The organism is Tranquillimonas alkanivorans (assembly GCF_900115595.1).
Classification (GTDB): Bacteria; Pseudomonadota; Alphaproteobacteria; order Rhodobacterales; family Rhodobacteraceae; genus Tranquillimonas; species Tranquillimonas alkanivorans.
Window position 1 is genome coordinate 1 of sequence record NZ_FOXA01000001.1, and the last position, 109,482, is coordinate 109,482.

Sequence of the window (109,482 nt, forward strand, 5' to 3'; positions counted from 1 at the left end):
CCGAAGTACTTCGTGATCGCCGCGGTCAGCGTCGTCTTGCCGTGGTCGACGTGACCGATGGTCCCGATGTTAACGTGCGGTTTCGTGCGTTCGAATTTTGCCTTTGCCATCGGCTGTCGCGCCTCATCTTTTGAGGGGCCCGCAGGCCCGATTCAACATCGCGGGCTCTTTATCGGCCGCAGGGGGCTAAATCAAGCGTCAGTTCAGCGCCTGAAGCTTCGCCTTCTCGGCCTCGCGGTCGAAGGGCGTGCGCCCGGCGCCCGGTTCGGGCTCGAACCACGCCTCGTTCTCGCGCAGCCAGTCCTCGATCAGCCGCGCGCCCTCGGCGGCGAGGTTGTCCAGCTGCTCTTCCTTGCTGCGCGCGATGCCCGAGCCCACGACCGGCGCCATGTTCTGCAGCCCCTCGAAGGCGTAGATGCGATGCGGCTCTTCGTTCAGCTTCTGCTGCGTGGAGTTGTCGAAGACCGTGACCTCGAAGACCAGCACCGACTTCGGGGTATAGACCAGCGGCACGCCGGGCTGCGCCAGCACGTAGGCGCCGATGGCGATCCCCAGGTGGTAGAGGCCGTCGCCGTCGTAGCGCGCCAGCCGCTCCTCGACCGCCTCGGTCAGCGCCGCCTTCAGCTCGGCGTCCGACGCCTCGCGCGAAAACGGCCCCTTCTGCGGCGCGTCCACCAGCACCACGTTGTGGCCCAGTCGAAAATCGCCCAGCTCGGGCTGCGCATCCGGGTCCGGCGTGGCACAGGCGGCAAGGGCCGCCAGGGCGACGGCGGAGAGGGTGCGGGCGGCGGTTCGGATCATCTGCGGGCTCCCCTGTTGCGGCAGCCAGCGTTACCCGACGCCCCCCAGCGGCGCAACGTGGCCGCCGGCGCGGCCCGCGGCCCGTGACATTCCCGCCGCGCCGGGCGATGGTCCGCGGCGACAGGGGTGAAGGCGATGGACTGGAGCGACGAGGGGATCCTTCTCACCGTCCGGCGGCACGGCGAGGGCTCGGCCATCGTCGAGGTGCTGACGGCGGAGCACGGACGCCACGCCGGCGTGGTGCGCGGCGGGGCCAGCCGCAAGCTCGCGCCGCTTCTCCAGCCCGGCGCGCAGCTCGACGTGGCGTGGCGCGCGCGGCTCGAGGAGCACCTGGGCAGCTTCACGGTAGAGCTTCGCCGCTCGCGCACCGCCGCAGTGATGGACGACCGGCTGGCGCTCGCAGGGCTGAACGCGCTGACGTCGCTTCTGTCCTTCACCCTGCCCGAGCGCGAGCCGGTGCCCGGGCTTTACGCCCATAGCCGGGGCCTGTTCGACGCGCTCGGCGATCCGGACTTCCCGCTGCACTACCTGCGCTGGGAGCTTGCGCTGCTCGACGAACTCGGCTTCGGGCTCGACCTGACCTCGTGCGCCGTCACCGGCGGTGTGGACGACCTCGCCTACGTCTCGCCGCGCACCGGCCGCGCCGTGGGGCGCGAGGCGGCGGGGGAATGGGCGAACCGGCTGCTTCCCCTGCCCTACTGCCTGCTCGGGCAGGGCCCGGCCTCGCTGTCGGAGTTGCTGGACGGCCTGCGCACGACGGGCCACTTCCTCGCCCACCACATCGCGCCGCACCTCGGCGACCGGCCGCTGCCGGCGGCGCGGCAGCGCTTCGTCGACGCCCTCGCCCGGCTTGCCTGACGCGCCCAAGAGTTTTCTGAAAACTCTCGAGAACCTCCTTTTGAAGGAGGTTCGCCGCGTCCCACGTCCTGCGAAGAACTGGAGCGGGGCTCGGCCGCTCATGCCAGAAGCCGCCGCGCGATGACCTGGGCCTGGATCTCGGCCGCGCCCTCGAAGATGCTCAGGATGCGTGCGTCGCACAGGATGCGGCTGACGGGGTATTCGAGCGCGAAGCCGTTGCCGCCGTGGATCTGCAACGCGTTGTCGGCGCAGGCCCACGCCACGCGCGCCCCGAGCAGCTTCGCCATCCCCGCTTCCAGGTCGCAGCGCTCTCCCCCGTCCTTCCGCGCGGCGGAGAAATAGGTGAGCTGCCGGGCGACCATGATCTCGACCGCCATCAGGGCCAGCTTGTCGGATACCCGCGGGAAGGCGATCAGCGGCTTGCCGAACTGCTTGCGCTCTTCCGCATATTTCAGCCCGACATCCAGCGCCGACTGCGCCACGCCGATGGCGCGGGCGGCGGTCTGGATGCGGGCGCTTTCGAAGGTCTGCATGAGCTGCTTGAAGCCCTGCCCCTCCTGACCGCCCAGCAGGTTGGCGGCCTTCACCTCGAAGCCGTCGAAGCTCAGCTCGTATTCCTTCATGCCCCGGTAGCCGAGCACCTCGATCTCGCCCCCGCTGAGGCCCGTATTCGGGAATGGCGCGGCGTCGGCGCCCGGCGTCTTCTCGGCGATGAACATCGACAGGCCGCGGTAATCCTTCGTCCCCGGGTCCGTCCGGGCGAGTAGCGTCATCACCTGCGCCCGCGCCGCATGGGTGATCCAGGTCTTGTTGCCGGTGACGCGGTAGAGGTCGCCGTCGCGCACCGCGCGCGTCCTCAGGCTGCCGAGGTCAGAGCCGGTGTTCGGCTCGGTGAAGACGGCCGTCGGCAGGACCTCTCCACGCGCGATCTTCGGCAGCCAGGCCTCTTTCTGCGCATCGGTGCCGCCGCACAGGATCAGTTCGGCCGCGATCTCGCTGCGGGTGCCAAGCGAGCCGACACCGATATAGCCGCGCGACAGCTCTTCGCTGACGACGCACATGGCGGTCTTTGACAGGCCGAAGCCGCCATGTTCTTCGGGGATGGTCAGGCCGAAGACGCCCATTTCGGCCATTTCGCCGATCACCTCCATCGGGATCAGGTCGTCCTTCAGGTGCCATTCGTGCGCGTGCGGGGCGACGCGGTCGAGCGTGAAGCGGCGAAACTGCTCGCGGATCATCTCGTACTCGTCGTCGAGGCCCGTGGCGACAACCAGGGTCCCGCCCTGCGCCCGCATCAGCTCCACCAGCCGCGCGCGGGCGGCCGGGGTGTTGCCGCCCTGCAGCAGCCCCTCCACCGCCTCGTCCCGCAGCGGCCCTGCATCCTCGCCGGTCAACCACAGGTCGCGCAGCCGGACGATCTCGCCCTGGCTCATCGGAAGGCCGCCCTCGATCTGGGCCAGGAATTCGCCGAACGCGATCTGGTGGAGAAGGCGCTCGGCCTCGCCGAGGCTCCCCGCCGCCTCCAGCCGCTCGGCCCAGCCCTGCATCTGGCGCAGCGCCTCGACATAGGTCGCCAGCCACGCCAGCCCGTGCGCGGCGTGCTGGTGCTGCTCCAGCAGGTTTGGCGCCGGACGTCCCTCAACCACCACCCGATCGCGCACACGGGCGATTGCGCGGTCCAGCACCTGTTCGGCACAGGCGAGCGCCCTGCCCGTGCGTGCGACCAGATCGGCAAGCGGCGCAGTGGCCGTCGTCAGGTCCTGTCCATCGTGCATGGCTCGCCTCCTTTGCTGCACCTGCAAAAGACCTAGAGTCCCGCAATCCGCAAAGCAACAATATTTCTCCGCGATCCATCCGCGTGCATGATTCGATCCAGCGCGATCCCGGATGCATGTCCTGTGACAAGAGGCTATAGCCTGTTCTCGAGGCAAAGGAGCAGGACATGGACGCAGAACTCTGGGCGGTGGCCGCCGCCATCGCGGCGCTGGCGGGCTTCGTCAAGGGCGCGGTGGGATTCGCCATGCCGATGATCATGATCTCGGGGATGAGCACGTTCCTGGCGCCGGAACTGGCGCTGGCGCTCCTGATCATGCCGACGCTGACCAGCAACGCATGGCAGGCCCTGCGCGGAGGTCTGGCCGCCGCCGCCGCGTCGGCGAAGCTGCACTGGCGCTACATCGCCATCGTGATGGTGTTCATCCTGCTCAGCGGGCAGCTGGTCGCGGTCCTGCCCGCGAGCGTTCTGTTCCTGGTTCTCGGCGTGCCGATCGTGCTGTTCGCACTCGCCCAGCTGTCGGGCTGGCGGCTCAGCATCCAGCCCCGCCGCCGGCGCGGGGCCGAGTTGGGAATCGGTGCTTTCGCCGGCTTCGTCGGCGGCATGTCGGGCGTCTGGGGTCCGCCGACCGTCATGTACCTCACGGCCCTCGACACGGCGAAGGCCGACCAGATGCGGGTGCAAGGGGTGGTCTACGGCCTGGGCGCCGTGATGCTGACGCTGGCGCACCTGCGTTCGGGCGTGCTGAACTGGGACACCGCGCCCGCCTCGGCGGCGATGATCGTCCCGGCGCTCGCGGGAATGGCGGCAGGCTTCGCCATCCACGACCGTGTGGACCAGGCGCGCTTCCGCCGCCTGACGCTCGTCGTGCTGATCGTGGCCGGGGCGAACCTGATCCGTCGTGGGCTGATGGGCTGAGGCGTCAGGTGGCGGTCTCGACCGCCGCCCACGGCACCCAGATCGCCAGAAGGCCGAGCCAGAACAGCACCAGCATCAACAGCACGATGGCCGCCGCGACAAGGCTGGGCGCATAACGGCGATTGCCGGGCTGGCGATAGATGCCGCGGTCGCGCGTATACGGCCAAGCCGGCAGCGCCAACACCGCGAAGAGCAGAAGCAGGACGATCAGCCAGAACAGAAAGACGTCCATCTCGATCCTCCACAGTTCAGGCGCCCGAGTGGACGGGCGCCGGTTTCACGTTCAGGATCAAAACGATGGGCGGCGAAACCGGGTTCCCGACGAAGCCCGGGGGCGGCCGGTGCGCACACCGAACCACCCCCGTTCTCTCCCCTCCCTGGGAACCGTGTCAGCCGATGGCGACGGCGCGGACGTCGTCGTCGATATGTTGCTCGTACTGTGCGAAATTCTCCGCGAACATGGCAACAAGTTTCTCGGCCTGGCGATCATAGGCCTCGGGATCGTCCCACGTGCGGCGCGGGTCGAGCAGGATGTCGGGCACCGCGCTCGCCTTCACCTGGGTCGGCACCTCGAAGCCGAAGTTCTTGTCCTTGCGGAACGGCGCATCCTCGAGCGAGCCGTCGAGCGCGGCGGTCAGCAGCGCGCGCGTCGCCTTGATCGGCATGCGCGAGCCGGTGCCGTAGGCGCCGCCGGTCCAGCCGGTGTTCACCAGCCAGCAGGTCGAACCGTGCTTCGAGATCTTTTCCTTCAGCAGCTCGCCGTAGACCTCGGGGCGCAGCGGCAGGAACGGCGCGCCGAAGCAGGTCGAGAAGGTCGGCTGCGGCTCGGTCACACCACGCTCGGTTCCCGCGACCTTCGAGGTGAAACCGGACAGGAAGTGATACATCGCCTGCGCCGGGGTCAGCCGCGCGATGGGCGGCAGCACGCCGAAGGCATCGCAGGTCAGCATGATGATGTTCTTGGGGTGACCGCCAAGCCCGGTCTTGGACGCGTTCGAGATGTAGTGCAGCGGATAGGCGCACCGCATGTTCGGCGTCAGGCTGTCGTCCTCGAAGTCGAGTTCGAGAGTGTCGGGATCGGCGACCATGTTCTCGATCACGGTGCCGAACTTCGTCGTGGTGGCATAAATCTCGGGCTCGGCCTCGGGGCTGAGCGAGATCGTCTTGGCATAGCAGCCGCCCTCGAAGTTGAAGGTGCCGCGGTCGGACCAGCCGTGTTCGTCGTCGCCGATCAACACGCGGTCGGGATCGGCCGAAAGCGTCGTCTTGCCGGTGCCCGACAGGCCGAAGAACACCGCCGTGTCGACCGGGTTCTCGGGTGCGTGGTTGGCCGAGCAGTGCATCGGCATGATGCCCTTCTGCGGCAGCAGGTAGTTCAGAAGCGTGAATACCGACTTCTTGTTCTCGCCCGCGTACTCCGTCCCGCCGATCAGGACGAGCTTGCGGTCGAAGTTGATGGCAATGACCGTTTCGCTGCGGCAGCCGTGCTTGGCCGGGTCGGCTCGGAACGACGGCAGGTTGATGATGGTGAACTCGGGCTCGAAGGTGTCGAGCTCCTCGCGCTCGGGGCGGCGCAGCAGGTTGCGAATGAACAGGCCGTGCCAGGCGAGTTCGGTGACAACGCGCACGTCCAACCGGTTCGCCGGGTCGGCGCCGGCGTAAAGGTCCTGCACGAAGTAGTCGCCGTCCGCCATGTGCGCGACCATGTCGTCGTAGAGCGCATCGAAGCCCTCTGGCGACATCTTCGCGTTTGTCTCCCACCACACCTGGTCCTCGACCGACGGCGTGGCGACCACGTGCTTGTCCTTCGGCGAGCGGCCGGTGAACTTGCCGGTCTCGACAAGCAGTGTGCCGCCCTGGCCCAGGCGGCCCTCCTTGCGCAGAATCGCCGTCTCGATCAGCGCCGGCTCCGTCAGGTTGTAAGCGACCTGCCCCAGCCCCGTGATGCCCTGATCCTCCAGCCGTTGGGCCGGGTTCACCCGTCCAGTGGTCATTCCGCACGCTCCTTCGATCACGACGCTGCCTGGTTGGCGGGTGCGCAAGTGCACCCGTCCGGCCGCCCGCCGGGACGGCTGACCCAGCGTATATACCATGCTGCAGAAGCTGAGAAACCGGCGCGGAGAAAGGTTAGCGCAACCAGATTGAAGTTAGCGCAACCATCTTGCTCGCTGCCTTGTGGCTTGCGCACCCCGAGTGCGGCAATTTAGCCGCTGCTAAGAAATTTGGGCCACATTGCGGCACGACTCGGCCGTTGATTCGCAGTTTGCGATTGATTTAAGGCCGGGACCGGCGGAAATATGCCGAAAATCGACAGAAGACGAGAGCAGCAAGGAATACGCGCATGTCCAGGATTGCACTGGTGGACGACGACCGGAACATCCTGACGTCGGTGTCCATGACGCTCGAAGCCGAGGGATTCGAGGTCGAGACGTACAACGACGGGCAGGCCGCGCTCGACGCGTTCAACAAGCGCCTTCCGGACATGGCGGTGTTCGACATCAAGATGCCGCGTATGGACGGAATGGACCTGCTTCAGCGGGTCCGCCAGAAGACTTCGATGCCAGTGATCTTCCTGACCTCGAAGGACGACGAGATCGACGAGGTGCTGGGCCTGCGCATGGGGGCCGACGATTACGTGAAGAAGCCGTTCTCGCAACGGCTTCTGGTCGAGCGGATCCGCGCCCTGCTGCGCCGCCAGGAAGCCATCGCCAACGCCGAAGCCGGCGAGGTGGAGGCCAACCAGATCATGGAGCGCGGCAACCTGAAGATGGACCCGCTGCGCCACGCCGTCAGCTGGAAGGGCCAGGACGTCTCGCTCACCGTGACCGAGTTCCTCCTGCTTCAGGCGCTCGCGCAGCGTCCGGGCTTCGTCAAAAGCCGCGACCAGCTCATGGACGTGGCCTATGACGACCAGGTCTATGTCGACGACCGTACCATCGACAGCCACATCAAGCGCCTGCGCAAGAAGATGCGCAGCGTTGATCCCGACTTCTCGGCGATCGAGACGCTGTACGGCATCGGTTACCGCTACAACGAAGAATGACGGATGTCCTTCGCGTCGCGCATAGATGCGTCCGAAACACGGCGCGCGACACGGGCTGACGTTGTCCTCGGCGAGGACTGGGTCGGCACCGATGCCGCGGTCGAGCAGGAAATGCGCGCCCGCCGCGAGCGGCGCGGCATAGTGACGATCAACCGCTCGCCGCTGGCCCGCAAGATCATCACCTTCAACCTGCTCGCGCTGATCCTGCTGGTCGTGGGCGTGCTGTTCCTCAACCCGTTCCGCGAAAGCCTGGTCTACCAGCGCGAGGCGGCGCTGGTGCGCGAAGCCGCCCTGACCGCCGACGTGTTCGAGGCACGGCTGGCCGCCGAGCAGGCCGACAGCCTGTCCGACGTCGGCAATACCCTCGCCGCCGTGCACCTGCCCGCCCAGACGGAGGCCTTCGTCTATGGCCGGGGCGCGTCGCTTCTGGCCGAGCGCCAGGCACCCGCCGCGGCGGCCGAGTTGACGGCGGACCTTGACCGCCCCGCCTCCGGCGCCCCCCTGACCAGCGCGCTCGACGCCATCTGGCATGCCATGGCGTCGGTACTGGTGCCCGGCGCCCTCACGACCTCGGACCGCGATCTCGAACGCGAGGCGCGCGACATCGTCGCCCGCGCGCTCGAGGGCGAGACCGAGATGCGCACCGTCCGCATGAGCGACGGCGGCACGATGTTCTTCGTCGCCGCTCCCATCGTCGCCGACGGCCGGCCGGTCGGCGCGCTTGCGCTGACCAGCGGCGCCGGCGAAATTGACCGGCTCGTGCGGCAGGAGCGGGAACAGATCCTCCAGATGTTCCTCATCGCGATCCTGGTCTCGGTGGGGCTCAGCCTGGTGCTCGCCTCCACCATCGCCAATCCACTGTCGGACCTCGCCGCCGCGGCCGAGCTTGGCCGCGATCGCAACGCGCGCAAGTCGAAGCCCAGCCGCGTGCGCATTCCCGACCTCTCGGGCCGCCCGGATGAGATCGGGCGCCTCTCGGCCGCGCTGCGCGGCATGGTCGCCGCGCTTTACGACCGGATCGACGCCAACGAACAATTCGCCGCCGACGTCGCGCACGAGATCAAGAACCCCCTCGCCTCCCTTCGCTCGGCCGTGGGGTCGCTGCGCTTCGTGAAAAAAGAGGAACAGCGCGACAAGCTGCTCGACGTGATCGAGCACGACGTCCGCCGCCTCGACCGGCTGGTCAGCGACATCTCGAACGCCTCGCGGCTCGACAGCGAGCTTGTCAAGGAAGAGGAGGAGACCTTTGATCTCCTCACCATGCTGGGCAACCTGACCGACTATCTTGGCCGCGAGGCCGAGGAGAAGGGGATCGAGTTCATCTCGGACCTGCCCGCCGCGCCGATCGAGATCGTGGGGCTGGAAAGCCGGCTGGCGCAGGTCTTCGTCAACCTGATCTCGAATGCCATCTCGTTCTGCGAGGATGGCGACGCCATCCGCGTCTGGGCCCGCCGGCGCGAGAACCGCGTGCTCGTGGTGGTCGAGGATACCGGTCCCGGCATCCCCGAAGAGGCGCTGACCAAGATCTTCAACCGCTTCTACTCGGAACGGCCCGAGGGTCAGTTCGGCAACAATTCCGGCCTCGGCCTCGCCATTTCGAAGCAGATCGTCGAGGCGCATGGCGGCGTCATCTGGGCCGAAAACATCCGTCCCACCGACGCCGACGAAACCTCGGACCCGCTGGGCGCACGCTTCGTGGTGGGTCTGCCGGTGTGAGCGCGCCGGGCGATCACCAGGACGGGCAAGACGGAACGATCCTCCACGCAAGCTGCGTGGCCTTCAACGGGCGGGGCGTGTTGATCACCGGCGCCTCAGGCAGTGGCAAGTCCGCCCTCGCGCTGCACCTGCTGGCCCTCGGCGGCACGCTCGTCTCCGACGACCGGGTTCGGCTGGCTCGGGCCGCCGGCAGCGTGCACGCCAGCGCCCCCGACGCCATCACCGGGATGATCGAGGCACGGGGCGTGGGCCTCCTGCGCGCGCCCGCCGCGCAGGCCACGCTCACGCTCGCCGTCGACCTCGACGCGGAAGAGAGCCAGCGCCTGCCGCCGCGGCGCGAAATCGACCTGCTGGGCTATTCTCTCCCCTTGCTCAGGCGCGTTTCCGCCCCACACTTTGCGCCAGCCATCGTCCTCTTTCTCAGACACGGGCGCACGGTGCCCGGCCCCCAATGACGCAGCCCGCCTCTTTCCCCCAGCCGCCGGACCCGGCGGCACGCGTCGTTCTGGTGACGGGACCTTCCGGCGCGGGCCGGACCACGGCAATCAATGCGCTCGAGGATCTGGGGTTCGAGGCGATCGACAACATGCCGCTGTCGCTGATCCCGCGGCTGGTCGAGGGGCCGCTGCGCCGCCCGCTCGCCCTGGGGTTGGACGTGCGCAACCGCGACTTCTCGACCGACGCGCTGCTCGAGGTGGTGCAGATGCTCTCGCGGCGCGTCGCGCTCGAAACCGAGCTTCTCTATCTCGACGCGCGTCCCGACGTCCTGCTGCGCCGGTACTCGGAAACACGGCGCCGCCACCCGTTGGCCCCCGCCGAAACGCCCGAGCTGGGCATCGAGCGCGAGATCGACCTGCTGACCACGATCCGCGACCGCGCCGGCATCCTGATCGACACGTCCGAGATGACGCCCCACGGCCTGCGCGCCGAGCTTGCACGCTTTTTCGCGCGCGGCAGCACGCCCGCGCTCGCCGTCTCGGTTCACTCGTTTTCGTACAAGCGCGGTCTGCCGCGCGGGCTCGACATGGTGTTCGACGTCCGCTTCCTGCAAAATCCCTACTGGGTGCCCGAGCTTCGGGCCCTGACCGGCCTGTCGCCCGAGGTCGCCGCCCACGTGGCCGCCGACCCCCGGTTCGAGCCGTTCTTCGACCGCGTCCGCGACCTGGCCCTGATGCTGCTGCCCGCCTATACCGACGAGGGAAAGACCCACTTCGCCATCGGCTTCGGGTGCACCGGCGGGCAGCATAGATCGGTTGCCGTGACGGAAAAATTGGCGAAGGCGCTTGAAGATGCCGGTTGGCAGGTGTCAACTCGTCACCGGGAAATGGAGAGGCGCGCCGGCCCTACGCCTGCGCGACAATCGGGGACGGGGACGTGATCGGAATCGTGATCGTCGCACACGGCGGCCTTGCGGCGGAGTTTCTCGCCGCTGTCGAGCACGTGGTCGGCAAGCAATCCGGCATCCGTGCCATCGCCATCGAGCCCGATCACGACCGCGGCCGAAAACAGTCCGAGATCTGCGCCGCCGCCGACAGCGTCGATACCGGCGACGGCGTGGTGGTGGCCACCGACATGTTCGGCGGTTCGCCCTCGAACCTGTCGATGCTGGCCTGCAGCCCCGCCGATCGGCAGATCATCTACGGGGCGAACCTGCCCATGCTCATCAAGCTGGCCAAGTCGCGCCACATGCCGGTACCCGACGCCGTCACCTCGGCGCTGGCCGCCGGGCGCAAGTACATCGACGCCTTCGAGGGCCCGTCGGGACGGAGTGCGCCATGACATCACCCGTCATCCGCCAGCTCGAGATCGTGAACGAAAAGGGGCTTCATGCCCGCGCCTCGGCCAAGCTGGTCGAGGTGGTCGAGGATTACGACGCCCGCGCCGAGATCAGCAGCGACGGCATGTCGGCGTCGGGCGACAGCATCATGGGGCTCTTGATGCTCGCCGCCTCGAAAGGCACGACCATCAAGGTCGCCACCAGCGGACCCGACGCCGAAAAGCTGGCCGACGCGATCCAGGCCCTCATCGCCGACCGCTTCGGCGAAGACATGTAACCCAGCATTTTCGTCGAAACCGGACGCGCACGTCTTCGACGAAGACGTGCGCCGCGCCGATCAGCGCGTCGGCACCGGTGTCTCGCCGCGATAATCGTAGAAGCCGCGCTTAGTCTTGCGGCCCAGCCACCCGGCCTCGACGTATTTCGTCAGCAGCGGACAGGGGCGGTACTTCGTGTCCGCTAGCCCGTCGTGCAGCACGTTCATGATGGCCAGGCAGGTGTCCAGCCCGATGAAGTCCGCCAGTTCCAGCGGCCCCATCGGATGGTTGGTGCCCAGCTTCATCGCGCTGTCGATCGACGACACGTTCCCAACGCCCTCGTACAGGGTGTAGACCGCCTCGTTGATCATCGGCATCAGGATGCGGTTGACGATGAAGGCCGGGAAATCCTCGGCCGTCGCCGCCGTCTTGCCCAGCCGCTCGACGACGCGGTGCATGGCGTCGAAGGTTTCCTGGTCGGTGGCGATCCCGCGGATCAGCTCGACAAGCTGCATCACCGGCACGGGGTTCATGAAGTGAAAGCCCATGAACTTCTCGGGCCGGTCCGTGCGGCTCGCCAGCCGCGTGATCGAGATCGACGACGTGTTCGAGGTCAGGATCGTGTTCGGCTTCAGGTGCGGCACGAGGTCCTCGAAGATCGCGGTCTTCACGGTCTCGCGCTCGGTCGCCGCCTCGATCACCAGGTCGGTCTGGCCCAGGTCGCTCAGCGTCAGAGTCGTGCGGATGCGAGCGAGCGCCGCGTCCCGGTCCTCGGCCGAAATCTTCTCGCGGCTCACCTGCCGGTCCAGGTTCCTCTCGATCACCTGCCGCCCGCGATCGAGGCTTTCCTGGCTGATGTCGGTAAGCAGCACGCCGTACCCGGCAAGCGCGAAGACATGGGCAATCCCATTGCCCATCTGCCCGGCGCCGACCACGCCAACCGTCTCGATTTCCATCGCGTCGCCTCGCTTCCTGCCAATCGCGCACCTTATGCCGTGCGGCACGCGCCGGGTTCAAGGCGAAAGCCGTTTCCGCCCCGGCGTCTTAGCGCGCTGTTAATCCTGTGCCGCCATGCTGGCCGAAGAAATCGGAACGGGGCGACGGAATGGCCTTCCACGACACCGTTGAACGCGGCATCGACTACGATCTCTGCTCCTATGGCACGTCCCGCCTGCCCTTCCGCGGGCCATGTCGCGACCCGGGGGGCGGCTATGCCGTGGCCCTCGGCGGCTCCGAAACGTTCGGCCGCTACGTGAAACATCCCTTCCCCGACTTGATCGAGGTCGACATCGGCATCTGCCTCAACCTCGGCTGCGTGATCGCCGGCCCGACCGCCTTTCTCTCGGATCCGACGGTGATGGACCTCGTGACCGGGGCGCAGGTCGTCGTGCTGCAGATCACTGGGGCGCATAACCTGTCGAACCCCTTCTTCCGTGTGCATCGGCGGCGCAATGACCGCTTCCTGCACGCCACCGACGCCCTGCGCGACCTTTACCCCGAGCTCGACTTCACCGAGGTGCACTTTGTCCGCCACCTCCTGGGCACGCTCGAGTCGGCCGACGCAACACGCTTCGCCGTGGTTCGGGACGCCCTCCGCAGCGCCTGGACAGACAGCTTCGCCGAACTGAGGGCCGCCGCGACGGGCCGCGTCATCCCCCTCTGGATCGCGCGCCGAACGCCCGACGCCCCCGCCGACCGGCTGTCGGACGGCGATCCGTCCTACGTCACCCGCGCCATGGCCGACCGGGTCTTCGGCGCCGGGCATATGGTCGAGATTGTGCGCCCGCCCGTCGAGGACGACGATCAGGAGGGCAAGGTCTTCTCCCGCGCCGAACGCGCCGCGGCCCTGCAGATGCCGGGGCCCGTCGCCCATCGGCTGGCGGCGCGGGCCTTGATGGAGCGCATTGCGAAGGCGGACACGAAAAAGGGCCCCCCGACGACGACGGGCCCCTGATCCTGCGTCCGGACAGCGGTCAGAGCTTCTCGGTCAGCTCCGGCACCACGTCGAACAGGTCACCGACAAGGCCGTAATCGGCCACCTGGAAGATCGGCGCCTCTTCATCCTTGTTGATGGCGACGATGATCTTCGAGTCCTTCATCCCGGCAAGGTGCTGGATCGCACCCGAGATGCCGACGGCGATGTAAAGCTCCGGTGCCACGACCTTGCCGGTCTGACCCACCTGCCAGTCGTTCGGCGCGAAGCCTGAGTCGACCGCCGCGCGCGACGCGCCCACGGCTGCGCCAAGCTTGTCGGCCAGCTTCTCGATGATCGCGAAGTTCTCTTCCGAGCCGACGCCGCGGCCGCCCGACACGACGATTCCGGCCGAGGTCAGCTCGGGCCGGTCGCTCTCGGCCACCTTGTCCTCGACCCACTCCGACAGGCCCGGGTTCTCGCCGGCAGCGACGTTCTCGACCGAGGCCGACCCACCCTCGCCTGCCGCGTCGAAGGACGACGTACGGATGGTCACCACCTTCGTGACGTCCGACGACTTCACCGTCTGCACGGCGTTGCCGGCATAGACCGGGCGCTCGAACGTGTCGCCGTCGACGATGCCCGAGACGTCCGAGATCACCATCACGTCCAAGAGCGCCGCGACGCGCGGCATGATGTTCTTGGCATCCGTGGTCGCCGGGGCGGCGATGTGGCTGTAATCGCCCGCGAGCGACACGATCAGCGCCGCCGCCGGCTCGGCCAGGCGGTGGCCGTAAAGCGCATCCTCGGCGCACAGCACCTTGGCGACGCCGTCGATCTTGGCGGCCTCCTGCGCGGCGTCCGAGCACGACGCGCCGGCGCACAGCACCGTCACCTCGCCCAGCTGCTTCGCCGCCGTCACGCCCTTGGCGGTCGCGTCACGGTTCAGCTTGCCGTCCGTGACCTCGGCCAGAAGAAGAACAGCCATCACACGACCCCCTTTTCTTTCAGCTTCGCCACCAGCTCGTCGACCGAGGCGACCATCTCGCCCGCCTTGCGCGCTTCGGGCTCGGTCGTCTTCACCACCTCGAGCCGCGGCGCGACGTCGACGCCGTAATCGGCGGGCGTCTTCTCGTCGAGCGGCTTCTTCTTCGCCTTCATGATGTTGGGCAGCGACGCATAGCGCGGCTCGTTCAGGCGCAGGTCCGACGTGATGATCGCCGGCAGCTTCACCTTCACGGTCTGCAGGCCGCCGTCGACCTCGCGCGTGACGGTCGCCTGTTCGCCCTCGACTTCGACGGTGCTGGCGAACGTCGCCTGGCTCCAGCCAAGAAGCGCGGCCAGCATCTGGCCGGTGGCGTTCATGTCGTTGTCGATGGCCTGCTTGCCGCACAGCACGATCTGCGGCTGCTCCTCGTCCACCACGGCCTTGAGCAGCTTGGCCACGGCCAGCGGCTCGATGTCCTGGTGCACGTCGTCGGCGGAGGTGATCAGGATCGCGCGGTCCGCGCCCATGGCCAGTGCGGTGCGCAGCGTTTCCTGCGCCTGCTTGACGCCGATCGAAACGGCCACGACCTCGGTCGCGACGCCCTTCTCCTTCAGGCGGATCGCCTCTTCGACGGCGATCTCGTCGAACGGGTTCATCGACATCTTGACGTTGGCGAGATCGACACCGCTGCCGTCCGCTTTCACGCGGACCTTCACGTTGTAGTCGATCACGCGTTTGACAGGCACGAGGACCTTCATCGGCGCAAACTCCCTGGATTTTCGCGCGCGCGGCGCAAGAAAAATGCTCGGCCCCGATGTAAACTGCCGTGCCCGGGGAAAACAGTGCAAAATCGACCTGCCGCCGCCCTGCAACGCCGCGTTCTTTCGCAACCGGCGTCCAAGGCCGCGCGCACCGGCTGCATCTTCGGTCCCGAAATATCCCCGCCGGAGGCAGCGCGCCGGGCGCCAGCCCGGCGCATCGGAAAGGCGTGGCGCCGCAGGCGCCTCCGCTGTCTCAGCCTTCGCGCGTCTTGCCCGGCACCCAAAGCACGTCGGCGCGGCCGTCGTCGTTGGCGATGCGCGCGGCGACGAAGAACCAGTCGGACAGGCGGTTGAGATAGCGCACCGCTTCCGGGTTCACCTGCTCCATCGTGGCCAGCTCGACCGACAGCCGCTCCGCCCGGCGCGCGACGGTGCGACACAGGTGCAGGTGCGAGGCAAGCGGCGAGCCGCCGGGCAGGATGAACGAGCGCAGGGGCTCGAGCGCCGCGTTCATCGCGTCGATCTCGCGCTCCAGCCGCGCCACCTGCGCGGCCGTGACGCGCAGAACCGGGTACTCCGCCTCGGCGTCCTTCTCCATGTCCGGGCGGCAGAGGTCCGCGCCCAGGTCGAAAAGATCGTTCTGGATCGCCGCCAGCCGGTTGTCGGTCTCGCCGCTCGCGTGCAGCCGCGCCAGCCCCGCCGTCGCGTTCACCTCGTCCACCGTGCCGTACGCCTCGACCCTCACGGCGTGCTTGGCGACGCGCGCGCCGTTGCCCAGCGCGGTTTCGCCGTGATCGCCGGTCTTGGTGTAGATCTTGTTCAGAACGACCATTGCCTCAGCCTCCCATGCGGCGGAACAGGACGAACAGCAGGATCAGCACCACCGCCAGCGCCTGCGCCAGGATACGCCAGCGCATCAGGCGGTTGGCGTGCTTGCGATTGAACTCGCCGCCCTTCGCGAAACCGCCGATCCCGACCATGAGGATGCCGAAGACGACGATCACCGCGATGGCGACCACGATGAAAAGAGGGTCCTGTAACATGCTGCGTCCGTTCCTTGACTGCCGCGCCACATAGCCGCCCCCGCGGCCAAGGCGAAGGCTTTTTCGCTCAGCTCCCGGCCAGCACCCGGTCGAGCAGCCGGTCCGGCAACAGTCGCCGGATGAGGGCGGCGGCATGCGTGGGCGTCGTTACCCGGTAACGTGCGCGCGGCCGCTCGGCCTCCAGCGCCTCGACCAGCCGCGCGGTCACCGCCGCCGGGGTCTTCTCGAACCGGTCGGGCCCGCGCTCCTCGTACAGCCGGCGGAGCAGCGAGGTGCGGTACTGGTCCGCCCGCGCCGAGCGCTCCCAGTCGATCCACCGCTCGAAATGCGGAATCGAGTTCACGCGGATGCGCGTCCCGATCGGCCCGGGCTCGATCAGCACAACGTGGATCGGCGTGTCCCGCATCTCCAGCCGCAGCGAATCCGTCAGCCCCTCGAGCGCGTATTTCGTCGCGACATAGGCCCCTTTCCACGGCGCCGCCACCAGCCCCAGCACGGACGAGCAATTGACGATCCGCCCGTGCCCCTGCGCCCGCATCGCCGGGATGACCCGGCGCGTCAGGTCGTGCCAGCCGAACAGGTTGACCTCGAAGATCTCGCGCAGCGCCTCGCGCGGCAGGTCCTCGACCGCGCCGGGCACGGCGTGCGCGCCGTTGTTGAACAGGGCGTCGAGCGTCCCGCCCGTGGCCTCCAGCGCCCGCTCGGCCCCTTCGCGCACGGATGCCGGGTCGGCACAGTCCAGCCGCCAGCTTTCCAGCCCCGCGTCGCGCAGCCGCGCGGCGTCGGCCTCGGCGCGGCAGGTGGCGAAAACGCGCCAGCCGCGCGCCCTCAGCGTCCGCGCGGCGTCCAGTCCGATGCCGCTGGAACATCCGGTGATGAGAATGCTGCGCGCCACGCGCCCCTCCGCCTGCCTGGGGACCGGGCTATCCGATCCGGGGCGGGGCGGCAATCACGGGCGCTCGGGCGCCAGGTAGCGGCCATAGATGAAGGCTTCGCGCCCGTTGTCGTTCAACCGGATGCGGTACCAGGACCCTTCCTGCCCCAGCATCTCGGCCGCCTCGCCCAGCGACGCCTGCCCCACCACGGGGTTGCCGGTCGAGGGGCCGGCGCGCAGGTTCACGCGGGTGCCGGTCACGTACCACAGGTCCTCGGGCGGTTCCGACGCGCGAGCCTCGGTCGACTCCGACGCGGCCGCGACCGGTTCGACCGTGGCGGCGGGACGTCCGGCATCCACCGGTTCGGCCCGCATCGCCAGCCGTTCTCCGCGCGGCGCCTCGGTCGCCTCGAGCGCCAGTTGCACCGCCCGTTCGTAATCGTCGAGCGCGAGGGGTTCCGACGCATCACGGCCCGAGGCCGACGCCGTCAGAAGACCCGGGGTGTCCGTCTCTAGCCGCGCGACCTCGACTCCCGCATCCTCTTCGACCTTGCGGCCCGCGATGGTCATCGTCAGGCCGATCACAATCAACAAAAGCAACGTCAGCCGGATCATCCCACGGCTCCTTCATTCAATGGGGAGAGGATACATCGAGTCGGCGCAACGGCGGTGCGAAAAGCCGCGGGGCTCGCGTCACGACGCGCTTTACCCGACCCGCGCACGCGGCTATCCATCCTCGCCATGAGCGACATCGACTCCGACGCCCCCGTTCCCGATCTTTCCGAACCGCTGCGCCGCGCCATCGGCGAGCGGTATCTGACCTATGCGCTCAGCACGATCATGCATCGCGCGCTTCCCGATGCGCGGGACGGCCTGAAGCCGGTCCACCGCCGCATCCTCTATGCAATGCGGGAGCTCAGGCTGGGTTCCGGCGGAGGATTCCGGAAGTCGGCGAAGATCTCGGGCGACGTGATGGGCAACTATCACCCGCACGGCGACGCTGCGATCTACGACGCGATGGCGCGGCTCGCGCAGGACTTCGCGGTGCGCTACCCGCTGGTCGACGGCCAGGGCAACTTCGGCAACATCGACGGCGACAACCCCGCCGCCCCGCGCTACACCGAGGCGCGGATGACGGCGGCGGCCGAGGCGCTGCTGGAAGGGCTGAACGAGGACGCGGTCGACTACCGGCCGAACTACGACGGCACGCTCAGCGAGCCGATCGTCCTGCCCGCCGCCTTCCCGAACCTGCTGGCCAACGGGGCGAGCGGCATCGCCGTGGGCATGGCGACCAACATCCCGCCGCACAACATCGGCGAACTGGTGGGCGCCTGCCTGCACCTGATCAAGACGCCCGACGCGCGGGACGAGACGCTGCTGCAATACGTTCCCGGCCCCGACTTCCCCACCGGAGGCGTGATCGTCGAGCCGAAGGAAAACATCGCCGAGGCCTACCGCACCGGCCGCGGCGCCTTCCGCCTGCGCGCCAAGTGGGAAACCGAGGACCTGGGCCGCGGCCAGTGGCAGGTCGTCGTCACCGAGATCCCTTACCAGGTGCAGAAGTCGAAGCTGATCGAGAAGATCGCCGAGCTGATCCAGACCAAGAAGGTCCCGATCCTCGCCGACGTCCGCGACGAAAGCGCCGACGACATCCGCATCGTGCTGGAGCCGCGTTCGAAGAACGTGGACCCGGACGTGCTGATGGGCACGCTGTTCCGCAACTCGGACCTCGAGGTGCGCTTCAGCATGAACATGAACGTACTGATCGACGGGCGCACGCCCAAGGTCTGCTCGCTCAAGGAAGTGCTGCGCGCCTTCCTCGACCACCGGCGCGAGGTGCTCCAGCGCCGCAGCCAGCACCGGCTCGACAAGATCGACCACCGGCTCGAAGTGCTCGAAGGCTTCATCCTTGCCTTCCTCAACCTCGACCGCGTCATCGACATCATCCGATACGACGACGACCCCAAGTCGGGCCTGATGTACGAGGACTGGTCGAAGGACCACCCGCGCGCCACGTCCGAGGCCGACTACATCCCGCCGCGCGTGCCCGCGTCGCCGCAGCCCGAGGATGCGGAGCTGACCGAGGTGCAGGCCGAAGCCATCCTCAACATGCGCCTGCGCTCCCTGCGCCGCCTGGAAGAGATGGAGCTGCGCCGCGAGCGCGACGAGCTGATGGCCGAGCGCGCCGATCTCGAGGCGCTGCTGGCCGACGAGGATCTCCAGTGGGCCCGGATCGCCGACCAGCTGCGCGAGACGCGCAAGCAGTTCGGCAAGGACTACGCCCGCGGCCACCGCCTGACCCAGTTCGCCGAGGCCACCGAGGTCGAGGACGTGCCGCTCGAAGCCATGATCGACCGCGAGCCGATCACAGTCGTCTGCTCGCAGATGGGCTGGATCCGCGCGCTCAAGGGCCACGTGGCGCTCGACACGAAGCTGAAGTTCAAGGACGGCGACGGCCCGCGCTTCATCTTCCACGCCGAAACGACCGACCGCCTGTTGGTCTTCGGCTCGAACGGCCGCTTCTACACGCTGTCGGCCGCCAATCTGCCCGGCGGCCGCGGCATGGGCGAACCGGTGCGCCTGATGGTGGACCTGCCCAACGAGGCCGAGATCCTGAGGCTGTTCATCCACGACCCGCAACGCAAGCTCCTGCTCGCCTCCTCGGCCGGCGACGGCTTCGTCGTCCCCGAGGCCGAGGTCGCCGCGCAGACCCGCGCCGGCAAGCAGGCGCTGAACGTGAAGGGCGACGTGCGCGCCAAGGTCTGCAAGCCGGTGGACGGCGATCACGTCGCCGTGGTGGGCGAGAACCGCAAGGTGCTGGTCTTCCCGGTGACGGAACTGCCCGAAATGGCCCGCGGCAAGGGTGTCCGCCTGCAGAAATACAAGGACGGCGGCCTGAGCGACGCGACGACCTTCAACCTGGCCGACGGCCTGAGCTGGAAGGACCCGGCGGGGCGCACCCGGACCGAAACGCAGATCGAAGAATGGATTTCGAAACGGGCGAGCGCCGGCCGCATGGCGCCGCGCGGCTTCCCGCGGGACAACACGTTCACCTAATGCGCGGGAGGGGGCTCTGCCCCCTCTGCGCCTGCGGCGCATTCACCCCCGGGATATTTCAGGACCGAAGATGGAAGGGGTCGGCGAAACCGGAACCGCGACCTCCTGGCCGGTCACTCCGACAGGCCGGGCTCGTCCAGAAGGTGCCGGCCCTCGCGGTCCTCGACCTCGATGATCCAGAGATCGGGATCGAAGCTCCGCTGCCGCGCGAGCGAGGCATCGACCTCGGCCTCGTCGCCCTCCGACAGGACCACCCAGTTCCGCGCGCCGGTCATCAGGTCGAACGACCGCTGGAAGGCCGTGGCGCGTCCGTCGAGCGTGTTGAGCTTGACCAGGACGGCGCCCGCCGTGGCGTCCCCCTTCGACGTGACGAAGGCCGGGATCTCAGCCAGCCGCAGCCGCGCGAGATAGGCGCGGACCCAGAAGTCGGCGGTCAGCCGCGCCACGGCGAAACGTACATCTTTGCGCCGGATATGTACGTTTCGTACATGATCCTCAGTCCCCGTCGCCGAAATCGAGGCCCATTTCCGAGTACCGCTCGGCCTCTTCCAGCCAGTTCGGCCGGACACGGACCTGCAGGAACAGGTGCACCTTGCGGCCCAGGAATTCCTCCAGCTCCGCCCGTGCCGCCTGCCCCACGGCCTTCGTCGTCTCGCCCTTGCGGCCCAGCACGATGCCCTTGTGCCCGTCCCGCGCGACATAGATCACCTGGTCGATCCGGGCCGAGCCGTCCTTGCGCTCTTCCCAGTTCTCGGTCTCGACCGTCAGCTGGTAGGGCAGTTCCTGGTGCAGCCGCAGCGTCAGCTTCTCGCGCGTGATCTCGGCCGCGATCATGCGCATCGGAAGGTCGGCGATCTGGTCCTCCGGGTAGAGCCACTGCCCCGCCGGCAGTTCCGAGCCGAGCCACGCGCGCAGATCGTCGACGCCATGTCCCTTCTCGGCCGAGATCATGAAGGTCTGCACGAACTCGAACCGCGCGTTCAGCTGCTCCGTCAGCGCCAGCAGCTTCGACCGCTCGACCCGGTCGATCTTGTTGATCGCCAGCGCGACCTTGCGGCCGCGCGCGTGCTCGGCCAGCCCGTCGAGGATGCCCGCGACGCCCTCGGTAATGCCGCGATGCGCCTCGACCATCAGCACCACGATGTCGGCATCCGCCGCCCCGCCCCAGGCCGCGGCGACCATCGAACGGTCGAGCCGGCGGCGCGGGCGGAAGATGCCCGGCGTATCCACGAAGACGATCTGCGCATCGCCCTCGATCGCGACGCCGCGGATGCGGGCGCGCGTGGTCTGCACCTTGTGCGTGACGATCGACACCTTGGCGCCGACCATCCGGTTCAGCAGCGTCGACTTTCCGGCATTTGGTTCGCCGATCAGGGCCACGAAGCCCGCGCGCGTCTCAGCCATCCGGCATCTCCACCTTGTCCAGCAGGGCTTTCGCCGCCGCCTGTTCCGCCTGCCGTTTCGATCCCGCCTTCGCCCGCGCCGCCCGGCCGTCGGACAGGCGCGCCTCGATCGTGAACATGGGCGCGTGATCCGGCCCGTCGCGCGCCACCTCGACGTAGACGGGCGGCGGCGCGCCGCGCCCCTGCGCCCATTCCTGAAGGCTGGTCTTGGCGTCGCGGGCATCCGCCTCGACCCGGGCGATCCGGTCGCCCCAGAGTCGCAGGATCAGCGCGCGCGCCGCATCGAGCCCCGCGTCAAGATACACCGCCGCGATCACCGCTTCCATCGCGTCGCCCAGCAGCGCCGCCTTGCGCCGCCCGCCGGACATCTGCTCGGACCGGCCGAGCTTGAGCACTGCGCCAAGCTCGACCTGGCGCGCGACTTCGGCGCAAGTTTCCTTGCGCACCAGTGCGTTGAAACGCGGGGCAAGCTGCCCCTCGGCCGCGTCCGGGTCGGCCTTCAGCAGCGCCTCGGACATCACCAGCCCCAGCACCCGGTCGCCCAAGAACTCGAGCCGCTGGTTATCGGGCCGCGTGGGCGATGAGATCGAGGAATGGGTGACAGCGCGCAAAAGCAGCTCCGGCCGGGCGAAGTCGTGGCCCAGCCGGTCGGCGAAATCCCTCAGTTCGGCCGAGAGCTTCACTCGATCTCCTCGAAGAACCGGTCGGGGCGCCAGGTCCAGAAGTACAGCATCGAGCGTCCGGCGGACGAGAACATCACCCGGTCCGCCCGGCCGATCAGGTTCTCGTACGGCACGAAGCCTACGCCCATGGCGTTCTGACTCACGCGGCTGTCCGTGGAATTGTCGCGGTTGTCGCCCATGAAGAAATAGTGGCCCTCGGGCACGGTGTAGACCGGCGTGTCGTCCAGCCGCGAGGGCCGGATGTTGAGCACGTGGTGCGACACGCCGTTGGGCAGCGTTTCGACGAAGCGCGACTTCTCGCAGTCGCCGCCCAGCCCCACGCCCGCGTTCTCGCATTGCGGCAGGCTGCCGACGGGGCCCTGCTTCTCGAACTCTTCCACGAACGTGCCGGCGGGCACCTGCGGGGCCTCCTGACCGTTTATATACAGGATGCCGTCGCGCATCTGGATCTCGTCGCCCGGCAGGCCGATCAGCCGCTTGATGAAGTCCGACCCGGTGACGGGGTGGCGGAACACGACGACGTCGCCGCGCTCGGGCTCCGAGCCCAGGATGCGGCCTGAGAACGGGCAGATCCCGAATGGGCAGGAATACTGCGAGTAGCCATAGGCCATCTTGTTGACGAACAGGAAGTCGCCGACCAGCAGCGTGTCCTTCATGCTGCCCGAGGGAATCCAGAACGGCTGGAAGAACAACGTCCGGAACACGCCCGCGATCAGCAGCGCGTAGACGATGGTCTTCACGGTCTCGAGGAGTCCGTCCTTCTTCTCGGCCTTGCTCGTCATGCCCTGCCTCTCGTTCGTGGGTCCGGCGCTTCATGGGCGGCGGGCGTTTCGGTGTCAAGTTCGTGCCCGGCCCGCAGGCGCGGCTCCTCGTCCATCTCTGGTCCGTAAATATCCCCGCCGGAGGCACGCGCGCCCGCAGGGCGCGCCACGCGATGGCGTGCGCCGGAGGCGCTCATTGTCGCAGCAGTTCCCCGGCCGCGGCGCCCACGCGGCGCGCCTCGATCACCACGAAGGCCTGCGCCCAGGGGTGATCGTCGGTCAGCGTGACGTGGATGACCGCTTCGTGCCCCGGCGGGGTCATGGCGTCCAGCCGCTCTTTCGCCCAACCGGTAACGTGCATCACGGGCTGGCCGGTGCGCAGGTTCGACACCGACATGTCCTTCCAGGCGATACCCATGCGCAGGCCGGTGCCCAGCGCCTTCGAGCATGCCTCTTTCGCGGCCCAGCGCTTGGCGTAGGTGCCGGCGGTGTCGGCGCGGCGCTCGGCCTTGCGCTGCTCGGTCTCAGTGAAGACGCGATTGCGGAAGCGGTCGCCGAACCGATCCAGCGTGGCGGCGATCCGCTCGATATTGGCGAGGTCGGTGCCGATCCCCAGGATCATGCCGCGCCCCGCCCGGGTCCTACGCCTAGAGAGGTGAGCCTACCACCATCGCCCAGTATGGCAGGCCGTCGCGACCGATCGCCACGGCAACCCCCGCCTGCGTCGCCTTGCCGCTCAGGATGTTCTTGCGATGGCTGGACGAGCCCATCCAGCCGGTGAAGATCTCCTGCGCGCTGTCCTGCCCGTAGCCCACGTTCTCGGCCACGAAGCGGAAGCGATAGCCGTTGCCGCGCGCGCGGTCGCCCGGGGAGCTCCGCCGGTCGCCGGTATGCGACATGGTCGTGTTTTCGGCCATCCAGCAAGCGTGCTGTTGCGCCGCCCGCATCAGACGGTCCTCGGGCGACAGCCGCGGAAGTCCGCTCTGCCGCCGCGATTTGTTCGAAAGCTCCACCACCGACTTCGCGATGGTGCTTACGTTCTGGGGCACCTTGCACGCTGCCGCGGCCGGTCCCGCCGCCGCGCACGCCAAAGCCACCCCGGCGGCGAGCGCCGCCCGATAAGTGTATTGCCTGATCATCCTGCCATCCTTCGTTCGAAGTACGGCGAAGGTATGACCGGATTTGTTCAGGAAAAAGCAAACGAAGGCTCACGAACGCGCCATCTGCATCAGTCGGCGCATTTCCGCGATCGCGGGGTGGAGCCCGCGGAAAATCGCCTCTCCGATCAGGAAATGCCCGATGTTGAGCTCGCGCATCTCGGGGAACGCGGCGACGGGTCCGACGGTGTCATAGGTCAGCCCGTGGCCCGCGTGCACCTCGAGCCCGAGGGAGTGGGCATAGGCCGACATCTCGCGCAGGCGCTCGAGCTCGGCGTCGCGGTCGCCGGTGCGTCCCTCGGCATGGGCGTCGCAATAGGCGCCGGTGTGGAGTTCGACCACCGCCGCGCCGATGCGGTGCGCGGCGTCGATCTGCGCAGGGTCGGCGGCGACGAAGATCGACACGCGGCTGCCGGCCTCGCGCAGGGGGGCGATGAAGTGGGCGAGCCGGTTTTCATCCTTTGCGACCTCCAGCCCGCCCTCGGTCGTGCGCTCCTCGCGCCGCTCGGGAACGATGCAGACCGCGTGCGGCTTGTGGCGCAGGGCGATGGCCTGCATCTCGTCCGTGGCCGCCATCTCGAGGTTGAGCGGCACGCTGAGCGTTTGCATCAACCCGTCGATGTCGGCGTCCGAGATGTGGCGCCGGTCCTCGCGCAGGTGCGCGGTGATGCCGTCGGCGCCCGCCTCCTCGGCCAGTCGCGCGGCGCGCAGGGGGTCGGGGGTCGTGCCGCCGCGCGCGTTTCGCACGGTGGCCACGTGGTCGATGTTCACGCCAAGTCTCAGACGATGCTCGCTCACGGCCGGCTCCTTCTCGGGTTCGGCGCCGTTCTTAATCGGCTTTGAGCGCCGCGTCAGCCTTCACCCGCCGCTTGGCGAAATTCTTCTTCATCCGGTGGATGCGCGCCTTCTGGTAGGCCCCGATCAGCGGACGGCTCGCGGCGTACGAGATGCCGGCCGCGATCAGCCCGGGGATCAGCCCGCCCACGGTGTAGGGCAGCAGCACCTGGACGACGAAGTCGCCCAGCCGCTCCCAATGCGTCGGCTCGGGCGTGAAGATGGCGTGGACGTTCTGCCACATCTCGACCGAGGCGTTGCTGAACGCGCCGAAGATGCGCGGCAGCGGCAGCGGCTCGTCGTAGCCCAGCATGAACTGCCCCAGCTCGACCGAGATGCCGGCGATGAAGGGGAATGTCAGCGGGTTGCCGAAGAAGGTCGCCAGCAGCGCCGCCACCACGTTGCCCCGGATCAGCCAGGCCAGCGCGGCGGACATCAGGAAATGCAGGCCGAAGAACGGCGTGAAGCAGACGAAGACGCCACAGGCGATGCCGCGGCTGATCTTGTATGCGGGGTCAGGTAGACGGTGCAGCCGGTGGCCGACATAACGCGCGGCCCGCGTCCATCCGCCCCGGGGATAGACGAAGTCCGTCACGACCTGGAAATACGACCGGGGTGTGCGTCTCTTGAACACCTTTCCTGCCGTCTCCTTCCCTAGGGCCGCCGGCCCAGATCCCTGTGCCGCACGATGCTGGCCACGTCGCTGTCCGCCTCGAGCCCGAGCATCACCGCATGCATATGCTCTACGTCTCGCAGATCAACATCGACAATCAGGCGATAGAAGTCCGGCTTTCTGTCGACAAAGCGGAGATCCGAGATATTCGCCTTCTGCTCGCCGATCAGGGTGCAGATGCGGCCCAGCACGCCCGCGTCGTTCGAGATGGTCATGTCGAAGCTGACCGTGTTCACCGCCCGGTGAACGCCTGAATGCCAGTGAAGGTCCACCCAGCGGTCATTCTGGCTTTCGAACTCTTCCAGCGCCGGGCAGTCGATGGCGTGGATCACTACGCCCCGGCCCGAATAGCCGATGCCGACGATGCGCTCGCCCGGCAGCGGCTGACAGCACTGGGCGCGGGCGTACTTCTGTTCGGGCGACAGACCGACGACCGCGCGCTGCGCCTCGACCTCCTCACCGCGGTGGCGGGCGAGTTCAGGATACAGCGTCTCGACCACCTTGCGCGCCGTCAGCTCGGCCGAGCCCAGCCGCGCCAGCACCTCGTCGCTGCCCGCCAGGCCCATCTGCCGCGCCGCCGTCGCCAGCGCCTTGTCGGTCACGCGCTTGCCGACATGGTCGAAGGCCACCCGCGCCAGTTCGCGGCCAAGCTTGATGAACCGCTCTCGGTCCTCTTCCCGCAGCGAGCGGCGGATCGCGGTCTTGGCGCGGCCGGTGGCGACGATGTCGATCCACGTGGCCTGCGGGCGCTGCCCTTCGGCGGTCAGGATCTCGACCGACTGGCCGTTCTTCAGACGCGTCCACAGCGGCACGCGGATCGCATCGACCTTGGCGCCCACGCAGCTATCGCCGATCCGGGTGTGGATGGCATAGGCGAAGTCCAGCGGCGTCGCGCCCTTGGGCAGCTTCACCACGTCGCCCTTGGGCGTGAAGCAGAACACCTGGTCCTGGTACATCTCGAGCTTCACGGCCTCGAGGAACTCGTCATGGTCCTCGGCGGCGTGGAAGCGTTCGGTCAGCGACGAGATCCAGCGCGCCGGATCGACGGCGAAACGGTTTTCGGCCCGCACGCCGTCGCGGTACGACCAGTGGGCGGCAACGCCCGTCTCGGCGACCTCGTGCATCTCACGCGTGCGGATCTGCACCTCGACCCGCTTGCCGTCGCGGCCCGAGACTGTCGTGTGGATCGAGCGGTAGCCGTTGGACTTGGGCTGGCTTATGTAGTCCTTGAACCGGGTGGGCACCGCACGCCAGCGCTGATGGATGGCCCCCAGCACGCCGTAGCAGTCCATCTCGGAATTGCAGATCACGCGGAAGCCGTAGATGTCGGAGAGGCGCGAAAAGCCCATCTCCTTCTCCTGCATCTTCCGCCAGATCGAGAACGGCTTCTTGGCCCGGCCGAACACCTCGGCCTCGATCCCGACCTTGTCGAGCTCGTGCCGGATGTCGGTCGTGATCTTGTCGATCACATCGCCGGTTTCGCGCTGGAGCGTGACGAAGCGGCGGATGATCGAGCGGCGGCCATCGGGGTTGAGCACCTGGAAGGCCAGGTCCTCTAGCTCTTCGCGCATCCACTGCATGCCCATCCGGCCGGCGAGCGGCGCGAAGATGTCCATCGTCTCGCGCGCCTTCTGCACCTGCTTCTCGTGCCGCATCGACTTGATCGTGCGCATGTTGTGCAGCCGGTCGGCAAGCTTGACCAGGATCACCCGCAGGTCCTTGGACATCGCCATGAACAGCTTGCGGAAGTTCTCGGCCTGCTTCGTCTCGGTCGAGGTCAGCTGAAGGTTCGTCAGCTTGGTCACGCCGTCGACGAGTTCGGCGATCTCGAAACCGAAGCGGTCGACGACTTCGCCGTAGGTCGAGCGCGTGTCTTCGATCACGTCGTGCAGGAGGGCTGTGACGATCGTGGAATCGTCAAGCTGCATCTCGGTCAGGATAGCGGCGACGGCGACGGGATGCGTGAAGTACGGCTCGCCCGAGTGGCGGAACTGCCCTTCGTGCATCCTCTGGCCGTAATCGAAGGCCTCGCGGATAAGGCCTTCGTTGGTCTTCGGATTGTAGTTGCGGACGAGCGCGATCAGGTCGTCGACGTCGATCATTCCCTATCCGCCTCGCGGGGCGCGTACGCCCTTATTGCTGCCCCTGCGCCGCCATGAGCGCCCGCAAGAGTTGCTCTTCCGACGGGTCCTCGTCGGGCTTGTCCTGCTCGGCGCCGCCACCCATGAGAAGCGCCATCGCGTCTTCCTCGGGCTCATCGACCTCGATCTGGGTCTGGTTGCTCTCGATCATGCGCTCGCGCAGATCCTCGGCCGGCTGGGTTTCCTCCGCGATCTCGCGCAGGGCGACGACCGGGTTCTTGTCGTTGTCGCGGTCCACCGTCAGCGGTCCGCCACTCGCGATCTCTCGGGCGCGGTGCGCGGCGAGCATCACCAGCTCGAACCGGTTGGGAACCTTGTCGACGCAATCTTCGACCGTCACGCGGGCCATGGGAATCTCCGGTCAGTAAGGGAGGTCTGAAGTCACGTGTGTAAGGCGAACGAAATTGCTTGACAAGTCGAAAGTCAGACGCTCACAGCGGCGCGATCTGCGCCCGCTCTTCGGCCGGAATTGCCGCCGCCATCTCGGCGACCGTCAGTCCAAAGACCGGGTGCCGCCAGTCCGGCGCGATCTCGGCCATCGGGACCAGGACGAAGGCCCGGTCCTGCATCCGCGGATGCGGCAGGATCAGGCGGTCCGGCGCCTCGCGCGTCTGTCGCTCAAGCGGCAGATCGGCCCAGCGGCGGAACGTTGGCTCGTCCGGCGCCACCGCGTCCCCGTAGCCGAGCAGGTCGAGATCCAGCGTCCTTTCGCTCCAACGCACCTTCCGCTCGCGACCGAAGACCGACTCGACCTCGTGCAGCCGGCACAGGACGGCCTCGGGCGGAAGCGAGGTCCGGAAGACGGCTGCCGCGTTGACGAAATCGGGTCCCGCGCCGGCCGGAAAGCACGGCGTGCTGTACATCCGGCTTCGCGAACGCAACGTCATCTCGCCGCTGTCCAGCAGGCTAATCGACTCGTTCAGCGCTTCGTGAACAGATTTTCCGTCAAGCGCACTGTTCCCGCCGAGCGCGACGAATACTTCCGTATACGGGCTTGCCTGAAAGGATAGTTGCACCTGCACGCAGCTTTCTTGAATAAGTGGCCCTCGGCGGAGCAATCGCACACTCACTCACGGAACGCACTTATTTTGCTCCGTCGCTATTAGAGAAGGACGACATTTATGTTCTACCGAGACGAACGGCTCGCGCTGTTCATCGATGGTTCGAACCTTTACGCCTCGGCGAAGGCGCTCGGGTTCGACATCGACTACAAGCTCCTGCGACAGGAGTTCATGCGCCGCGGCAAGCTCCTGCGCGCCTTCTACTATACCGCGCTGCTTGAGAATGACGAGTATTCGCCGATCCGTCCGCTGGTGGACTGGCTGCACTACAACGGCTTCTCGATGGTGACGAAGCCCGCGAAGGAATACACCGACAGCCAAGGCCGCCGGAAGGTCAAGGGCAACATGGATATCGAGCTGACGGTCGATGCCATGGAACTGGCCCCGCGCGTGGATCACGTTGTGTTGTTCTCGGGCGACGGCGACTTCAAGCCGCTGGTGGAAAGCCTTCAGCGCCAGGGCGTGCGGGTCTCGATCGTGTCCACGATCCGCAGCCAGCCGCCGATGATCGCCGACGAGCTTCGCCGCCAGGCCGACAACTTCATCGAGCTCGACGAGCTCAAGGAAGTCATCGGGCGCCCGCCGCGCGAGCCCCGCAACGACGACCGCCCGATACGCGAGACGGTCGAAGACTGAAGCCGCCGCCGGAACGGCGGCGCGGCGGGAGCCGTTTTCATGGGGATGGACGGCTCCCTTTCGCTTCTCACGATGTTCGCCGCGGCCTTCGGCGCCGCGACGATCCTGCCCTTCCAGTCCGAGATCATCTTCGCCGCGCTCCAGGTGCGTGGCGACGTATCGCTGTTCGTGCTGATCGCGGTGGCGAGTGTGGGCAACACGCTGGGGTCGGTCCTGAACTACGTCATGGGCCGGGCTATCGAGCGCTTCCGCCACTCCCGCTGGTTTCCGGTCACCGAACGCCAGCTTGACCGGGCGCAGGAGTGGTACAATCGCTGGGGGGTCTGGACGCTTCTGCTGTCCTGGGCGCCCTTCGGCGACGCGGTCACGGTCGTCGCCGGCATCCTGCGCACGCGCTTCTGGCTGTTCCTGACGCTCGTCGCCATCGCCAAGACAGGCCGCTACATCGCGCTCGCGCTTCTGACCGACCAGGTGGCGCCGGGGCTGGTTGCCGGCCCCTAGCGCGCCGCTTCGTTCATCTGGTCGTGCCGGCGGATGACCTCTGCGGGCCACGTGCTCTTGATAAAGGCCAGCACCTCTCGGATCTGCTGGTCGCTCAGAACGTCGCCGAAGCCGGGCATCGCGCTTTCGTACCCGCCCCCGACCATCTCGGCCACGCCGTGCTTGGTCAGCAGGAACAGCTGTTCGGTTGGATGGTGCCAGGTATGCCCCGTCTCGTTGTGTGGCGGCGCGGGCATCAGGCCCGACGGCAGCCGCGTGCGCCAGTCCGGCTCGCCCTCCAGGTCCGCGCCGTGGCATGAAGCGCAATACTCTTCGTAAAGCGCCGCGCCGCGCGCCACCGCATCCGCGTCGTCATAGGGCAGCCGGCCGCCCTCGGCCGTGCCCTGCGACCAGATCCAGCCGCCTGCCGCGACGAGCGCCGCCACGCCCGCAAGTGTCGCCCATCTGAGCATGTCGTCCTCCGCTTTGGCGGGTCTTTCAGTCCTTCCCGCGCTGGAAGGTCAAGACACGCGGGTGCGAGCGATGCGGGGGTGGACGGCTGCCGCCTGCCCGCTTACCTGTGTGGCCGGAATCGAGGAGCCTCGCGATGACGAAACCGCCCCTGACCCTGTACCTCGCCGCGCCGCGCGGGTTCTGCGCCGGCGTCGACCGCGCCATCAAGATCGTCGAGATGGCGCTCGAGAAATGGGGCGCTCCGGTCTACGTGCGCCACGAGATCGTGCATAACCGCTACGTGGTCGACGGCCTGCGCGAGAAGGGCGCGGTCTTCGTCGAGGAGCTGGATGAATGCCCGGACGATCGACCGGTCATTTTCTCGGCCCACGGCGTGCCGAAGGCGGTCCCGGCCGAGGCCGCCAAGCGCGAGATGGTGTATGTCGACGCCACCTGCCCTCTCGTCTCGAAGGTGCATATCGAAGCCGAGCGGCACCACGAGAACGGCCTGCAGATGATCATGATCGGCCATGCCGGCCACCCCGAGACGGTGGGCACCATGGGTCAGCTTCCCGCCGGCGAGGTGCTGCTGGTCGAGACGGACGAGGACGTCGCCGGGCTTGACGTGCGCGACCCCGACAAGCTGGCCTTCATCACGCAGACCACGTTGTCCGTCGACGACACCGCCGGCATTGTCGCGGCGCTGCAGGCGCGATTCCCGAACATCGTGGGCCCGCACAAGGAAGACATCTGTTACGCCACCACCAACCGGCAGGCGGCGGTCAAGGCGATGGCCCCGCACGCGGACGCGATGCTGGTGATCGGCGCGCCGAACTCGTCGAACTCGAAGCGGCTGGTCGAGGTCGGGCGCGGCGCCGGCTGCGGCTATGCCCAGCTTGTCCAGCGCGCCGACGACATCGACTGGCGCGCGCTCGAGGGTATCGGCTCGATCGGGATCACCGCCGGAGCCTCTGCGCCCGAGGTGCTGGTGAACGAAGTGCTCGACGCCTTCCGCGACCGCTTCGACGTGACGGTCGAGCAGGTCGAGACCGCGCAGGAGAACGTCGAGTTCAAGGTCCCCCGCGTCCTGCGCGTCCCCGCCTGATGCGCCGCATCCCCGCGACACCGCTGGCGCTCGGCCTGGCCGGGCTGATCCCGTTCCTCTGGGGCGCGGCTACGCTGATCTTCCCGGCGCTGCAAAGCTGGGGCGCGGGCACGCTGGGCGCGCGGTTCGTGGGGCCATACGTGCAGCTGGCCTATGGCAGCGTGATCCTGTCCTTCATGTCCGGCGTGCTCTGGGGCTTCGCCACGAAGACCACCGGCGCGGTCGCCGCCACTGGCTACGCACTGTCGGTCCTGCCCGCGCTCTGGGCGTTCTTCTTCGTCGGCGGTGGCCCCGTCTCGGCCGCCACATACCTCATCGCGGGCTTTGTTGGCCTGCTCGGCCTCGACTGGCTGTTCTGGCGGCAGGAGCTCGCGCCGCCCTGGTGGATGAGCCTGCGCGTCCTGCTGACGGTGGTCGTGGTCGGCTGCCTTGTCGTCACCATCCTCTGAGCCCTTGCCGGAGGCCCCGGCCTCGGCTATCCCGCGCCCATGCCAGAACTCTTCGCCTATACCGACGGGGCCTGCTCCGGAAATCCCGGCCCCGGCGGCTGGGGCGCGCTGCTGATCGCCCGTGAGGGCGAGCGCGTCGTCAAGGAACGCGAGTTGTCGGGCGGCGAGGCCGAGACGACGAACAACCGCATGGAGCTGCTTGCGGCGATCTCCGCGCTCGAAAGCCTCGCGCGGCCCTCGACCATCACCGTGATCACCGACAGCGCCTACGTGAAGAACGGCGTGAGCCAGTGGATTCACGGCTGGAAGCGCAACGGCTGGAAGACCTCGACCAAGAAGCCGGTGAAGAACGAGGATCTCTGGCGCCGCCTCGACGCCGCGCAGAAGCGTCACCACGTCACGTGGGAATGGGTGAAGGGCCATGCCGGCCACCCGGAGAACGAGCGCGCCGACGAACTTGCCCGCAGCGGGATGGCGCCGTTCAAGCCGGCGAAGCAGAAGTCCTGATCCGGGCGGCGGCGCGGGCGGAGAGCCCCGGGGCTCCGCCCCGGACCCCGGAGTATTTTCCGCAAGAGGAAGACCGAGGCACACGGTCTAGGGCCCGCTCGTGCGCCGGCGAGTGCCGGCGAGTGGAGAGCCCGCGGATCAGGTGAGTTTCGCCGGCAGGCGCGTTCCACGCAGGAACTCGTCGGCCGAGGCCGCCCGTTTCCCCTGCCGCTGCGCTTGCAGGACCTGGATTGCGCCGTCGCCGCAGGCGATGGTGAAGCCATCCAGCACCTCGCCCGGTGCGCCGGAGCCGGCGGAACGCCGCGAGCGCAGGAGCTTCACGCGCTCTCCGGCAATCTCGCACCACGCGCCGGGAAAGGGCGAGAGGCCGCGGATCAGGCGGTCGATCGCGGACGCGGGGCGGGTCCAGTCGATGCGCGCCTCGGCCTTGTCGATCTTCGCGGCATAGGTGACGCCCTCTTCCGGTTGCCCCTGCGGCGCGAGGTCGTCCAACCGTCCCAGTGCATCGGCGACCAGCCGGGCGCCCAGAACGGAGAGGCGATCGTGCAGGTCGCCAGTCGTCTCTTCCGCCCCGATCTGCACCGCCTCGCGCAGCAGGACCGGCCCGGTGTCCAGCCCGGCCTCCATCTGCATGATGCAGACGCCGGTTTCGGCATCGCCCGCCATGATCGCGCGGTGGATGGGGGCGGCACCACGCCAGCGGGGAAGGAGCGATGCGTGGATGTTCAAGCAGCCGTGGCGGGGCGCATCGAGGATCGGTTGCGGCAGGATCAGCCCGTATGCGACGACCACCGCCACGTCGGCGTCGAGCGTCGCGAAGTCTTCCTGCGCCTGCGCCCCCTTCAGGGACGCCGGGTGGCGCACCGGCAGGCCCAGCGCCTCGGCCCGGGCCTGGACGGGCGACGGGCGGTCCTTTTTGCCGCGTCCGGCGGGCCGGGGCGGCTGAGTGTAGACGCAGGTGATGTCGTGGCCCGCCGCATGCAGCGCCTCCAGCGCCGGCACCGAGAAATCCGGTGTTCCCATGAAGATGACGCGCATCGCCCGCCTCCGTTGCCTTGCGAATTTTCGACGGAAATTCGCCGACCCGGCCGGGAGGGCGAACTTTCGACGAAAGTTCGCGGGATCAGCGCCGTTTGGCCGCCCGTTTCAGCAGCATCTCGCGCTTGGTGCGGCTGAGCCGGTCGAAGTACATCCGCCCGTTCAGGTGGTCGATCTGGTGCTGCACGCTGGTGGCCCACAGTCCGACGAAGTCCCGCTCCTCGGCCTCGCCCGCCTCGTTCAGGAACCGCACCGTCACGGCGCGCGGGCGGGTGACGGTGGCCGAGACGCCGGGCAGGTTGGGCGACGCCTCCTCGTGCTCGCGCGGCTTGACGCTGGCATGCAGAACCTCGGGGTTCGCCAGCCGCACCGCCTGCCCGCGTTCCTCGGAGGCATCCACGACAGCCAGCCGCAGCATCACGCCGATCTGCGGCGCGGCGAGGCCGACGCCCGGCATCGCCTCCATCGTCTCGACCATGTCGTCCCAGGTCGCGCGGATGTCTTCCGTCACCGCCTCGACCGGGGCGGCGGCAGTTCGCAGCCGCCGGTCGGGCCACATCACGAAGGGCCGGACCGTCACGCGCGGGCCTTCTCGCGCTTCAGCTTGACCATCTTGCGGGTGATCATCTGCCGCTTGAGCGGCTTGAGGTAGTCGATGAACAGCTTGCCGTCGAGGTGGTCGATCTCGTGCTGCACGCAGGTGGCCCAGAGACCGTCGAACCGTTCGCGCCGCTCCTCGCCCTCGAGCCCGGTCCAGACGACCTCGACCTCCGAAGGCCGCTCGACCTCGGCGTACTGGTCCGGGATCGACAGGCAGCCTTCCTCGTAGATCGACATCTCGTCCGAGGACCAGACCACCGACGGGTTGATCAGCACCATCGGGCGGGCCGGCGCCTCTTCGTCCTTGACGCAATCCATGACCAGGATGCGCTTCATCACCCCGATCTGCGGCGCGGCCAGGCCGATGCCCGGCGCGGCGTACATGGTTTCGAGCATGTCGTCGGCGAGCGCGCGCAACTCGTCCGTGACCTCGGCGACGGGCGTCGCGGGCGTCTTCAGGCGGGGATCGGGGTGGATCAGGATGTCTCTCACGGCCATGCGCGTCATGTAGGCGACCCGCTGCCCCCGCGCAATCCGCCTTGCGCTCGCGACTTGCGCCGCTAGCCTGCGCCGCGAGCAGGCATGAGGATAATCATGAACTTCGACGAGATCATCGAGCGGCGCGGCACCCACTCCATGAAGTGGGACATGATGGAGCCCCTGCACGGCGTCCCGGCCGAGGACGGCATCGCGATGTGGGTGGCCGACATGGACTTCCGCCCGCCGGCGGCGGTGCAAGAGGCGCTGCAGGCGATGCTCGATCACGGCGTCTATGGCTATTTCGGTGACCAGTCCGCCTATTTCGAGGCCATCCGCTGGTGGATGAAAACGCGGCATGGCTGGGCGCTGGACACCGATCACGTCCTGACGGTGAACGGGGTGGTCAACGGCGTGGGCCTCTGCCTCGACGAGTTCACCCAGCCCGGCGACGGAGTGGTGCTGATGACGCCGGTCTACCACGCCTTCGGCCGCGTGATCCGCGCGGCGGGCCGCGAGGTGGTCGAGATGGAGATGCCCGAGCAAGGCGGCGTCTACGTGCCCGACACGGCCTCGTGGGACGCGAAGATGACCGGGAACGAGAAGCTCTTCATCCTCTGCTCGCCCCACAACCCCGGCGGGCGGGTCTGGACGCAGGCCGAGCTGGAGGCGATCGCCGCCTTCTGCGCGCGGCACGACCTTCTGCTGATCTCGGACGAGATTCACCACGACCTCGTCTATCCCGGTCACACCCACGTTCCGATGACGCGGATCGCGGGCGTCGAGGACCGGCTGATCATGATGACGGCGGCCACCAAGAGCTTCAACATGGCCGGCGCGCATCTGGGCAACGTGACGATCCCGAACGGCGATCTGCGCAAGCGGTTCGCCAACCGGATGGGCGCGCTTGGCACCTCGCCCAACGCCTTCGGCATGCACATGGTCACTGCCGCCTATTCCCCCGCCGGGGCGGAGTGGATCGATGCGCTGACGGGGTATCTTGACGGGAACCGGCGGATTTTCGACGAGGTCGTGAACGCGATCCCGGGGCTGCGGTCGATGCCGCTGGAATCCACCTACCTCGCCTGGGTCGACTTCTCGGGCACCGGGATGGAAAGGGACGAGTTCACCCGCCGTGTCGAGCAGGACGCCCGCATCGCGATCAACCGCGGGCCCGTCTTCGGCCGGGGCGGCGACAGCTTCCTGCGCTTCAACTTCGCCACGCCGCGCGCGCGGGTCGAGGAGGCAGCGGAGCGGCTGCGGCGCGCCTTCGGCGACCTGCAATAACCGTGGCGCGTTCGGCGTCCGCCGCCGACCCGCGTTCTCCCGGTGACGGGCTCCGGGTTCCGGCGCCGCCGCTGGCGCGGCTCGTCGGCCGCGTGGTGATGCCGGCGGCGTTCCTGCTGCCGGTGGTCGGCGTGGAGGAACGCCGACCTGCGCGTGATCCGCTGCGCCCTGCGCCTGAAAGAGATGCGGAAGCTGCTGCACGTGCCGGACGTTCCGCAGCGGTCGCCGCTCCGCCCCACTACCGCCGCGCGCGACATCTCAGCCGGTCTGCCGACCCCACGCCTCCAGCACCCGCCCAGCCGCCGTCTTGGGAAGGATGACCAGCATCCCCGGCCCGTCGAAATGCAGCCGCACCGGACCTGTCACGCGATTGGACGTGCCGACCCGGCCGTCCGGCGCCAGCGTCAGCCCGTCGATGGGCCAAGCCAGCCCCTCCGACCGCCCCGTGACCTCGCGCATCGGAAACAGCGACAGGCGCGAGCCCACCGGCAGGCCAAGCTCGATCCCGCTTGCGCCGTGGAAACAGATGTCGTGCGACCCGACGATCAGCGCGCGCCGCTCGGGATGCCGCACAAGGCTGTTGTAGACGGCCAGTTCGTGGTCCAGCCGCGCGCCGGAAAAGCCCAGGCACACCAGTACGGGCGCCTTGACCGAGCGCAGGCACTTGTCGAAGTCGGTCGTGTCCTGCTCGGGTATGCGGTGCAGGCGCTCGGCGGGCAGCGCGGCGCGGTCGGCGGCGGCCAGCGAATCGAAATCCCCGATCACCGCGTCCGGCACCCGGCCCGCCGCAAGCGCGGCGCGCGCGCCGCTGTCGGCCGCGACGACCGTGGGGCAGACGCTCAGCGCCTCGCGCAGGTCGCTCGCATCCACGACGCCGCCACCCAGCAGCAAAACAGGCTCTTGCGACGTGACGATCACGGGATTCATGGCGAAAAAGGTCCGAAATCCGAAGCGTCACCATATTCTGGCCGCGAAAACTTGCTGCAATGATCGCAGTTCTGTTCTGATTTGCAGACTGGCGCGTGGTAAACAGACCCCTGCTGGACCGAAGACGGAAGCGAGGCATCGATGGTGGGTTCGAACAAGATACTGACCGTTTCGTACGGGACGTTCTCGTGCACTCTGGAGGGGTTCGACGATCCCTTCAACACGATGCGCTCGATCGCCGAGTACTTCCGGGACCTGGCCGCGGACGACCGCTACTTCGGGGCCGAGCCGCCGACGCCGGATGCCGACATGCTGCACCGCATCGCCGAGCGCGAGATCCAGAAGCGGGTCGAAGCCCGGGTCGAAGACAAGGGCGTAGTCCTGCGCCAGATGACCGCGCCCGGTCCCGAGGCCGCCCCGGCCCCCGCCCCTCAGTCGCAGCCCACGCCGCAGCCGCGGGCCGCCGCGCCGGTTCAGCCGCAACCCGCTGCGCAGCCCGAGGCCGAGCCGGTCGGGCCCGAGGGCGACAGCGTCGCCGCCAAGCTCGCCCGCATCCGCGCCGCCGTCGCCCGCGCCAAGGCAAGCCGCGAGGCCGCGACCTTCGAAGAGGACGAACCGACCGAGGCCACCGCCCTCGGGTCCATCGACGCCGCCTTCTCCGACGCAGGGGAAGCCCCCGAGAGCGTGAAAGCCGAGCCTCAGGCGTCCGCCCCCGCCGAGGACGAGACGGAGTCGCGCTGGACCTCGGCCGAGGTCATGGCCGACCAGGACGCGCCCGAAGCACAATTCGCGCCCGCCGCCGAAGCGCATGTTCAGGTGGACGAGCAGCCCTCCGTTCAAGCCGAAGACGTTCAGGCGGACGAGCAGGCCGCCTTTCAGGCCGAAGAAGAGGCGCCGGTCGCGCAGGACGCGGCGTACCGCGCAGAACTCGAAAGCGAACTCGACGCCTATCGTCCCGCCGGGGACGAAGACGCGCGTACCGAAGAGCCGGCCGACGCACACCGCGCCGAGCTCGAGCAGGAGCTCGACGCCTACCGCCCTGCGGTGGACGAGGATACGCAAGCCGACGCGCCCGAGGTCTCGGCGGAAGCCTATCGCGCCGAGTTGGAACAGGAACTCGACGCCTACCGCCCGGACGAGGCCGAGGAGCGCGCCGCCCCGGCCCCCGTGCCCTCCGCCAACGTCGACGCCATCGCCCAGACGATCGGCTACGCCCGCGACTTCATCGACGAGTTCGCCGAGGAAGCCGGCGTCGCCAAACGCGCCCCCGCTGCATCGACTCCCGAGCGCGACACGCACGCCGCCCCCGCCGAAAAGGCCGAGGCACACGCAGAGGCGCCGCAGCTTCCGGCCGTCACCGGCCCGGCCGCGCAGGACGAGGAAGAGATCGAGGTCGAGACCGAGGAGCCGGACGAGAACGGCATCCCGCGCGCCCGTATCATCCGCCTTACGCGCAGCGAATTCGAGGCGGCGCTGGCCGCCGGCGACATCGAGGCCGTCGAGGACGACGAAGAGGCCCCGGCCGAACCCGAGGCCGCCGAGCAGCAGCCGGAAGAGCGGCCCGCCGCCCCGGGCACGGACGAGGACATCCCCGGCGACATCCGCGAGATCGTGTCGGGCAGCAGCCTGCACCCCGAGGACGAGCAGGAGCTGATGGCGGAGCTCGCCCAGGTCGAGCGCGAGGCCGAGGCCGTGGCGCGCGAGGAAGCGCCGGCCTATCCCGCCCTCCCCCAGGAGCGTGCCGAGGATGCGGACCGGCCCGCCGACCGCAGCGAACCCGACGAGGCAACGGCCCATGCCGTTGCCCGGCGCGAACGCGGCGGGGACAGGGACTATCCAGTCGCTACCCGCGAGGCCGAGGAAGAGGCGCGCGTCCAGGAAGAGCGCGGGGAAGAGGCGCTCGACCGCCTCATCACCACCACGAACAAGAAGCTCGACGAACCGCAAGGCACCCGCCGCCGCTCGGCCATCGCGCACCTGAAGGCCGCCGTCGCCGCGACGCGCGCCGACCGGCTGCTGCGCGGCCACCGGGCCGAGGCGCGGGCCTCGGCGATGAACCAGTACCGCGACGACCTCGCCAAGGTCGTGCGGCCCCGCCGCCCGCACGAGGCAGGCCACGCCACCGCCCGCCCGTCCGATCCGCTCCAGGATCGCCCGGCGCCGCTGATGCTTGTCAGCGAACTGCGCGTGGACCGCGAGCGCAAGGACGAGGCGCAGGACCGGGCGCGTCCCGTCCAGCCGCGCCGCGTGGCCAAGCCCGCAGAGGCCGAGGTTGAGGCGCCGCGCCGGATGGAAAGCGTCGAGGCGGGGGAAAGCTTCGCCGAGTTCGCCGAGCGCGTCGGCGCGACCGAGCTTCCCGACATCCTCGAAGCCGCCGCTGCCTACGCCACGCTGGTCGAGGGCCGGCAGGACGTGTCGCGCCCGCAGATCCTGCGCCGCGCCGCCTCGATCACGCCGAGCGACGAGACCAGCCGCGAGCGCGGCCTGAAGAGCTTCGGCCAGCTTCTGCGCTCGGGCCGCATCCGCAAGGTCGGCGCCGGCCGCTTCGCGGTGGCCGACGACACGCGCTACGCCTCGGCCATGCGCATCGCGGGCGAGTAAACCGTCGGACAAAACGGAAAGGGCGGCGCCTTCCCTGCGCCGCCCTTTTCTGTTCCGTGCGCCCGCGCCTACTCGTCCCGGTCGGCGTCGGGATCGTACTGGCCGATTCCCTTGAACACGCGCTTGAGCGGCAGTGCCCAGAGGACGCCCAGCCCGACATAGATCGCCAGTTCCACCAGCATGCCCGGCCGTTCCAGCAGCCCCACCAGCGTCGTCGCGACGACTACATAGACCGGCAGGCCGACCAGCAGGATCAGCAGGGCGAGACGGCGGCGGGTCTTGTACTTCACCGGCTCAGTCCGCGAACGGGTCGGTGACGAGGATCGTGTCCTCGCGCTCGGGGCTGGTCGACAGCAAAGCCACCGGGCACTCGATCAGCTCTTCCACCCGGCGCACGTACTTGATGGCGTTGGCCGGCAGGTCGGCCCAGCTGCGTGCCCCTTCCGTGGATTCCTGCCAGCCCGGCATCGTCTCGTAGACCGGGGTGCAGCGCGCCTGGTGATCGGCGGCCGTGGGAAGGTAGTCGATGCGCTTGCCGTCAAGCTCGTAGCCCACGCAGATCTTCAGCTCGTCGAACCCGTCGAGCACGTCGAGCTTGGTCAGCGCGATGCCCTTCACGCCGCTCGTGGCGCAGGTCTGGCGCACCAGCACCGCGTCGAACCAGCCGCAGCGGCGCTGACGCCCGGTGGTGGTGCCGAACTCGTGCCCGCGCTCGCCCAGCCTGCGGCCGTCCTCGTCCAGAAGTTCGGTGGGGAACGGCCCCTCGCCCACGCGGGTCGTATAGGCCTTCACGATGCCCAGCACGAAGTCGATGGCGTCGGGCCCCAACCCCGTGCCCGTCGCCGCCTGCCCCGCGATCACGTTCGACGAGGTCACGTAAGGGTACGTGCCGAAGTCGATGTCCAGAAGCGCGCCCTGCGCCCCCTCGAATAGGATGCGGCGGCCGGCGCGGCGCTTCTCGTGCAGGACCTTCCAGACCGGAGCGGCGAATTCCAGGATACGCGGCGCGATCTCGCGCAGCTCCGCCAGCAGCGCGGCGCGGTCCACCGGCTCGAGTCCGAGGCCCGCGCGCAGCGCGTTGTGGTGCACCAGCGCCCGGTCAACCCGCACCTCGAGCGTCTTGTCGTCGCCCAGGTCGGCCACGCGGATCACCCGGCGGCCCACCTTGTCCTCGTAGGCCGGGCCGATGCCACGCCCGGTCGTGCCGATCTTGGACACGCTGGCCTGCGCCTCGCGCGCACGGTCCAGTTCGCCGTGGAACGGCAGGATGAGCGGCGTGTTCTCGGCGATCATCAGCGTCTCGGGCGTGATCTCGACGCCCTGACCGCGGATGGTCTCGATCTCCTTCAGCAGGTGCCAGGGGTCCAGCACCATGCCGTTGCCGATCACCGACAGCTTGCCGCCGCGCACCACGCCCGAGGGCAGCGCGTGCAACTTGTAGACGGTACCGTCGACCACCAGCGTGTGGCCGGCGTTGTGACCGCCCTGGAAGCGCGCGATGACGTCGGCGCGCTCGCTCAGCCAGTCCACGATCTTGCCCTTGCCCTCGTCGCCCCACTGGGCGCCGACAACCACGACGTTGGCCATAGCACTCTCCGCTTTAGAACCCGCGCCCGTATAGCCGTGCGCGCCCGTCGGTGAAACAGCAAAAGCCAGCCGCCCGCGCCGCCCCTGCTTCATCTTCGGCCCCGAAATATCCCGGGGTCCGGGGCAGCGCCCCGGTCCGTCCCCCAGAACGTCGCCACGGTGCGCGCCTGCGCCCGTCCCGACACATCCCGCACACCCCCGCGAGGAAGGGTTGCGGGCCGCGCCGCTTGTCTCTAGATACGCCCCGTCAAACCAGAAGGCCCGGCCCATGGAAAACGTGATCCTCGTCATCCACCTGATCCTCGCGCTCTGCCTGATCGGCGTGGTGCTGCTGCAGCGCTCCGAGGGGGGTGGGCTCGGCATGGGCGGGGGTGGCGGCGGCGGCGTGATGTCCGCCCGTGGCGCGGCGACCGCGCTCGGCAAGCTGACCTGGGGCTTCGCCATCGCCTTCATCGCGACCTCGATCGCGTTGACCATTATCGCGGCCCAGAACTCGGCCGGCTCGTCCGTCGTGGACCGGCTGGGCATCGAGAACGCGGACGAGGCGGGCGACATGCTCCCGCCGACCGACGACCTGCTGCCGCCGTCGGCCGACGACGCGCCGCTGACGCCGCCGCGCGCCGACTGACCACCGGGGCCCGGTTCGGGCGGCCGCGTGCCGCCCGACTTCATCGACTTCAGACACAACCGGTGGCCGGCGCATGCGGGCCGCCCCCCGCATATTGAGGTCCGGTTGCGCGGGCGTCACGGGACGGCTATAGCTTGGATCCCGTGATGCGAGGGATTCGGGTCACCGTCCTCACCATTCGAGCAGGCAAGATCACGGGAGCTTCCGCCACATGGCACGATTCGTATTCATCACCGGCGGCGTGGTGTCCTCGCTTGGCAAGGGCCTCGCTTCGGCGGCCCTCGGAGCGCTCCTGCAGGCCCGCGGCTTCACCGTCCGCCTGCGCAAGCTCGATCCCTACCTGAACGTCGATCCGGGCACGATGTCGCCCTTCGAACACGGCGAGGTCTTCGTCACCGACGACGGGGCCGAGACCGACCTCGACCTCGGCCATTACGAGCGCTTCACCGGCGTCGCCGCGCGCCGCACCGACTCGGTCTCGTCGGGCCGCATCTATTCCAACGTGCTCGAGAAAGAGCGCCGAGGCGATTACCTGGGCAAGACGATCCAGGTGATTCCCCACGTCACCAACGAGATCAAGGACTTCATCGCCACCGGCGAGGACGAGGTCGATTTCATGCTGTGCGAGATCGGCGGCACCGTCGGCGATATCGAGGGTCTGCCCTTCTTCGAGGCGATCCGCCAGTTCGCGCAGGAAAAGCCGCGCGGCGAATGCATCTTCATGCACCTCACCCTGCTGCCCTGGATCGCCGCGAGCGGTGAGCTGAAGACCAAGCCGACCCAGCACTCGGTGAAGGAACTGCGCTCCATCGGCCTGCAGCCCGACATCCTCGTTTGCCGGTCCGAGAAGCCGATCCCGCAGAAAGAGCGCGAGAAGCTGGCGCTGTTCTGCAACGTGCGCCCCGACAGCGTGATCGCCGCCTACGACCTCAAGTCGATCTACGAGGCCCCTCTGGCCTATCACCGCGAGGGGCTGGACCAGGCGGTGCTCGACGCCTTCCAGATCAGCCCGGCGCCCAAGCCCGACCTGAGGCGCTGGGAGGACGTCGCCGACCGCATCTTCCACGCCGAGGGCGAGGTGAAGGTGGCGATCGTGGGCAAGTACACCCAGCTCGAGGACGCTTACAAATCCATTGCCGAGGCGCTGACCCACGGCGGCATGGCCAACCGCGTGAAGGTGAAGGCCGAGTGGATCGACGCCGAAATCTTCGAGCGCGAGGATCCGGGCCCCTACCTCGAAGGCTTCCACGCGATCCTCGTCCCCGGCGGCTTCGGCGAGCGCGGGACGGAAGGAAAGATCAACGCCGCCCGCTTCGCGCGCGAGCGCAAGATCCCCTATCTCGGCATCTGCCTGGGCATGCAGATGGCGGTGATCGAGGCCGCGCGGAACCTTGCCGGAATGGAGCGCGCGGGCAGCCAGGAGTTCGACCACGAGGCGGGCGTCGCGCGCTTCGAGCCGGTGATCTTCCACCTGCGCGAGTGGATCAAGGACAACCAGAAGATCGCCCGCTCGGTGCTTGACGACAAGGGCGGCACCATGCGGCTGGGCGCCTATGACGCGACGCTGAAGGAAGGCTCGAAGGTGGCCGAAGTCTATGGCACCACCACGATCCAGGAGCGGCACCGCCATCGCTACGAAGTCGACATCAAGTACCGCGAGCAACTCGAGGAGCACGGCCTGTGCTTCTCCGGCCTGTCGCCCGACGGCCGGCTGCCCGAGATCGTCGAGGTCTCGGACCACCCGTGGTTCATCGGCGTGCAGTTCCACCCCGAGCTGAAGTCCAAGCCGTTCGAACCGCACCCGCTGTTCCGCGACTTCGTGCGCGCGGCGAAAGAGGTGTCGCGGCTGGTTTGAGGGCGGCTTGGTCCGACCTGGTGGACCGACGAGGGAATGGGAGATGGGAGGTGCCCGCTTTCGCGGGCATAACAGCCCCGCCACACCGGCCGCCCGCCCTTTCTTCCCCGCGCGAGCGGGGACCTTCCACCACAAGCGCCACCGCCGACGCCGGGACCTCCGCCGCACGCGCCCGCCCCGTCATCCCTGCGCAAGCGGGGACCTTTCGCCACAAGCGCCACCGCCACCCTCACCCGTCGCCGAAGTACCTCCGCATCACCTGCTGCCCGCTCTCGCCGGTCACCCGTTCCAGCAGCGCGTGGTTCAGCCGTTCGCGCAGCGGCGCCCCCTGCGGGAGCGCGAAGGTGACGTAGTGTGGGTCCAGCCGGCTGGTCGAGATCGCCATGTTAATGTCGCCGCCCGCGAAGTGGCGCAGCACCGGCGCGGCGGCCGCAACGACGTCGACCGCATCCGTCCGCAGTGCGTCCAGCGCCGCCGGCACGTCGGCATAGGGCGCAAGCGCCCCGACCCGGCCCTCCAGGAATTCCGCCGTGCCGGCCCCCGCGATGACGCCCACCCGCGCCTCGGCCAGATCGCCGATCAGGTCGTCCTCCTGCTGCACGCCAGCCATGGTCACGACGGCCGCCGTCAGCGCGGCGCTGACGGCAAGACCGGTCAGCATCCACAGCATCGCCACCGTCCGCCCCGCCAGCGTCACCGGCGCCTTGTCGCCGTAGCCGATGGTGGTCAGCGTCACGCCCGCCCACCAGAAGCCGTCGCCCAGCCCCTTCACGATGCCGCGGCTGAACTGGTCCTCGTTGCGCCGCCGCTCAACCAGCCAGATGACCGCGCCCACGATCAAAAGCAGCACCGACAGCCCCGCCACCAACCGCACGAACTGCCACGAGGCGAAGCCCTTCACCACCTCCAGCACCTGCGAGCCCCGCTCCTCGGCCACGGCGAGCGTCGCGGTATAAATGGGTTGCGTCAGGTCGGTTTCGGCCTCGAGCTCTGGCGTTGCCGTCACCGGCAGCACCACGTCGGCGCGACCCGTGGCGAGCGCCGCCGCCGCCTCGCCGTCATCCAGCATGACGTAGCCATAGCCGAGCCCCAGGTCCTCGGCCACCAGCCGCCACAGCTCGACCGCCGCGCCCTCCAGCGCGCCGTCGGAGGTGGTCATGGCGAAGCGTGGCCGCTCGATGACGCCCACGCGCAAGGTGTCGGTCTGTGCCCCCGCCGGCATGGCGAGGGCGCACAGCAGCGGGATCGGGCGGATCAGGTCCTTCAGCATCGCCCCGCCAACGCGGGAGGGCGGCGTCCGGGTCCGACGCTCAGAAGTCGAGCGTGATCCGGCGGGTCACGCCGATGCGCACCTTGAGCTGGCTGTCATCGCCCTGCCGCACGATCGGCGAGTCCTCGGCGTCGTTGAGAAACTGGTCGTAGCGGATCGCCCCCTCGACGCCCCAGTTGTCGTCGATGCGGTACGTCGCGCCCAGCTCGACACCGGCACGCAGCAGGCCGCCCCCGGCGTCGTAGGCCTCGAGCCCGCTTGCCGCCGACTCGCCCGCCGAGACGCCGTAATAGGTGTCGGCGTAGTCGTCGCTGCCCATGAACAGCCGCGGGCCGGCCGACACGGTCAGCCGGTCGGTGGGGCGGAACAGCGCATCGGCCCCTACTTCGGCCACCAGCGACTCGTGCCCAATGGCGCCATAGCGCAGGTCGGCGAACGCCTCGTAGTTGCGCGCGCGATACCCGATGCCCAGCCCCAGCTCGACCGCCGCATCGACGTCGTCCAGCCCCGAGATCTCGTCGAACTCAGACGAGTCGCGTTCGGGGATGTAGCGGAACGAACCCCGCAGGTGCGGGCCCAGCGGCTCGAGGTCGGGGTCGAGCGACCCGAACTCGCGGCCGAAGGCGCGCAGGTAGCCGAACGAGAAGCCGAGGTCCGGTCCAAACTCGACATCGTCGGACCCGAAATAGGATGGCTTCGCCGCCACGCCGCCGCGCAAGGTGAAGGCGAACTCCGGACCGGGATCGGCCATCGGCGCCGCCACCACAGGCGCAGGCTCGGGCATCACGGGCGCCGGCGTGTCCGCGAAGGCGGACAGGGGCGCGGCGGACAGGCAAAGCGCGGCAGTGGCGGTGCGGCAGGCGGACATGTGGTTCTCCGTTCAGGGGTTACGTGTCAGACTGGGGCATCGCGCGCCGAATTCAAGCCGCTGCCGCACCTCCCCTTTGCCCTGTGGCGCGGACGGCATATATCACCTGCCATGTTCGCGAACCTCCTCAAGCGCCTCACCGCGCCCGAGCCCGACACGCTGCCCGACGGCGACGCGCGCCTCGCGCTCGCTGCGCTGCTGGTGCGCATCGCCCGCTCCGACGGAGATTACACCGACGACGAGGTCGGGCGCATCGACCGCATCCTCGCCACCCGCTACGGCATGTCGCCGTTCGAGGCCGGCGCGCTTCGGCGCGAGGCCGAGACGCTGGAGGCCGAGGCGCCGGACACCGTGCGCTTCACTCGCGCACTCAAGGATGCCGTGCCCTACGAGGACCGCGAGCAGATCCTCGAGGCGCTGTGGGAGGTCGTGTTGGCCGACGGCGTGCGCGACCATGAAGAGGACGCGCTGCTGCGGCTCGTCGCGCCCATGCTCGGCGTGAACGACCGCGACAGCAACCTTGCCCGGCAGCGGGTCGAAAGCCGCAAGGCCTGACCGCCGCCGGGCTGCGCACGCCGCTCGATTCGCCGCAGCGCACGTCAGGAGCGGGCGCATTGCGTAACTTCGGACCCATGCCCTTGCGGCATGCGGCGATAAAGCGTTGCATTCGGCCCTGTTTTCCGCCCTACTCCGCCCCCAACAAGCAGCAAGGCCACCGAACCGCGTGACACCCCAAGAACCGCCCGTCATCGAGATCCGGGACCTCCACAAGAGCTACGGCAGCCTTGAGGTGATCAAGGGCGTCGACATGGTCGCGCCGCGCGGGCACGTCATCTCGCTCATCGGCTCGTCGGGCTCGGGGAAATCCACGCTCCTGCGCTGCGCCAACCTGCTGGAAGATAGCCAGCAGGGCGAGATCGTGTTCGAGGGCGAGCCGGTGCGCTGGAAGGGCACGGGCCAAGGCCGCCATCCCGCCGACCGCAAGCAGGTCACGCGCATCCGAACGAACCTGTCGATGGTGTTCCAGCAGTTCAACCTTTGGACGCACATGACGATCCTTCAGAACGTCATGGAAGCGCCGGTCACCGTGCTGGGCCGCGACCGGGACGAGGTCGAACAGGCCGCGCGCGGCTATCTCGACAAGGTCGGCATCGGCGACAAGGCCGATGCCTGGCCCGCGCAACTGTCCGGCGGGCAGCAGCAGCGCGCCGCCATCGCGCGCGCGCTCTGCATGGAGCCGCGGGCGCTTCTGTTCGACGAACCCACCTCGGCGCTCGACCCCGAGCTCGAGCAGGAAGTGATCCGCGTGATCAAGGCGCTGGCCGAGGAAGGGCGCACGATGATCATCGTCACCCACGACATGAACCTCGCACGTGACACGTCGGACCACGTGGTCTTCCTCCACCAGGGGAAGATCGAGGAAGAGGGCTCGCCGGACCGGCTGTTCGGCCAGCCCGAGACGCCGCGGCTCAGGCAGTTCCTGTCCGCCACGGCCGCATAACAAACAAAAGCAAGGGAGCTACCAGATGAACAAGCTGATCCTTTCCGCCGCCGCGCTGGCCCTCACGGCCGGGGCCGCCGCCTCGCAGGACGTGGTGCGCATGGGGACCGAGGGCGCGTACCCTCCGTACAACTTCATCAACGACGACGGCGAGGTCGCGGGCTTCGAGCGTGAACTGGGCGACGAGCTCTGCGAGCGCGCCGGCCTGACCTGCGAGTGGGTCACGAACGAGTGGGACTCGATCATCCCGAACCTCGTCTCGGGCAACTACGACACGATTATCGCCGGCATGTCGATCACGCCCGAGCGTGACGAGGTGATCGACTTTACCCAGGCCTACATCCCGCCGTCGCCGTCGGCGTTCCTCGCCGCGTCCGAGGACATCGACCTCGACACCGCCGTGATTGCCGCGCAGACCGGCACCATCCAGGCCGACCACGTCGCCTCGATGGAAGGCGCGACGCTGGTCGAATACGCCACGCCCGACGAAACCGTCGCCGCCGTGCGCAACGGCGAGGTCGACGCGGTGCTGGCCGACAAGGACTTCCTCGCCCCCGTGGGCGAACAGGACCCGGCGCTGATGCTCGTGGGCGAGGACGTCGCGCTTGGCGGTGGCATCGGCCTCGGCGTGCGCGAAAGCGACACCGAGCTGAAAGAGACGTTCGACGCCGCCATCACCGAGATGAAGGAAGAAGGCGCGCTGAACCCGCTCATCGTGAAGTGGTTCGGCGACGACGCCGAAACCTGGTAAGATCGACACCGGCGGGAGCGGCCCGGCCGCTCTCGCCCACCTGACGCACGACCGGGGGCCCGAGACCCATTTTCGCCTTCTGCGCCGATCCTGACACGCTTGAAGGCGTGCGCTGGCTTGCCTGCTATCTGACCACGGGCAAGCACATGGCGTTCTACGCCTCGTTCGGGACCGTCCTCCTCCTCCTCGCCATCACCGCGCCCGTCGCGCTGCTTTTCGGCTTCGGCGGGGCCATGGCCGCGCGCTCGCCCGTCGCGCCGCTGCGTTGGTTCGGCAAGGGCTACACCGCCATCGTTCGCGGCGTTCCCGACATCGCGTTCTTCCTGTTCTTCGTCATCGCGCTGGACCAGGGCTTCGAGTGGCTGCGCCACCAGGCGCTGTGCCCGGACTGGGACCAACCGGTTCGGCAGGGCAACGACTTCGTCGTCTGCGACATCGCCAAGCTGCCGCTGTCGAGCGCCCCGCAATGGGTGCACGAGACGTACGGCTTCTTCCTGGCGGTCCTGACCTTCGCCATCGTCTTCGGCGCCTTCGCCGCCAACGTGCTGTTCGGCGCCATGCGGGCCGTCCCGCGCCCGCAACTCGAGACCGCCGAGGCCTATGGCATGTCGCGCCGCCAGACCTTCTGGCGCATTCTCGTGCCGCAGATGTGGATTTATGCGCTGCCCGGCCTGTCGAACCTGTGGATGATCCTGATCAAGGCCACGCCGCTGCTGTTCCTCCTAGGCGTCGAGGACATCGTCTATTGGGCGCGCGAACTCGGCGGCATGAAGACCCAGGTCTACGAGTACCCGCACCCCGACTGGCGGCTGTATTACTTCCTGGCGCTTCTCGTCTTCTACCTCGGTCTCACCAAGGTGTCCGAGGCCGTCCTGTCGCGCCTGACGGTTCGCCTGTCGCACGGGCAGGCGACGATGGCCGGCGAAGCCCAACGCCGCGCGGGGGCCTGAGATGAGCTGTATCGAGACCATCCAGAACTATGCCCTGCGCTCCCTCGGCATCGGCGAGCGGCTTCTGCCGCGCTCGGACTTCACGCTGTGCGAGCAGTTCACGCTGATCGGCTCGGGCCTGATCTGGAACGTCTATTTCGGAGCGCTGGCGCTGGCGACGGGCTTCTTCCTCGCGACCGGGGTTGCCGTGGCCAAGAACGCGCGGCAGGCCTGGCTGCGCAAGCCGGCAGAGTGGTTCATCTTCCTGTTCCGGGGCTCGCCGCTCTTCATCCAGTTCTTCCTTGCCTACGAGGCATTCGTCCTGCTGCCCCGCACGGGGATCGAGATCTTCGGTATCACGGCGCAGACCTCGTGGCTCACCCGCGCCTGGGCCGGCGCCCTGATCGTTCTGTTCCTCAACACCGCCGCCTATTCGGGCGAGATCTTCTATGGCGCGCTGCGCGCCGTGCCCAAGGGCGACCTCGAGGCCGCCGACGCCTACGGTCTGACCGGCTTTGCCCGCTTCCGCCGCGTGGTCTGGCCGACCATGCTGCGGCTCGCTTGGCCGGCCTACACGAACGAGGCGATCTTTCTCTTCCAGTCCACGACGCTCGTCTTCTTCTCGGGCTTTCCGGCGTGGCAACAGCGGGGCGACGCGCTCTATTACGCCAGCTACTTCGCGGACAAGACGTTCAACCCGTTCATCCCCTACCCGATCCTCGCAGGCTATTTCATTCTGCTGACGCTGGTGATCATCTCGCTCTTCGGGATGATGAACCGGCGGCTGAACCGGCACCTTCCGCAGGAGCGCCGCCAGCCGATCCGCTTCCGCCTTCAGGTAATCCGGTGAGCTTCCTTCTCGACCACCCCGAGATCCGCACCATCCGGGTCGCCGCCGCAGACCTGAACGGCCAGGCGCGCGGCAAGCGGATGCCCGCACGGTTCGCCGACAAGGTGCTTCAGGAAGGAACGCGCTTTCCGCTGTCGGTCCTCAACCTCGACATCTGGGGCGAGGACATCGACGACAGCCCGCTGGTCTTCGCCTCCGGCGACCCGGACGGCGTGCTGCTGCCGACCGAGCGTGGCTTCGTGCCGATGCCGTGGCTCGAGGCCCCAACCGCGCTCCTGCCGCTGTGGATGTTCCACGAGGACGGCCGCCCTTTCGACGGCGACCCGCGCCATGCCCTCGCCCGCATCGTGCGGGCCTTCACCGAACGCGGCCTGACGCCCGTGGTGGCGACCGAACTCGAATTCTATATGATCGACGACAGCGGAAAGACGCTGCGCGTGCCGCCCTCGCCGCGCTCGGGCAAGCGGCGGCAGGGGGCCGAGATCCTCAGCCTGCGCGCGCTCGACGCCTGGGACGTGTTCATCACCGACCTCTACGAGGCGTGCGAGGCGATGGAGATCCCGGCCGAGACGATGATCTCCGAAGCCGGCCTCGGCCAGTTCGAGATCAACCTCACCCACCAGCCAGACGCGCTGAAGGCCGCCGACGATGCGTGGCTCTTCAAGCTGATGGTCAAGGGGCTGGCCCGCCGCCACGGCTTCGCCGCCTCGTTCATGGCCAAGCCGTACGAGGATTACTCGGGCAACGGGATGCACACGCATTTCTCGATCCTCGACCGCGACGGCGACAACATCTTCGACGACGGCGGGCCGAAGGGCACCGACGCGCTGCGCCACGCGGTCGCCGGATGCCTGAAGGCAATCCCCGGCTCAACGCTGCTCTTCGCGCCGCACGGCAACAGTTATGATCGGCTGGTGCCCGATGCGCACGCGCCCACCGGCATCTGCTGGGCCTACGAAAACCGCACCGCCGCCATCCGCGTGCCCGCCGGCGCGCCCGCCGCCCGGCGGATCGAGCATCGCGTGGCGGGCGGCGACGTGAACCCCTATCTCATGCTTGCCGGCATCCTGGGCGCGGCGCTCGCCGGGCTCGAGGACGCTCAAGAGCCACCCGCGCCGATCACCGGGAGCGCTTACGGGCAGGACCTGCCGCAGATGCCCTCGGACTGGGGCACCGCCATCGACCGCTTCGCGTCCGACCCGATGACCGCGCGGCTTCTGCCCGAGGGGCTGATCCGCAACCTCGTCGCCACCAAGCGGCAGGAGATGCGCTATCTCGCGGAGCTCACGCCGCAGGAGCAGGTGGACCTCTACCTCGACACCGTCTGAGCGCCCGCACACGCGATTGTGCGCCCGCGGCCGCGCCGTCGTGCTAACGTTGCGTCATACGGCGGCCCGCCCGGGCCTGCCCGGGTCGGCCGCGTCATCGCGCGGACGGAGGCCCATATGGACAAGACGATCGGTAATCCCTTCAGCTGGTTCGCCCAGCGCCTCGGCGCCGCGGGCGCCCATGCCAGCGCCACGGTCGGGCAGCTTGGCGGTGAAGCCACCGCCCGAGAGCCCACGATCCGGCGCATCACCCGCGCCGACCTGATGGACGCGCTCCGGCGGGGGGCCGAGGATGCCGCCGCCTTCCGCGCCGACGTGGTCTTCGTGATCCTGCTCTACCCGGTTCTGGGCGTCCTCCTCTTCGCGCTCACGCTTCAGGGCGAGCTGCTGCACATCCTGTTCCCGCTCGCCTCGGGCTTCGCGCTGTTGGGGCCGGTCGCGGCAGTCGGGCTTTACGAGATGAGCCGCCGGCGCGAGCGCGGAGAGGACACCGACTGGTTCAGCGCCTTCGCGGTGATCCGCTCGCCGTCGTTCGGGGCGATCTTCCTTCTCGGCCTCTACCTAGCCGCGATCTTCGTCGTGTGGCTGCTGACCGCGAACCTGATCTACCAGGAAACGCTGGGCCCCGAGCCGCCCACCGCGCTCGCCCCGTTCCTGGCCGCGGTGTTCACCACCGGCGCGGGCTGGACAATGATCGGTCTGGGGGTCGCGGTCGGTTTCGTGTTCGCGGCCGTGGTGCTGGTCCTCAGCGTGGTGTCTTTCCCGATGCTGCTCGACCGCCGGGTGGGCGTGCCGCGCGCGGTGGCCACGTCGATGAAGGTCACGCGCGAGAACCCGAGGACGGTCGCGACCTGGGGCCTGATCGTGGCGCTCGGCCTGGTGCTCGGGTCGCTCCCGTTCTTCGTCGGCCTGATCCTGGTGCTGCCGGTCCTGGGCCACGCGACCTGGCACCTCTATCGCCGTGCCGTGAGGTGGGACTGACGCGGCGACGGGTACCGTCCGACCCGCCCACCACAGGCGGACGCTGCCCTTCCGGAGCCGCACGTCTTCCAGGAAAGTAGCCTCACCGCAGCCGTCCGCCCCCTTCATATCACCTGCCTCGCCCCTTGCCGGGCTCCACCGCCGGGATTACCTTCGCGGCAACCCCAGCTTCGGTGATTTATGCATATCGGAATTCTGCAGACCGGGCGCGCGCCCGACGATCTGCGCGACACGCTCGGCGACTACCCGTCCATGTTCGAGCGGCTTCTGGACGGCCACGGCCTGACCTTCACCACCTGGCCCGTGCTCGACAATGTCTTCCCGCCGGACATCGACGCCGCCGAAGGCTGGCTCATCACCGGCTCCAAGCACGGCGCCTACGAGGATCACGCCTGGATCCCCCCGCTCGAGGATTTCATCCGCCAGGCCCACGCCGCGCGCCGCCCGATGGTCGGCGTCTGCTTCGGGCACCAGATCATCGCCCAGGCGCTTGGCGGCAAGGTCGAGAAGTTCCCGGGCGGCTGGGCCGTCGGCCGCCGCCCCTACGACTTCGATGGCAAGATGCTGCACCTCAACGCCTGGCACCAGGACCAGGTGACCGAGTTGCCCGAAGGCGCGCGCGTTCTGGCCTCGAACGACTTCTGCCGCTACGCCGCCCTGGCCTATGGCGACGACATCTTCACCGTGCAGCCGCACCCCGAATACGACGGCCGCGTGATCGACGCGCTCATCCGCCTGCGCGGCCCCGGCGTGGTCCCCGACGATCGGCTGGCCCAGGCGCGCGAGACACTCGACACCCCCACCGACGCGCAGAAGATGGCGCGCCGGATGGCCGACTTCCTGAAGGCCCGTGCCCATGTCTGACTGGACCGAGAAGCTTCCCGCCGCCGCCCGCCGCTACCTCGAGGGCCGCCGTCTCGACGAGGTCGAGTGTATCATCTCGGACCTGCCCGGCATCGCGCGCGGCAAGGCGATGCCGGCCTCGAAGTTCGCCAAGCAGGGCCGGTTCTACCTGCCGAATTCGATCTTCTTCCAGACGATCACCGGCGACTGGGCGCAGGCCGCGGGCGAAGGCGGCTATACCGAACCCGACATGATCCTGACGCCTGACTACACAACCGCCACCGCCGCCCCGTGGACGGCGGACTGGACGCTGCAGGTGATCCACGACGCCGCGCTCCAGAACGGCGAGCCGGTGCCGATGGCGCCCCGCAACGTGCTCAAGCGCGTGGTCGAGTTCTATCACAAGCGCGGCTGGAAGCCCGTCGTCGCGCCCGAGATGGAATTCTACCTCGTCGCCCGCAACATCGATCCGGCGCACGAGATCGAGCCGATGATGGGCCGCTCGGGCCGCCCGGCCGCCGCACGGCAGGCATACTCGATGAGCGCGGTGGACGAATACGGCCCCGTGATCGACGACATCTACGACTTCGCCGAGGCGCAGGGCTTCGAGATCGACGGCATCACGCAGGAGGGCGGCGCGGGCCAGGTCGAGATCAACCTGCGCCACGGCGACCCGGTGCGGCTGGCCGACGAGATCTTCTATTTCAAGCGCCTGATCCGCGAGGCCGCGCTGCGCCACGACTGCTTCGCCACCTTCATGGCCAAACCGATCGAGGGCGAGCCGGGCAGCGCTATGCACGTGCACCACTCGGTCACCGACATGGAAACGGGGCAGAACATCTTTTCGGGCCCCGACGGCGAGGAAACCGACGCCTTCCGCCACTTCATCGGTGGGCTTCAGACCTACATGCCCGCCGGCATCGCGCTGCTGGCCCCGTATGTGAACTCCTACCGCCGCTACGTGAAGGACCACGCCGCGCCCATCAACCTCGCCTGGGGCCGCGACAACCGCACCACCGGCATCCGCGTGCCCATCGCCGAACCCGAGGCGCGCCGGGTCGAAAACCGCCTCGCCGGGATGGACTGCAATCCCTATCTCGGCATCGCCGCCTCGCTCGCCTGCGGCTACCTCGGACTGGTCGAGAAGATCGAGCCGACGGCGGAATACATCGGCGACGCCTACGATGCCGAGGAAGAGGTTCCGCGCGGCCTGTTCAGCGCGCTCGACCTGTTCGACGCCTCTGAAGAACTGCAAGAGCTCCTGCACCCCGACTTCGCCCGCGTCTATTCCATCGTGAAACAGGCCGAGTACGACGAGTTCCTGCAGGTGATTTCTCCGTGGGAGCGCGAGCACCTTCTGCTGAACGTATGAACCTGCTCTTCGCGAACGACCAGCCCGGCGAATATCCCGACAGCTGGTACGCCGCCACCTCCGACCCGCTGCCCCCCGCCCCGCCGCTGCGGGGTGAGGCCAGCGCCGATGTCTGCGTGGTCGGCGCAGGCTTCACCGGCCTCTCCGCCGCGCTCCACCTGACCGAGCGGGGGTTCAGCGTCATCGTGCTGGAGGCCCACCGCGCAGGTTTCGGCGCGTCGGGCCGCAACGGCGGACAGGTCGGCTCGGGCCAGCGGCAGGATCAGGACTGGCTCGAAGCGCGGCTGCCGAAGGAAGACGCACGCCGCCTCTGGAACATCGGCGAAGACGCCAAGACCCTGATCCAGGACCTCGCCGCCCGCCACGGCTTCGACCCCGGCTTCCGCCCCGGCGTCCTCCACGCCGACCGGCACGCGCGCGACGTCGCCCATACCCACGCCTATGCCGAGCGCCTCGCCCGAGACCACGGCTACGACAAGGTCGAGCCGCTGGACCGCAGCGGCATCCGCGCCATCGTCGGCTCCGACCTCTTTCACGGCGGCGCGCTCGACCACGGCGCCGGCCACCTCCACCCCCTGCGCCTGGCCTTCGGCCTCGCCCGCGCCGCCCTCGCCGCCGGGGTCACGCTGCACGAACGCAGCCATGTCACCCGCGTCACACCGGGCCCCACCCCCGTGGTCCACACCGACCACGGCCGCGTCACCTGCGACCACGTCATCCTCGCCGCCAACGGCTATCTCGGCGGCCTCGACGGTCAGGTCGCCGCGCGGGTCATGCCGATCAACAACTTCGTCGTCGCGACCGAGCCGCTGGACGAGCGCGCCGACGACATCCTGTCCCGCGACGTCGCGGTGGCCGACAGCAACTTCGTGGTGAACTACTGGCGCCTCAGCGAAGACCGCCGCCTGCTCTTCGGCGGCGGCGAAAGCTATGGCTACCGCTTTCCCGCCGACATCGCCGCCGTCGTCCGCAAGCCGATGACCGAGATCTATCCCCAGCTCAAGGGCATCCGCATCGACCACGCCTGGGGCGGCACGCTGGCCATCACCCGCACCCGCATGCCCTGCTTCGCCCGCCCGGCCGCCAACATTCTCTCCGCCTCCGGCTATTCCGGCCACGGCGTCGCCATGGCGGTCATGGCCGGCCGCATCCTCTCCGAAGCCGTCGCGGGCCAGGCCGAACGCTTCGACCTCATGTCCCGCATCCCCACGCCGCCCTTCCCCGGCGGCGCGCGCCTGCGTTCGCCCCTCCTGGCGCTCGCCATGACGTGGTTCGCCCTGCGCGACCGGCTCGGCCTCTGACGGTGGTTCGCCACCGGACACGGCGCTTCCCGGCACTCCGCCACCGCATCCCGGCAAACGGCCGCCCCGGCGCGCGATCCTGATTGAACCCGCTCGCGCGCCCCACTAGCGTCACCGCCAAAGCAGACCCGGAGACCGCACATGCCCGACGACGCCAAGACCTGGGAAGCCCGCGCCGCGGCGCATTCCTTCTACGGCTTCACCGACCTGCCTTCGATCCGCGACCGGGGCACCGTCGTCGTCACCCACGGCGAGGGGCCGTACGTCTTCGACACCAACGGCCGAAATTACCTCGACGCCAATTCCGGCCTCTGGAACATGGTGGCGGGCTTCGACCACAAGGGCCTGGCCGAGGCCGCGAAGGCCCAGTACGATCGGTTTCCCGGCTACCACGCCTTCTTCGGCCGCATGTCGGACCAGACGGTGATGCTGTCGGAAAAGCTGATCGAGGTTTCGCCCTTCGAGCGCGGCAAGGTGTTCTACACCAACTCGGGGTCCGAGGCGAACGACACACTCGTCAAGATGCTCTGGTTCCTCAACCGGGCCGAGGGCAACCCCCAGCGCACCAAGATCCTCACCCGCAAGAACGCCTATCACGGCGTCACGGTCGTCTCGTCCTCGATGACCGGCAAGCCGTATAACGAAGTCTTCGGCCTGCCCCTGCCCGGCTTCCTTCACCTCACCTGCCCGCATTACTGGCGCGAGGGGCAGGCAGGCGAAACCGAGGCCGACTTCACCGCGCGCATGGCTCGCGAACTGGAAGACACCATCGCGCGCGAAGGTGCCGACACCATCGCCGCCTTCGTGGCCGAACCCGTCATGGGCGCAGGCGGTGTCATCCCGCCGTCCGAGGGGTATTTCCAGGCGATACAGCCGATCCTGCGCCGGCACGGCATCCCGCTGATCTCGGACGAGGTCATCTGCGGCTTCGGCCGCACGGGGCAGGTCTGGGGCTGCGACACCTATGGCTTCCGCCCCGACGCCATCATCTCGTCCAAGGCGCTGACCGCCGGGTATTTCCCGATGGGGGCGGTGATCCTCGGCCCCACGCTGGCGGACCGTCTTCAGAACGCCGTCGAGGCAATCGAGGAATTCCCCCACGGCTTCACCGCCTCCGGTCACCCCGTGGGCTGCGCCATCTCGCTCAAGGCCATCGAGGTCATCCTGAACGAGGGCCTGCTCGACAATGTCCGCGCCCTGACCCCGCGGTTCGAGGCCGGGCTCGCCCGCCTGGCCGAGAACCCCAACATCGGCGAATGGCGCGGCCGCGGCCTGATGGGCGCGCTCGAGGCGGTGAAGGACAAGGACACGAAAACGCCCTTCGACTCCCACCTCAGCGTCAGCGAACGTATCGCCAACACCTGCACCGACCACGGCCTGATCTGCCGGCCGCTGGGGCAAAGCATCGTCCTCTGCCCGCCTTTCATCATGACCGAAGGCCAGATGGACGAGATGTTCGAGAAACTGGAAACCGCCCTGAACCAGGTCTTCGCCGAGGTCGCCTGAGCCACGCCCGGAGCGACCCGGCGTCTTATCTTCGGTCGTGAAGTATCCTCGGGGGATTGGGGGCAGACAGCCCCCAATCAACGCCTAAAGACGCGCGCCGAAGGCGCACACTGTCCTCACTCGTTCATCTTGGCGAGCTTCTCCTGAAGCTCGGCGAGCTGCTTTTTTATGTCGGCCAGCTCTTCGCTTTCGCCGTCCTTGCCATGCTCGGGCATCCAGCCGCCGGTCATCGCCTTAAGGAACGCCTGCTGCTGCGCGCGCATCGCCTCGAAGCCCGGCATGGCGGCCATGGGCTTGGTCATGTTGTCGAGCATCTTGTTCTGGCTGTCTCGCAGCATGTCGAACGACACCTGCAGGAACTGCGGCACGACAGATTGCGCCTGGGTGGTGTAGCTGCGCACGAGGTCCGTCAGCACGCCCAGCGGCAGGACGTTCTCGCCCCGGCTTTCGTGCTCGGCGATGATCTGAAGCAGGTATTGCCGGGTCAGGTCGTCGCCCGACTTGAGGTCGACGATCTTTACCTCGCGGCCCGCGCGGATGAAGCCCGCGATATCCTCGAGCGTGACGTAATCGCTGGTTTCGGTGTTATAGAGCCGGCGGCTGGCGTAGCGCTTGATCAGCAGCGGCGTGTCGGACTCGGCCAAGGAAAATCTCCCGATTTTTGGCGACGCAGCGGAAAGTTACGGCAGCGCAGCACAAAAAGAAAGGGCGGGCAAGCGCCCGCCCCAGTCGCGGCCGGTTGGGAGGTCCCGGCCGCGAGGAAACCGTTTTACTTGGTCGCGGCGGTCGCCTTCTTGGCGGCGGCATTCATGTCCGCGGTCGCCTTCTTGGCGGCGGCGCTCATGTCCTCGGACATGTCCTTGCCGGCGGCCAGCATCAGCTCGACCGTTTCCATCTGGACGCGCTTGGCGACCTCGGCGAAGGCGGCCATGGTCTCGGCGGTCGTCTCGGCCTGGGCCGACGCGAAGTCGGTGAAGGCCTTCGAGTAATCCGACGCATCTTCCTTGACGGCGCTCATCGCGCCCATCTTGGCCAGCGTGTCCTTCGTCCACTTCGACGAGATCTCGTTCGACTTGTCCGCAGCTTCGAGCGCGACTTTCGACATCTTCTCGCCGAAGGTGGCGTAGCTCTTGAAGCTGTTTTGCATGGCGGACATGTCGACCGGGAACGCGCCCATCATGTCCTGCATCATCTTGGTGTAGTCCTGGGTCTTCGCAGCCATCTCAATTCTCCTTCGAGGGCCGTGCCCTCCGCTCTGGAACTGAGAAGAATATGAATGCTGCACCGCAGCATTTCAAGGTTTTTCTCTGCGGTGCAGCGAAAAAACTTACCCAACGGAAACGCCTTGAAAATCAGGCGTTTGGGCTCTCCCGGACATACGTGCCGGGCGCCGGGGCCAGCACCTCGGCGTTTTCCCCCGGCTGGCGCGCGGCGACCTTGCGGCCCGACCGCTTGGCCAGCCACTCTCCCCACCTGGGCCACCATGATCCCTCGTGGAACTCGGCCTGCGCGCGCCACTCTTCGGGCCCGCCCGACCAGTCGCCGTTGACGTAGTGGCCGTACTTCTTCTTCGACGGCGGATTGACGATCCCGGCGATGTGGCCCGACTCCGACAGGATGAACGTCTTCGACCGGCTGCCCATCTTCTGGATGCCGTTGTAGCTCGACCGCCAGGCGGCGATGTGATCCGATTCGCAGGCCACCGCGCACAGCGGCACCTTCACGTCGGCCAGCTTCACCGTCTCGCCCAGGATCCCGAACCCTTTGGTGGCGAACTCGTCGCGCTGGCACAGGCCGCGCAGGTACTCGACCGCCATGCGCGCGGGCAGGTTCGTGCCGTCGCCGTTCCAGAACAGCAGGTCGAAGGCCGGCGGCGCCTCCCCCATCATGTAGCTTCGGATGGCGGGCGTGTAGATCAGGTCGTTCGACCGCAGGAAGCTGAACGTCCGGCTCATGAAGAACGAATGCAGGATGCCCTTGTCGTTCACCTCGGACTCGATCCCGTCCACGAAATCGTCGTCGAGGAAGACGCCCACCTCGCCCTGATCCGAAAAGTCGGTCAGCGTGGTGAAGAAGGTGGCGGACTTCACCGACCGGTCCTTGCGTTTCTCCATCAGTGCCAGCGTCATCGCCAGCGTGGTGCCCGCGATGCAGTAGCCCACGGTGTTCACCTGGTCCTCGCCGGTGATCGCCTTCACCTGCTCGATCGCCTCCAGGTACCCCTCCTGAACGTAGTCGGACATGCCCACGTCGCGGTACGACGGGTCGGGGTTCTTCCAGCTGACCACGAACAGCGTGAAGCCCTGCTCCACGATCCAGCGGATCAGGCTGTTCTTTTCCTTCAGGTCGAGGATGTAGAACTTGTTGATCCACGGCGGGAACAATACCAGCGGCGTCTTGTGCACCTGCTCGGTGCGCGGCGCGTACTGGATAAGCTCGAACAACCGGTTGCGATAGACGACCGAGCCCTCGGTCGTCGCCAGGTTCTCACCGACCTTGAAGGCGTCCCGGTCGGCCAGCGACACCAGGATCTCGCCGTCGTTCGCCTCGATGTCGCGCACCAGGTTCTCGAGCCCCTTCACCAGGCTCTGGCCGTCCGTCTCGACCGCGCGGGTCAGCGCGTCGGGGTTGGTGCCCAGGAAGTTCGTGGGCGAGAACATGTCCATGATCTGCCGGCTGAAGTATTCAAGCCGCTTCTTGTCCCGCGGCTCCAGCCCCTCGAGGTCCTCGATCGCGTTCTGCACCGCCTCGGACGTCATCAGGTATTGCTGCTTGATGTAGTTGAACCAGGGATGCGTCTCCCACAGCGGGTTCGAGAAACGGCGATCCTTCGGCGTGTGGTCCTCGGGCGGGGTCAGCTCGCCATGGACCAGCTTCTCCTGCACCTCGACGTAATGCTTGAGCGCCTTGCCCCAGTAGCCCACCTGGTGCTCGATGATCTTCGAGGGGTGGGTCATCATCTCGGTCATGTAGGCCGTCGCCGCCTTCATGTAGAGCTCGTGCCCCGGCGCCTGCAGGCTGGGCGGAACCGATTTCTTCCGCGCAAGCGCGCTGACCATGCGCTGCGACAACTCCTCGATCTTTGCCAGATTCTCGTTCAGAGCCTCCAGGTTGGCCGCGGGAACGTTTCCAGCTCCGGAGTCTTCAGTTGTCATCGCAAACATTCCAAATTATCTTGCTGCAGGGCAGCATCATGAGAGTCTGACCCAGTGTAACGTCGCGTTGGCAGGGGGGCAAAGCGGCGTTTTCGGACCGGGCGAGTTCCGGGGAAGGAGTGCCGATGCGCTACATGCTCACCTACGATCTGATGGAGACGATGCGGAACACCAACCAGTGGTTGGGTGCCACCGCGGCCGCCTTCGGGTCCTATCCCGTCACGGGGCTCGCGCCCCATCCGTTCTTCAAGCTGATGTCCGCCTGGGGCGAGGTCACGGAGCGATCTTTCGCCCGCATGGTCGCCAAGCCCGACTGGGGCATCTCGACCGTCGTGGGCGAGGACGGGCGCGATCACGTCGTCACCGTCACGCCCGAGCTGGAAAAGCCGTTCGGCGACCTGATCCGCTTCAACGTCACCGGACGCCCGGAAAAGCCGCGCCGCATCCTGCTGGTCGCGCCGATGTCGGGCCACTACGCGACGCTCATGCGCTCGACCGTCACCTCGCTTCTGCCCGATGCCGAGGTCTGGGTGACCGACTGGCACAACGCGCGCGACATTCCCGTCTCCGAGGGCAAGTTCGATATCGAGGATTACACCCTCTACCTCGCCGACTTCATGCGCCACCTCGGCCCGGACACGCACGTGATCGCCGTCTGTCAGCCCGCGCCGCTCGCGCTTGCCGCCACCGCGTATCTCGCGGCCGAAGAGCCAAAGGCACAGCCTGCCACGCTGACGCTGATCGGCGGGCCGATCGATCCCGACGCCGCCGCCACCGATGTCACCGACTTCGGCCGCCGCGTCACCATGGGCCAGCTCGAAGAGCTCGCCATCCAGCGCGTGGGCTTCAAGTACGCGGGCGTGGGCCGCATGGTCTATCCCGGCCTGCTGCAGCTCGCGTCGTTCGTGTCGATGAACGCCGACCGCCACGCGCAGGCGTTTTCCGAACAGATCCTGCGCGCCGCCAAGGGCGAGGCGGGCGATCACGACAAGCACAACAAGTTCTACGACGAATATTTCGCCGTCATGGACATGACGTCCGAGTTCTACCTGTCGACCGTGCACCGGATCTTCAAGCGACGCGACATCGCGCGCAACGACTTCGAGGTGGACGGCGTGAAGGTCGATATCGGCGCCATCACCGACGTCGCCGTGAAGATCGTCGAGGGCGAGAACGACGACATCAGCGCGCCGGGCCAGTGCCTCGCCGCGCTCGACCTGCTGACCGGCCTGCCGGACGAGAAGAAGGCCAGCCACCTCGAACCGGGCGCGGGACACTACGGCATCTTCGCCGGCAAGTCCTGGCGCAACAACATTCGCCCGCTGGTGCTGAACTTCATCGACGCCAACAGCCGCAAGACCGGCGCGCCGAAGCGTCAGCCGAAGCTCAAGGCCGTCGGATCGGACGAAGGCCCCACGCCTGTCTGACCTCGGGCGGCCCAGCCCTCGCTGAACATCGGACCGCGCCGCCCGGCGCGGTCACTTCAGAAGAAGCGGCTGCACCTCGCGCGCCAGCCAGCCCTGCAACGCCGCGGTCACCTCGTCCGGCGCCTCGAGCGTGGGGACATGGCCCGCACTTTCGACCACGTGAAACACGCCCTTCGGCATCAGCCCGGCCATGAACTCGTGCCGGCGCGGAAGGAAGATCGTGTCGTGCCGCCCGCACAGCATCAGGCCCGGGATGCGGGTCGAGCGCAGCGCCTTCTGCTGGTCCGGGCGGCGCTGCATGGCATGCGCGTGGTTCAGGTAGACATCCAGCCCCAGCGACGTCGCCATCTCGACCAGGAAGTCGCCCAGCGGCTCCCGCGTCACGGGGGCCAAGGCGCCGGGCGGCACGTCCTCGCGCAGCACCACCTCCAGCTTGCCGGCCCGCGCCCGCGCGATACGCGTCTCGCGCTCGGCCGCGGCGGTCGGCGTCTCGGCCAGGCAGTTGGCCGAGATCAGGGCGATCCGGCTCACCCGCTCTGGCGCGCGGCGCAGGATCTCCATCGCCACCATCGCGCCCAGCGACTGGCCCGCCAGCGCAAAGCGCGGCGGACCGGCGGCCAGTACCGTATCTGCCATCTCTTCGACCGTGCGGCCGGAGGCGAGGCTGGGAAGCAGTATGGTCCTGCGCCCGCCCAACGCCTCGATCTGCGGCCCCCAGACCCGCGCATCGGACATGAAGGCGGGCAGCAGCACCAGCGGCTCCTGCGCCTGCGGGGTCTCCTCGGTCGGCGTGTTGGTGTCGCTCATCGCGTGCCTCGCTCGCGCGGGTTCGGCCCGCGCGGATGCAGGGTAATTCAGCGCGCCGGAGCGCGGCAAGCGGGCCCGCGGCGTCAGCCGCGCGTTGTCCGCCCCTCAGCGGATCCGCGCCAGCACGTCCTCGACCGACGCCTCGATCAGCGCAAGGCAGTCGGGCGTCGAGAAGCGGTGATCCGCTCCCTTCACCAGCGTCAGCCGCACGTCGCCGCCGTCCAGGTGGTCGAGCAGGCGCAGAGCCACCGCGCGGTCCACGTCCTCGTCCTCGGTCCCCTGCAACAGGCGCACCGGCACCTCCAGCGCCAGCGGATCGCGCAGGACGAGCTGCTGCCGCCCCTCCTCGATCAGCCGCTTGGTGATGACCAGCGGCTCGCCGTAGTCCGACGGCTGCTCCACCCGGCCCTCGCGTTCCAGCGCCAGGCGCTCGTCATCGGTGAATCCCGGCCACATGCTGTCCTCGGTGAAGTCGGGCGCGGCGGCGATACCGACGAACCCGGCGACCGCCCCAGGCATCGCCTTGGCCACCAGCAGCGATACCCAGCCGCCCATCGACGAGCCCACCAGCACCTGCGGTCCCGCGCACAACGCCCCGATGGTCGAGATCGCATCCTCGGCCCAGTCGCCGATGGCGCCGTCCTCGAACGCCTCGGACGACTGCCCGTGCCCGGAATAGTCGAAGCGCAGGAAGGCGCGGCCGGTGCGTTTGGCCCATGCCTCCAGGTGCACGGCCTTCGTGCCCTCCATGTCCGACCGGAAACCGCCCAGGAACACCACGCCGGGCTCGGCCCCTTCGGTCTGGTGATAGGCGATGCACCGGCCCTGCGGCGTGTCGAGATACTCGGCCATGGTCTCTCCCTCTCGCGTTCGCGGCGAGCCTAGCCGTCGCGCGCGGGGATGCAATCGGGAAGCCGCGTGGCCTTTACCGGCGGACCGAAGTGTACATCGATGGCGCGGATACGTACGTTTGGCACGTTTTCCGGCCCTTGACGGGGCCCGGCCGCGCGGTCAGAACGCGGCAAGACATACCCGCAACCGGGCGTTCCGTGGGCGCCAAACCGACGAGGAGACAAGGCCGATGGCCCAGATTTCCCTGACATTTCCCGATGGCAACTCGCGCGATTACGACGCTGGCGTCACCGCCGGCGAGGTCGCTGCGTCGATCTCCAAGTCCCTGGAGAAGAAAGCCATTTCCGCCACTGTCAACGGCCGCCACTGGGACCTCCAGTGGCCCATCGACGAAGACGCCTCCATCGCCATCCACACGATGCAGGACGACGCGCAGGCGCTCGAGCTCATCCGCCACGACCTCGCCCACATCATGGCCCGTGCGGTGCAGGAGATCTGGCCCGACGTGAAGGTCACCATCGGCCCCGTCATCCAGCACGGCTGGTACTACGATTTCGACCGGAGCGAGCCGTTCACGCCCGAGGACCTGGGCAGGATCGAGCAGAAGATGAAGGAAATCATCAACTTGCGCGATCCGGTCCGCACCGAGGTCTGGGACCGCACCGATGCGATCCGCCACTACGAACAGAACGGCGAGCCCTACAAGGTCGAGTTGATCGACGCGATTCCCGAGGGCGAGCCCGTCCGCATGTACTGGCACGGCCACTGGCAGGACCTCTGCCGCGGCCCGCACCTCGCCCATACCGGCCAAGTTCCGGCGGACGCGTTCAAGCTGATGAACGTGGCCGGCGCCTACTGGCGCGGCGACAGCTCGCGCCAGATGCTCCAGCGCATCTATGGCGTGGGCTTCAAGAACAAGAACGACCTCAAGGCGCACCTGACGATGCTCGAGGAGGCCGCCAAACGCGACCACCGCAAGCTCGGCCGCGAGATGGAGCTGTTCCACTTCCAGGAAGAAGCGCCGGGCATGGTCTTCTGGCACCCCAACGGCTGGACCGTCTACCGCGCGCTCGAAGACTACATGCGCCGCCAGCTGACGAAGGCGGGCTACAAGGAAATCAAGACGCCGCAGGTCGTGGACCGCAAACTGTGGGAAGCGTCGGGCCACTGGGACAAGTACCGTGAGAACATGTACATCACGGAGATCGACGAGGAGCATGCGAACGAGAAGCGCGTGAATGCCCTCAAGCCGATGAACTGCCCCTGCCACGTCCAGGTCTACAACACCGGCATCAAGTCCTACCGCGACCTGCCGCTCAGGCTGGCCGAGTTCGGCTCGTGTCACCGCTACGAGGCGCACGGCGCGCTGCACGGGCTGATGCGCGTGCGCGGCTTCACGCAGGACGACGCCCACATCTTCTGCACCGAGGACCAGATCGAGCAGGAGTGCGGCAAGTTCATCGAGCTTCTGTCGAACGTCTATCGCGATACCGGCTTCACCAAGTTCGACATCAAGCTGTCGACGCGGCCCGAGGTGCGCGTGGGCTCGGACGAGGTCTGGGACAAGGCCGAGGCGGCGCTCGAGAAAGCGATCCTCTCGGTGCGCAACGACTTCGAGGTCGACCCCGGCGAGGGCGCGTTCTATGGCCCGAAGCTGGACTTCAAGCTGACCGACGCCATCGGACGCGAGTGGCAGTGCGGCACCTTCCAAGCGGACTTCAACCTGCCCGAGCGGCTTGACGCCAGCTATATAGGGCAGGACGGCGAAAAGCACCGCCCGGTCATGCTGCACCGCGCGATCCTGGGCAGCTTCGAGCGGTTCATCGGCATCCTGATCGAGAACTACGCCGGAAAGCTGCCCTTCTGGCTCGCTCCGCGGCAGGTGGTGGTGGCGTCCATCGTTTCGGACGCTGACCCCTACGTGCACGAGGTCGTGGACATCCTGCGCAAGGCTGGCATCCGGGCCGAGGCCGACACGCGGAACGAGAAGATCAACTACAAGGTCCGCGAGCACTCGGTCGGCAAGGTGCCGGTCATCCTGGCCATCGGCCAGCGCGAGATCGAGGAGCGCACCGTCAACGTCCGCCGCCTGGGCGAGAAGCAGACGAAGACGCAAGGTCTGGACGAGCTGGTGGCCGAGCTGAAGGACGAGGCGCTGGCGCCGGATCAGCGCTGAGCGGATTGGCCGGCTTGAAGCAATGAAGGCGCGCCTGGCAAGGGCGCGCCTTTTCTTTTGCCGGCCGAACCCGAGACGTTCGGCGCACGGCCGGAACCGTTCGCGCCCTGTCGCCGGCCGCGCGCTAGCCGCCCAGAACGGCCGCCTTCGTCTTCGCGTCCCAGCCGAGGTGCAGCGTGCCGTCCGTCTCGATCACCGGCCGCTTCATGAGCGTCGGATGCGCCGCCAGAAGCTCCAGCGGGTCGCCTGCCCTTTCCTCTTCGCTCAACCCCCGCCAGGTGGTCGAGCGGCGGTTCACCAGCCGGTCCCCGAACGCCGCGTGAAAGCGTTCGAGGTCGGCGCGCGCCACGCCATCGGCGCGCACGTCGACCACGTGCGGGTCGTGGCCCGACGCCCTCAGGTCGGTCAGCGCCTTGCGGCAGGTGTCGCAGGTCTTGAGCACATGCACGATCATCGTCATCCCCTTCGCGCTTTTTCGCTGTTTGCAAGAAGTTCACTTGCCTTTTCAGGTGCGTCTGAACAATCCTGAGTCCGTGACATCCGACTTTCTGTCACGAGCGCCCTTCTCATGGGGCAGCCGCACGACTTGGAAGACCTGGCTGCACCGCGCCGTCGCAATTACGCGGACGGGACTACTGAGGAGAGACGGAATGCCCACCGGCACCGTGAAATGGTTCAATACCACCAAGGGTTACGGTTTCATCGCACCGGACGAAGGCGGCAAGGATGTGTTTGTGCACATCTCGGCCGTCGAGCGCGCCGGCATGACCGGGCTCGCCGACAACCAGAAGGTCAGCTATCAGCTGATCGAAGGCCGGGACGGACGTCAGTCCGCAGGCGATTTGTCGGCGGTCTGACGGCCCCACCTCAACGCACCACGGAAACGGCCCGGCGCTGCACGGGCCGTTTTCCATTTCGGGACCTCTCGGCCCGCCGGCACGTCCGTGAATTTGAGGGGGCGGAGCTTTCATGCCCCGCCCGCCAAGAGCGTCAGGTTTCGCGGAACGCTTTCGAGAAGTAGTCCGCCAGCGGCTTGACCAGGAAGGCCAGCGGCGTGCGGTCGTTGGTGCGGATGAAAGCCTCGGCCGGCATGCCGGGAATCAGCGCGATGTCGCCCGGCAGCTTGTCCATCTCGCCCTCGTTCAGCCGGACCTCGACCCGGTAGTACGACGCCTGGCTGGCCTCGTCCACGAAGGCATCGGCCGAGATCTTGCGCACCGTGCCGAAGAGTTCCGGCGTCGTGCGCGAGTCGAGCGCCGAGAAGCGCAGCGTGACCTCCTGCCCGGCATAGACCTGGTCGATGTGGATCGGCTCCACCCGGCTTGCGATAACCAGCGGACGGTCCTGCGGCACGATGTAGAGCACGGGCTCGGCGGCACGGATCACCGCCCGCTCGGCGAACACGGTCAGGCCGTAGACGATGCCCGACACCGGCGCTGTGATGTGCAGCCGGTTGAGCTGTTCGCGGATGCTGTTGCGCTTCTCGCGCAGTTCCAGCTCGCGGTACTGCAGGTCGCGCAGGTTGGTGATCGCCTCTTCCCGCCGGCGGGTGCCGAGCTTGAGGATCTCGATGTCGATCTCGGTGATCCGCTCCTCCGCCTCGGCGGCGGTGGCGGTCAACTCGCCCACCGTGCCCATGAGCCGGGCCTGTTCGCGCTGAAGCGACAGGACTTTCGCTGCCTGCGCAAGCCCGCGGTCGAGCAGTGACTGCTGGTCGCCCAGTTCCTTCTCGATCAGCGTCAGCTGCGTCTTGAGGGCGTCCTGCTGCGCGGTGACGCCGTCGATCTGGTCCGAGATCTGGTCACGCCGCCGCTCGAGCGTCTCGATCTCGCGGTCGACGGTTTCGTTCCGGGCCTCGAACAGGCGCTCCTGCCCCTCCATCAGTTCGCGGATCTCGGGCCGCGCCTCGGCCGCCTCGACCAGCTCCTCTTCGAAGACGATGGCGTCGGCCTCGTCCCGTTCCGCGGCAAGGCGCGCGCGGCGGGCCATGACCTCGAAAAGCTGGCTTTCGACGGTCGTCAGCTCGCTGCGCAGAAGCGTCGGGTCGAGCCGGATCAGCACGTCCCCGGCCTCGACGCGGTCGCCCTCGTCCACGAGGATCTCCTCGACCACGCCACCGTCGGGGTGCTGGACCACCTGGCGGTTCTGCTCGACCTCGATTTGTCCGGGCGCGATGATCGCGCCCGAGATGCGGGTGGTCGCGGCCCAGGTGCCGAAGCCTCCGACCAGCAGAATCAGGGTGATAAGGCCAAGGCTGGCGTACCAGCGCACCGACCAGGACTCGTCGCCGTTCATGTCGCGGTCTCCTGCGGCGGGGTCAGGCGTCCCGCCAGTTCGTTGTGGTTGGCCACGGTGCCGCGCAGCACCTCGTCGCGCGCGCCGAAGGCGCGACGCATGCCGCCCTCGAGCACCAGAAGCTTGTCGCACTCGCGAATCGCCGCGGGACGGTGGGCCATGATGAGAACGGATTTGCCCTCGGACTTCATCTGGCGGATCGCCAGGTTCAGCGCCTCGGACCCGTCGTTGTCGAGGTTGGAGTTCGGCTCGTCCAGCACCAGCAGCACCGGATCGCCGAAAAGCGCGCGGGCCAGGCCGATGCGCTGGATTTGACCGCCCGACAGGCGGCCGCCGGCGCTGCTGACCTTGGTGTCGTAGCCCTCGGGCATCTTGAGGATCATCTCGTGCGCCGCCGCTTTGCGGGCCGCGGTGACGATATCCTCGTCACGCGCATCGGGGCGCAGGCGGGCGATGTTCTGCGCGATGGTGCCGTCGAAAAGCTGCACCCGCTGCGGCAGATAGCCGATATGCGCCCCCAGGATGTCGGGCTCGTATTGTTCGAGCGCCGCACCGTCGAGCCGGATCTTGCCGCCCGCCGGCCGCCAGACGCCCACCAGCGCCCGTGCGAGCGTCGACTTGCCCGCGCCCGAGGGGCCGATCACGCCCACGGCCTCGCCTGGTTCGACGTCGAAGGACACCATGCGCAGCGTCGCCTGCTGCTCGCCCGGGGGGATCACGGTGACCTGGTTGACCGTCAGGCGCGCACGCGGACGCGGAAGCGCCGTGCGCGGCGGCTCCTGCGGCACGGTGGCCAGCAGTTGCGTGAGGTTGCGCCACCCTTCGAGCGCGCGCTGCACGACCTGCCACTGGCCCACGGCCAGGTCCACCGGCGCAAGCGCGCGGCCCAGCAGGATCGATGCGGCGATCATGGCGCCCGGCGTCAGCTCTCCCTCGAGCACCAGGAAGGCGCCGAGGCCCAGCATGGCCGATTGCAGGAACAGGCGGAACGTCTTGGTCGTGGCGGTGAAGCCGCCGCCCATGTCGCTGGCCGCGACGGTCTGCGCCAGCGATTCGCGCCGAAGCTGCTGCCATCGCGCGAAGGCGTTCTCCTGCATGCCGAGCGAGCGCACCATCTCGGCCTCGCCCCGGATCTGCTCGGACATCCGCTCGGCCCGCAGCGCCGCGGCGTTGGTGCGGCGCACCGGGTCCGAGGTCATCGACTGGTTCAACACCGCGACCAGCACCAGAAGCCCGCCGCCGCCCACGGCCAGCAGGCCCAGCCAGGGATGGAAAATGGCAATGCCCAGCAGGAAGACCGGCGTCCAGGGGATATCGAACAGTGCGGTAAGCACCGGCGACGACATCAGCCGCTGCACCGATTCGAGGTCGCGCAGGTTGTTCTGCCCGTCTTCCCGGTTCGTCGAGACCGAGGCGCGGCGCACCATGGCCGAGAACACCCGCCGGTCGAGCGTGGACTGGAACCGCGCCCCCGCGCGGGCCAGCACCCTGCCCCGGGTGAAGTCGAGGATCCCCATCACCAGGAACAGGAACGCCATGAGCACGAACAGCGCCAGCAGCGTCTCTTCCGAGCGGCTTCCAAGCACCCGGTCATAGACCTGGAGCATGAAGATGGGGCCGGTGAGCATCAGCAGGTTGACGAACACGCTGAAGATGGCCGCGAGCCAGAACAGCGAGCGGCTTTTGCGCCGCACCGCCCTGAGTTCCCTCTGGCCAGTCGAGAGATCGGGTTGCTTCATCCTGTCCTTCCGTCGCCAAGGCCCGCACAACGCGGCCCCGTGTTCCAAGGCGCGCCGGGTAGCAGAGGGCCGGCCCGCCGAGAACCCAGCCTTACGTGGGGTAGACTACACTTTGGTTCACGCCGCTGGGAAGGGCGCAGGAACCCGCCGATGTCGTGCAGCCCCCGGGTAGCGCGAAGCGGGACGATCGCAACTGGTAGCGGGTGATCCCGCGGATCGGCTTGCCCGTCACGGCTTGTCCGCCCGGTCCGGCAGGCGTCAGCGACGAATCGTCAGGCGATGGATCGGGCGACCAGCACGCTGACGAAGGCCGAAGCGGCGGTCAGTGCGGTGCCCCACAGCCAGTCGACGGCGACCTGCTGCAGCGACCAGCCTTTCAGGGTCGCGTAGTTCGTCATCTCGTAGGTGCCGTAGGCGATCGCGCCCAGTAGCGCCCCGTCGCGAAGCGCCGCCACCGGGGCGTCGGCCCGCAGGGCGGGGAGAGAGACGAACCACACCACGCCCGCCACGTAGAACAGATAGAACACCGCCGCCGCACCCAGCCGCGGCGTGTCGAGCAGCCACTCGCCCACGTGCCGCTCGAACACCGGCCGCATCAGCAGGCGCAGCGCCACGGCATCGGCAGCCAGGAAAAGGAGCGCGGTCGAGAAGTAAAGGACGAGGATTTGCATGTTGTCTCCGGTCTTTACGGAGAGATACGTGCGAACCTCCCCACCGGTTTGATCAACGTGGGGTGCGTGCCCGCCGCACCCCGTCCCGCCGACGCCCTCTCACCTTCGGGACTAGGCGGACTGACACTCGCACGTCCGCTATTGCTGGCTAAACCCGGTGAAGCACGGAAACGTCGAGGACGGTTTCGACTGGCCGTTCTCGAGTGTTCATCGGGGTGTGCTCAAGGGAGCGGATAGCGTAGGGTGCGTACTGGCACGCACCGCAGGCTCAACGGCTTGCACGAAAGTTAGAAGTTTTCAATCAAGTCGAACTCGGCGTCGGCGCTTTCTCGAGGGCGAACTTTAACAACTTGATATTTTGTAGTGCGACCGAGTTTGGACTTCACCTCAAGCACATCGAATACGAGAAATGCATTATCGTCCTCACGATTATTCAAATTCTTACTGTAACTTTCCCCGATAAGCCGATACGCTTCAGTGGAGCGACCCGCCGGCGTTAGATAGAACGGAATCGTTCTCTCATGCTCGGAGACAAATATCCGACCATTCTGCGTGTTTGGGTTGAACACAGCCACCTTCGCTTCCACCGGATGGATCTGATCAAGCCTCGTACGGTACTTCATCTTTGCGTAGGTGTCGCGATTGAAATTGATGACCCGAGGCTTTGCGGAAAGCTCACTCGAAAAGAAGATTTCTGCAGCTCCTGCAGTCTGCGAGCGAACGATCGGCCTGTGCATTTTGGTGAGCGGCGGCTCAATCTTTTCTGCAAGAGAGTCAAACTGGCTTTCTCTAGGAAGTTTGAGCCCAAGAGCTTTTTCGTACCGTCCTTCCTCATATAGCTGACGCATGCTCTTATCATAGTCTAGAGGCTGACCGGTAACCTTATGCACTGCAAAGTCGTATGCCGAATGTATTAGGTGCCCCAAAGGATTATCAGCCTTCAAGGTGGTGAGTTTGTAGGCGCCTGTGGCGAGCAGTCCAATCGCCGCCACAATAGAAACGCTACCCGCGCGAGGAGCGAAACAGAGAATTTCCGCTCCCCGTAATGCGGTAGCTTGTGTGATGACTTCGTCGTTCAATACAAGATGCGTCGTAAGCGCCAAGCTTCGTTCAAAGCCGTACAACGCCTGCGAAAGATCGTATAAGCTAATCAGGTGCTGATCGGCTTGGTCCCCGCTGTACTTCAGTTCGACCTTTAGAGACGACCGATCCTCTATCACCTGATAATCCCCTCGAACTCCCTCCATTCCCCCTTCGACATCCCCGAGGTCTCCTGCGTGACCTGCTCGCCGCGGATCATCCTCCGGATGCAGTCCAGCGCCTTGGCCGAGAGCGTCGCGCCGCCCATCCGGTAGTCCTCGAACGCCGCGTGGGCGAGCGGGACCCAGTCGGCGACGATGGCGGCGATGGCCTCGGCGTAGACGCGGATCTCGTACTGGGCGTGGGCATCCGCCCGCAGGCGGAGGAAGTGGAAGAGGTTGTGCAGGTCTGTCTTCCAGTACCACTGGGTATAGACGTTCGCCGGCAGGTTCATCCGCGCGAGTTCGCGGGCCAGTCCCTGCTGCCCGTCCTGGCTGAGCATCTGCTCGTAATGGTCATAGGACCGCATGGCGTCGTCGCGCAGAAGCCGCAGGACGCGCTCGGCCTCCTCGCCCTGCAGCACCTCTCCGCGCCCCTGGTTGTTCACCGTGGACTGCGCAGCCAGGTGCTCGGGCGCGGGGATGTAGAACTCGCGGTCGAGGATCGAGTAGCGGGCCGAGTACTCGTTCACGTTGGCGGTCCGGTGGCGGATCCACTGGCGCGCCACGAAGACGGGCAGTTTCACGTGGAGCTTGATCTCGCACATCTCGAACGGGGTCGAGTGCCAGTGCCGCATGAGGTAACGGATCAGCCCGGCGTCGTTGCTGACGTGCTTCGTGCCCGCGCCGTAGGACACCCGCGCGGCCTGCACTATGGCGCTGTCGTCGCCCATGTAGTCGATGACGCGGACGAAGCCGTGGTCGAGCACCTCGTACGCCTTGTAGAGATGCCCCTCGATCCCCGGCGCGGTGGCGCGCAACGTCTGGGTCGGCTGGGCCCGCAGCGCGTCGATCTCGGCCTGCTGGTCGGGGGTGATGGGCATTGCGGCGGGCTCCTCTGCGCGGTCTCTCGCCCCCCTTATAGCGACGCAGCCGGCTGCGGAAATACACCATGCCGATCTCGACTGCGAACCGCAGGTCATTCGCAACACAAGGCTGCACTTGGACCGCTGCGCGCCCAGCGCAACCCCAGCGCCCCGACTGCGCGGAATGATCAGCCCCCTCGCCCCCTGCCCCGCTCTGTGGCAGCTTTAACCCGGACGCCCGGGCGCTAGGTGCCCGGCAGGATTGGAAACAAGGAGAGGCATATGGACATCAAGTACCTGCACACCATGGTTCGGGTGAAGGACCTGGATAAATCGAAGGCGTTCTACGAGCTTCTCGGGCTCAAGGAGCGCCGCCGCATCGACAACGACAAGGGCCGCTTCACGCTGGCCTTCATGTGCCCGCCGGGCCAGGACGACGGCACCGCCGACGTCGAGATGACCTACAACTGGGACGGCGACGAGGGCCTGCCCTCCGACAGCCGCCATTTCGGTCACCTCGCCTACTCGGTCGAGAACATCTACGAAATGTGCGAACATCTTCAGAAGAACGGCGTGACCATCAACCGGCCGCCGCGCGACGGACACATGGCCTTCGTGCGCTCGCCCGACAACGTCTCGGTCGAGCTTTTGCAGATGGGCGAACCGCTGGAGCCGAAGGAACCGTGGGCCAGCATGGAAAACACCGGGCACTGGTAAGCCTCGCAAGTGCGCTGGCCTTGGTCCCTGCCGGGGCCGAGGCCGGGTGCCGGCTGGCGTTGCTGCTGGCGCTCGACGTCTCCTCGTCCGTGGACGCGGACGAGGACGCGTTGCAGCGCAGCGGCCTGGCGCGGGCGCTGGTCGCCCCCGAGGTGCGCGACGCCGTGTTCGCGGTGCCGGGCGAGCCTGTGGCGCTGGCGGTCTACGAATGGTCGGGCCGCTATCAGCAGGACGTGCTGCTGGACTGGACCCTGCTGCGTGCGCCCGCCGACCTTGAGGCCGCGTCGCAGGCGATCGCCGGATCGCGGCGCGGCCACGCCGAGTTTCCGACGGCCCTGGGCTACGCCGTCGGATACTCCGCGCGGCTTTTTGCACGGGCGCCGGAGTGCCTGTTCCGAACGCTCGACGTGTCGGGCGACGGTGTGAACAACGACGGCTTTCCGCCGCGACTGGCGTACGAGAACTTCCCGCTCGAGGGTGTGACGGTGAATGGCCTGCCTATCGGCGGCCACGATCCCGAGGTCTTCGCCTTTTACGGGACCGAGGTACTGCGCGGCCCCGGCGCCTTTCTCGAGGTGGCCGAGAACTTCGAGGATTACGAGAGGGCGATGCGCCGGAAGCTCGTGCGCGAGATCGGTGCGAGGGTGGTCGGCGCGGCCCCGGCGGACGGCGGATGAGGCGCCTTGTCGCGGCCGTGGCACTGTGGCTCGCTCTTGCCGGCGCAGGACAGGCGGCCTGCCGGCTGGCGCTGGTCCTCGCGCTCGACATCTCAGGCTCGGTCAACGCCGAGGAGTATCGCCAGCAGGTCGACGGCCTTGCCGGTGCGCTGGAGGCGCCGGCGGTGCGGCAGGCGTTCTTCGCCATGCCCGGCGCGACCGTGGACCTTGCGGTGTTCGAATGGAGCGGACCGGGCAGCACGCGTACGCTGGTGGAGTGGACGACGGTGCGCGACCGGGCTGCGCTGGACCAGGTGACGCGGCGGCTGCGCGGCGTGCAGCGCGTGCCCGGTCCGCCCTCCACCGCGCTCGGCGCGGCGATGCTGGAAGGGGCGCGGCGACTGTCCGGGCGTCCGGCATGCTGGCGGCACGTCCTCGACGTGTCGGGGGACGGCAAGTCGAACACGGGGCCCCGCCCGCACGAGGTGCGGACCGACCCGGCGCTGGCTGACATCACCATCAACGGGCTTGTCGTGGGTAGCGAGACGATGCGCGGCACGCAGGTTCGCGACAGCGAGACGGCCGAACTTTCCGCCTATTTCAATGCGTGGGTGATCAAGGGGCCCGACGCCTTTGTCGAGGTCGCCGTGGAATTCACCGACTACCGCGCCGCGATGGAGCGGAAGCTGCTGCGGGAGTTGCAGGTGCTGGCGCTCGGTCGGCTGAATGATCAATAAATATAGCGGATCTGGTCGCTCCAGAACCGCTCGATCCGGCGCAGCGCACCGTTGACCCGGTCGGCGTCGTCCGCGGTCAGGATGCCGCGCTTGCCCAAGGTCTCCGACTGGCGCGCGAAAAGCTCGGCCACCTGGTCGCGCACCGCCCGCCCCCTGGGCGTCAGCCGGACCCGGACGGCGCGGCGGTCGATCTCGCACCTCTGGTGATGCATGTAACCCGTCTCGACCAACTTCTTCAGGTTGTAAGAGACGTTCGAGCCTTGGTAGTAGCCACGGCTTTTCAGCTCTCCCGCCGTCACCACGTTGTCGCCGACGTTGTAGAGCAGAAGCGCCTGGACCGGGTTGATCTCAAGCATGCCAGTCCGCTCGAATTCGTCCTTCAGGACGTCGAGCAGGAGGCGGTGCAAACGCTCGATCAGCCCGAGCGTGACCAGGTACTCTGACAGCAGGCCGTGCCGGACACTCGGGTCGTTGTCGATGCTTCGTTGCAGGCTCATCGCGTCCTCCGTCGACTATGGCCGACAGTCCTGCGCGATAAGCCCTAATTTTTCGTCAAGGTCAGGTCAGCCGGCGGCGCCACGGCCAAGCACGCGAGCATGCGCCGCGATCTCTTCGATGAGCGGGGCGAACCGGTCCGGCGGCGCCTCCTGTCCGCTGACCCAGCGATAAAGGTCCTGGTCGTTCTCGTTCAGCATGTCCTCGTAAAGGTCCAGCCGCTCGGCCGGCAGCGTCTTGAGCTTCTCGTCGGACCAGCCACCCAGGATCAGGTCCATCTCCTTGATCCCGCGCCGCCACGAACGCATGTGCAGCCGCTTCAGCCGGGTTTCAGTCGTTTCGGACATGCCTCAGCTCCCCGCCGCCAGCGCGGCCTTGAGCCGCTTTTCCAGCCGCCCCAGCCGTTCGGACGTGTTGTGCAGCTCGCCCCGCATCTGGCGCATCTCGGTTAGGATCGAGGCCACGTCGGCCGTCATCGGCGTCGCGTCCTCGGGATGGCTCAGCCCGTCACCCTCGCCCGTCAGCAGCCAGCGGAGCGACACGTTGAGGATGCCCGATAGCATGCTGAGCCGGTTGGCGCGCGGCTCAGCGGTATCGTTTTCCCATTTCTGGAGCGTCGTCAGCTTCACGCCGACCCGGCGGGCCAGGTCCTCCTGGCTCATTCCCAGCACCTGACGGGCGTCGGCCAGACGGTCGCCGAAGGTCGCGTTATCGTTCGAGTACCAGTCGCTGTCGGGGATCGCGGTTTCGTCCATGTCTCCGGTCCTTTCCGGTGATCCGGCTTGATGGGAAGTCGCCCGGACCCTAAGACAAGGGGCGCGCAACGTCCACTTGGAGACGACCATGCCCCTGCTTTCAGCGACATTGAATCGCGTCAAACCGTCTCCGACGATCGCGATGACCAACCTGGCGCTCGAGATGAAGGCGGCGGGCCGCGACGTGATCGGGCTGAGCGCGGGAGAGCCGGATTTCGACACGCCGGACCACATCAAGGCCGCCGCCAAGCGCGCGATCGACGACGGGCGCACCAAGTACACGGCCGTCGACGGCATCCCCGAGCTGAAGCAGGCGATCCGCGACAAGTTCCGGCGCGAGAACGGGCTGGACTACGACGCCACGCAGATCAGCGTCGGCACGGGCGGCAAGCAGGTGCTTTTCAACGCGCTGACGGCGACGCTGGACCCGGGCGACGAAGTGATCGTGCCCGCGCCGTACTGGGTCAGCTATCCCGACATGGTGCTGCTGGCCGGCGGCATGCCGGTGGTCGTGGAATGCGGGATCGAGTCCGGGTTCAAGATGACGCCCGCGCAGCTCGAGGCGGCGATCACCCCGAAGACGAAGTGGCTGATCTTCAACTCGCCCTCGAACCCGACGGGCGCGGGGTACACCCGTGAAGAGCTGAAAGGGCTGACCGACGTGCTGATGCGTCACCCGCATGTCTGGGTGATGAGCGACGACATGTACGAGCACCTGGTCTTCGACGGGTTCGAGTTCACGACGCCCGCCCAGGTCGAGCCGGGCCTGTATGACCGGACGCTGACCGTCAACGGCGTGTCGAAGGCGTACTCGATGACCGGCTGGCGCATCGGCTATGCGGGCGGGCCGGCCGAACTGATCGCGGGCATGCGCAAGGTCCAGTCGCAGTCGACCTCGAACCCCTGCTCGATCAGCCAGTGGGCCGCCGTCGAGGCGCTGAACGGGCGGCAGGACTTCCTGGACGATTTTCGCCTGGCCTTCGCCCGGCGGCGCGACATGGTGGTGCGGATGCTGAACGCCGCCGAGGGCGTGACCTGCCCCACGCCGGACGGCGCGTTCTACGTCTATCCCTCGATCACCGGCTGCATCGGCAAGACCGCCCCCGGCGGCACGGTCATCACCGACGACCAGACCTTCGCCACTGCGCTTCTGGAACAGAGCGGCGTGGCGGTGGTGTTCGGGGCGGCGTTCGGTCTGTCGCCGAACTTCCGCGTCAGCTACGCCACCTCGGACGCGGCGCTGACCGATGCCTGCACCCGCATCCAGACATTCTGCGCCGACCTGCGCTGATGAACGAGCTGCCGGAGTACTATTTCCGTATCCGCGAGAACGGGGCCTTCGTGTTCCGGGTGAATCCCGAGAACCGTCAGCGCCGGCTCGAAATGGACCAGATCGCCGCTGTCAACGTCCGCAACGGCGAGGTCAAGCCGCACGGCGGCCGCACGCTCAGCGACGCCGACCGGCAGGTTATCGACGAGTGGATGGAGGAGCGCCGCGCCGAGCTTGCCCGGCGCGAGATGTCGGACGTGCAGCAGACGGTGGAGCGGCTGAACCTCACCGCCCACTGGGCGCAGACGAAGGCCACGGATGACCAGCTTGAACAGGTGACCGGCGATCTGCTGATGGCGATGCACGACCTGCGCGCGGTTCTGGTCCGCAAGGCAGCCGACCGGCTGGACAAGGCCGGGACCGCCTGAGTCCTCGCGCCCCCTGCGGCATTTGCACTTTTTCGACGCCTTCGCGCCTTGTCGCCGTCGACAAGTGCGGCGGGCTGTCGTACGCTTAATTTTAAGGATCGGTGTGGCGACCACAACACGATCCACATGCGGCCGAGGCAGCCGCGGCGGGCAACGATCCGCCGGCAGACAGGAAAGGAACATCGCGCATGTCGATGCCCGTGACGTTCGACGACCTGATGGTGGCGGGGCTTGTCCTGCTGGCGATCCGGGGGCTTTGGCGAAGTTTCACCGACCTGCCCCACGAGCTTCCGACCGAGCAGACCGAGGTCTGACGCTCAGCCCGGCACCGCGAAGGTCAGGCTGCCCCACAGGCTTTCCCACATCGCGTCGTCCGCATCGGATTCACGCAGCACAACGTGGTCGAGCAGGTAGGTGTGGCCGGGCATGACCGGGACCACGGCGACGCCGTCCGCGTCCGTCGTCACTGTCGAAATCCCGACCTCGCCTTCGGCGTCCTTCTCGAAGATCTCCACCTGCGCGTTCGTGCGCGGGGCGCCTTCATACAGCACCCGCACGGGGAACCCGGCCGACAGGTCGTCGGTGTAGGGGTTGGCCAGCGCCACCAATTCGACCGTCAGTCCGACGGGGCGGTCCGCGCCCGCGCCGTCGCCCACGGCGACCAGGCTCTTGGCATGGCGCGAGTAGACCTCGGTCACGTCCTCTCGCGGCAGGCCGCGCGCCTCGTGCGCATCGGGCACCCATGCCGCGCCCTTGTGTGTGACGAAGCTCACGAAACTCCCCCAGTCGTCGTAGGTCAGGTCATAGTCGCGCGTGACGTGGACGATGACGTTCAGCCCCTCCGCCGGCGCTTCGGCGTCGAGCGCCGGCCGGTCGCCCAACCGCATCTTTACCGGCGCGACGGTGTCGCCGGCCGCGATCTCGAAGCGATGGAAGTTGCGCGGAAGATAGGCATAGGCCGAGCCGCCGTACGTCTGACCCACCCGGATATCCGCCACTATGCGGTCGCCGGCCTGCACGCTGAAGTCGTGCGGGTCGATCCAGAACTCGTGGCCCCAGGCCGGGATCATGCTAGCTAGCGCGAAAACCAGGCCCAGCAGAGGAGCGCGACATCCCATGGCAATCATTCCTTCGTCCTTGGCGGAAGGCAGGGTGTGGCGCGGGGCGCTGCTGTCAAGCCTGCTGCTGGCGCTCCTGACCTGCTGGGCCTCCGTCGCGCGGGCGCACGAGGTGCAGCCGGCGGTCGCGGACGTCTGGATCGAGGGCGACGCGCTGCGCATGGAGCTGAAGCTGACGCTCGAACCGCTGATGGCGGGCATCGACCTCGAAGGGCTCGATGACACCAACGCGTCGGACCGGACCGAGGCGAACGACGCGCTGCGAACGCTTGCACCGAACGAACTGGAGACGCGGTTCGAGGCATACTGGCCGGAACTGAGGGACGATTTGCAAATTCGCTCGGACGGCGAGCGGGTTGTTCCGCGCCTCGGAGGCGTCGACATCCCCAAGGTCGGCGACCCGGGCCTGCCCCGCCTTTCGCGCCTGCGCCTGACGGCCGACCTCCCGCCCGGCGACGCGCCGGTGACGGTCGCGTGGCCGGCCACGAACGGGGCTCTGGTCGTCCGCCAGATGGCGGCGGGCCCGGACGGCTACAGCGCCTACCTCGACCGCGGGGCCGAAAGCGCGCCGATGCCGCGCACGGGGACCGTGCAGCAATCGTCGCTCGAGGTTTTCACCGACTACGTCGTCATCGGATTCGCGCACATCATCCCGAAGGGACTGGACCACATCCTGTTCGTGCTGGGGCTGTTCTTCCTGTCGCAGAGGCTCGGCCCGCTGCTCTGGCAGGTGTCCGCCTTTACCGTTGCGCACACGGTCACGCTGGCGCTCGGCATCCTGGGGCTGGTCAGCGTGCCGGCCTACATCGTCGAGCCGCTGATCGCGGCCTCCATCGCCTATGTCGGGATCGAGAACGTGCTGTCGCGCGGCATGAACCCGTGGCGGCCGGTCGTCGTTTTCGCCTTCGGCCTGCTGCACGGGCTCGGCTTCGCGTCCGTCCTGGGCGAGATCGGGCTGAACCCGGCCCAGTTCGTGACCGGGCTGATCGGGTTCAACGTGGGCGTGGAGCTCGGCCAACTCGCGGTGATCGCACTGGCGTTCCTGGCGGTGGGCGTGTGGTCGCGCAACCGCACCTGGTACCGCAGCGTCATCGCCAATCCGGCCTCGATCGCCATAGCGCTGGTGGGCGCGTACTGGGCGGTGGAGCGGACGCTTCTGTAGGTCGGTCGCGCGCCCGATCGCCGGGCGCGCATGCCGGATCAGGCGGCGGGGCGCAGATCGAGCTTGTCGCAGAACTCGCTCAGCACCTCGGCATAGTCCTTGTCGCGGGCGGCCAGTGTCAGCGTCGCGGCCAGCATGCCCTGCTTCGAGCCGCAGTCGAACCGCTCGCCGCTGAACTCGAACCCGACCAGGCCCACCTTCTCGATCCCTGCCGCGATGGCGTCGGTCAACTGGATCTCGCCCCCGCTGCCGGGGCCCTGAACGGCCAGCGCGTCGAAGATGCAGGCGTCGAGGATGTAGCGACCGACGACGGCCTTGGTCGACGGCGCATCCGCCGGATCGGGCTTTTCGACCATGCCGCGCGCGAAGGTCAGCGGCCCCTCGGTGCGGGTCGGGGCCAGCACGCCGTAGGACGACACCTTTTCGCGCGGGACGTCCATCGTGGCGACCATGTGACCGGCGTCGGTCTTGGCATAGGCCTCGGCCATCTCGCTCAGGCATCCGGTCTCGCCCATGATCAGGTCGTCGGGCAGGATGACGGCCACGGCGCCCGGCAGCACGTGGTCGCGCGCGCAATTGACGGCGTGGCCGAGGCCCAACGGCTCGTCCTGCATCACGAAGACGATCTCGTGCTCGTCCTCGTCCAGCGCGGCGTCGTCCAGCTTGTCGGCGATCTTGACCTTGCCGCGCTCCTTCAGCGTCGCGGAAAGCTCCGCATCCTGGCGCACGTGTCGTTCGATGGCCTCTTTCGAGGGGTGGCTGACGAAGATCATCCGCTCGACGCCGGCGTCGCGCGCCTCGTCGATGGCGTACTGGATGAGCGGGGTGTCGATGACCGGCAGCAGCTCTTTCGGGGTGGCCTTGGTGGCCGGCAGGAAACGGGTACCCAGCCCCGCCACCGGGAAGATCGCGGTTCGGATTGTCGAATTGGTCATGGAAAGATGCTCCGCCTTGTAACGCTCGTCCGTCCGCGCACGCCCCGCGTGCGCTGCGTCGAGTTGCTGCAACGCAACATCGCCGCCCGGGTTCCAGTGAACGTGAAGGCGCCCAAGAGGTCAAAGTCGCCAAAGGGCGCGGCCGGTTCCGCCGAAACGCGCTAGAAGCACGGAAAAAGTGCTGTTTTCCACGATCCGACAGTTTGGCGCCGGTCAAGCCGCGCCGGTGCATGCGCCGCCGTGCGCCCAGTAAATGGGCGGCTAGCTTTATAAGTGGGCACCCGCGCCAGCCAATCCCGCCCGCGCCGCCCATGCTGCGGCTGCAAAGGCCCGCCGGTTGAAATCCGGCGGCAAGCACCTAGTGTCGAGGCGAACCATCGGACGAGAAACCATGAGACCCGCGGCGCGTTTGCCGACGTGCAGGCACCGTGCAGGCGAGGTCCGCCGAGATCGGGAAGAGGATCTGACATGGCAGCCCAGAGCGTACAGGACGCCGTCCCTGCGCAATCCCATCCCTATCGTCGCATCGCCGTCATCGGCGCGGGCTCATGGGGCACGGCGCTTGCCACCGTCGCCCGCCGCGCCGGGCGCGAGGTGGTCGTTTGGGGCCGCGACCCCGAGGTGGTCGAGGCCATTGCGCAGCGCGCCGAGAATCCTCGTTATCTGCCCGACGCGCCGCTGCCCGAAGGGATCGAGGCGACGACCGACATGGCGCAGGCGCTGAGCGGCGCCGAGGCGTTGATGATCGTCACGCCGTCTAAGACGCTGCGCGACATCTGCTGCGCGATGCGCCCCCACATCGGCGAGGGCGTTCCGGTCGCCCTCTGCGCCAAGGGGATCGAGGCGACGTCGGGCCTGCTGCTGGCCGAGGTCGCGGCCGAGGAAATGCCCGGCCACCCGGTCGGCGCGATCTCGGGCCCCACCTTCGCCAAGGAAACTGTGCTGGGGCACCCCACGGCCGCGACAGTCGCTTTCCCCTTCACCTATGAGAACCGGCTGAACCCGCAGGACAGCCCGGCGGCGCGCTTTGCGATCTCGCTCAGCTCCGACAGCTTCCGGCCCTACATCTCGGACGACCTCGTGGGCGTCGAGATCGGCGGCGCGGTCAAGAACGTCATCGCCATCGCCTGCGGCATGATGTCGGGCGCGGGCTTTGCCGAAAACACGCGCGCCGCGCTCATCACCCGCGGCATGGACGAGATGAAGACGCTGGCCGAGGTGTTGGGCGGCCGGCGCGAGACCGTCACCGGCCTGTCCGGCGCGGGCGACCTGACGCTCACCTGCTCGTCCGAGACGTCCCGCAACATGTCGCTGGGCACCCAGCTTGGCCGCGGCCTGAAGCGCGAGGAATGCTTCGACGGCCGCAAGGTCGTTGTCGAGGGCGAGGTGAACGCCGTCTCGGTCATCGACCTGGCCAGCCGCATCGGCGTGACGCTGCCCATCTGCGAAGCGGTGCACGCCGTCCTCCACCGCGGCGCCGATCTGCGAGAGACGTTCCGCACCCTCTGGTCCCGCCCGATCGAGGGCGAACCGAAGGCGTTGGAGATCTCGCTGAACCACCCGTTCTCGGGCGTCACGCCCGCCACTGCCACAGGAGCCCTCTGAATGAGCCTCGACCGCATCGCGGACCTGCCCGCCATGGCGGGACGCCACTTCATCCTGGCCACCGACCTCGACGGGACCTTCCTTGGCGGCAGCCAGGAGGAGCGGCGCGCGCTCTACGACTGGATCGAGGAGAACCGCGGCACCATCGGTCTGATCTTCGTCACCGGCCGAGACCCGAAGTTCATCGGAGAGCTTTGCCGCGATCACGGCGTGCCGTGGCCCGAATACGTGATCGGCGACGTGGGCACCACGATCGCCCGCGTGCTCGAGCAGGGCCGGATCGTGCCCATCGACGAGCTCGAGGAGGACATCGCGGGCCGCTGGCGCGACAGCGGCGACCGCGTGCGCGAGGCGCTGGACGGCGTGGCGGGGCTTCAGCTTCAGCCCACCGAGTTCCGCTACCGCGTCAGCTACGACCTCGACCCGCGCGACTTCGACCCACGCGCGGTCGAGATCGTCGAAGAACTGGAACTCGACCACCTGATCTCGGACAACCGGTATTTCGACGTGCTGCCCAAAGGCGTGTCGAAGGGCCCGTCGCTCAAGCGGCTGGTCGCGCATCTGGGCGTCCCGCCCGACCGGGTGCTGGCGGCGGGCGACACGCTGAACGACCTGTCGATGCTCGAGTGCGGGCTGCCGGCGGTCTGCGTCGGCAACGCCGAGCCCGCGCTGGTCGACCGCGTCGCCCCCCTGCCCCACGTCCACACGGCCGAGGCCGTCGGAGCCGCCGGCATACTGGAAGCCGTCCGCGTCCTGAACCTGCACGAGACCCCCTGAGGAGGCCCCATGCCCAGCGAACTGGTCATCGTCTATCACCGCCAGCCCTACGAAGAGGTCGAGGAAGACGGCAAGATCGTCTTCAAGGAGAACAAGAGCCCCAACGGCATCGTGCCCACGCTCAAGGGCTTCTTCGGCCGCGTCGAGAAAGGCGCCTGGGTCGCGTGGAAGCACGCCGACGACCCGTCGAACCCCGATTTCGAGCGCGTGGTCGAGATCGAGGACAGCTACGGCAAGTACTCGGTCTCGCGCCTGCCGCTGACGCCCGAACAGGTGAAGAGCTTCTACCACGTCACCTCGAAAGAGGCATTCTGGCCGATCCTGCACTCGTTCAAGGAAAAGTATAACTACGACCCCGTCGACTGGCCCACGTTCCGCGAGGTGAACTGGGCCTTCGCCGAAGCGGCGGCCGCCGAGGCCGCGGAGGGCGCGGTCGTCTGGGTCCACGACTACAACCTGTGGCTTGTGCCGGGATACCTGCGGCAGCTGCGCCCGGACGTGCGGATCAGCTTCTTCCACCATACGCCGTTCCCCTCGGCCGACATGTTCAACGTGCTGCCCTGGCGGCGCGAAATCGTCGGCAGCCTGCTGGCCTGCGACGTCGTGGGCTTCCACATCCCGCGCTATGCCGCGAACTTCCTGGGCGTCGCCGAAAGCCTCTTCGACGTCGAGGCCGCGCCGCGCACGCCGGTCAACCCGGACTTCGTGGGCGCGGGCACAGCGCTTGGCGAGAAGCGGGTTGCGAAGTCGCTCACCTATGAAGGCCGGAAGGTGCAGATCGCCGTCTCGCCCGTGGGGGTCGACGTCGACTACATCCAAAGCCGCGCCGAACAAGCCGACACGGTCAGCCGGGCCGAAGCCATCCGCGCGGGACTGGGCGACTGCAAGATGATCCTGTCGGTCGGCCGCACCGACTATACCAAGGGCGGCGCCGACCAGCTGATGAGCTTCGAGCGGCTGCTCGAAGAACACCCCGAGCTGCATCGCAAGGTTCGCCTGATGCACGTCTCGGTCTCGGCCAACCGCAACATGACCGTGTATGAAGAGATCCAGAACGAGATCGAGCAGGTCGCCGGCCGCATCAACGGACGCTTCGGCACGTTCGAGTGGCAGCCGGTGGCGCTGATCTCGCGCGCGATCCCGTTCGACGAACTCGTGGCCTATTACCGCTCGGCCGACGTGGCGTGGATCACGCCGCTGGCCGACGGCATGAACCTCGTGGCCAAGGAATTCGCCGCCTGCCGCACCGACGGCGACGGGGTGCTCGTGCTGTCGGAGTTCGCGGGCGCGGCGATCGAGTTGACCTCGGCAGTGCTGGCCAACCCGTTCTCGTACAAGTCGATGGACCGGGCGCTGATCCAGGCCATGGACATGGAGGAAGACGAGCGGCGTGGACGGATGGAAAAGATGCGCGAGACCATCCGCCGCTACGACATTAAAAGCTGGGCCGAAGACCAGATGGCCGGCTTCGCGGGCGTGGACCGCGCGGCGGGCGACCGAAGCGCGGCCTGATCCGCAGCCTGTCCTCCTATCAGCGAAGGGCCGCCGCTTATCGCGGCGGTCCTTTTCGTTCAGGTGTTGTTGGCCACTGTGGTGACAAGCCCGAAGGCCGCGCCGAACAGCGCGAAGGCCGTACGCAGGCTGGTGACCGGGCTTTCGGTGGCGATCACAACATCGCCGGCCTCGATCTCGAAGTTCTTGGCGCTAAACAGCCCGTCCGGCGTCGTCAGGTCGACCGAGAAGACCACATCCGTGCTGCGCGGGCCTCGCGCGCCCGGCACCAGCGCCGCGCGCGGGTATTCGCGCAGGACGAGGATGCCGCCCGGATCGGCGCGGGTTTCGACCACCCCGCCCATCAGCGCGATTGCCTCGAGCGCCGTCAGTTCGTCCTGCGGGAAGTACACGATCTCTTCTCGGCCGGACGCGCCGAGCGCGAGGAAGAAGCGTTCGTCCTCCTCCACGATCACCTTGTCGCCGCCGACGAGCACGGCGTCCGCCTCCGGATGCTCAAAGAGCGTGTCCGCCGCGACGGCATAGACCTTGCCCCCGCGCTGAAGCTTGACGCGCGGGTTGCGCAGGGTCGTCGGGATGCCCCCGCCTTGGCTGATCAGGCTCAGGACCGAGTAGTTGCGGTTCGGCAATGGGTACGAGCCCGGCGTGGTCACGCCCGCCACCAGGTCGACCGTGTTCTGCCGCCCGGCATCGAAGGTCACCTGGACCTGCGCGTTGGGCGAGATGGACTCGAGCTCGCGCTGGATCGCCTCGCGCGCGCGCTCCGGGCTCATGCCGGCGACGCGAACCTCGCCCACGTAGGGAATGAAGACGCGTCCGGCGGGACTGACGGACATCGCGCCCAGCGGCGCGACCTGCTGGCCCGGCGCCGTCAGCAGCGAATTGGTGTCGCTGTCCCAGATCGTGACGTTCAGCGTGTCGCCCGGCTGGATGATCTGCCCCACCGAGCCGGGCATGGCCCGAGGCCACCCGTCGCTGCGCTCCACCGGCGTCTCGGGCCAGGTCTCGACCACCGGAAGAAGCGCGCGCGTGACCTGGTAGAAGGCAAAATCGGCGTCCGGCTTCGCCGCCTCGCGCGTGATCTCACGTTCGACGACGGCCCCGCGCGGCAACTGCGAACAGCCGCTCAGCGTGACGGCCGCCGTCAAAGCCGCGATAAGCCCCTTGCGCAGTATCATTCCCTGCCCTCGTTCATGCCCTGCCCTCGTTCATGATGTTGCGGCCTGAAAGCCGGAATCTTGATCGGCAGGATACAATCGTGCAGACGGAACACAACTTGTGCGCCTCCGGCAGGCGCGGAAACGCGGAGGCGTGACTTGGCTGCGGCACTGATGTTCGGCGGCGCGACCGGGCGCGTGGGGCACCTGCTGCGCCGCGCATGGTCTGTGACAGCGGCGGACCGGCCGCTCTGGTGCGCCCGAACGGCCGCTCCCGGCATCGACCTTGTCTGGGACATGACGACGCCGCCCCCCGCCTTTCCGGCCGCAGGCGGCGCCGCCGGGGTGTGCCTTGCGGGCGTGACGCCCGGCCGCGGCGACCTTGCGGCGAATGTGACGCTGGCGCTTGCGGCACACCGCGCGGCGTCGGAATGGGGCCTGTCGCATCTGTTCGTGGTGTCGACTTCCGCCATTTATGGCGCGACGGAACGAGACCCCGTTTCCGAGGACACCGCGCCGCGCCCCGTCAATCCCTATGCAAATGCGAAGCACAAGATGGAGCAAGCGCTTCTGGCGCAGGCCGCAGAAGCCGATCCCCCGGTCACCGTCCTGCGGCTCGGCAATGTCGCGGGCGCGAGCCAGCCGTTCCTGAACGCCATCGAGGGCGAAGCGCTACGCCTCGACCGGTTCGGGGACGGACACGGCCCCAGCCGGTCCTATATCGGTCCCCTTGGCCTGGCCCGGGTGCTCAATGCGCTCACCGGTCACGCATTTGCCGGGCACCGCCTGCCCGACGTGCTGAACGTCGCCGCCCCCCAACCGGCCGAGATGGCCGCGGTGCTCGCCGCGCTTGAAACGTCGTGGGAGTTCACTCCGGCTGGCCCCGACGCCGTGCAGTTTCTCCACCTCGACACCACCCGGCTCGAGGCGATCTGCCCCGGCGCCGCCGGCCACGGAACAGCCGAGGCGTTGGTCGCCGAGCTCCGCTCGGTCCCACGGTCCGCGCCATGACCCCGGCGAAACGCGCCTTCGACATCGTGCTGGCGCTGGTGCTAGGCCTGGTCCTGCTGCCCCCCCTCGCCCTGTTGCTCCTCGTGCTGCTCGCGACGTCGGGCCGGCCGTTGTTCTACGGGTCCGAGCGCATGAAGACGCCGGAGCGCGGCTTCACGCTATGGAAGCTGCGCACGATGACCGTCGTGCGGGACGACGCCGGCGTCTCGGGCGGGGACAAGTCCACCCGCATCACGCCCGCCGGCCGCATCCTGCGCCGCACCCGGCTGGACGAGATCCCACAGCTCTGGAACGTGCTGCGCGGCGACATGAGCTTCGTGGGCCCGCGCCCGCCCCTGCGGCAATACGTCGAACGTTTCCCCGACCTCTACGCCCGGGTCCTGCGCTCCCGCCCCGGCATCACCGGGCTGGCGACACTACGCTACCACCGGCACGAGGAACGACTGCTTGCGCGCTGCGGCAGCGCGGCGCAGACCGATCTCGTCTACGCGCGCCGTTGCGTACCCCGAAAGGCGACGCTCGACCTGATCTACCAGCGCAATCGGACGCTCTGCCTCGACCTCGCGCTCGTCGGCGAAACGGCGGCGCGCGCGCTCTGCGTGCGCGCATCCCGCATGCGAACCCGCCGACCAACGCGCTTGCATATGTGAGGGAGAGAGGGAATCGTGCGGGCAAATTGCAGAGGATCCCGATGACAGACAGCACCCGCCCCACCGCCCTCGTCACCGGCTCCGCCGGGTTCATCGGGATGCATGTCTGTGAACGGCTGCTGGCGGACGGCTATCGCGTGGTCGGCATCGACTCGATGAGCGACTACTATGACGTGGCGCTGAAGGAAGCGCGCCATGCCCGGCTGGCCCGCTCGAACGGCTTCACCGCCGAGGTCGGCCGGATCGAGGAGCCGGAGCGGCTGATGCGGCTGTTCGAAGCGAACACCCCGGACCTCGTCGTCCACCTCGCCGCGCAGGCCGGCGTCCGCTACTCGATCGAGAACCCTCGTTCGTATGTCGAGGCGAACCTGCAGGGCACGTTCGAGCTGCTCGAGGCCGCGCGGGCGCATCCGCCGGAGCACATGCTGCTGGCCTCGACCAGTTCGGCCTATGGCGCCAGCACCGAGATGCCGTACCGCGAGACAATGAAGGCCGACACGCAGATGTCGTTCTACGCGGCGACGAAGAAGGCGACCGAGGCGATGGCACATTCCTACGCCCATCTCTACGGCCTGCCGATCAGCATGTTCCGCTTCTTCACGGTCTACGGGCCGTGGGGCCGGCCGGACATGGCGCTCTTCAAGTTCACCCGCGCCATCCTGACCGGCGAGCCCATCGACATCTACAACCACGGCGAGATGTCGCGCGACTTCACCTATATCGATGACCTCGTGGAAGGCATCCGCCGCCTGGCCGATGCCGTGCCCGAGCGGCCGGAGGGCGGCGTGGTGCCCGAGGGTGACAGCCTCTCGCCCGTCGCCCCCTTCCGGGTGGTCAACATCGGCAACGGTGCACCGGTGCCGCTGATGGAGTTCGTCCGCGCGGTCGAGGCCGCGACGGGGCGCGAGGCCGAGAAGCGATACCTCGACATGCAGCCGGGCGACGTTCCCGCAACCTGGGCCGACACCAGCCTGCTCAACGCGCTGACGGGGTACGCGCCCACCACGCCCGTGGAGGAGGGTGTGGGCCGATTTGTCGACTGGTATCGCGGCTACTATGCCGTCTAATTGGTCAATCGCTCATCAATTGGAGGAGCGGCAGCACGACGGGCTGGCGTTCCGCATCATCTTCCGGCACATCCTGAGTAACGATTGATCTGAACGGAGTTTCTCGCGATGCGCATTGCGATGATCGGGACGGGATATGTAGGACTCGTCTCCGGTGTATGTTTTTCGGATTTCGGGCACGACGTGATCTGCGTCGACAAGAACCCGGCCAAGATCGAGATGCTCGAGCGCGGCGAGGTGCCGATCTTCGAGCCCGGTCTCGACGCCCTGCTCGCCCGCAACGTCGACGCCGGGCGGCTGACCTTCACGACCGACCTCGCCAAGGCCGTCAAGGGCGCCGACGCGGTCTTCATCGCCGTGGGCACGCCGACGCGCCGGGGTGACGGGCACGCGGACCTCTCCTACGTCATGGCCGCCGCCGAGGAGATCGCGCATGCCATGGACGGCTACACGGTCGTCGTGACCAAGTCGACGGTGCCCGTGGGCACCAACCGGCAGGTGCAGGAGGTGATCCGCGGCGCCAAGCCCGACGCCGAGTTCGACGTCGCCTCGAACCCCGAGTTCCTGCGCGAGGGCGCGGCGATCGACGACTTCATGCGCCCCGATCGCGTGGTCGTCGGCGTGCAGTCCGACCGTGCGGCGGACGTGATGTCCGAGATCTACCGCCCGCTCTTCCTGCGCGACTTCCCGATCGTCACCACCGACCTCGAGTCGGCCGAGATGATCAAGTACGCCGCCAACGCCTTCCTCGCCGTGAAGATCACCTTCGTGAACGAGATCGCGCGCCTGTGCGAACAGGTCGGCGCCGACATCAAGCAGGTGTCGAAGGGCATCGGCCTCGACGGCCGCATCGGCAACAAGTTCCTGCATGCCGGCCCCGGCTATGGCGGCTCGTGCTTTCCGAAGGACACCCGCGCCTTCGCCCGCACCGGGCAGGAGCACGCCGCGCCGCTGCAGCTGGTCGAAACCGTGATCAAGGTAAACGACGAGGTGAAGCGCCGCATGATCGACAAGGTCATGGACCTGTGCGGCGGCAGCGTGAACGGCAAGACGGTCGCGGTGCTGGGCGTCACCTTCAAGCCCAACACCGACGACATGCGCGAGGCCCCGTCGCTGACCATCGTGCCCGCGCTCGTGGGCGGCGGCGCGAAGGTGCGCGTGGTCGACCCGCAGGGCCGCCGCGAGGGCGAGGCGCTGCTGCCGGGCGTGCACTGGTGCGATGATCCCTACGAGGCGGCCGAGAAGGCCGACGTCGTGGTGATCCTGACCGAGTGGAACGAGTTCCGCGCCCTCGACCTCAAGCGCATGGCCGAGCGGATGGAGACCCCCCGCATGGCCGACCTGCGCAACGTCTACTCCTCCGCGGACGTAAAGGAGGCGGGCTTCACCGCCTATGCGGCGGTCGGGCGGCGGGACGATCTGACCCTTTGACGAGGGGGCGGGCGGGCCTCCGGAAGGGCCGCCCGTCAGTCCCGCTTCGGCGCGTCGTCGTAATCGTCGGTGAGAATCCGGGCGGCATCGCCCTCCGGGTCCTCGAACTGGCGGCGGCGCAACGCCCACAGGAAGGCGACGAGCCCCGCGCCGCCCAGGATCAGCGACACCGGGATCAGGAAGACGAGCACGTTCATCGGCGCACCCTCAGTGCGTTGAGCGAAACCGAGATCGACGAGGTCGACATCGCCAGCGCCGCCGCCAACGGCGTGGCGAAGCCCGCCAGCGCCACCGGAATGGCCACGGCGTTGTAGGCCGCGGCGATCCCGAAGTTCTCGCGAATGCGGCGCACGGCGGCGCGGCCGGTCTCGACCGCCTCGGGGATCGCCGTCAGGTCGTTGCCCAGAAGCACGATGTCCGACACCACCCGCGCCGCGTCGAGCGCCGAGGCCGGCGAAATCGAGGCATGCGCGGCGGCAAGCGCCGCCGTGTCGTTCAGCCCGTCGCCGACCATCAGCACCCGGCGGCCCTGCGCCGCCAAGTCAGCGATGACCTGCTGTTTTTCGTCCGGCCGCACGCCGGCACGCCAGTCGCTCAGCCCCGCACGTTCGGCGGTGTCCGCGACGGCGGCGGCATTGTCGCCGGACAGCAGCATCGCCTCCACCCCCAGCGCCTCGAGCTTGCCCACCGCCTCGGCCGCGCCCGGCCGCAGCCGGTCCGTGAAGCGGAAGGCGCGATGTGCGCCGTCGCCGAGGTCGAGATAGGTCGCCGTCGCCTCAAGCATCTCGGCTTCAGTCCAGTCCGCGCGCCCCAGCCGGACGCGGCGGTCCTGCCAGCGGCCCTCGACCCCGTGGCCGGGCTGCTCGGCGATGCCCTCGACCCGCGCCGCGGCAATGCCGCGCTCGGCCAGCGTCTCCGCCAGGCTCCGGGCCAGCGGGTGCGACGACGCCTCGGCCAGCGCGCGGGCGACGGCCAGCGTGTCGTCGTCATGCGCAGCCAGCCCCACCGGGTCCACGCGCCCTTCGGTCAGCGTGCCGGTCTTGTCGAAGACGACGGTGTCGATCTCGGCCAGCCTTTCCAGCGCGGTGGCGGACTTCACCAGAAGTCCCCGGCGGTACAGCCGCCCGGTCGCCGCCGTGGCCACCGCCGGAACGGCGAGCCCCAGGGCGCAGGGGCAAGTGATGATCAGCGTGGCGACCGCGACGTTCAGCGCGAAGCGCACGTCGCCGGTGGCCCAGACCCAACCCACGAAGGCGAAGAGGGCCAGCAGGTGAACGGCGGGGGCGTAGATCGCGGCGGCGCGGTCGGCCAGCGGCGTGTACTTCGTGCGCGCGCCTTCGGCCAAGGCCACCAGGTCCCGCATCCGGGCCAGCGTCGTGTCCTGCCCGGCGGCGGTGACGCGGACGGTCATCAGGCCGGTCAGGTTCACCTCGCCCGCATGTACGTCGTCCCCCTGCCCCGCCGCGACCGGCAGGCTTTCGCCCGTCAGGAACGACCGGTCGATCTCGCTCGCCCCCTCGCTCACGACGCCGTCGGCGGGAAAGCGGGCGCCGGGGCGGACGCGGACCAGGTCGCCGGCGCGCAGTTCGGCCACGGCGATCACCTCCTCGCCCATGTCGGTCAGCCGCGTGGCGCGCGGGACCTCCAACGCCGAAAGCTCCTCGGCCGCGGAGCGCGCGGCGTGACGCATCCGCATGTCGAGGAAGCGCGCGCCCAGCAGGAAGAAGGTCAGCGACAGCGCCGCGTCGAAATAGGCATGCGCGCCGCTCTGCAATGTCTCGTAGACCGACAGGCCTGCGGCGAGGATCAGCGCCAGCGAGATCGGCACGTCCATGTTCAGCCGCTTCGCCGATACCGCCCGCAGCGCGCTGCGGAAGAAGGGCTGGCCCGAGAAGGCGAGCGTGGGGATGGCGATGGCGGCCGAGATCCAGTGGAACAGGTCGCGGGTGGCGTCGGTGGCGCCCGACCACACGGCGACCGACAGCAGCATCACGTTCATCATCGCGAAGCCGGCCACGGCCAGCCGCATCAGCAGGTCACGCGACGCCCGGTCGCCCGTCCCGCTAAGCAGGGCGGCGTCGAGTTCGTGCGCCTCGTAGCCCGCGCGGCCCAAGGCCGCGACCAGCGTCTCGACCGGGACACCGGGCGCATCCACGCTCGCCCGTTTCAGCGTCAGGTTCACGCGGGCGTCGTTCACGCCCGGCACCTTGCGCAGCGCACCCTCGACGCCGGTGATGCAGGCGGCGCAGTGGATGTGGGGCAGCGACAGGAGCGTGCCGGTCGCCACCGCCGCGTCGCGCCCCGAGGGTGCGGCGGCGCACGCCCCGCAGGCGGCGGGGCTGGGGACCTCGGCAAGGCTCATGTGCGCGGGCTCACGAACAGTTCGAGCCGCTGGCGGAACAGCGTGCCGTCGGCGGCCTCGGCCTCGAGCCGCAGCTCCCAGTAACCGTTGCCGAGATCGGCGGGGGCCCGGAACTGTCGCCCGTCGAAGACGAAGGCCGGGGTCATGTCGTCGGCCACGTGCGTCGCCCGGCCCAGCGTGGCGTCGAGCCGCGCGGGCTCGACCACCTCGCCCCCGGGGCCGGTCACGGCCAGCAGCAGCTCGTGCCCCTCGTGGCGCAGGTCCATCGTCCAGCCCAGCGCCTCCTGGGCGGCGCGGTCGGCGTCGAAGCTTTGCGAGGCAACGTACGAATTCGCCACCTCGAGCCCCGGGAACGTCTTCACCGCGTTGACCGCCAGCGTGATGTTCACCCCGATGATGATCGCGAACGCGCCCGCGGTGACGGCAAAGACCTGGCGGCCGGTAATCTCTCGGGTCATCACTGTGTCCTTCCGTTGAAGACGCTGTCGACGTAGGCGCGGTCGCCGGTGTTCAGGTCCTCGACCCAGAACCGGACCTCGGTCGCCTCGGCCTGCGCGGGGGCCGAGCCCTCGGGCGCGGTAACGTAGACGCGTTGAAGCTTGGTTGAATCAGCGGGCACCCAGAGCGATTCGTACGGCGTGCCCTCGACCGTCAGGCGCAGCGACGGATGGCCCGTCGCCCACATCCGGAACAGGCGTGTGTCGCCGTGTTTGTTGCGCAGGCGCACGTCATAAGTGTTGCGGATGTCGCCGTCGGACATCACCACGAACTGGGGATTGCGCACCGGGGCCACCGTCATGTCGATGTCGGGCCGGATGAACAGCGCCACCAGTAGCGCCAGCCCGATGCCGCCCCATAGCGAGGTGTAAAGCACCGTGCGCGGGCGGAAGACGTGCTTCCAGATCGGGCGCGGCTCTTCCCCCGCCCGCTCGGCCTGTTCGTCGGTCAGCGCCATGTAGTCGATCAGGCCGCGCGGCTTGCCGACCTTGTCCATCACGTCGTCGCAGGCGTCGATGCACAGCGCGCAGGTGATGCACGCCATCTGCTGGCCGTCGCGGATGTCGATCCCCATGGGGCACACGTTGACGCAGGCGTTGCAGTCGATGCAATCCCCCAGCGCCTCGGCTCCCTTGGCCTTGCGGTGCTTGCCGCGCGGCTCGCCCCGCCAGTCGCGGTAGGCGACCGTCAGCGTGTCCTCGTCCATCATCGCCGCCTGGATGCGCGGCCACGGGCATGCATAGATGCAGATCTGTTCGCGCATGAAGCCGCCGAAGACGAAGGTCGTCGCCGTCAGCAGCGCGATCGTCAGGTAGGCCACCGGACGGGCGTCCAGCGTCACGAGGTCCACCAGCAGCGTCGGCGCATCGGCGAAATAGAAGACCCACGCCCCGCCGGTGGCCAGCGCGATGAGGATCCACGCCGCGTACTTCGTCAGCCGCAGCCGCCACTTGCGGGCGTCCCACTTCGCCTTCCACAGCCGGACACGGGCGTTGCGGTCGCCCTCGATCCAGCGCTCGACGAGGATGAAGAGGTCGGTCCACACCGTCTGCGGGCAGGCATAGCCGCACCAGACCCGCCCCAGCGCCGAGGTGAAGAGAAAGAGGCCGAGCCCCGCCATGATGAGCAGGCCCGCGATGAAATAGAATTCATGCGGCCAAATCTCGATCCAGAAGAAGAAAAAGCGCCGCCCGGCAAGGTCCACGAGCACCGCCTGGTCGGGCAGGTTCGGACCCCGGTCCCAGCGAATCCACGGCAGAAGGTAGTAGATCCCGAGGGTCACCCCCATGATCCACCACTTCAGCGTGCGGAACTTGCCGGTAACGCGGCGCGGAAAAATCGGTTCGCGGGCCGCATACAGCGATCCGCTTTGTTCGGTGGAAGCCATACGAAGACGGTCCCCTATGTCCTGTTCGCGCAGCGTATATGGACGCTGGCGGTTCAGGCTTCATTGACCTGAATCAACACGTCATGTCGCACCCTCGCGCGCGGCCTTCCTGATCCAGGCGGCGAAGGCGCGGGCGGCGGGTCGCATGGCCGACGGCCGGGTGACGAGGTAATAGCCGCGATCCGGCATCTCGTCCTCGAACAGCACGCGGACGCGTCCCTCCTCGATGTCCGGCTCGACGAAGGCACGGGCGGTGGCCGACACGCCGTCGCCGCGCCGCACGCTTTCCAGGATCAGGTTGCCCGGCAGGTGCGTCATCGCGCCGGTGCGCTGCGCGGTGACGCCGTGCGAGGTCAGCCAGTCGTTGATCTCGGTCGTGCCGACCTCCTGCAGCCACGGCAGGTCCAGCAGGTCCGACGGCTTTTCGATCTCCCGCGCGCCGATCAGGGAGTCGGCGGCAACGACGACGAGGCTCGCGTCGATCAGCAGCTCGCTCTCGAACCCCGGCCAGTCGCCCAGCCCATACCGGATGGCGATGTCGATGCCGCCGGGCGTCGGATCGGCGACCACGGGTGTAGGGTTCACCATGATGTCGATGCCCGGATGCACCGCGCGGAAGGCCGACAGCCGGTCCATCAGCCAGTTCGAGGCGAAAAGCGGCGTCGTGGTGATCTGAAGTGGCCGCGCGGCGTCGGCGCCCGTCAGTGCGTCGATCTCGACCCCGATGGCGCCGAAGGCGTTCAGCAGCGCCTCGGCCAGCCGGTCGCCCTCGGGCGTCAGTGTCAGGCGGCGGCCGCCCCGGTCGACCAGCATCACGCCCAGATGCGACTCGAGCGTGCGAAGCTGCTGGCTGATCGCGGCGTGGCTGACGTTCAGCGCCGCGCCGGCCGCCGACAGGCTGCCATGCTCGGCCAGGGCCGCGAATGCGCGCAGGGCGCCGAGGGGAGGGAAGGTTCGCCAGTCCATGATGTAAGTTCTGCTTACAAGTGTAATTTCTTTCCGACTGGCGCAAGGCACAGCGAGAGACGATATGGCAAGCTATCGCAACCCTTTGGCAGGAGAGAGGCCATGTTCAACATCTACGCCCAGACTTTCATGATCGCCAGCCGCGCCGAGAAGCCCGCGCCGCGTCCGGCCCCCAAGCCGATCCGCCGTTGGTTCCGCCGCGCACAGGTGCGCCCGGCTTGAGACATCGAAAACGGAAAGCGAAGCGAACGTGAAAGGCGCCCTCCGGACCGGACGGGTGCCTTTTTCGTGCGCTTGAAGGATGCGCCGGCTCCGCGATTGCGCGAACAGGAGGCGGAGCCGGCGCGGTCAACCGGGGCCGCGACCCCGGTATCTCGGTATCACTCGACCTGCTGGCCGCCGCCCAAGCCGTGGACGTAGGCCGCCACCGCCTTGATCTCGGCTTCGGTCAGACCCTGCGGGCCGCGGAACGTCTCGGCCCAGGCCGGCATCACGCCGAAGCGGCTGTAGGTCACCGTCTCGGTCAGCGTGTCGACGTCGCCGCCGTAAAGCCAGATCGCATCGGTCAGGTTCGGCGCGCCCAGGAAGTTGTCGCCTGTGCCGTCCGCGCCGTGGCAGGCCGCGCACTGCTCTTCGAACACCTGCGCGCCTTCCCCGGCCAGCGTCGCGTCATGCTCCTGCCCCGAGATGGCGCGGACGTGCTGCACCACCGCTGCGATCTGCGCATCCTCCAGGATGTCGCCGAAGGCCGGCATCTCGGAGTACCGCGCGTCCGGCGACTGCTCGTTCCGGATGCCGTGAGCGACCGTGAAGGCGATGTCGTCGATCGTGCCGCCCCAGAGCCAGGCGTCGTCCAGCAGGTTGGGGTAGCCCGGTGCTCCCGCCGCGCCCGAGCCGTGGCACTGCGAGCAGTTGTTGCGGAAGACCGCCGCGCCAGCGTTGACCGCGAAGGTCTGCAACTCGGGGTCCTGCGACAGCGAGGCGAGCTCGACCTGCGCCAGTTCCTCGACGATGGCGGCGTTCGCCTCGTCCACGGCGGCGATGTCGCGCTGCACCTGCTCGCGGGTCGAGAAGCCCAGGAGCCCCGGCGTGGCCTCGGAGATCAACGGCCAGGCGGGATAGGCGATGGTGTAGAGCACGCCCCAGACAATGGTGGCGTAGAAGGTCCACAGCCACCAGCGGGGAAGCGGGTTGTTGTATTCCTCGATCCCGTCCCAGGAATGACCCGTCGTCTCGACGTCGTGCTCGTTCTTCTTGTCGTTCTGCGTGCTCATTTGCGCACCTCTTTCACAAAGGCGGGCGGGACGTCGCAGGTGCAGTTTTCGCAGGTGCGGCAGTCCGGCTTCGGCGCGTCCTCGTGGCGGAACGGGACGTTGCCCGCGTCCTGGTGTGTGCCCCGGCTGCCCGGGCGGAACGCCCAGGCGATGGTCCCGAGGAAGAACAGCACGAGCGCCAGAAGCACCCAGCTGTCCGCGATCTCGCGCAGGATGTGATAGTTCATCGCTGGCTCCTTACCGGCTGGCGTCGGCTTCGAAGGTCGAGAAATCGACCAGCGTGCCGAGCATCTGGAGATAGGCGATCAGGGCGTCCATCTCGGACACGCCGGGCTGGCCGTCGAAGTTGCGCACCTGCGCTCCCGGATAGCGTTCGAGAAGAGCGTCCACGTCGCCGAACGGGTCCACCTGCGTGAGCACGTCCTGCGCCGCGACCTCCAGCATCTCCTCGGTATAAGGGACACCGACCGCAGCGTGCGTGGCCACCACCTCGGCGGTCTGCTGCGGATCGACCCGGCGATCCAGAAGGAACGCGTAGTTCGGCATCACCGACTCGGGCACCACTGATTGCGGGTCGATGAAGTGATCCACGTGCCACTCGTCCGAGTAGCGGCCGCCGACGCGGGCAAGATCGGGGCCCGTCCGCTTCGAGCCCCACTGGAACGGGTGGTCGTACATCGACTCGGCCGCCAGGCTGTAATGGCCATAGCGCTCGACCTCGTCCCGCATGGGCCGGATCATCTGGCTGTGGCAGACATAGCAGCCCTCGCGGACGTAGATTTCGCGCCCCGCCAGTTCCAGCGGCGAGTACGGCCGCACGCCCTCGACCTCCTCGACCGTGTTCTCGAGATAGAACAGCGGCGCGATCTCGACGATGCCGCCGATGGTCACCACGAGGAACGAGAAGACCAGAAGCAGGGTCGCGTTCTTCTCGAGGATCTTGTGCTTGTCGATGAACTTCGAGTGGTGGGGAAGTTCGTTGGGAACCTCCCCCGGCGCGTCCTTCAGCTGGCTCACCTTCGGGTCCTCGTCCGGACCCGGGATGTCCTTGCGTTCATAGTCGGTCATCCTCCGACCCTCCTTATTCGGCCGGAGCCATGGCAGCGGGCGCGGTCTGCTTTGCAGGCGCGCTGCGCACGGTCATCCAGAGGTTGTAGCACATGATGATCCCGCCGGTCAGGTAGAGCACGCCGCCCAGCGCGCGGACCACGTACATCGGGAACTTGGCGCTGACGGTGTCGGCGAAGCTGTTGACCAGGAAGCCGTTGGCGTCGACCTCGCGCCACATCAGGCCTTCCATGATGCCGGTCACCCACATCGACGCGGCGTAGAGAACGATGCCGATCGTCGCGAGCCAGAAGTGCCAATTGACCAGCGACAGGCTGTACAGCCGCTCGCGGTTCCACAGGCGCGGGGTCAGGAAGTAGAGCGCACCGAAGGTGATCATGCCGTTCCAGCCCAGAGCGCCGGAGTGAACGTGACCGATGGTCCAGTCGGTGTAGTGGCTCAGCGAGTTGACCGCGCGGATCGACATCATCGGGCCTTCGAAGGTCGACATGCCGTAGAAGCCGATCGAGACGACCATCATGCGGATAATCGGGTCGGTGCGCAGCTTGTCCCAGGCCCCCGACAGGGTCATCAGACCGTTGATCATGCCACCCCACGACGGCATCCACAGGATGACCGAGAACACCATGCCCAAGGTCGAGGCCCAGTCGGGCAGCGCGGTGTAGTGCAGGTGGTGCGGACCCGCCCAGATGTAGAGGAAGATCAGCGCCCAGAAGTGGATGATCGACAGCTTGTAGCTGTAGACCGGCCGCTCGGCCTGCTTGGGCACGAAGTAATACATCATCCCCAGGAAACCCGCGGTCAGGAAGAAGCCCACCGCGTTGTGGCCGTACCACCACTGGGTCATCGCGTCCTGCACGCCGGCGAAAACCTGCACCGACTTCGACCCCCAGATCGAAACCGGGAGCGCCAGGTTGTTGACGATGTGCAGCATCGCCACGGTCACGATGAACGACAGGTAGAACCAGTTCGCAACGTAGATGTGGGGCTCTTTGCGCTTGATGATCGTGCCGAGGAACACGGCCAAGTAGGCGACCCAGACGATGGTCAGCCACCAGTCCACGTACCATTCCGGCTCGGCGTATTCCTTCGACTGCGTCGCGCCCAGCAGGTAACCGGTCGCGGCCAGCACGATGAAAAGGTTGTAGCCCCAGAACACGAACCACGACAGGTTGCCGCCCCAAAGCCGCGCCGCGCTGGTACGCTGGACCACGTAGAACGAGGTGCACAGAAGCGCGTTGCCGCCGAAGGCGAAGATCACGGCCGAGGTGTGCAGCGGACGCAGACGCCCGAAGTTTGCATAGCCCTCGGCCCAGTCGAAGTTAAGCTGCGGATAGGCCAGCTGGAAGGCGATGAAGACGCCGACGAGGAAGCCCACGACGCCCCAGCCCGCGGTGGCGATCACGCCCGCGCGCACCACCCCGTCGTTATAGCCGACGGGCGCGGCCGCGGCAGGTTTCGGTTCCTCCGTGTTGCGCAGTGTCCAGACGAACATCCCCGCCGCGATGAACATGATGATGAGCGCGTGCACGAGGTAGGCCGGATCGCGGGCATAGTTGGCAGCGATGGCCGCCAGAACCGCGATCAAGCCCAGCGCGAGCAGCTTGACGTAATCCCACATGGTTTCGTTGTCCCCTTATTTCTCCGCACGTGCGTCCAGCGGCCGGCCGCCGCGCAGATCTCGACGGCGCCTATGTGCCCGTGCCGGCCGGGCCGCACCTTGATCCACATCAAGGGTCCCCGCCTATCCCGTTGACCTGCATCAAGGCGGGGTGTGGCCCGTTCGGCGCACGCTTGAACGTGCAGTCCGAATGTCAGGAGAAGCTGAAATGTCCGTGAAATCGATTCTCACCGTGGTGAAGGACCCCGGTGCGGATGCCCAGGCGCTTGAGGCGTCGGCCGCCATGGCCTCGGCCCGCGACGCCCACCTCAAGGTGCTCTGCCTCGGGCTCGACCGGACACATCCCGGCGTCTACTATGCCGGTGCCAACGCCATGGCACTCAAGCACAACCTCGACCAGGCCAAGGACGAGGCGCAGGAGGCCGAGACCGCCGTGCGCACCCGCCTCAAGGCCGAGATGATCGCCTGGGAAGCCGCGCCCGCCGTCGCCCAGCTTGAAACCGTCGCGGCGCTGGTGGCGCAGGAGTCGCGGTATGCCGATCTCGTCATGCTGCCCCGCCCCTACGGCGAAGACCGCGGCGCCGAGGATGTCGCCGTCGCCGAGGCCGCCCTGTTCGGCGGGCGCGCCCCCGTCCTCGTGGTGCCGCCCGCGCAGACGATGAACGTGTCGCCTCGCAACGTGCTCGTGGCCTGGGACGAAAGCGCCGAGGCGCTTGTCGCCGCGCGCCGCGCCCTGCCCTTCCTGCAACAGGCGGACCGGGTGACCGTCACGCTCGTCGATCCGCCCGCGCACGGCCCCGAGCGGTCGGACCCGGGCGGTCCGCTATGCCAGATGCTGGTGCGCCACGGCGTGAAGACCGAGGTTTCGGTGCTGGCCCGCACGATGCCGCGCGTCTCGGACGTGCTGATCCGCGCCGCCCGCGACACCGAGGCCGACATGATCGTCATGGGGGCCTACGGACACTCGCGCTTCCGCGAATCGATCCTGGGCGGTGCGACCCGCCACATGCTGGAACAGGCGGACCTGCCGGTGCTGATGGCGCACTGACCCACGCCCCAGCGGCTCAGATCAGCAGGCCGCCATCGGCGTCGTCCCCGGTTTCGGCCAGCAGACGGTTGAAGTCGGGGACCAGGACCTTGCGCTTGCCCTCGAGCGCGATGACGTTGTCGCGCTTGAGCGCCGAGATCTGGCGGCTCACCGTCTCGATCGTGAGTCCCAGGTAATCGGCCATCGCCTCGCGCGTCAGCGGCAGTTCGAAGCGGGCGCCGTTGGCGGCCTTCGACATCCTGAGCGCCGCCTCGCGCCGCGCGATGATGGCCATCAGGCTCGCGATCTTCTCGCGCGCGGTCTTGCGCCCCAGGATCAGCATCCACTCGCGCGCCGCGTCCAGTTCGTCCAGCGTCATCTCGAGCAGGCGCTGCGCCACGTGCGGCGTCGTCTCGATCAGCTGCTCGAAGGGCTTCCGGCGGAAGCAGCACAGCGTCACGTCGGACACGGCGGTGACGTCATAGGCCGCCTCTTTCCGCCCCGGACGCCCCAGGAAGTCCGACGGCAGGAGCAGGCCCACCATCTGCGTACGCCCGTCTTCCATCGCCTGGCTCAGCGTGGCGATGCCGGAGACCACCGAAGCGACGAAATCCATCTGGTCGCCGCCCCACACGATGTGTTGGCCGGACTCGAAGTGCCGGTAGTACTTGATCTCCTCGAGCCGCTCCAGTTCGTCGGGCTCGCAGCGAGCGCAGACTGCCCTGTGGCGGATCGGGCAGGCGGCACAATCATTTGCGTCGAAAACGAGTTCGGCCATGGGTCACTTTTGATGCAGGTCAAGGAGCGGGCGTTCAGTCGCGTTCAAGGGTATGCGCATGACCGTGCTTTCGCAACTGACCGCGCTCGGGCTCTTCGACGCGCGCGTGCCCCGCTACACCAGCTATCCCACCGCGCCGCACTTCTCCGGCCGCGTCAACGCGGACGACCTGTGCGCATGGATCGGCGCCGTTCCCGAGGGCGCACGGATATCTTTGTACGTGCATATACCGTTCTGCAGGCGCCTGTGCTGGTTCTGCGCCTGCCGCACGCAAGGAACCGCTACCGGCGCGCCGCTCGCCGGCTACCTCGACAGTCTCGAGGCCGAGCTTGCGCTTCTGGGCGAAATCCTGCCGGCGGGCGTCACTCTGTCGCGGCTTCACTTGGGCGGCGGCACGCCCACGCTGCTCGATCCCGACCAGATTCGCCGCCTGACCGGCGCGATCTATGCGGTCGTGCCGCGCGCGCCCGGCAGCGAGGTCTCGGTCGAGATCGATCCGAACGAGATCGGCGCCCCTCGGCTCGACGCGCTGGCCGAGGCCGGGCTCACCCGCGCTTCGGTCGGGGTGCAGGACTTCGACCCCGAGATCCAGGAGACGATCGGCCGGCTGCAAAGCTACGAGGCCACGCTGACCGCCGTCGACGGACTGCGGGCACGCGGTGTGGCGAGCCTGAACGCCGACATCCTCTATGGCCTGCCGCACCAGACGCCCGCCCGCATCGCCGACAGCGTGCAGAAACTTCTGTCGCTCTCGCCCGACCGGGTCGCGCTCTTCGGCTACGCCCACGTGCCGTGGATGGCGCGGCGGCAGTCGGTCATCCCCACCGACGCGCTGCCCACCCCGCAGCAGCGGTTCGAGCTGTTCCGCACCGCCCGCCAGCTCTTCCTCTGGGACGGCTACGGCGAGATCGGCATCGACCATTTCGCCCGGCCCGGCGACGGGCTCGACATCGCGCGGCGCAAAGGCACGCTGCGCCGCAACTTCCAGGGCTACACCGACGACGACGCGCAGGTGCTGATCGGCCTCGGCGCTTCCGCCATCTCGCGCTTCCCGCAAGGCTACGCTCAGAACGCGCCCGCGACCTCGGATTACCAGGCGCTTGTGCGGGACGGCGGCTTCGCCACGGCACGCGGGCACGCCTTCTCGGACGAGGATCGCCTGCGCGGCGCGGCCATCGAGGCGCTGATGTGCGATTTCGCCGCCGACGCCACCCGCCTGGCCCGGCGCACCGGTCTGCCGGAGTCGCGCTTCGCCGCCCTGCTGGCCGAACTGCCGCGCGCCTTCCCCGGCCTGCTCGACCACGAGGCGGGTCGGGTGCGCATCCCGCCGGACGTCCGTCCGCTCACCCGCGTCATCGCTCGCGCGCTCGACGCCTACGCGGTCAGCCCCACCGGCCACAGCCTGGCCGTCTGACCCGTTGCACCCGCCCCCTCCCCGCGCGATGCTGCGCATCCAAGGGGAGGCTTCGGGATGAGCATACGCACGGCCATTGCACTGGCGCTGACTGCCTGCGGCACCGGCGCGGCGGCGGGCGATCTGCCGCCGCCGGTGACCGACGACATGTACATCGACGTGGCGCGGGACGAGGCCAAGCTGGGCCAGCTTCTGTTCTACGACCCCGTCCTTTCGGGCAACCGCAACATCTCCTGCGCCACCTGCCACCACCCCCGCTTCGGCACCTCGGACGGGCTGCCGCTGGGCATCGGCGAAGGCGGCACGGGCCTTGGCCCCGAACGCACCGTCGATGCGGCCAACGCCCCCGAAGAGCGGGTGCCGCGCAACGCCCCCGCCCTCTTCAACCTCGGCGCGCACGAGTTCACGCGCCTCTTCGCCGACGGCCGGGTCGAGGTCGACGCCTCCCGCCCCTCCGGCATGCGCACGCCCATGGAGGACGAGATGCTCGCCGGCTTCTCGGGCCTTCTGTCCGCGCAGACCATGTTCCCGGTCCTCAGCCAGGACGAGATGGCGGGCCACTACTCCGAAAACGACGTGGCGCAGGCCGCGCGGCAGGGCTTCATCACCGGCCCGGGCGGTGCATGGGACCGGCTGGCGCAGCGCGTCTCGGACATCGACGCCTACCGCCAGCGGTTCGAGGCGGTGTATCCCGACATCGCCGCGGGCCGCCCCGTCGATTTCACCGACATCTCCAACGCCATCGCCGCCTTCATGGCCTGGGAATGGCGCAGCGACGACAGCCCCTTCGACGCCCACCTGCGCGGCGACGCGTCCCTGACCGGCGCCGCGCTGCGGGGGATGGAGCTGTTCTACGGTGACGCCGGCTGCGGCGCCTGCCATTCCGGCCCGTTCCTCACCGACCACGACTTCCACGCCATGGGCGTGCCGCAGATCGGCCCCGGCAAGGCCGCCCGCTTCGAGACGCACCAGCGCGACGTCGGCCGGATGCGCGTGACGGGCCGCGAGGAGGACGCCTACCGCTTCCGCACCCCGTCGCTGCGCAACGTGGCCGACACCGCGCCCTACGGCCACACCGGAGCATTCTCCGACCTCGCCGCCTTCGTCGCCCACCACGCCGACCCGGCAGGCACGACCTTCAATCTGCGCGCGGTCGGCCTGCCCCCCGGCATCGGCGACGGCGCGGATTTCGAGTTGTGGAGCGACCCCGGCGAGCGCGCCGCGATCCTCGCCGCCGTCACCACCGCACCGGTGAAGCTGAGCGAAACCGACGTCGCCGACCTCGTCGCCTTCCTCGAAACCCTCTCAGATCCCGTCGCGCTCGAAGGTCGCCTCGGCGTGCCCGACGAGGTCCCCAGCGGCCTGCCGGTGGATCGGTAGCCGGGCGGGCCGGAAGCATCCTGACGCGCCCCGCATCGCGGAGCCGCAGAAGACGCGCCGAACCGCCCTCCGCCGTCAGCACCGCTCTCCTGCGAACGCACGCTTCACGCCACTCCCCCGCCCGGGCCTCTGGCCCGGGCAGCGCCCGGCCGCCCCCAACGGGCGGGCCCTGCCCTCAGATCGGCGCGTTACCGACGACAGGCCTCGCTCCTTGACTTCGCCCCACCCGCCGGGCCGTCAGTGCGACACCGTCGCCCCGGCAGCGGCAGCGTCACCACCCGGTTCGCCTCGACCGCCTGCCACGGGCCCGCCTTGCCGCCGGGCCGGAGCACGCGCAGCTCGGCCCGTGTCGCCTCGCCCAGCCCGAAATGATGCGGCACCGCCTGTCCGCCGGCATGGCCACCGCCGACCGTGACCTCGCGGGTCATCACCCGGCCGTCCGGCAGCCGCAGCTCGATCCACCAGCCCACGCCGCGCGGGTTCGCCCCAGGCGAGGCAAGCTCCACCGCCAGCCAGTTTCCGGCGGCGGTGGCGTTCTCGTATACCTCCAGCGGCGCGCGGCGGTTCACGACCACCAGGTCCAGCCGTCCGTCGCGGTTCAGGTCGGCGAGCGCCCCGCCCCGGCTGCGCGCCACGCTGGCCACTCCGGCCCCCTCCGCCGCCTCGGAAAAGGTCCCGTCCGGCGCCTGCATTAGCAGGTTGTTGGGGTCCTTCGCCGCGTTCGAGGGCATCTGGTCGACGTTGCCCTTGGCGATGAACAGGTCGTCGCGGCCGTCGTTGTCCACGTCGCCGAACTGCGCATGCCAGCCGGTCGAGGGCCGCCCGTCATCCCCCAGGAACGGCCGGTGCGCGTAGGTCCCGATCGAGAACGGCGCGTTGCGATAGCCGCCGCCCGGCTCGGCCAGTTGCAGAAGCTGGTCGCCCATGGAGGTCGTCATCACCTCGGGCCAGCCGTCCCCGGTGATGTCGCGGCTCGCGATGCCCATGCCCCACAGCGACACCTCGGGCCAGCCGTCGCTTTCGCCCAGCAGCCGCAGGGGATAGAGCCGCCACATCTGCTCGGCCCCGCCGCGCACGTAATAGTGCCGGTCATTCGACACCCGCAGGTCCTGCGTGCCGCTGCGCGTCCAGTCGGTGAACAGCATCGACAGGGCGCAGAAGCCCGGCTCCAGCGTCACCGGCGCAGCGTACCGCCGCCCCTCGGGCCGGTGCAGCGCGTTTCCGTCGCAGGTGCCGAACGGCCCCTCCGGGTCGTCACGGTCCACGTAGTTGCCGATGGCCAGGGTCGGGAACGCCTCCTCCGCCTCCCACGTCGCGGCGAAAGAGATCGACCAGGCGTCGCCGCCGTCGAAGCCCCATTCATCCGAGGCATCATCGAACCGGCACGCCCCCTGCCCGCGCAGCAGCATGTTCGCCCCGACCCGCAGCACGGCGAGGTCCAGCAGCCCGTCGCCGTCGATGTCGAGCGGATAGGCGCCCGTCACCCCGGTCAGCGGCGCCACGCCGTCCCCGAGCGTAAAACGCAGCGCTCCGCCCGGCGCATCGGTCGCGTTCACGAACAGCCGCGCGGGCCCCTCTCCGCCCGCCACGAAGAGGTCGGAGTAGCCGTTGTCGTCGCAGTCCATCACCGCTACACCGCCGCCGACGAAGTGCTCCCATCCGCCGGAATAGACGTGCTCCACCGGCAGGTCGGCCGAGCGATCCACGAACACCGGCTCTCCGGCCAGCGCCGGAGACGCCGCCAGCGACAGGACCAGCGCCGCCCTCATTGCGCCGCCACCAGGCCGGCGGGGCCCAGCCGCTCGGCCGTGACCTGCGACAGCGCCAGCGCCGCCGCCCCGCGCGCCCAGATCAGGTCGCCCCAGGCGTGGATCTCGACCCGCGGGGCGGGCCGGTCGATCTGGATCGCCGTCGCCTGCATCTCTGCCAATACCTCGTCCGCGTAAAGATAGTCGTAACGCATCCGCTCCCCCGACAGGATCACCAGCTCGGGATCGAACAGGTTCACCACGTTGGCAAGCCCCAGCGCCAGGTATCGCCCCGCACGCTTGAAGATCGACCGAGCCGCGACGTTCCCCCCCTTGGCGTGGTCGTACAGCGTCTCCAGCAGCACCGCCGGCGGCGTGTTCGTCGCCTGCACCCAGTCCAGCGCGGTCGAGGCCTCGCGCACCAGCGCGTAGTCGGCGACGTAAGCCTCCAGGCAACCGCGCTGCCCGCAGCGGCACAGAGCGCCGTCCAGGTGCACCTTGGTGTGGCCCAGCTCGGTCCCCAGCCCGCGCGCCCCGCGATAGAGCCTGTTGTTCAGCACCAGCCCCATGCCCACGCCGTGCTCGATGGTGACGACGGCGAAGTTGCCCACGCCGCGCCCGTCGCCGAACCACAGCTCGGCCAGCGTCACCAGGTTGGCGTCGTTGTCGATGGTCACCGGCAGGCCCAGCCGCGCCTGTGCCGCCTCCCGCAGGGGCAGGTTCGCGCCGTCGATCAGCGGCGACCACAGCACGATCCCGTGGTCGCTTTCGATGAAGCCCGGCACGCCCAGCCCCACCGCCAGGATGCGTTCGCGCGGCAGCCCGGCCTTTGCCAGCACGTCGTCCAGCAACCGCGCCGTCTGCTCCAGCGTCTGATCGAGCGTCAGGCGCGCGGCGGCGGCGGGCACCGACACGTCGGCCACCGCCCGCCCCGCGAAGTCGTGGATCACCGCCGTGTGCGCCGTGCTCGACACCTTGATGCCGGCCACGAACCCCGCCTGCGGCCGGACCGCCAGCGACACCGGGGGCCGGCCTCGTCCGCCCTCGCTCTCGCGCGGCGGCTCGACCTCCTCGAGGTAGCCGGCCGCGATCAGCTCACCGGTCGCGGCGGTGACCGAACCGGGGCTGACGCCCAGGCACCGCGCCACGTCGGCCCGCGACAGCCGGCCCTGGGCGCGCACGCAGTCGAACACCTGCTGGCGCAAGGGCGCCGCATCGCCCGCGGCGCGCTGCGGGCTGAGCGGACCGCACCCGACAGCCGGCTCCGAATCAGTGACGAGGTCAATTAGTTCGTCCGCCATACCAATCCCTGCTCGAAATCCCGGACCTGCCCGGCTGGGCGGCAGGATTCCGTCCTCCTCGCGCAGAAGGTAAAAAGTTGTGCAATGATTGGGAAGTTTTTTATTTTGACAGCTGAATTAATTAACGGCATTGTCCCGCATGCACTTGTAACTGTGTGCCGCCGGCGTGCGGCGGCAGCTTTAGGGGGAGGATACCCATGCGTCTGACACTCATGGCAGCGGCCGCGCTGTCCACCAGCCTCACGTCCGTGGCGTTCGCGCAGGACGACCCGATCACCGTCGGCGTCAGCTGGTCGAACTTCCAGGAAGAGCGCTGGAAGACGGACGAAGCCGCGATCCAGTCCGCGCTGGAGGAAGCCGGCGCAGAGTACATTTCGGCCGACGCGCAGTCGTCGTCGTCGAAGCAGCTGTCCGACATCGAGTCGCTGATCGCCCAGGGCGCCGACGCGCTGATCATCCTCGCGCAGGACAGCCAGGCCATCATCCCCGCCGTGCAGCGCGCCGCGGACGAAGGCATCCCGGTGGTGGGCTACGACCGACTGATCGAGGACCCGCGCGCCTTCTACCTGACCTTCGACAACGTCGAGGTCGGCCGGATGCAGGCCCGCGCCATCCTCGAAGAGCAGCCCACCGGCAACTACGTGATGATCAAGGGCTCGCCCACCGACCCGAACGCGGACTTCCTCCGCGGCGGCCAGCAGGAAGTGCTCCAGGACGCCATCGACGCCGGTGACATCACCATCGTCGGCGAAGCCTACACCGACGGCTGGCTCCCGGCGAACGCGCAGCGCAACATGGAGCAGATCCTGACCGCGCAGGGCAACGACGTGGACGCCGTCGTCGCCTCGAACGACGGCACCGCCGGCGGCGCCGTGGCGGCGCTGACCGCGCAGGGCATGGACGGCATCCCTGTCTCGGGCCAGGACGCCGACCACGCCGCGCTCAACCGCATCGCGCAGGGCACGCAGACGGTTTCGGTCTGGAAGGACAGCCGCGATCTGGGACGCGAGGCCGGCAACATCGCCGTGCAGCTCGCCCAGGGCACCGAGATGTCCGAGATCGAGGGTGCCGAGGAGTGGACCTCGCCCGCCGGCACCACCGTCTGGGCCGAATTCCTCGAGCCGGTTCCGATCACGCAGGACAACCTCGAGGTCGTCGTGGACGCCGGCTGGATCAGTCAGGAAGCGCTCTGCCAGGGCGTCGAGAACGGCCCGGCCCCCTGTAACTGAGGCCACGCCAGATCACCGCGCAGTCCCGGCATCGGCCGGGGCTGCGCCTTCGGTCCATCGCGGACCCCTCCCCTCCTTCTGACATCCGGAACGCCCGATGACCGATACCGTCTCCCAGACGTCGACGCCGCAGAAGCGCAAGCTGCTGGACACGCTGGAGCTGGACACGAGGCTTCTGGGGATGATCGGCGCGTTCATCCTCGTCTGCATCGCGTTCAACGTCCTCACCGACGGCCGCTTCCTCACGCCGCGAAACATCTTCAACCTGACGATCCAGACCGTCTCGGTCGCCATCATGGCCACCGGCATGGTCTTCATCATCGTCACCCGCCACATCGACCTGTCCGTGGGCTCGCTGCTGGCCACCTGCTCGGCCATCATGGCGATGACGCAGACCGTGGTGCTGCCCGACTGGCTGGGCCTCGGGCTCGGCCACTGGGCCATCGCCCCCGGCGCGATCATCGTAGGCCTGATCGCCGGCTGCCTGATCGGCGGCTTCCAGGGCTGGCTCGTCGGCTACCTCGGCATTCCGGCCTTCATCGTGACGCTGGGCGGCCTGCTCGTCTGGCGCAACGTCGCGTGGTACCTGACCAACGGCCAGACCATTGGGCCGCTCGACGACAGCTTCGTCATCTTCGGCGGCATCGGCGGCACGCTGGGCGAAACCTGGAGCTGGATCTTCGGCATCGTCGCGCTGGCCTTCGCGCTGTTCTCGCAGTGGCAGGGCCGCCGCTCGAAGATCACCCACGACTTCCCGGTCAAGCCGCTCTGGGCCGAGGCGCTGCTGGCCGCGATCTACGCCGTCGCGATCCTGGGCTTCATCTGGCTGCTGAACTCCTATGACATCCCGGAGAACCGGCTCGAGCGGATGTTCGAGGCCCGCGGCGCGGTCATGCCCGAGGGCTATACCGAGGGCTACGGCCTTCCGATCTCGGTCCTGCTGCTGATCGGCATCGCCATCGTGATGACGCTGGTGGCCCGGCGCACGCGGCTCGGGCGCTATATCTTCGCAACCGGCGGCAACCCCGACGCGGCCGAGCTGTCGGGCATCAACACCCGCCTTCTGACGGTCAAGGTCTTCGCGATCATGGGCGCGCTCTGCGCCGTCGCCGGCCTCGTCGCCTCGGCTCGCCTGTCGTTCCACTCCAACGACATCGGCACCCTGGACGAACTCCGCGTGATCGCGGCGGCCGTCATCGGCGGCACCGCGCTCTCGGGCGGGATCGGCACGATATACGGAGCCATCCTCGGCGCGCTGATCATGCAGTCGCTGCAATCGGGCATGGCCATGGTCGGCGTCGATGCCCCCTTCCAGAACATCGTCGTGGGCAGCGTTCTCGTGCTCGCCGTGCTCATCGACATCATCTACCGCAAGCGGACAGGAGCGAAGTGATGGCAACCGAAGTGCGCCGCGACGGCACGCCCCTGGTCGAGATGCGCGACATCTCGGTCGCCTTCGGCGGGGTCAAGGCCGTCGATCACGTCAGCGTCGATCTCTATCCCGGCGAAGTCGTCGGCCTGCTGGGCCACAACGGCGCGGGCAAGTCCACGCTGATCAAGTGCCTGTCGGGCGCCTACCAGGCCGACGGCGGCGAGATCTACGTGAACGGAGAGAAGGCGACGATCAACAACCCCCGCGACGCCCGCCGCTACAACATCGAGACGATCTACCAGACGCTCGCTCTGGCCGACAACCTCGACGCGGCCTCGAACCTCTTTCTCGGGCGCGAACTGACGACGCCGATGGGCTTCGTCAACGATGCCGCGATGGAGGCCGAGACGCGGAAGATCATGGGTCGGCTCAACCCCAACTTCAAGAACTTCACCACGCCCGTCGCCTCGCTCTCGGGCGGGCAGCGGCAATCGGTGGCGATCGCGCGCGCGGTCTATTTCAACGCCAAGATCCTGATCATGGACGAACCCACCGCCGCGCTCGGTCCGCAGGAAACCAAGATGGTCGCCGAGCTGATCGACGAGCTCAAGCGCCAGGGTCTGGGCATCTTCCTGATCGACCACGACATCCATCAGGTGAAGGCGCTCTGCGACCGGGCCAGCGTGATGAAGAACGGGCAGCTCGTCGGCACCGTCCACGTGGACG

The 109,482-nt window shown here is 68.1% G+C and carries 114 protein-coding genes (1 of these 114 only partly in view); 53 read left to right on the top strand and 61 right to left on the bottom strand.

Features of this window, described 5'->3' with window-relative positions; all coding sequences use genetic code 11:
* Both BM162_RS00005 and BM162_RS00010 read right to left on the bottom strand, forming a co-directional pair.
* On the bottom strand, positions 1-110 hold a 110-nt coding region (locus BM162_RS00005; RefSeq protein WP_158623108.1), incomplete at its 3' end, for a GTP-binding protein.
* A gap of 88 nt (positions 111-198) precedes the next feature.
* A complete protein-coding gene (locus BM162_RS00010; protein WP_093416050.1) occupies positions 199-801 on the bottom strand; it encodes a hypothetical protein in 603 nt (200 codons plus the stop codon).
* Between the two features lie 135 nt (positions 802-936).
* On the opposite strand from BM162_RS00010, the gene recO reads away from it, so the two are divergent.
* Positions 937-1,659, top strand: a complete 723-nt coding sequence (recO, locus tag BM162_RS00015; RefSeq protein ID WP_093416052.1) for a DNA repair protein RecO — start codon at positions 937-939, stop codon at positions 1,657-1,659.
* Between the two features lie 98 nt (positions 1,660-1,757).
* Here recO and BM162_RS00020 read toward each other — a convergent pair whose 3' ends face one another.
* On the bottom strand, positions 1,758-3,434 hold the full coding sequence (locus BM162_RS00020; protein WP_093416055.1) for an acyl-CoA dehydrogenase family protein: 1,677 nt from the start codon (positions 3,432-3,434) through the stop codon (positions 1,758-1,760).
* Positions 3,435-3,601: 167 nt separating this feature from the next.
* Between BM162_RS00020 and BM162_RS00025 the strand changes: the two genes are divergently transcribed.
* Positions 3,602-4,351 (top strand): sulfite exporter TauE/SafE family protein, encoded by a 750-nt coding sequence (locus BM162_RS00025; RefSeq protein ID WP_093416057.1) that lies wholly within the window; start codon positions 3,602-3,604, stop codon positions 4,349-4,351.
* A gap of 4 nt (positions 4,352-4,355) precedes the next feature.
* On the opposite strand, the gene BM162_RS00030 is transcribed toward BM162_RS00025, so the two are convergent.
* On the bottom strand, positions 4,356-4,583 hold the full coding sequence (locus tag BM162_RS00030; RefSeq protein WP_093416060.1) for a DUF3309 family protein: 228 nt from the start codon (positions 4,581-4,583) through the stop codon (positions 4,356-4,358).
* Between the two features lie 157 nt (positions 4,584-4,740).
* Positions 4,741-6,345: a phosphoenolpyruvate carboxykinase gene (locus tag BM162_RS00035; RefSeq protein ID WP_093416062.1), complete on the bottom strand. Its 1,605-nt coding sequence runs from the start codon at positions 6,343-6,345 to the stop codon at positions 4,741-4,743.
* A 347-nt stretch (positions 6,346-6,692) separates the two neighbouring features.
* Here BM162_RS00035 and BM162_RS00040 point away from each other — a divergent pair, with 347 nt between their 5' ends.
* From BM162_RS00040 to BM162_RS00065, 6 genes are all read left to right on the top strand, one after another.
* Complete coding sequence (locus tag BM162_RS00040; RefSeq protein WP_093416065.1) at positions 6,693-7,394, top strand: response regulator transcription factor; 702 nt, start codon at positions 6,693-6,695, stop codon at positions 7,392-7,394.
* Between the two features lie 3 nt (positions 7,395-7,397).
* Entirely contained in the window at positions 7,398-9,110 is a 1,713-nt protein-coding gene (locus BM162_RS00045; RefSeq protein ID WP_093416067.1) for a sensor histidine kinase, read from the top strand.
* A 77-nt stretch (positions 9,111-9,187) separates the two neighbouring features.
* Entirely contained in the window at positions 9,188-9,565 is a 378-nt protein-coding gene (locus BM162_RS00050) for an HPr kinase/phosphorylase (RefSeq protein WP_439332813.1), read from the top strand.
* The gene (gene rapZ / locus BM162_RS00055) at positions 9,562-10,488 is read left to right on the top strand and encodes an RNase adapter RapZ (protein ID WP_093416073.1); all 927 of its coding nucleotides are present in this window, start codon (positions 9,562-9,564) and stop codon (positions 10,486-10,488) included. Before BM162_RS00050 ends, rapZ begins: the two co-directional genes overlap by 4 nt.
* Positions 10,485-10,889 carry a PTS sugar transporter subunit IIA gene (locus BM162_RS00060; protein ID WP_093416076.1) on the top strand — a complete coding sequence of 135 codons (405 nt, stop codon included), beginning with the start codon at positions 10,485-10,487 and terminating at the stop codon, positions 10,887-10,889. The genes rapZ and BM162_RS00060 overlap by 4 nt, the downstream gene beginning before the upstream one ends.
* Positions 10,886-11,164 carry an HPr family phosphocarrier protein gene (locus BM162_RS00065; RefSeq protein ID WP_093416078.1) on the top strand — a complete coding sequence of 93 codons (279 nt, stop codon included), beginning with the start codon at positions 10,886-10,888 and terminating at the stop codon, positions 11,162-11,164. Before BM162_RS00060 ends, BM162_RS00065 begins: the two co-directional genes overlap by 4 nt.
* A 60-nt stretch (positions 11,165-11,224) precedes the next feature.
* Here the strand turns inward: BM162_RS00065 and BM162_RS00070 are convergent, their stop codons facing one another.
* Positions 11,225-12,100: a 3-hydroxybutyryl-CoA dehydrogenase gene (locus BM162_RS00070; protein WP_093416081.1), complete on the bottom strand. Its 876-nt coding sequence runs from the start codon at positions 12,098-12,100 to the stop codon at positions 11,225-11,227.
* A 149-nt stretch (positions 12,101-12,249) separates the two neighbouring features.
* Here BM162_RS00070 and BM162_RS00075 point away from each other — a divergent pair, with 149 nt between their 5' ends.
* The gene (locus tag BM162_RS00075; RefSeq protein WP_093416084.1) at positions 12,250-13,098 is read left to right on the top strand and encodes a DUF6473 family protein; all 849 of its coding nucleotides are present in this window, start codon (positions 12,250-12,252) and stop codon (positions 13,096-13,098) included.
* Positions 13,099-13,117: 19 nt separating this feature from the next.
* Here BM162_RS00075 and BM162_RS00080 read toward each other — a convergent pair whose 3' ends face one another.
* The 6 genes from BM162_RS00080 to BM162_RS00105 form a co-directional block, all read right to left on the bottom strand.
* Positions 13,118-14,044, bottom strand: coding sequence for an electron transfer flavoprotein subunit alpha/FixB family protein (locus BM162_RS00080; RefSeq protein WP_093416086.1), 927 nt, complete (start codon positions 14,042-14,044; stop codon positions 13,118-13,120).
* Entirely contained in the window at positions 14,044-14,802 is a 759-nt protein-coding gene (locus BM162_RS00085; RefSeq protein ID WP_093416089.1) for an electron transfer flavoprotein subunit beta/FixA family protein, read from the bottom strand. The genes BM162_RS00080 and BM162_RS00085 overlap by 1 nt, the downstream gene beginning before the upstream one ends.
* Before the next feature lie 256 nt (positions 14,803-15,058).
* Positions 15,059-15,637 carry a cob(I)yrinic acid a,c-diamide adenosyltransferase gene (locus BM162_RS00090; protein ID WP_093416091.1) on the bottom strand — a complete coding sequence of 193 codons (579 nt, stop codon included), beginning with the start codon at positions 15,635-15,637 and terminating at the stop codon, positions 15,059-15,061.
* A gap of 4 nt (positions 15,638-15,641) precedes the next feature.
* Entirely contained in the window at positions 15,642-15,848 is a 207-nt protein-coding gene (locus BM162_RS00095) for a twin transmembrane helix small protein (RefSeq protein ID WP_093416094.1), read from the bottom strand.
* 67 nt (positions 15,849-15,915) lie between these two features.
* Positions 15,916-16,743, bottom strand: coding sequence for an SDR family NAD(P)-dependent oxidoreductase (locus tag BM162_RS00100; protein ID WP_093416096.1), 828 nt, complete (start codon positions 16,741-16,743; stop codon positions 15,916-15,918).
* Between the two features lie 54 nt (positions 16,744-16,797).
* On the bottom strand, positions 16,798-17,337 hold the full coding sequence (locus tag BM162_RS00105; protein WP_093416098.1) for an SH3 domain-containing protein: 540 nt from the start codon (positions 17,335-17,337) through the stop codon (positions 16,798-16,800).
* Between the two features lie 126 nt (positions 17,338-17,463).
* Here BM162_RS00105 and BM162_RS00110 point away from each other — a divergent pair, with 126 nt between their 5' ends.
* Positions 17,464-19,779 (top strand): DNA topoisomerase IV subunit A, encoded by a 2,316-nt coding sequence (locus tag BM162_RS00110; RefSeq protein ID WP_093416100.1) that lies wholly within the window; start codon positions 17,464-17,466, stop codon positions 19,777-19,779.
* Positions 19,780-19,892: 113 nt separating this feature from the next.
* Here BM162_RS00110 and BM162_RS00115 read toward each other — a convergent pair whose 3' ends face one another.
* From BM162_RS00115 to folK, 11 genes are all read right to left on the bottom strand, one after another.
* Positions 19,893-20,225: a DUF1491 family protein gene (locus BM162_RS00115; RefSeq protein WP_093416102.1), complete on the bottom strand. Its 333-nt coding sequence runs from the start codon at positions 20,223-20,225 to the stop codon at positions 19,893-19,895.
* Between the two features lie 49 nt (positions 20,226-20,274).
* Positions 20,275-21,183, bottom strand: a complete 909-nt coding sequence (gene era / locus BM162_RS00120; protein WP_093416104.1) for a GTPase Era — start codon at positions 21,181-21,183, stop codon at positions 20,275-20,277.
* Entirely contained in the window at positions 21,176-21,865 is a 690-nt protein-coding gene (gene rnc, locus BM162_RS00125; RefSeq protein ID WP_093416106.1) for a ribonuclease III, read from the bottom strand. The genes era and rnc overlap by 8 nt, the downstream gene beginning before the upstream one ends.
* On the bottom strand, positions 21,862-22,647 hold the full coding sequence (lepB, locus tag BM162_RS00130; RefSeq protein WP_093416108.1) for a signal peptidase I: 786 nt from the start codon (positions 22,645-22,647) through the stop codon (positions 21,862-21,864). The genes rnc and lepB overlap by 4 nt, the downstream gene beginning before the upstream one ends.
* 172 nt (positions 22,648-22,819) lie before the next feature.
* Positions 22,820-23,248 (bottom strand): holo-ACP synthase, encoded by a 429-nt coding sequence (acpS, locus tag BM162_RS00135; RefSeq protein WP_093416111.1) that lies wholly within the window; start codon positions 23,246-23,248, stop codon positions 22,820-22,822.
* Positions 23,249-23,273: 25 nt separating this feature from the next.
* Positions 23,274-23,765, bottom strand: coding sequence for a CAP domain-containing protein (locus BM162_RS00140; protein ID WP_093416113.1), 492 nt, complete (start codon positions 23,763-23,765; stop codon positions 23,274-23,276).
* Positions 23,766-23,834: 69 nt separating this feature from the next.
* Positions 23,835-24,581, bottom strand: a complete 747-nt coding sequence (locus BM162_RS00145; protein ID WP_093416116.1) for a pyridoxine 5'-phosphate synthase — start codon at positions 24,579-24,581, stop codon at positions 23,835-23,837.
* Positions 24,582-24,612: 31 nt separating this feature from the next.
* Positions 24,613-25,251 carry a DUF2062 domain-containing protein gene (locus BM162_RS00150; RefSeq protein WP_093416118.1) on the bottom strand — a complete coding sequence of 213 codons (639 nt, stop codon included), beginning with the start codon at positions 25,249-25,251 and terminating at the stop codon, positions 24,613-24,615.
* A gap of 20 nt (positions 25,252-25,271) precedes the next feature.
* Entirely contained in the window at positions 25,272-27,392 is a 2,121-nt protein-coding gene (locus tag BM162_RS00155; RefSeq protein WP_093416120.1) for a RelA/SpoT family protein, read from the bottom strand.
* A gap of 31 nt (positions 27,393-27,423) precedes the next feature.
* Entirely contained in the window at positions 27,424-27,780 is a 357-nt protein-coding gene (rpoZ, locus tag BM162_RS00160; protein ID WP_093416123.1) for a DNA-directed RNA polymerase subunit omega, read from the bottom strand.
* Between the two features lie 82 nt (positions 27,781-27,862).
* Positions 27,863-28,501, bottom strand: coding sequence for a 2-amino-4-hydroxy-6-hydroxymethyldihydropteridine diphosphokinase (gene folK, locus BM162_RS00165; RefSeq protein ID WP_342741129.1), 639 nt, complete (start codon positions 28,499-28,501; stop codon positions 27,863-27,865).
* A 51-nt stretch (positions 28,502-28,552) separates the two neighbouring features.
* Here folK and BM162_RS00170 point away from each other — a divergent pair, with 51 nt between their 5' ends.
* Positions 28,553-29,128: a LabA-like NYN domain-containing protein gene (locus BM162_RS00170; protein WP_093416126.1), complete on the top strand. Its 576-nt coding sequence runs from the start codon at positions 28,553-28,555 to the stop codon at positions 29,126-29,128.
* A gap of 39 nt (positions 29,129-29,167) precedes the next feature.
* Entirely contained in the window at positions 29,168-29,629 is a 462-nt protein-coding gene (locus BM162_RS00175) for a YqaA family protein (RefSeq protein ID WP_439332806.1), read from the top strand.
* Here BM162_RS00175 and BM162_RS00180 read toward each other — a convergent pair.
* On the bottom strand, positions 29,626-30,081 hold the full coding sequence (locus tag BM162_RS00180; RefSeq protein WP_093416129.1) for a c-type cytochrome: 456 nt from the start codon (positions 30,079-30,081) through the stop codon (positions 29,626-29,628). The two genes, BM162_RS00175 and BM162_RS00180, sit on opposite strands and share 4 nt — an antisense overlap.
* 134 nt (positions 30,082-30,215) lie before the next feature.
* Between BM162_RS00180 and ispH the strand changes: the two genes are divergently transcribed.
* The 3 genes from ispH to rnhA are packed head-to-tail and all read left to right on the top strand — an operon-like array spanning position 30,216 to position 32,122.
* Positions 30,216-31,166, top strand: a complete 951-nt coding sequence (gene ispH / locus BM162_RS00185; protein ID WP_093416132.1) for a 4-hydroxy-3-methylbut-2-enyl diphosphate reductase — start codon at positions 30,216-30,218, stop codon at positions 31,164-31,166.
* Positions 31,166-31,615 carry a DUF3429 domain-containing protein gene (locus BM162_RS00190; RefSeq protein WP_093416135.1) on the top strand — a complete coding sequence of 150 codons (450 nt, stop codon included), beginning with the start codon at positions 31,166-31,168 and terminating at the stop codon, positions 31,613-31,615. The genes ispH and BM162_RS00190 overlap by 1 nt, the downstream gene beginning before the upstream one ends.
* A gap of 39 nt (positions 31,616-31,654) precedes the next feature.
* A complete protein-coding gene (gene rnhA / locus BM162_RS00195; protein WP_093416138.1) occupies positions 31,655-32,122 on the top strand; it encodes a ribonuclease HI in 468 nt (155 codons plus the stop codon).
* A gap of 138 nt (positions 32,123-32,260) precedes the next feature.
* Here rnhA and fmt read toward each other — a convergent pair whose 3' ends face one another.
* The 3 genes from fmt to def (BM162_RS00210) all read right to left on the bottom strand — a co-directional run bounded on the left by fmt (position 32,261) and on the right by def (BM162_RS00210) (position 34,258).
* Positions 32,261-33,160 (bottom strand): methionyl-tRNA formyltransferase, encoded by a 900-nt coding sequence (fmt, locus tag BM162_RS00200; RefSeq protein ID WP_093416140.1) that lies wholly within the window; start codon positions 33,158-33,160, stop codon positions 32,261-32,263.
* An 85-nt stretch (positions 33,161-33,245) separates the two neighbouring features.
* On the bottom strand, positions 33,246-33,740 hold the full coding sequence (gene def, locus BM162_RS00205; RefSeq protein ID WP_177214996.1) for a peptide deformylase: 495 nt from the start codon (positions 33,738-33,740) through the stop codon (positions 33,246-33,248).
* Positions 33,737-34,258, bottom strand: coding sequence for a peptide deformylase (gene def, locus BM162_RS00210; RefSeq protein ID WP_218153066.1), 522 nt, complete (start codon positions 34,256-34,258; stop codon positions 33,737-33,739). The genes def (BM162_RS00205) and def (BM162_RS00210) overlap by 4 nt, the downstream gene beginning before the upstream one ends.
* Positions 34,259-34,354: 96 nt before the next feature.
* Here def (BM162_RS00210) and BM162_RS00215 point away from each other — a divergent pair, with 96 nt between their 5' ends.
* Positions 34,355-35,524 carry a MalY/PatB family protein gene (locus BM162_RS00215; protein WP_093416145.1) on the top strand — a complete coding sequence of 390 codons (1,170 nt, stop codon included), beginning with the start codon at positions 34,355-34,357 and terminating at the stop codon, positions 35,522-35,524.
* A 258-nt stretch (positions 35,525-35,782) separates the two neighbouring features.
* Here the strand turns inward: BM162_RS00215 and BM162_RS00220 are convergent, their stop codons facing one another.
* Positions 35,783-36,451 (bottom strand): thiamine diphosphokinase, encoded by a 669-nt coding sequence (locus tag BM162_RS00220; protein WP_093416147.1) that lies wholly within the window; start codon positions 36,449-36,451, stop codon positions 35,783-35,785.
* Between the two features lie 141 nt (positions 36,452-36,592).
* Between BM162_RS00220 and BM162_RS00225 the strand changes: the two genes are divergently transcribed.
* A complete protein-coding gene (locus BM162_RS00225) occupies positions 36,593-39,052 on the top strand; it encodes a hypothetical protein (RefSeq protein WP_093416150.1) in 2,460 nt (819 codons plus the stop codon).
* A 68-nt stretch (positions 39,053-39,120) separates the two neighbouring features.
* On the opposite strand, the gene BM162_RS00230 is transcribed toward BM162_RS00225, so the two are convergent.
* Both BM162_RS00230 and BM162_RS00235 read right to left on the bottom strand, forming a co-directional pair.
* Positions 39,121-39,342 (bottom strand): DUF2842 domain-containing protein, encoded by a 222-nt coding sequence (locus BM162_RS00230; RefSeq protein WP_093416152.1) that lies wholly within the window; start codon positions 39,340-39,342, stop codon positions 39,121-39,123.
* A 4-nt stretch (positions 39,343-39,346) separates the two neighbouring features.
* Positions 39,347-40,639 carry an adenylosuccinate synthase gene (locus BM162_RS00235; RefSeq protein WP_093416155.1) on the bottom strand — a complete coding sequence of 431 codons (1,293 nt, stop codon included), beginning with the start codon at positions 40,637-40,639 and terminating at the stop codon, positions 39,347-39,349.
* 268 nt (positions 40,640-40,907) lie between these two features.
* Here BM162_RS00235 and secG point away from each other — a divergent pair, with 268 nt between their 5' ends.
* Both secG and pyrG read left to right on the top strand, forming a co-directional pair.
* Positions 40,908-41,267: a preprotein translocase subunit SecG gene (gene secG / locus BM162_RS00240; protein WP_093416157.1), complete on the top strand. Its 360-nt coding sequence runs from the start codon at positions 40,908-40,910 to the stop codon at positions 41,265-41,267.
* 211 nt (positions 41,268-41,478) lie between these two features.
* Positions 41,479-43,122: a CTP synthase gene (gene pyrG, locus BM162_RS00245; RefSeq protein ID WP_093416160.1), complete on the top strand. Its 1,644-nt coding sequence runs from the start codon at positions 41,479-41,481 to the stop codon at positions 43,120-43,122.
* 229 nt (positions 43,123-43,351) lie between these two features.
* Here pyrG and BM162_RS00250 read toward each other — a convergent pair whose 3' ends face one another.
* Both BM162_RS00250 and BM162_RS00255 read right to left on the bottom strand, forming a co-directional pair.
* Entirely contained in the window at positions 43,352-44,392 is a 1,041-nt protein-coding gene (locus BM162_RS00250; RefSeq protein WP_093416163.1) for an ion channel, read from the bottom strand.
* Between the two features lie 40 nt (positions 44,393-44,432).
* Positions 44,433-45,260 carry a MipA/OmpV family protein gene (locus tag BM162_RS00255; protein ID WP_093416165.1) on the bottom strand — a complete coding sequence of 276 codons (828 nt, stop codon included), beginning with the start codon at positions 45,258-45,260 and terminating at the stop codon, positions 44,433-44,435.
* A gap of 111 nt (positions 45,261-45,371) precedes the next feature.
* Here BM162_RS00255 and BM162_RS00260 point away from each other — a divergent pair, with 111 nt between their 5' ends.
* The 11 genes from BM162_RS00260 (at position 45,372) to BM162_RS00310 (ending at position 56,622) form a co-directional block, all read left to right on the top strand.
* On the top strand, positions 45,372-45,815 hold the full coding sequence (locus BM162_RS00260; RefSeq protein WP_093416167.1) for a tellurite resistance TerB family protein: 444 nt from the start codon (positions 45,372-45,374) through the stop codon (positions 45,813-45,815).
* A gap of 169 nt (positions 45,816-45,984) precedes the next feature.
* Positions 45,985-46,761 (top strand): ABC transporter ATP-binding protein, encoded by a 777-nt coding sequence (locus BM162_RS00265; protein ID WP_093416170.1) that lies wholly within the window; start codon positions 45,985-45,987, stop codon positions 46,759-46,761.
* A gap of 25 nt (positions 46,762-46,786) precedes the next feature.
* A complete protein-coding gene (locus BM162_RS00270) occupies positions 46,787-47,512 on the top strand; it encodes a transporter substrate-binding domain-containing protein (RefSeq protein WP_093416173.1) in 726 nt (241 codons plus the stop codon).
* Positions 47,513-47,580: 68 nt separating this feature from the next.
* A complete protein-coding gene (locus tag BM162_RS00275; RefSeq protein ID WP_093416176.1) occupies positions 47,581-48,462 on the top strand; it encodes an ABC transporter permease in 882 nt (293 codons plus the stop codon).
* A 1-nt stretch (position 48,463) separates the two neighbouring features.
* Positions 48,464-49,291 (top strand): ABC transporter permease, encoded by an 828-nt coding sequence (locus BM162_RS00280; RefSeq protein WP_093416178.1) that lies wholly within the window; start codon positions 48,464-48,466, stop codon positions 49,289-49,291.
* On the top strand, positions 49,288-50,619 hold the full coding sequence (locus BM162_RS00285; RefSeq protein ID WP_245759133.1) for a glutamine synthetase family protein: 1,332 nt from the start codon (positions 49,288-49,290) through the stop codon (positions 50,617-50,619). The genes BM162_RS00280 and BM162_RS00285 overlap by 4 nt, the downstream gene beginning before the upstream one ends.
* A gap of 117 nt (positions 50,620-50,736) precedes the next feature.
* Positions 50,737-51,600, top strand: coding sequence for a DUF2189 domain-containing protein (locus BM162_RS00290; protein ID WP_093416181.1), 864 nt, complete (start codon positions 50,737-50,739; stop codon positions 51,598-51,600).
* 180 nt (positions 51,601-51,780) lie between these two features.
* Positions 51,781-52,464: a type 1 glutamine amidotransferase gene (locus tag BM162_RS00295; RefSeq protein WP_093416183.1), complete on the top strand. Its 684-nt coding sequence runs from the start codon at positions 51,781-51,783 to the stop codon at positions 52,462-52,464.
* The gene (locus BM162_RS00300; protein ID WP_093416186.1) at positions 52,457-53,815 is read left to right on the top strand and encodes a glutamine synthetase family protein; all 1,359 of its coding nucleotides are present in this window, start codon (positions 52,457-52,459) and stop codon (positions 53,813-53,815) included. Before BM162_RS00295 ends, BM162_RS00300 begins: the two co-directional genes overlap by 8 nt.
* Positions 53,812-55,116 (top strand): NAD(P)/FAD-dependent oxidoreductase, encoded by a 1,305-nt coding sequence (locus tag BM162_RS00305; RefSeq protein ID WP_093416188.1) that lies wholly within the window; start codon positions 53,812-53,814, stop codon positions 55,114-55,116. The genes BM162_RS00300 and BM162_RS00305 overlap by 4 nt, the downstream gene beginning before the upstream one ends.
* A 141-nt stretch (positions 55,117-55,257) precedes the next feature.
* The gene (locus BM162_RS00310) at positions 55,258-56,622 is read left to right on the top strand and encodes an aminotransferase (RefSeq protein ID WP_093416191.1); all 1,365 of its coding nucleotides are present in this window, start codon (positions 55,258-55,260) and stop codon (positions 56,620-56,622) included.
* Between the two features lie 116 nt (positions 56,623-56,738).
* Here BM162_RS00310 and phaR read toward each other — a convergent pair whose 3' ends face one another.
* The 3 genes from phaR to BM162_RS00325 all read right to left on the bottom strand — a co-directional run bounded on the left by phaR (position 56,739) and on the right by BM162_RS00325 (position 59,777).
* Complete coding sequence (phaR, locus tag BM162_RS00315) at positions 56,739-57,266, bottom strand: polyhydroxyalkanoate synthesis repressor PhaR (protein WP_093416193.1); 528 nt, start codon at positions 57,264-57,266, stop codon at positions 56,739-56,741.
* A 125-nt stretch (positions 57,267-57,391) separates the two neighbouring features.
* Positions 57,392-57,844 carry a Phasin gene (locus BM162_RS00320; protein ID WP_093416196.1) on the bottom strand — a complete coding sequence of 151 codons (453 nt, stop codon included), beginning with the start codon at positions 57,842-57,844 and terminating at the stop codon, positions 57,392-57,394.
* A gap of 130 nt (positions 57,845-57,974) precedes the next feature.
* The gene (locus BM162_RS00325; RefSeq protein ID WP_093417704.1) at positions 57,975-59,777 is read right to left on the bottom strand and encodes a PHA/PHB synthase family protein; all 1,803 of its coding nucleotides are present in this window, start codon (positions 59,775-59,777) and stop codon (positions 57,975-57,977) included.
* Between the two features lie 125 nt (positions 59,778-59,902).
* On the opposite strand from BM162_RS00325, the gene phaZ reads away from it, so the two are divergent.
* Positions 59,903-61,204 (top strand): polyhydroxyalkanoate depolymerase, encoded by a 1,302-nt coding sequence (gene phaZ / locus BM162_RS00330; protein WP_093416199.1) that lies wholly within the window; start codon positions 59,903-59,905, stop codon positions 61,202-61,204.
* Between the two features lie 51 nt (positions 61,205-61,255).
* Here phaZ and BM162_RS00335 read toward each other — a convergent pair whose 3' ends face one another.
* A complete protein-coding gene (locus BM162_RS00335; protein ID WP_093416200.1) occupies positions 61,256-62,011 on the bottom strand; it encodes an alpha/beta fold hydrolase in 756 nt (251 codons plus the stop codon).
* Positions 62,012-62,116: 105 nt separating this feature from the next.
* A complete protein-coding gene (locus BM162_RS00340) occupies positions 62,117-62,863 on the bottom strand; it encodes an alpha/beta hydrolase (protein WP_093416203.1) in 747 nt (248 codons plus the stop codon).
* Positions 62,864-63,092: 229 nt separating this feature from the next.
* Between BM162_RS00340 and thrS the strand changes: the two genes are divergently transcribed.
* Positions 63,093-65,039, top strand: a complete 1,947-nt coding sequence (gene thrS / locus BM162_RS00345) for a threonine--tRNA ligase (RefSeq protein ID WP_093416205.1) — start codon at positions 63,093-63,095, stop codon at positions 65,037-65,039.
* Positions 65,040-65,163: 124 nt separating this feature from the next.
* Here thrS and BM162_RS00350 read toward each other — a convergent pair whose 3' ends face one another.
* On the bottom strand, positions 65,164-65,493 hold the full coding sequence (locus BM162_RS00350) for an arsenate reductase family protein (RefSeq protein ID WP_093417706.1): 330 nt from the start codon (positions 65,491-65,493) through the stop codon (positions 65,164-65,166).
* 196 nt (positions 65,494-65,689) lie between these two features.
* Here BM162_RS00350 and BM162_RS00355 point away from each other — a divergent pair, with 196 nt between their 5' ends.
* On the top strand, positions 65,690-65,896 hold the full coding sequence (locus BM162_RS00355; protein WP_093416208.1) for a cold-shock protein: 207 nt from the start codon (positions 65,690-65,692) through the stop codon (positions 65,894-65,896).
* A 133-nt stretch (positions 65,897-66,029) separates the two neighbouring features.
* Here BM162_RS00355 and BM162_RS00360 read toward each other — a convergent pair whose 3' ends face one another.
* From BM162_RS00360 to thyX, 5 genes are all read right to left on the bottom strand, one after another.
* Positions 66,030-67,334: an HlyD family type I secretion periplasmic adaptor subunit gene (locus BM162_RS00360; RefSeq protein ID WP_093416210.1), complete on the bottom strand. Its 1,305-nt coding sequence runs from the start codon at positions 67,332-67,334 to the stop codon at positions 66,030-66,032.
* Positions 67,331-69,073, bottom strand: coding sequence for a type I secretion system permease/ATPase (locus BM162_RS00365; protein WP_093416213.1), 1,743 nt, complete (start codon positions 69,071-69,073; stop codon positions 67,331-67,333). Before BM162_RS00365 ends, BM162_RS00360 begins: the two co-directional genes overlap by 4 nt.
* A gap of 272 nt (positions 69,074-69,345) precedes the next feature.
* Entirely contained in the window at positions 69,346-69,744 is a 399-nt protein-coding gene (locus BM162_RS00370; protein WP_093416215.1) for a DUF2177 family protein, read from the bottom strand.
* 287 nt (positions 69,745-70,031) lie between these two features.
* Positions 70,032-70,991 carry a DUF7946 domain-containing protein gene (locus BM162_RS00375; protein ID WP_143096091.1) on the bottom strand — a complete coding sequence of 320 codons (960 nt, stop codon included), beginning with the start codon at positions 70,989-70,991 and terminating at the stop codon, positions 70,032-70,034.
* Positions 70,961-71,866: an FAD-dependent thymidylate synthase gene (thyX, locus tag BM162_RS00380; RefSeq protein WP_093416221.1), complete on the bottom strand. Its 906-nt coding sequence runs from the start codon at positions 71,864-71,866 to the stop codon at positions 70,961-70,963. Before thyX ends, BM162_RS00375 begins: the two co-directional genes overlap by 31 nt.
* Before the next feature lie 264 nt (positions 71,867-72,130).
* Between thyX and BM162_RS00385 the strand changes: the two genes are divergently transcribed.
* From BM162_RS00385 to BM162_RS00395, 3 genes are read left to right on the top strand one after another with little or no spacing between them, the layout of a single operon-like run.
* On the top strand, positions 72,131-72,565 hold the full coding sequence (locus BM162_RS00385) for a VOC family protein (protein ID WP_093416224.1): 435 nt from the start codon (positions 72,131-72,133) through the stop codon (positions 72,563-72,565).
* Positions 72,532-73,242, top strand: coding sequence for a DUF1194 domain-containing protein (locus BM162_RS00390; protein WP_093416227.1), 711 nt, complete (start codon positions 72,532-72,534; stop codon positions 73,240-73,242). Before BM162_RS00385 ends, BM162_RS00390 begins: the two co-directional genes overlap by 34 nt.
* The gene (locus BM162_RS00395) at positions 73,239-73,958 is read left to right on the top strand and encodes a DUF1194 domain-containing protein (protein ID WP_093416229.1); all 720 of its coding nucleotides are present in this window, start codon (positions 73,239-73,241) and stop codon (positions 73,956-73,958) included. The genes BM162_RS00390 and BM162_RS00395 overlap by 4 nt, the downstream gene beginning before the upstream one ends.
* Here the strand turns inward: BM162_RS00395 and BM162_RS00400 are convergent.
* The 3 genes from BM162_RS00400 to BM162_RS00410 all read right to left on the bottom strand — a co-directional run bounded on the left by BM162_RS00400 (position 73,952) and on the right by BM162_RS00410 (position 75,208).
* Positions 73,952-74,455 (bottom strand): MarR family winged helix-turn-helix transcriptional regulator, encoded by a 504-nt coding sequence (locus BM162_RS00400; RefSeq protein ID WP_093416232.1) that lies wholly within the window; start codon positions 74,453-74,455, stop codon positions 73,952-73,954. The two genes, BM162_RS00395 and BM162_RS00400, sit on opposite strands and share 7 nt — an antisense overlap.
* A gap of 66 nt (positions 74,456-74,521) precedes the next feature.
* Positions 74,522-74,800: a succinate dehydrogenase assembly factor 2 gene (locus tag BM162_RS00405; RefSeq protein WP_093416234.1), complete on the bottom strand. Its 279-nt coding sequence runs from the start codon at positions 74,798-74,800 to the stop codon at positions 74,522-74,524.
* Between the two features lie 3 nt (positions 74,801-74,803).
* Positions 74,804-75,208 (bottom strand): helix-turn-helix domain-containing protein, encoded by a 405-nt coding sequence (locus BM162_RS00410; protein ID WP_093416237.1) that lies wholly within the window; start codon positions 75,206-75,208, stop codon positions 74,804-74,806.
* A gap of 88 nt (positions 75,209-75,296) precedes the next feature.
* Here BM162_RS00410 and BM162_RS00415 point away from each other — a divergent pair, with 88 nt between their 5' ends.
* The 3 genes from BM162_RS00415 to BM162_RS23435 all read left to right on the top strand — a co-directional run bounded on the left by BM162_RS00415 (position 75,297) and on the right by BM162_RS23435 (position 77,220).
* The gene (locus BM162_RS00415; protein WP_093416240.1) at positions 75,297-76,499 is read left to right on the top strand and encodes a pyridoxal phosphate-dependent aminotransferase; all 1,203 of its coding nucleotides are present in this window, start codon (positions 75,297-75,299) and stop codon (positions 76,497-76,499) included.
* Positions 76,499-76,906 carry a hypothetical protein gene (locus BM162_RS00420; RefSeq protein ID WP_439332807.1) on the top strand — a complete coding sequence of 136 codons (408 nt, stop codon included), beginning with the start codon at positions 76,499-76,501 and terminating at the stop codon, positions 76,904-76,906. The genes BM162_RS00415 and BM162_RS00420 overlap by 1 nt, the downstream gene beginning before the upstream one ends.
* Before the next feature lie 188 nt (positions 76,907-77,094).
* The gene (locus BM162_RS23435) at positions 77,095-77,220 is read left to right on the top strand and encodes a hypothetical protein (RefSeq protein ID WP_281243750.1); all 126 of its coding nucleotides are present in this window, start codon (positions 77,095-77,097) and stop codon (positions 77,218-77,220) included.
* A gap of 3 nt (positions 77,221-77,223) precedes the next feature.
* Here BM162_RS23435 and BM162_RS00425 read toward each other — a convergent pair whose 3' ends face one another.
* Positions 77,224-78,033: a DUF4198 domain-containing protein gene (locus BM162_RS00425; protein WP_245759134.1), complete on the bottom strand. Its 810-nt coding sequence runs from the start codon at positions 78,031-78,033 to the stop codon at positions 77,224-77,226.
* Here BM162_RS00425 and BM162_RS00430 point away from each other — a divergent pair.
* Positions 78,023-79,186: a HupE/UreJ family protein gene (locus BM162_RS00430; protein ID WP_093416245.1), complete on the top strand. Its 1,164-nt coding sequence runs from the start codon at positions 78,023-78,025 to the stop codon at positions 79,184-79,186. The genes BM162_RS00425 and BM162_RS00430 overlap by 11 nt on opposite strands.
* Positions 79,187-79,224: 38 nt before the next feature.
* Here the strand turns inward: BM162_RS00430 and BM162_RS00435 are convergent, their stop codons facing one another.
* Positions 79,225-80,121, bottom strand: coding sequence for a UTP--glucose-1-phosphate uridylyltransferase (locus tag BM162_RS00435; RefSeq protein ID WP_093416247.1), 897 nt, complete (start codon positions 80,119-80,121; stop codon positions 79,225-79,227).
* A 468-nt stretch (positions 80,122-80,589) separates the two neighbouring features.
* Between BM162_RS00435 and BM162_RS00440 the strand changes: the two genes are divergently transcribed.
* Genes BM162_RS00440 through ggpS form a run of 3 tightly spaced genes read left to right on the top strand, consistent with a single transcriptional unit; the run spans position 80,590 to position 84,015 of the window.
* Positions 80,590-81,726, top strand: coding sequence for an NAD(P)H-dependent glycerol-3-phosphate dehydrogenase (locus tag BM162_RS00440; RefSeq protein WP_093416250.1), 1,137 nt, complete (start codon positions 80,590-80,592; stop codon positions 81,724-81,726).
* Positions 81,727-82,503, top strand: coding sequence for an HAD-IIB family hydrolase (locus tag BM162_RS00445; protein WP_177214998.1), 777 nt, complete (start codon positions 81,727-81,729; stop codon positions 82,501-82,503). It abuts the gene before it with no gap.
* 9 nt (positions 82,504-82,512) lie between these two features.
* The gene (gene ggpS, locus BM162_RS00450; RefSeq protein ID WP_093416253.1) at positions 82,513-84,015 is read left to right on the top strand and encodes a glucosylglycerol-phosphate synthase; all 1,503 of its coding nucleotides are present in this window, start codon (positions 82,513-82,515) and stop codon (positions 84,013-84,015) included.
* 59 nt (positions 84,016-84,074) lie between these two features.
* Here the strand turns inward: ggpS and BM162_RS00455 are convergent, their stop codons facing one another.
* Entirely contained in the window at positions 84,075-85,193 is a 1,119-nt protein-coding gene (locus tag BM162_RS00455) for a polysaccharide biosynthesis/export family protein (protein ID WP_093416255.1), read from the bottom strand.
* 138 nt (positions 85,194-85,331) lie between these two features.
* Here BM162_RS00455 and BM162_RS00460 point away from each other — a divergent pair, with 138 nt between their 5' ends.
* From BM162_RS00460 to BM162_RS00475, 4 genes are all read left to right on the top strand, one after another.
* A complete protein-coding gene (locus tag BM162_RS00460; RefSeq protein WP_143096092.1) occupies positions 85,332-86,183 on the top strand; it encodes an NAD-dependent epimerase/dehydratase family protein in 852 nt (283 codons plus the stop codon).
* Positions 86,180-86,833: a sugar transferase gene (locus BM162_RS00465; protein WP_093416260.1), complete on the top strand. Its 654-nt coding sequence runs from the start codon at positions 86,180-86,182 to the stop codon at positions 86,831-86,833. The genes BM162_RS00460 and BM162_RS00465 overlap by 4 nt, the downstream gene beginning before the upstream one ends.
* Positions 86,834-86,874: 41 nt before the next feature.
* A complete protein-coding gene (locus BM162_RS00470) occupies positions 86,875-87,900 on the top strand; it encodes an SDR family NAD(P)-dependent oxidoreductase (RefSeq protein ID WP_093416263.1) in 1,026 nt (341 codons plus the stop codon).
* 108 nt (positions 87,901-88,008) lie between these two features.
* The gene (locus BM162_RS00475; protein WP_093416265.1) at positions 88,009-89,331 is read left to right on the top strand and encodes a UDP-glucose dehydrogenase family protein; all 1,323 of its coding nucleotides are present in this window, start codon (positions 88,009-88,011) and stop codon (positions 89,329-89,331) included.
* A gap of 35 nt (positions 89,332-89,366) precedes the next feature.
* On the opposite strand, the gene ccoS is transcribed toward BM162_RS00475, so the two are convergent.
* The 9 genes from ccoS to ccoN form a co-directional block, all read right to left on the bottom strand.
* Positions 89,367-89,528 (bottom strand): cbb3-type cytochrome oxidase assembly protein CcoS, encoded by a 162-nt coding sequence (gene ccoS, locus BM162_RS00480; RefSeq protein ID WP_093416269.1) that lies wholly within the window; start codon positions 89,526-89,528, stop codon positions 89,367-89,369.
* Positions 89,525-91,693: a heavy metal translocating P-type ATPase gene (locus BM162_RS00485; RefSeq protein WP_093416271.1), complete on the bottom strand. Its 2,169-nt coding sequence runs from the start codon at positions 91,691-91,693 to the stop codon at positions 89,525-89,527. The genes ccoS and BM162_RS00485 overlap by 4 nt, the downstream gene beginning before the upstream one ends.
* Positions 91,690-92,151, bottom strand: coding sequence for a FixH family protein (locus BM162_RS00490; protein WP_093416274.1), 462 nt, complete (start codon positions 92,149-92,151; stop codon positions 91,690-91,692). Before BM162_RS00490 ends, BM162_RS00485 begins: the two co-directional genes overlap by 4 nt.
* Positions 92,151-93,578, bottom strand: coding sequence for a cytochrome c oxidase accessory protein CcoG (ccoG, locus tag BM162_RS00495; protein WP_093416277.1), 1,428 nt, complete (start codon positions 93,576-93,578; stop codon positions 92,151-92,153). The genes BM162_RS00490 and ccoG overlap by 1 nt, the downstream gene beginning before the upstream one ends.
* Positions 93,579-93,659: 81 nt before the next feature.
* Complete coding sequence (locus BM162_RS00500) at positions 93,660-94,544, bottom strand: LysR family transcriptional regulator (RefSeq protein ID WP_093416279.1); 885 nt, start codon at positions 94,542-94,544, stop codon at positions 93,660-93,662.
* 380 nt (positions 94,545-94,924) lie between these two features.
* Positions 94,925-95,818: a cytochrome-c oxidase, cbb3-type subunit III gene (ccoP, locus tag BM162_RS00505; protein WP_093416282.1), complete on the bottom strand. Its 894-nt coding sequence runs from the start codon at positions 95,816-95,818 to the stop codon at positions 94,925-94,927.
* Entirely contained in the window at positions 95,815-96,045 is a 231-nt protein-coding gene (locus BM162_RS00510; RefSeq protein ID WP_093416284.1) for a cbb3-type cytochrome oxidase subunit 3, read from the bottom strand. The genes ccoP and BM162_RS00510 overlap by 4 nt, the downstream gene beginning before the upstream one ends.
* A gap of 10 nt (positions 96,046-96,055) precedes the next feature.
* Entirely contained in the window at positions 96,056-96,886 is an 831-nt protein-coding gene (ccoO, locus tag BM162_RS00515; protein ID WP_093416286.1) for a cytochrome-c oxidase, cbb3-type subunit II, read from the bottom strand.
* A 13-nt stretch (positions 96,887-96,899) separates the two neighbouring features.
* Positions 96,900-98,507 (bottom strand): cytochrome-c oxidase, cbb3-type subunit I, encoded by a 1,608-nt coding sequence (gene ccoN, locus BM162_RS00520; RefSeq protein ID WP_093416288.1) that lies wholly within the window; start codon positions 98,505-98,507, stop codon positions 96,900-96,902.
* 208 nt (positions 98,508-98,715) lie between these two features.
* Here ccoN and BM162_RS00525 point away from each other — a divergent pair, with 208 nt between their 5' ends.
* The gene (locus BM162_RS00525) at positions 98,716-99,555 is read left to right on the top strand and encodes a universal stress protein (protein WP_093416291.1); all 840 of its coding nucleotides are present in this window, start codon (positions 98,716-98,718) and stop codon (positions 99,553-99,555) included.
* Positions 99,556-99,571: 16 nt separating this feature from the next.
* Here the strand turns inward: BM162_RS00525 and fnrL are convergent, their stop codons facing one another.
* Positions 99,572-100,312, bottom strand: a complete 741-nt coding sequence (gene fnrL, locus BM162_RS00530) for a transcriptional regulator FnrL (RefSeq protein ID WP_093416293.1) — start codon at positions 100,310-100,312, stop codon at positions 99,572-99,574.
* A 58-nt stretch (positions 100,313-100,370) separates the two neighbouring features.
* Between fnrL and hemN the strand changes: the two genes are divergently transcribed.
* The gene (hemN, locus tag BM162_RS00535) at positions 100,371-101,726 is read left to right on the top strand and encodes an oxygen-independent coproporphyrinogen III oxidase (protein ID WP_093417714.1); all 1,356 of its coding nucleotides are present in this window, start codon (positions 100,371-100,373) and stop codon (positions 101,724-101,726) included.
* Between the two features lie 57 nt (positions 101,727-101,783).
* On the top strand, positions 101,784-103,106 hold the full coding sequence (locus tag BM162_RS00540; protein ID WP_093416296.1) for a cytochrome-c peroxidase: 1,323 nt from the start codon (positions 101,784-101,786) through the stop codon (positions 103,104-103,106).
* 188 nt (positions 103,107-103,294) lie between these two features.
* Here the strand turns inward: BM162_RS00540 and BM162_RS00545 are convergent, their stop codons facing one another.
* Complete coding sequence (locus BM162_RS00545) at positions 103,295-104,875, bottom strand: CRTAC1 family protein (protein ID WP_093416297.1); 1,581 nt, start codon at positions 104,873-104,875, stop codon at positions 103,295-103,297.
* Positions 104,872-106,155 carry an ROK family transcriptional regulator gene (locus BM162_RS00550; RefSeq protein WP_093416299.1) on the bottom strand — a complete coding sequence of 428 codons (1,284 nt, stop codon included), beginning with the start codon at positions 106,153-106,155 and terminating at the stop codon, positions 104,872-104,874. The genes BM162_RS00545 and BM162_RS00550 overlap by 4 nt, the downstream gene beginning before the upstream one ends.
* Positions 106,156-106,352: 197 nt before the next feature.
* On the opposite strand from BM162_RS00550, the gene xylF reads away from it, so the two are divergent.
* The 3 genes from xylF to BM162_RS00565 form a co-directional block, all read left to right on the top strand.
* Positions 106,353-107,384 carry a D-xylose ABC transporter substrate-binding protein gene (gene xylF, locus BM162_RS00555; protein WP_093416301.1) on the top strand — a complete coding sequence of 344 codons (1,032 nt, stop codon included), beginning with the start codon at positions 106,353-106,355 and terminating at the stop codon, positions 107,382-107,384.
* Between the two features lie 97 nt (positions 107,385-107,481).
* Positions 107,482-108,777, top strand: coding sequence for a sugar ABC transporter permease (locus BM162_RS00560; protein ID WP_093416304.1), 1,296 nt, complete (start codon positions 107,482-107,484; stop codon positions 108,775-108,777).
* On the top strand, positions 108,777-109,482 hold the 5' portion of the coding sequence (locus BM162_RS00565; protein WP_093416307.1) for an ATP-binding cassette domain-containing protein. Its footprint extends 65 nt past the window's final position; the window shows 706 of its 771 coding nt (coding positions 1-706); its start codon is at positions 108,777-108,779; its stop codon lies beyond the right edge, outside the window. Before BM162_RS00560 ends, BM162_RS00565 begins: the two co-directional genes overlap by 1 nt.

What these genes read in the sequence shown, in the direction of transcription:
- BM162_RS00300 (WP_093416186.1), top strand. Translation starts at nt 52,457, where the DNA reads ATGTCTGACTGGACCGAGAAGCTTCCCGCCGCCGCCCGCCGCTACCTC.
- BM162_RS23435 (WP_281243750.1), top strand. Translation starts at nt 77,095, where the DNA reads ATGTCGATGCCCGTGACGTTCGACGACCTGATGGTGGCGGGGCTTGTC.
- xylF (WP_093416301.1), top strand. Translation starts at nt 106,353, where the DNA reads ATGCGTCTGACACTCATGGCAGCGGCCGCGCTGTCCACCAGCCTCACG.
- BM162_RS00325 (WP_093417704.1), bottom strand. Translation starts at nt 59,777, where the DNA reads ATGACAACTGAAGACTCCGGAGCTGGAAACGTTCCCGCGGCCAACCTG.
- ispH (WP_093416132.1), top strand. Translation starts at nt 30,216, where the DNA reads ATGACGAAACCGCCCCTGACCCTGTACCTCGCCGCGCCGCGCGGGTTC.
- BM162_RS00360 (WP_093416210.1), bottom strand. Translation starts at nt 67,334, where the DNA reads ATGAACGGCGACGAGTCCTGGTCGGTGCGCTGGTACGCCAGCCTTGGC.
- BM162_RS00040 (WP_093416065.1), top strand. Translation starts at nt 6,693, where the DNA reads ATGTCCAGGATTGCACTGGTGGACGACGACCGGAACATCCTGACGTCG.
- BM162_RS00250 (WP_093416163.1), bottom strand. Translation starts at nt 44,392, where the DNA reads ATGCTGAAGGACCTGATCCGCCCGATCCCGCTGCTGTGCGCCCTCGCC.
- BM162_RS00085 (WP_093416089.1), bottom strand. Translation starts at nt 14,802, where the DNA reads ATGAAGGTCCTCGTGCCTGTCAAACGCGTGATCGACTACAACGTGAAG.
- BM162_RS00170 (WP_093416126.1), top strand. Translation starts at nt 28,553, where the DNA reads ATGTTCTACCGAGACGAACGGCTCGCGCTGTTCATCGATGGTTCGAAC.
- BM162_RS00370 (WP_093416215.1), bottom strand. Translation starts at nt 69,744, where the DNA reads ATGCAAATCCTCGTCCTTTACTTCTCGACCGCGCTCCTTTTCCTGGCT.
- BM162_RS00070 (WP_093416081.1), bottom strand. Translation starts at nt 12,100, where the DNA reads ATGGAAATCGAGACGGTTGGCGTGGTCGGCGCCGGGCAGATGGGCAAT.
- BM162_RS00010 (WP_093416050.1), bottom strand. Translation starts at nt 801, where the DNA reads ATGATCCGAACCGCCGCCCGCACCCTCTCCGCCGTCGCCCTGGCGGCC.
- BM162_RS00295 (WP_093416183.1), top strand. Translation starts at nt 51,781, where the DNA reads ATGCATATCGGAATTCTGCAGACCGGGCGCGCGCCCGACGATCTGCGC.
- BM162_RS00035 (WP_093416062.1), bottom strand. Translation starts at nt 6,345, where the DNA reads ATGACCACTGGACGGGTGAACCCGGCCCAACGGCTGGAGGATCAGGGC.
- BM162_RS00335 (WP_093416200.1), bottom strand. Translation starts at nt 62,011, where the DNA reads ATGAGCGACACCAACACGCCGACCGAGGAGACCCCGCAGGCGCAGGAG.
- BM162_RS00435 (WP_093416247.1), bottom strand. Translation starts at nt 80,121, where the DNA reads ATGACCAATTCGACAATCCGAACCGCGATCTTCCCGGTGGCGGGGCTG.
- BM162_RS00090 (WP_093416091.1), bottom strand. Translation starts at nt 15,637, where the DNA reads ATGGTCGTTCTGAACAAGATCTACACCAAGACCGGCGATCACGGCGAA.
- secG (WP_093416157.1), top strand. Translation starts at nt 40,908, where the DNA reads ATGGAAAACGTGATCCTCGTCATCCACCTGATCCTCGCGCTCTGCCTG.
- BM162_RS00385 (WP_093416224.1), top strand. Translation starts at nt 72,131, where the DNA reads ATGGACATCAAGTACCTGCACACCATGGTTCGGGTGAAGGACCTGGAT.
- BM162_RS00220 (WP_093416147.1), bottom strand. Translation starts at nt 36,451, where the DNA reads ATGAATCCCGTGATCGTCACGTCGCAAGAGCCTGTTTTGCTGCTGGGT.
- BM162_RS00350 (WP_093417706.1), bottom strand. Translation starts at nt 65,493, where the DNA reads ATGATCGTGCATGTGCTCAAGACCTGCGACACCTGCCGCAAGGCGCTG.
- era (WP_093416104.1), bottom strand. Translation starts at nt 21,183, where the DNA reads ATGGCTGAGACGCGCGCGGGCTTCGTGGCCCTGATCGGCGAACCAAAT.
- BM162_RS00095 (WP_093416094.1), bottom strand. Translation starts at nt 15,848, where the DNA reads ATGTTACAGGACCCTCTTTTCATCGTGGTCGCCATCGCGGTGATCGTC.
- BM162_RS00395 (WP_093416229.1), top strand. Translation starts at nt 73,239, where the DNA reads ATGAGGCGCCTTGTCGCGGCCGTGGCACTGTGGCTCGCTCTTGCCGGC.
- recO (WP_093416052.1), top strand. Translation starts at nt 937, where the DNA reads ATGGACTGGAGCGACGAGGGGATCCTTCTCACCGTCCGGCGGCACGGC.
- BM162_RS00030 (WP_093416060.1), bottom strand. Translation starts at nt 4,583, where the DNA reads ATGGACGTCTTTCTGTTCTGGCTGATCGTCCTGCTTCTGCTCTTCGCG.
- BM162_RS00110 (WP_093416100.1), top strand. Translation starts at nt 17,464, where the DNA reads ATGAGCGACATCGACTCCGACGCCCCCGTTCCCGATCTTTCCGAACCG.
- BM162_RS00235 (WP_093416155.1), bottom strand. Translation starts at nt 40,639, where the DNA reads ATGGCCAACGTCGTGGTTGTCGGCGCCCAGTGGGGCGACGAGGGCAAG.
- thyX (WP_093416221.1), bottom strand. Translation starts at nt 71,866, where the DNA reads ATGCCCATCACCCCCGACCAGCAGGCCGAGATCGACGCGCTGCGGGCC.
- BM162_RS00415 (WP_093416240.1), top strand. Translation starts at nt 75,297, where the DNA reads ATGCCCCTGCTTTCAGCGACATTGAATCGCGTCAAACCGTCTCCGACG.
- BM162_RS00420 (WP_439332807.1), top strand. Translation starts at nt 76,499, where the DNA reads ATGAACGAGCTGCCGGAGTACTATTTCCGTATCCGCGAGAACGGGGCC.
- BM162_RS00155 (WP_093416120.1), bottom strand. Translation starts at nt 27,392, where the DNA reads ATGATCGACGTCGACGACCTGATCGCGCTCGTCCGCAACTACAATCCG.
- BM162_RS00080 (WP_093416086.1), bottom strand. Translation starts at nt 14,044, where the DNA reads ATGGCTGTTCTTCTTCTGGCCGAGGTCACGGACGGCAAGCTGAACCGT.
- BM162_RS00445 (WP_177214998.1), top strand. Translation starts at nt 81,727, where the DNA reads ATGAGCCTCGACCGCATCGCGGACCTGCCCGCCATGGCGGGACGCCAC.
- BM162_RS00375 (WP_143096091.1), bottom strand. Translation starts at nt 70,991, where the DNA reads ATGGAGGGAGTTCGAGGGGATTATCAGGTGATAGAGGATCGGTCGTCT.
- BM162_RS00190 (WP_093416135.1), top strand. Translation starts at nt 31,166, where the DNA reads ATGCGCCGCATCCCCGCGACACCGCTGGCGCTCGGCCTGGCCGGGCTG.
- rapZ (WP_093416073.1), top strand. Translation starts at nt 9,562, where the DNA reads ATGACGCAGCCCGCCTCTTTCCCCCAGCCGCCGGACCCGGCGGCACGC.
- BM162_RS00270 (WP_093416173.1), top strand. Translation starts at nt 46,787, where the DNA reads ATGAACAAGCTGATCCTTTCCGCCGCCGCGCTGGCCCTCACGGCCGGG.
- BM162_RS00485 (WP_093416271.1), bottom strand. Translation starts at nt 91,693, where the DNA reads ATGAGCCTTGCCGAGGTCCCCAGCCCCGCCGCCTGCGGGGCGTGCGCC.
- BM162_RS00280 (WP_093416178.1), top strand. Translation starts at nt 48,464, where the DNA reads ATGAGCTGTATCGAGACCATCCAGAACTATGCCCTGCGCTCCCTCGGC.
- BM162_RS00510 (WP_093416284.1), bottom strand. Translation starts at nt 96,045, where the DNA reads ATGAACTATCACATCCTGCGCGAGATCGCGGACAGCTGGGTGCTTCTG.
- BM162_RS00355 (WP_093416208.1), top strand. Translation starts at nt 65,690, where the DNA reads ATGCCCACCGGCACCGTGAAATGGTTCAATACCACCAAGGGTTACGGT.
- BM162_RS00105 (WP_093416098.1), bottom strand. Translation starts at nt 17,337, where the DNA reads ATGATCCGGCTGACGTTGCTTTTGTTGATTGTGATCGGCCTGACGATG.
- BM162_RS00455 (WP_093416255.1), bottom strand. Translation starts at nt 85,193, where the DNA reads ATGATACTGCGCAAGGGGCTTATCGCGGCTTTGACGGCGGCCGTCACG.
- BM162_RS00310 (WP_093416191.1), top strand. Translation starts at nt 55,258, where the DNA reads ATGCCCGACGACGCCAAGACCTGGGAAGCCCGCGCCGCGGCGCATTCC.
- pyrG (WP_093416160.1), top strand. Translation starts at nt 41,479, where the DNA reads ATGGCACGATTCGTATTCATCACCGGCGGCGTGGTGTCCTCGCTTGGC.
- ccoS (WP_093416269.1), bottom strand. Translation starts at nt 89,528, where the DNA reads ATGAACGTGCTCGTCTTCCTGATCCCGGTGTCGCTGATCCTGGGCGGC.
- BM162_RS00255 (WP_093416165.1), bottom strand. Translation starts at nt 45,260, where the DNA reads ATGTCCGCCTGCCGCACCGCCACTGCCGCGCTTTGCCTGTCCGCCGCG.
- BM162_RS00440 (WP_093416250.1), top strand. Translation starts at nt 80,590, where the DNA reads ATGGCAGCCCAGAGCGTACAGGACGCCGTCCCTGCGCAATCCCATCCC.
- BM162_RS00140 (WP_093416113.1), bottom strand. Translation starts at nt 23,765, where the DNA reads ATGATCAGGCAATACACTTATCGGGCGGCGCTCGCCGCCGGGGTGGCT.
- fnrL (WP_093416293.1), bottom strand. Translation starts at nt 100,312, where the DNA reads ATGGCCGAACTCGTTTTCGACGCAAATGATTGTGCCGCCTGCCCGATC.
- BM162_RS00075 (WP_093416084.1), top strand. Translation starts at nt 12,250, where the DNA reads ATGGCCTTCCACGACACCGTTGAACGCGGCATCGACTACGATCTCTGC.
- BM162_RS00025 (WP_093416057.1), top strand. Translation starts at nt 3,602, where the DNA reads ATGGACGCAGAACTCTGGGCGGTGGCCGCCGCCATCGCGGCGCTGGCG.
- BM162_RS00475 (WP_093416265.1), top strand. Translation starts at nt 88,009, where the DNA reads ATGCGCATTGCGATGATCGGGACGGGATATGTAGGACTCGTCTCCGGT.
- BM162_RS00500 (WP_093416279.1), bottom strand. Translation starts at nt 94,544, where the DNA reads ATGGACTGGCGAACCTTCCCTCCCCTCGGCGCCCTGCGCGCATTCGCG.
- ggpS (WP_093416253.1), top strand. Translation starts at nt 82,513, where the DNA reads ATGCCCAGCGAACTGGTCATCGTCTATCACCGCCAGCCCTACGAAGAG.
- hemN (WP_093417714.1), top strand. Translation starts at nt 100,371, where the DNA reads ATGACCGTGCTTTCGCAACTGACCGCGCTCGGGCTCTTCGACGCGCGC.
- BM162_RS00225 (WP_093416150.1), top strand. Translation starts at nt 36,593, where the DNA reads ATGGTGGGTTCGAACAAGATACTGACCGTTTCGTACGGGACGTTCTCG.
- acpS (WP_093416111.1), bottom strand. Translation starts at nt 23,248, where the DNA reads ATGATCCTGGGGATCGGCACCGACCTCGCCAATATCGAGCGGATCGCC.
- BM162_RS00470 (WP_093416263.1), top strand. Translation starts at nt 86,875, where the DNA reads ATGACAGACAGCACCCGCCCCACCGCCCTCGTCACCGGCTCCGCCGGG.
- BM162_RS00560 (WP_093416304.1), top strand. Translation starts at nt 107,482, where the DNA reads ATGACCGATACCGTCTCCCAGACGTCGACGCCGCAGAAGCGCAAGCTG.
- BM162_RS00045 (WP_093416067.1), top strand. Translation starts at nt 7,398, where the DNA reads ATGTCCTTCGCGTCGCGCATAGATGCGTCCGAAACACGGCGCGCGACA.
- BM162_RS00405 (WP_093416234.1), bottom strand. Translation starts at nt 74,800, where the DNA reads ATGTCCGAAACGACTGAAACCCGGCTGAAGCGGCTGCACATGCGTTCG.
- BM162_RS00430 (WP_093416245.1), top strand. Translation starts at nt 78,023, where the DNA reads ATGGCAATCATTCCTTCGTCCTTGGCGGAAGGCAGGGTGTGGCGCGGG.
- phaZ (WP_093416199.1), top strand. Translation starts at nt 59,903, where the DNA reads ATGCGCTACATGCTCACCTACGATCTGATGGAGACGATGCGGAACACC.
- BM162_RS00305 (WP_093416188.1), top strand. Translation starts at nt 53,812, where the DNA reads ATGAACCTGCTCTTCGCGAACGACCAGCCCGGCGAATATCCCGACAGC.
- def (WP_218153066.1), bottom strand. Translation starts at nt 34,258, where the DNA reads ATGGCCGTGAGAGACATCCTGATCCACCCCGATCCCCGCCTGAAGACG.
- BM162_RS00545 (WP_093416297.1), bottom strand. Translation starts at nt 104,875, where the DNA reads ATGAGGGCGGCGCTGGTCCTGTCGCTGGCGGCGTCTCCGGCGCTGGCC.
- BM162_RS00550 (WP_093416299.1), bottom strand. Translation starts at nt 106,155, where the DNA reads ATGGCGGACGAACTAATTGACCTCGTCACTGATTCGGAGCCGGCTGTC.
- BM162_RS00290 (WP_093416181.1), top strand. Translation starts at nt 50,737, where the DNA reads ATGGACAAGACGATCGGTAATCCCTTCAGCTGGTTCGCCCAGCGCCTC.
- BM162_RS00020 (WP_093416055.1), bottom strand. Translation starts at nt 3,434, where the DNA reads ATGCACGATGGACAGGACCTGACGACGGCCACTGCGCCGCTTGCCGAT.
- ccoN (WP_093416288.1), bottom strand. Translation starts at nt 98,507, where the DNA reads ATGTGGGATTACGTCAAGCTGCTCGCGCTGGGCTTGATCGCGGTTCTG.
- BM162_RS00340 (WP_093416203.1), bottom strand. Translation starts at nt 62,863, where the DNA reads ATGGCCGAGTATCTCGACACGCCGCAGGGCCGGTGCATCGCCTATCAC.
- BM162_RS00425 (WP_245759134.1), bottom strand. Translation starts at nt 78,033, where the DNA reads ATGATTGCCATGGGATGTCGCGCTCCTCTGCTGGGCCTGGTTTTCGCG.
- rpoZ (WP_093416123.1), bottom strand. Translation starts at nt 27,780, where the DNA reads ATGGCCCGCGTGACGGTCGAAGATTGCGTCGACAAGGTTCCCAACCGG.
- BM162_RS00175 (WP_439332806.1), top strand. Translation starts at nt 29,168, where the DNA reads ATGGGGATGGACGGCTCCCTTTCGCTTCTCACGATGTTCGCCGCGGCC.
- BM162_RS00260 (WP_093416167.1), top strand. Translation starts at nt 45,372, where the DNA reads ATGTTCGCGAACCTCCTCAAGCGCCTCACCGCGCCCGAGCCCGACACG.
- BM162_RS00490 (WP_093416274.1), bottom strand. Translation starts at nt 92,151, where the DNA reads ATGACCCGAGAGATTACCGGCCGCCAGGTCTTTGCCGTCACCGCGGGC.
- BM162_RS00180 (WP_093416129.1), bottom strand. Translation starts at nt 30,081, where the DNA reads ATGCTCAGATGGGCGACACTTGCGGGCGTGGCGGCGCTCGTCGCGGCA.
- lepB (WP_093416108.1), bottom strand. Translation starts at nt 22,647, where the DNA reads ATGACGAGCAAGGCCGAGAAGAAGGACGGACTCCTCGAGACCGTGAAG.
- ccoG (WP_093416277.1), bottom strand. Translation starts at nt 93,578, where the DNA reads ATGGCTTCCACCGAACAAAGCGGATCGCTGTATGCGGCCCGCGAACCG.
- BM162_RS00525 (WP_093416291.1), top strand. Translation starts at nt 98,716, where the DNA reads ATGTCCGTGAAATCGATTCTCACCGTGGTGAAGGACCCCGGTGCGGAT.
- fmt (WP_093416140.1), bottom strand. Translation starts at nt 33,160, where the DNA reads ATGCGCGTCATCTTCATGGGAACACCGGATTTCTCGGTGCCGGCGCTG.
- ccoO (WP_093416286.1), bottom strand. Translation starts at nt 96,886, where the DNA reads ATGACCGACTATGAACGCAAGGACATCCCGGGTCCGGACGAGGACCCG.
- BM162_RS00320 (WP_093416196.1), bottom strand. Translation starts at nt 57,844, where the DNA reads ATGGCTGCGAAGACCCAGGACTACACCAAGATGATGCAGGACATGATG.
- BM162_RS00065 (WP_093416078.1), top strand. Translation starts at nt 10,886, where the DNA reads ATGACATCACCCGTCATCCGCCAGCTCGAGATCGTGAACGAAAAGGGG.
- BM162_RS00365 (WP_093416213.1), bottom strand. Translation starts at nt 69,073, where the DNA reads ATGAAGCAACCCGATCTCTCGACTGGCCAGAGGGAACTCAGGGCGGTG.
- rnhA (WP_093416138.1), top strand. Translation starts at nt 31,655, where the DNA reads ATGCCAGAACTCTTCGCCTATACCGACGGGGCCTGCTCCGGAAATCCC.
- ccoP (WP_093416282.1), bottom strand. Translation starts at nt 95,818, where the DNA reads ATGAGCACGCAGAACGACAAGAAGAACGAGCACGACGTCGAGACGACG.
- BM162_RS00215 (WP_093416145.1), top strand. Translation starts at nt 34,355, where the DNA reads ATGAACTTCGACGAGATCATCGAGCGGCGCGGCACCCACTCCATGAAG.
- BM162_RS00410 (WP_093416237.1), bottom strand. Translation starts at nt 75,208, where the DNA reads ATGGACGAAACCGCGATCCCCGACAGCGACTGGTACTCGAACGATAAC.
- BM162_RS00400 (WP_093416232.1), bottom strand. Translation starts at nt 74,455, where the DNA reads ATGAGCCTGCAACGAAGCATCGACAACGACCCGAGTGTCCGGCACGGC.
- thrS (WP_093416205.1), top strand. Translation starts at nt 63,093, where the DNA reads ATGGCCCAGATTTCCCTGACATTTCCCGATGGCAACTCGCGCGATTAC.
- BM162_RS00540 (WP_093416296.1), top strand. Translation starts at nt 101,784, where the DNA reads ATGAGCATACGCACGGCCATTGCACTGGCGCTGACTGCCTGCGGCACC.
- BM162_RS00465 (WP_093416260.1), top strand. Translation starts at nt 86,180, where the DNA reads ATGACCCCGGCGAAACGCGCCTTCGACATCGTGCTGGCGCTGGTGCTA.